This is a genomic window from Flavobacterium sp., from assembly GCF_027482425.1.
Lineage (GTDB): Bacteria > Bacteroidota > Bacteroidia > Flavobacteriales > Flavobacteriaceae > Flavobacterium.
In genome coordinates this window covers 1-115,343 of record NZ_JAIXWA010000041.1, presented here as the reverse complement: position 1 = coordinate 115,343, position 115,343 = coordinate 1, and the positions used below count along the sequence as shown (strand labels likewise).

Genomic DNA, 115,343 nt, shown 5'->3' with positions numbered 1-115,343 from the left:
TTGCCATGGCCCAAAAAACCGACCCGTTACTGACGGAAATCCGTGACGAATGGGGCATGCATTATTTAGGCGATTTTGGGTTGGACGGTGCCTTAGCCAAAACCCGTTTGAAATCGTATAAAGGCAAAGCCAACGATTATGCTGTAATTTCAAAATCAATCACTGAACTCCTCCAGCAATCGCCTGTACCTCCCTTTATCGGAAGCAACAGCTGGGTAATCGGTGCCGAAAAAACCAAGAACAACAAGGTTATTTTTGCCAATGACCCCCACATCATGTTCTCCCAACCAGGCACTTGGTACGAAGCCCATATTTCCTGTCCAGGATACGAAATGTATGGCTACTATTTGGCCGGAACCCCTTTTCCGTTACTCGGTCATAACCGCGATTATGCGTATGGATTGACCATGTTTGAAAATGATGATTTGGACTTTTTCCAAGAGGAAAATCATCCGCAAAATGCCAATCAATACAAAACCGCAACGGGCTATGCCAATTATTCGGTGCGCACCAAAACCATCAAAGTAAAAGACACTGCCGATGTTGCATTAACCATCAAATCTACCTCCCATGGACCCGTGATGAATGGATTGTTGAAAGGATTGAATGCCAAAAATCCAGTGACCATGTCGTGGATTTATACCCAACACGCCAATCGTATTTTGGAAGCGGTCTATGGGTTGAGTCATGCCAAAAATTTGGATGATTTTTATCAAAAGGTAGGTCTCGTCCACGCCCCCGGTTTGAATGTCATGTATGGCGATGCCAAAAACAATATTGCTTGGATTACGTCGGGGAAATTGTATCGCATGCCCGAAGGGGTAAATCCCAACTTTATTTTGGATGGAACGAATGGTAAAGACGACCAACGGACCTTTTTGCCTTTTGAAGAAAATCCCTTTGCCATCAATCCCGATTGGCATTATCTGTATTCGGCTAATAACCAACCCGAACCCATCAACGGTTATTTGTATCCCGGGTATTATTTGCCCCAAGATCGTGCGAAACGCATTCAGTCGTTACTTGAAACCAAAAGCAATTGGCAACGCGCCGATGTGGAACGCATGATTAACGACCATACGTCGGTAATTTATCCCGATTTGGTAAAAAATTGGATGCAAAGTATTCCTAAAGTCGGATTAACGCCCACTGAAAAAAGTGCGCTGGAAATCCTCCAACTCTGGGAAGGAACCCATGCCGTGTATGATATCGCACCTACGATTTACAACAAATGGCTGTATTGTTATCTAAAAAATACGTTTCAAGACGAATTGGGGGAAGAACGATTTTCGTTGTTTTTAGGGACCCACATGTTAAAACAAATGATCGCGGGGCAAAGTGTCAATCCCAATTCACCATGGTGGGATAATGTGAACACTCAAGGCAGTAAAGAAACCCGTGATCAAATAATGAACCGTTCGTTTCATGAAGCAATTAAAGCGCTTGAAAATCAATTAGGCTCTGACTACACCCATTGGCGTTGGGGTAAAGTACATACACTAGAGCTCCAGCATCCTTTGGGTAAAGTAGCGGCTTTACGTCCCCTTTTTAATGTAGGAACCTTTGAGGTCCCCGGTGGGAATGAAGTCATCAATAATTTATTGTTTTATTTGACCGAAGACGGGAAGTACAACGTAGGCGGCGGACCCTCAACCCGTCGAATTATCGATTTCTCGGATGTGGAAAATAGTGTGAGTATATTACCCACGGGACAATCAGGGGTGCGCTCGAGTCCGCATTACAATGACCAAGCCGAACTTTTTGTCAAAGGCCATTTCCGAAAAATGAAGTTAAACCGTAAAGAAATTGAAGAAACGTCAACGTTATTGGTATTAAAACCCAAAGCCCACTAATTCAACATTTATAATTTGTAATTTCTAATATCAAAATAGGTCTGGGTTTTCGATAATTTCGGAAGCCCTTTTTTTCATCGCATACAATGCTTCGGGTTGGATTTTCCCCAGCAAATTCAGCATCATGGCCATGCGTTGGTTCTTGGCAAAATAGGCTTTTTTATCATCCAAAAAATTCCAATACAAACTGTTGAACGGACACGATTGGTCGCCCGTACGGGATTTAACATCGTAATGACAACCCGTGCAATAATTGCTCATTTTTTGAATATAACTCCCCGAAGAAACATAGGGTTTGGTGGCCAAAATTCCGCCATCGGCATACTGACTCATGCCGCGCGTATTGGGAAGTTCAACCCATTCAATCGCATCCATATAGACACCCAAATACCACGCATCGACCGCATCGGGATGCCGTTGAGTAAGTAAGGAAAAATTACCAATGACCATCAACCGCTGAATGTGATGCGCATAGGCGTTTTGCAAACTCAACCCCAACGCCTGTTGCATGCAATTCATTTTGGTTTTTCCAGTCCAATACATTTCAGGCAACGGATAAGTATTATCCAAGGCATTGCGTTGCGCGTAATCGGGCATGTGGTGCCAATAGATTCCACGAACATATTCACGCCAGCCCAATATTTGCCGAACAAATCCTTCTACTTGGGACAAAGTAATGGTCTCTTGATTTGCATAATAATGCCGCACCACACAATCAACCACTTCCTTCGGACTTACCATTTTTGTATTCATCACAAACGATAAGCGCGAATGGAAAAGAAACGCCTGTTCGGTATGCATCGCATCTTCGTAATCGCCAAAATGCGGCAGCAAGTGTTCACAGAAATAGTTCAGTTGCATTAAAGCTTCTTTTCGATTGATCGGCCAAGCAAAGCACTTGGGTTCAATGTCACCAAATGTTTGCACTTCGGCTTGCTCAAGTTCGTTGAGAAGTGCTGTGACATCTTTCGGGAAAACCGCCATAGGAGGCACAGGCACTTGATTTTTGAATTTCAAACGGTTGTCGTGATCAAAGTTCCATTGGTTGCCCAAGGGGTCGTTCCCCACCATTAACACCTGATGTTTCTTCCGCATCATACGGTAGAAATTCTCCATCAAGAATTGCTTTTTACCGGTAAAAAACTGTCCCAATTCCTCACGAGTCGTGTAAAAATGTTCGGTGTCAACTACTTGATGTGTTATGGATAAGCTTTTACAAAAGGTTCGCAATTGCACATCCAAACGGTATTCATCGGGGAGTTGGTATTCAAAATTTTGGATGGCGTAAGTGGCGATACAATGTTGGAGAATCTCAGGCAGACTTTTTGTAGCGAGTAAATCTGTAATCCGGATGTAATGCACCTGATGTCCTTGGTTTTGGAGTTCTTGAGCAAAATCTCGCATCGCTAAAAAGAATCCCGTTACCTTTTGTATATGATGCTTCACATAATCGGTTTCTTGACGCATTTCGGCCATCATATACAAAATAGTGTCGTCCTTTGAATCAAACCACGAATGCTGACGATTCAATTGGTCACCCAAAATCAAGCGTAAGGTTACGTATTCCATAAATTTTGGTATTCGTTTTTCGAGTCATACATTTCCGCTTGTCGGCGAATATTAAACTTCCGGTCGCGGGGGTCGTTGCCTACGCCCGAATTATACAACCAATTCCCATAATTGGAATGTACATCGTAGTCAATCAATAGCGATTCAAACCAAGCCGCACCCGCACGCCAATCCTGTTCCCATTCTTTGGCCCAAAAACTCGCCACATTTTGACGCCCGCGATTGCTCATGAATCCGGTGGCCGCCAATTCTTTCATATTGGCATTCACAAAAGGCTCGGGGGTTTTACCTTGCGTCCACTTTTCAAACTTTCGGGCATTAAGTTCCCACTCGTATTTTTGTTTGACAATACCGTTCAATTGAAAGATTTTATTGCCATGTTTTTGGGAAATATACCGAAAATAATCACGCCAAATCAATTCAAAAATCAACCAATAGGTATCTTCATTTTTGCAAACTTCCGCCTCATATTGTTGTACTTCCCAGTAGATTTTTCGGGGCGATATGCAGCCGTGGGCAAGCCAAGGAGAGAACTTCGAACTGTAATCGGGGCCAAGTAATCCGTTGCGGGTTTGTTTGTATTGGGATAAATTTTCGGTAGTAAAAAAGTAATCTTCCAAGCGCGCCAACGCCTTGTTTTCTCCTCCTTTAAACGGGAATGCCGTGCGCTTATCAGGCGATTGTGGTGTAATTCCACACGAGACTAAAGTGGGAATTTCAGGCGTTTCTTCATAATTCGATTTCGGCATCGCTTTGGGTTCGACCAACGCCCGTATTTTTGAAAGCTTTTCACATTTCTTACGAAACTCGGTGAAGATTTCGGGAACTTCTTTTGCCGAGGTATACGGAATGTCTTCGGGATGAAACAAAAAGCCGTCTTGAAGTTCGTGGAATGCAATCCCGGGCAATTGAACTTTGAGTGCCTCAGTCACTTTTCGTTCCTCCGAGGTCCATTCATGCGTAGTGAAAAGGCTTGTAATGCCTTGGGTTTTCGCCAACTCAGGAATCACCATTTCGGGTTCGCCATAAATCACCCAAAGCGGAATGTTCAAGGCTTCCAAATTGCGTTTTAATTCATGAACACTATCCCATAAAAATTGAGCGCGATGCGCACCCGTTTTAGGGAATCCATAGGTTGTCATGGCAAAATGCCGAGGGTCAAAACAATATACGCCGATCACTTTTTCGGCGTGTTTTGTGGCTTTCCACAACGCATATTGATCTTCGGTACGAAGGTCATTTCGAAACCAAACGAGATGTTTCATAGGGTGTTTTTATTTTTTCGGCAACGGTCACTGCAAAATTTAACGGACTCCCAATTCTTTTCCCATTTTTTGCGCCAAGAAAAGGGGAGTCCGCAAACCAAACATATTTTTTGGGGTAAAAAGGTTTTTTTATGAGGCATGGGGGCGAAGCGATTTTAACGGGGTTTTCGGACGGGCATAATCAAATCGGTCTTGTAGGCTAGGACGGGCATAGCCATCCAAACCATTAATTGCCACGACATCTCCGCGGTCCAATTGCAACCAGCCGTCGGGCGTGACTAAATTGTCCTCAACATAAATGGCTTCAATCGCCGCAATGACATGTATAGTGTTGTTTTCATGGATCGGATATTCATTCAAATAGCGGCAAAGTAATTGCACAGGCGACCCCGTCACAAAAGGTACTGCAATGCCCTCGCGGTACGTTGGCGTCAATCCCGTCATGTCAAACTCCGAAACCCCATGATCATAGGCCGCCGAGGTTTGGTGCGCCGCTTCCATTTGCTCCACCGTAATATGATTTACCGTAAAGAACCCGGTTCCTTTGATATTTTGATAGGTATGACGTGGCACCGAAGTGGGACGTACGATAAATCCCAACATTGCGGGGTCACTACCCAAATGTGTAATGCTCGAAAATACTGCTACATTCTCATGCCCCTCTGGCGAAAGGGTGCCGATCAAGTTAGCCGACTTGTAGCCGGTGCAACTGTTGACAAGGTTTAAACGTTCTACTTTTGATAAGGCGGCAAGGTTCGAAGAGGTAAAGACTTTCATTGCTTTTTTCTTCAAAGATAAATTTGTTTAATGAAATATTAAAAAGTTTAAACAAATTTTAAGTTTTGCTGTAATTTTGCACTTCTGTTACGGTAACGTTCGGATATTATTAAGTATTTTTGTCTAACATTTTTACCAATACCATGCAAACGCCACAACGAATTGCCGTGGTGGGTTCCGGATTAGTCGGGACACTCCTGGCGATTTATCTCAAAAAGCAAGGCCATATTGTACACGTTTACGACCGTAGTGCCGACATTCGTACGGTTGAATTCTCAGGACGCTCCATCAACCTGGTGATGTCCGATCGCGGTTGGAAGACGTTGGCAGATATTGGATTGGACGATGCGATTCGCAGTATTGGAATTCCCGTTGACAAACGCGCCATTCACTTGAAAGACGGACAGTTAAACTACCAATACTACGGCAAAGAAGGCGAAGCCATTTTCTCGTTATCCCGTGGCGTTCTCAACCGAAAAATGATTGATTTGGCCGAAGAAGCAGGTGTAGAATTCTTCTTTGAACACCGTATTTGGGATGTGACCCTGGCCGAGGCAACCTTGCACATGGGACCCACCGAAAAAGGCGCTTGGACCGATTTAAAATACGATAAAGTTTTCGGTGCCGATGGGGCTTTTTCGCGTATTCGCCACCGCATGCAACGCCAAAGTATGTTTGATTACTCCCAAGAGTTCATGAAAATTGGCTACAAAGAACTCCATATTCCCGCCAATCCCGACGGGACGCACAAAATTGACAAAAATTCCTTACACATTTGGCCCCGCGGTCATTTCATGCTCATGGCATTGGCCAACCTCGATGGAAGTTTCACCTGTACACTCTTCATGCCGTTTGAAGGCGAAAACTCGTTCGAACAGTTGAAAGACGAAACGTCTCTGGTGAATTTCTTTGCCGAATATTTCCCCGATACCGCCGCCGTCATTCCCGATTTGGTGAGTGATTTCTATAAAAACCCTACGAGTTATTTGGCCATTATGAAGTGTTATCCGTGGACCTTCGAAGATAAAGTGGCCCTTATTGGCGACTCAGCCCACGCCATTGTTCCTTTTTACGGCCACGGCATGAACGCCGGTTTCGAAGACATTACGCTCCTCAACCAAATGATCGAGCACTACGGCGACGATTGGAATGCGATTTTTAGAGCCTACGAAAAATCCCGAAAACCCAATGCCGATGCGATCGCCGAACTCTCCCGTAGAAACTTTGAGGAAATGAGCGCCAAAACCGCCGATGCCCAGTTTTTATTGCAGAAAAAAATCGAAAAATGGTTCGCCGACAAACATCCCGATTTGTGGATGCCCCTTTACAGTCGTGTGACCTTTAGCTTGCAACCCTATGCCGAAGCCTTGGCTATTGGCGACTACCAAAATGCCATCATGGAGCAAGTCATGCAAATGCCCGATATCGCACAAAAATGGAATAGCCCCGAAGTGGAAACCAAAATTATTTCCTTATTGCAAAACGGTTAATGTTTATAGGGCGCGTCCCCGAATCCCATTTTGCTTTCTCATTAAAATCCCAGTCGGGGTCGGGTCGTTCACTGCAATCTTGGCTCCGTGCCTCCGCCAAGGATTTCCGTTGCCACCCCTCGCGCAAAACACGCCCGTTACTCCTCCCGATGAACTTTGGAAAAATCAAAAGCCGGGCGACATACCGAAATATATTCGCAGGGTTCGTCAAACGGATTGGAGTATTGAACCCGCGTGTTTTCGGCTATGCGAAGGGATTGACCCGCTTCTAAAACAATCGTTTCACCTTCAATAATGAATTGCTTTTTCCCTGAAATAATATAAGTGTATTCCTCAAATTCAGGCGTTTGAAAAGGTTCACTCCAATGCGGCGGCGCAATCATATGGGCAATTGAAATCGCTTCGTTTTGCGTCGCCACACGGCCGTGATGTTCTTCGATTAACTTACCATCAGTCGTGGGAACCACAAAAGGCGCCGTTTGAATGTGATATTTTTTCATGATTTGATAACTTTTTGTGTACGACTTCCTTCCGATGTTTCAACGGAAAGCCAATACAGGCCCGGGACCAAAGATGAAAAATCCACCGAAGTTACATTTCCGTTCAATGTTTGCACCAATCGTCCCGACGCGTCGTATATCTTCACGTGCTCAATCAATGCATTACTTTGAAGGGTTAAGGTGGTAGTGACGGGATTCGGACTCACATTCACCCCATTTTGCGAAGGATTCGGGGGCGAAATATGCAATACCGCAGTATTAATCACTTGTTGCAAGACAGAAGTGATGCCGCAATGTGTTACTGTTAACGTAACCGTGTACATTCCATTTTGGGCATAGGTGTGCGTGGGTTGCGCCGTAGTTGCTGTCGTGCCATCCCCAAAATCCCAGAGGTAACTCGTTGCGCCCATCGATTGATTGAAAAATTGAACACTCGTTCCCGTTGGATTCGTGTAGGTAAAAGCAGCCACCGGGTCATAAGTCCCAATAAACCAAGTGGGAAACTGATTGTAAACAACCGTTTTTACCGCCTGTTTAATGAGTTGCGCATCGGTTGCCGAAAGGGTCGATTCAAAACTGATTAGCGTTGGGTCCTTTCGAAAAAGGGTGGTATAAAAAGTACACGCCGCAGCATACGACCCTAACAATGAGGGATGACTCCCATCAGCACTATACAAGTTGAGGTTCGGATGATTCGTGCGAAGGTAACGCCACACCGCTCCCACAGGCGATACGATAGCCGCTTCATTTGTTGCCATAGTCATATAACGCTCCCGCAACAAGTCGTCCATGCCGGTATACGTGCACACGGGTGGGTGGGCCGCACAGTTTTGACTGTCACCATTTTGCCGGCCCCAGGTCATATAAAATACGGTTTCCGCACACGGATTTTGGGTGGTAATCAAGGTGTTTAAATCTTCTGCATACGGGAACACCAGCGCATTGACTTGGTTGATGGGAAAGGAGGGAAGCTGACTCTGTTCTTGCAACACTACAAAATCCCAAGTACCTTGTGCAATTTTAGCCAGCGAAGTAGTATTGACCGCATGATCCGATAAACGAAAGCCGCCAGGGGTGTGGCTCTCATGGATCAAAACATCATTGGTCGATTGGGCTGCACTTGCAATCAATCCAGGTAAATTGTTGGTGTTGGTATAACTATTCCCTAAAAACAATACGCGTTTTGTAAGGGGCTGTCCCCAAAGCGGTGGCAGTAAGCAACCCCATAGTAGCAGTACATAAAACGAAATCGAGCCGAAGTTGAATGGTTTTTTCATGCCTTTTTCGAATTATAAATGAAATAAACGGTTACATTCAAAAAGAGAAATCCGTTTTGTATCGTTTTTAAAAAAGCTGATTTTGAAGGCATAGTGCAAATAATTTAATGTTAGGCGAAGATACCCTTTTTTTTATGCATGAAAAGAAGCAAATTGATGAATTTTTCGCATTAATTCCAACCTAAATTCCATTTTCTCCCTCTTTTAAATACTAAACGGTCGTAATTCATCGTTTTTACAATGTTAAGCGAATGTTATGAATAAAAAAATTAAAGTAATTATTGTCAAATCCTTAGCAAAACCCTCTAATTATTCAAGTTTATAGGGTTCTTTGTTTAGTTTTAATAGAATGTTATAAAAGCCGAAAAAAGTTTTTTTTTTTGAAGTAAAAAATTAAATTTGCTCCAATTCAAGTTTATTTACAACTAATAGCTTATAAATTATTAAAAACTAAAAATTTTTAAAAAAATGGCAAACGCAAAAAACGCTAATGGGTCAAATGGAGGTAACTATTTCTCCGCAATTGTAATTGTATTATGTATTTTCGTGGGATGGCTTGTATGGCAGTTCATCATGGGTGCGGGATCTAACTTCGAAGGGGGAACCAATGAAGGGCATCCACTACCCGGTAACTACTTAGCCATGGTTTACAAAGGGGGACCTATCGTACCCGTATTGATGGGATTGTTGTTGATGGTGATTGTATTCTCTTTTGAGCGTTACTTCGTGATCACAAAAGCAGCTGGAAAAGGAAACTTAGACGCGTATTTGCGTTTGGTTCAATCGAGCATTGCTCAAGGAAATATTGATGATGCTATCGCGGCTTGTGACAAACAGCAAGGGTCTGTAGCAAATGCAATTCGTGCAGCTTTGGTGAAATACCAAGATGTGAAAAAAGAAGGATTCTCTAGCGAAGAAGCAGCTGAGATGATCCACAAAGAAATCGAAGAAGCTACGTCTTTGGAGATGCCAATGTTAGAGAAAAACATGACCATCTTATCTACTCTAGTATCGTTAGGAACTTTAGCTGGTCTTTTAGGAACAGTAACAGGGATGATCAAAGCGTTCGCGGCATTAGCAACAGCAGGTACGCCTGACCAAGCGATGTTGGCAAACGGTATTTCTGAAGCATTGATCAACACGGCTACCGGGATTTCTACTTCGGCACTTTCCATTGTAACATACAACTTATTTACATCAAAAATCGATACCTTAACGTATTCTATCGATGAGGCAGGTACCGCTATTGTAAACCAGTACCGTAAAATGAAAGGAAGCTTGAAATAATTTAGGGTAACCTATAATAAAGTAAAAGAGTATATTATGGCAAAAGTAAAAATGTCCAAAAAAGCAGCGTCGATTGATATGACGGCGATGTGTGACGTGGCGTTTCTTTTGCTTACATTCTTTATCCTTACGGCTACCGCTAAAAACCCGGAACCGCTTCAGGTAGAAACACCCAATTCAACGGTACAATCCAAGTTGCCAGAAGAAAACTTAGCCATCATTACCATTGGTGGAAAAGACAAAGTGTTCTACGGAATCAAAGGGAAAGAAGTTCGCAAAAAAACCCTCGAGTTAATGGGCGCTAAATATGGTATTCAATTTACAGAAAACGAAATCCAAGAATTCAGCTTGATTGATGAATTTGGCGTTCCGATCGAAGGATTGAAACAATTGATCGCTATGAAAGGATCAGATCGTAATAAGCAAGGGGTACAACCCGGTATTCCTCACGATACGATCAAGAACAATGAGAACAATCAGTTGAGAGACTGGATTTATACGTCACGCCAAGCAAATATCGATGTGCAAAGAGAGCAGTTGAATTTTGCAATTAAAGGCGATGCAGAAGAGCAATATCCGCGCATCAAACAAGTGATGGACGAGCTTCAGAAACAATCGGTAAACAGTTTCAATCTGGTTACGGGTCTTCGAGGTAAAAATTATTAATCCCAATACATAAGAAATGGCTGAATTAAATACCAACGACGGTGGCGGCAAAAAAGGGAGTGGTAAGGTACGCAGTAAAAAACAAAACTCCAAAGTAGACTTAACAGCTATGGTGGACTTGGCGTTCCTTTTGATCACCTTCTTTATGTTGACGACCACCTTGTCAAAACCACAGGCGATGGATTTGGGATTGCCCGATAAAGAAGAGGACAAAACCAAAGAGAAAGATATTAAAGTAGATCAACGCCGTACCATGACCATTATTTTGGGTGATGACAATAAAATTGAATGGTTTCACGGGTTGTTGGAAGCTCCTGAAGCGGGAGGAAAACCCACCCAAACTACCCACGGTCGCGAAGGAATCCGTAAGGAAATCTTAAAGCGCGTTGAGTCAGTGCCACAGGTTACAGGGAACAAAGACAAAGGGTTAATTGTGATTATCAAACCTACCAAAGAGTCTACCTACCGTAATTTGGTTGATATCTTGGATGAAATGGCGATTTGCTCAGTTCCCACTTATGCGATCGTAAACGATTTTTCTCCAGAAGAAAAAGCGTTGGCTGATAAATTGAATAAAAAATAACCACTCTTGTAGTACAAAAGTATAACGTATGAAACTTGACTTATTAAAAAGACAATGGTTGGATATCGTTTTCGAAGGACGTAACAAGAGTTATGGTGCTTACGATTTACGTATTAAAGACGGAAATACCAACTTACGGGCTTTTTTCATCGGAGCTGTGATTTTCTCGATTGCTGTAGCGACACCTAAAATTGCTGAATTTATTAGTGCAGCAACCGAAGACGATTCGGCTACCATCGATACCAAAATTAAAACGGTGAAAATGCCCCCTAAAGAGGAAAAACCGAAGGAAGAATTACCCCCACCGCCACCACCACCTCCGAAAGTGGATCAGGTGAAGTTTGTGAAGCCGGTAGTTGCCAAAACGGAAGAAATAACCGAAGAGCCTCCAAAGATTGAAGAAATCAAGGATAAAAATTTAGGGAAAGAGGATATCAAAGGAGATCCAAACGCAATTCCTACAGTTGAAGACCCTGGTAACGGGCCCGTTAGTCAGGTAGTTGAAGAAGATAACAACATCTACAACTCGGCAGGGATTGAAGTAAAACCCGAATTTCCAGGAGGTATTGCGAAGTTCTACAACTTCATCAAAAACAATTACCAAGCGCCCGATGAACCCGGCTTAAAAGGACAAGTGTTTGTCTCTTTTGTTGTGGAGAAAGACGGGTCATTAACCGACATCAAAGTATTACGCGATATCGGTTATGGAACAGGGAAAGAAGCCGAGCGTGTGCTGCGTAAGAGTCCAAAATGGACCCCTGCGGAACAAAACGGAAAACGCGTTCGTTGTTCGTACCAAATTCCTATTAAAATCGAAACCCCAGAGGAATAAGCATGCTTACGAAATGGGTAATGCAATACAAGAAGAAATCGCTTAAAGAGCGATTTCTTCTATTTATGGGAATCTTGTTTTTTTTTTTTTTTTTAACATTAGGGTTAATGATCATTTTTTGGAAAAAGATTCCCTTAAACATGGACGACAACTACCGCTTAATGTTTGGAGGACTACTTATCGTGTATGCCTTCTTTCGTTTTTTGCGCTTTTTTAATTCGTCCGAACCGACTGAGGAGTCATGAAAAGAATTTATGCAATCCTAACATATGTGATGTTGGTGTTTTTCGGAACGCTGGGATTCTTCATTTCTTGTAAGCCCAACACCTCCGAAAACCAAAAAGACTCTATACTTCGCGGAAAAGCAACGATTTGGGTTGACGAGTCCTTGTTGCCTATCGTTGAAGACCAACAGTTGGTGTTTCAAACGACGTATGAGGCTTCAATAACCCTTGAGCCTTCTTCCGAAGTTTCTGTGATTAAGAAGTTATCGGAAGCCAAATCAGGCATAGCCATTCTCTCCCGAAAACTAAATACCAACGAAACCCAATTTCTCAAAGCGCAACGCATTGTCCCGAGAACCACTCCGTTTGCGCTCGATGGTGTTGCCTTAATTGGAGCCGCCAATACGCAAGATACGATAGTGAATTTAGAAACTCTTATTGGATTTTTACAAGGCAAGAACAAAGCGCTGAAAGGCCTCGTTTTTGACAACCCCAATTCGGGAACGGTTCGCTATATGATGGAAAAAGCCGGAATTACACAATTGCCTTCGGAAGGCGTATATTCGCAAAAAAATACCCAAGCGGTGATTCAATACGTAGCCGAACATGAGGGTATGATTGGATTAGTGGGAAGTAATTGGCTTTTTGAACCCAATGCTACCTTAAAACCTTGGGTTGAAAAAGTAAAAATACTAGGAGTGCAACAAGCTAACGGGAAAATTGCGTATCCCACCCAAGAAGCCTTGGGGACTAACGCTTATCCTTTGGCACGTGTTTTGTACATCATCAACTGTCAAGGGTATGAAGGACTCGGTATCGGATTTGCCTCTTTCATTGCCGGCGACAAAGGGCAACGCATCGTATTAAAATCAGGCATTGCCCCCATACGGGAACCCGGTCGTAAGATTGTAACCCGAAAACAAATTGAAAAAACAAAAATTTAAATACAAAGAACAATGAGCACGATTAAATTTTTCAGCGTAGCCTTTCTCGCTGCCACTGCCGCCACACAAGCGCAGGACTTAGATCAGGCCAAGAAAGCCATTGATGCTGAACAATATGATAAGGCAAAATCGATTTTAAAGTCCATCATAAAAACCAAACCTGCCGATGGTAAGGCTGCTTTCCTATTGGGGAACGTTTACCTCAAGCAAAGTGTGGAAGACTCGGCCAAAATTACTTTTGATAAAGGATTAACCGCAGCTGAAGGAGGTAAATTCAACAACATCGGATTAGGGCAGTTAGACCTTGAAGCCGGAAATGCGGCGGCAGCCAAATCCAAATTTGACTTGGCGACTCAAGGAATGCGTAAAAAAGAAGTAGAAGAATACGTTTACATTGCGCAAGCGTATATGAATACCGACAAGCCTGACTATCAAGCTGCACTTGCGGTTTTGGAAAAAGCTAAATTAGCCAATCCCAACGATCCCAATGTGAAATTGGTAATGGGCGATGCGTATTATGGGTTAAAAAATCAAAACGATGCTTATTCGGCGTATCGCGATGCTTACAACACAGATAAAAATTTGATTCGTGCCAAAATGCAGTTGGGTGTCCTTTTAAAAGGAGCCAAGGCCTACGTCGAAGCGGTTAAAGCTTACGACGAAGTGGTGAGTATCGATTCTAACTATGGTCCCGTGTACCGTGAGTTGGCAGAAACCTATTATTTATGGGCGAACAACAAACCGGGTACCTACAAGGAAAACATTGCCAAAGCGTTAACCAACTACGAAAAATACATGAGTCTTACCGACTACTCTTTGTCTTCTCGTATGCGTCATGCTGACTTTTTGATCTTGGCTAAAGAGTACAAAGAATTGGAAAAAGAAGCCTTGGAAATGAAGAAAATGGATAAAGTAAATCCGCGTATTCTTCGATACCTTGGATATGCTGCCTACGAAAACGGCAACACCGATGAAGCGATCAACGCCTTGACGGAGTTCTTAGGCAAAGCCAATAAAATTATCGGTGGGGATTACTATTTCTTGGGCTTGGCGCAAGTGAAAAAGTCAATTGGAGCCGATGGTAAAACTATAGACGCAACGTTATTAGCACAAGGGGTTGCAAATCTGAAGAAAGCGGTAGAAATGGACATGAACGTGGCCAATGGCTTGAACGAAATCGGAAAAGCGTACTTTGGACAAAAGTTGTACGGAGTGGCTGCTGGTGTTTTTGAAGCGGCTATTTTGAACACTACTTCCAAAAATTTCTTTGAAGACAACATCTATTATGGATTGTGTGTACACACCGTAAATCGCGGGAAAGATGCCAAAACCATTGACGTAGCCGCCTTGACCAATGCCGATAAAGCAATGGACAATGTGATTGCCGCCAAACCCGAATATCCAGAAGCGTATTTGTACAAAGCACGAATCAACAGTGTAATGGCCAAAGATGATGTTATGACAGAGGCGTACCAAAAGTATTTGGATGCCTTAACCGCCAAAGGTCCCGAGGAAATCACAAAAAATAAAGCCAAGGTGACCGAAGCCTACAACAACATGGCTTCCTTCTACGCCAACAGCGACAAAGCAAAAGCCAAAGAGTTGCTAAACAAAACCTTAGCCTTGGATCCTACCAATGCGTATGCCACGGAATCGCTTAAAGTATTGAAATAATTTCTCTAAATGATAGAAAACCCGGATCACCTCCGGGTTTTTTTATGATGTTAAAATGAGGGATTACTATAGTCTATTCACAATAAAATAGGATATTCGCGTTCTAGTATTTTACACCAGCTTTATGCCTAAAAATTGGTTTGTCCTGTTCTTTATTTTTTGTTTTGTTACCGCAACAGCCCAAAAAACCATTCACCTCAAAGGAACTATTGTCGACCAAGACTCACGTATTCCCATCGAATCGGCGACCGTTTATTTGACCAACCCCAAAGATTCTACCGTAATTGAATACACCATCAGTCAAAAAAATGGAACCTTTGATTTTGCCCTAAAAAAAAGCAATACCCCCGTTATTTTGAAAATTTCCTTTGTAGCCTATCAAGACTATAAAGTGACCTTAAAAAATTTGACCACCACGCAAGATTTGGGGATTATCGGACTCCAACCCGCGGCTCAAACCCTCGATGAAGTGGTGATTAAAAATGAAACACCGCCCATTCGGATCAAAAAAGATACGCTTGAGTTTAACGCCGCGTCTTTCAAAGTGCGGCCCGATGCTAATGTGGAAGCCTTGCTCAAGCAACTGCCTGGTGTTGAAATCGATGCCGAAGGAAAAATTACCGTCAACGGGAAAGAAGTCAATCAAATCCTCGTTAACGGGAAACCCTTTTTTGACCGGGATGGAAAAATTGCTTTGCAAAACTTACCCTCCTCAATGATTAACAAAGTGCAAGTTACCGACACCAAAACCAAACAAGAGGAAAAAACAGGAGCCGTTGCGGCCTCCAACAACGCCAGTATAAACCTCACTATCGACGAAAAGAAAAACAAAGGCTGGTTCGGAAAAGTCATGGCCGGAGCGGGTTCGAGCAACCGCTACGAAAGCAGTGGACTTATCAATTATTTCAACAACAACCGTAAAGTAAGCGTTTTGGCTTCGTCCAACAACATCAATGCGACCGGTTTTTCTATGGACGAGATTTTTGATAATATGGGCGGCGGCCGCAATTCCAATATTTGGGTCGGTGACAACGGTTCGTTTTTTGTCAACCGCCGTCGTTTTGGAGGCAATACGGGCATCACGCAATCCCATTTGGCGGGCGTTAACTATGCCGACGAATGGCGTAAGGACAGTCCCCTTGCCTTGAGTTACTTTTTTAGTGAAGCCAATACCCGCAACAACAGCCGCACGCGACAAATCAACTTTTTGCCTTCGGGGAATTACGAAACCGCCTCGGAAGCATCCTATAAAAATGCAGCCACCGCGCACAATGTCTCAGGCGATATCGAGTGGGCCATCGATTCGACTTTTACAGTGGTCATGGAACCCAAATGGAGCCGTTCCTTGGGTCAGAGTACCAACGTTTCTCGGCAAGAGTCGCGGGATGCTTCGGCGCAATTGCTCAACGAGAGTAATTCATCCTCTATTTCCGAAAATACGGCGACCTCGTTTGAAAATACCACCACATTTACCAAGTCATTTCGTCGGAAAGGACGCAATGTAGCCCTCGTTTTTTACCAAGATCATCAACAAGATGATGCCCAAAATCTTGTGGACTCGCAAACCCTTTTTTACCAAAATAGCCAACCCGACGATATACGAAACCAGCGCAATACGAGTTACAATCGGGTGAATCAGTTTTCGTACGACTTGAAGTTTTACGAACCCGTAAAGGACTCGCTGCGGTGGGTGAACAATGTCTATCATGAGTTTACCAATGAAAAAAACGGCCGCGACTCCCAAGAGTTTGATCCAATAACCAATGATTTTACGCAAGCCAATCCCTTACTCACCAATGCCATGCGCACCAAGCAACAAGTATTTCGACCCACCACGGGTTTGGTTTTGGAAAAATCGGTGTGGAACGCGTCTTTCAATGTAGGTCCGCAATGGAGTACGATGGATGCGGCTATGGATTATTTAGGCGTTACGACTCCCACCAACCGTACGTTTTTTGTGCCCTTTGTAGAAGCGACCTTGAATTTGCGTCTGTCTAAATCGCGAAATATTTGGGGAACGTATTCGTATGACAACGAACTTCCGCGGGGGAGTCAGGTGTTGCCCGTAGAGGATTTGGCCAACCCGTTGAATACCACGATTGGAAACCCGAATTTGGACGCTTCCCTACGCCATTATATTTACGTATCGTTTCGGGATTTTGATTATGCCTCGCGTTCGAGCTACGGATTTTATGCGGGTGGTAATGTTTACGACACCCAGATTGTTTCGGCGACTACGTTTGATGCAAGCCGTAAGCGGACCACGACCTATACTAATGTCTCGGGCACATACAACAGTTGGACGGGAGTGTATTGGAACAAAACCTATAAAAAAGAGGCCCACAAATTTCGCTACGAATTGCGTTGGGCGATGAATTTCGGACTCAGCAAAGGGATTACCGACGGCAACGCTTTTGAAGCCCGTACGGTGACCTTGAACCCACGGGTGAATTTTACTTACGAATACGGTGAAAAACTAATCCTCAATCCCTCGTATCAATTTACCCGAAACATTACGGAGTACACCAATTATGTGGTCAATGCGGCCACCAATTATTTGCACCGCGTGAACCTGCAAACGACCCTATTTTGGCCTACCAACTGGGTCTTTGGTAACGATTTTGGGTATACGTACAACTCCAATATCGCCGACGGTTTTCGCAAGGATTTTTATTTGTGGAATACGAGTTTGGCCTACAGTTTTTACCAAAAGCGTTTTACCGCCAAAGTGAAGGTATATGACCTCTTGAACCAAAACCAAAACGCCACCCGTACGATTACAGCCACAGCGATTCGCGATGAAGAAAATGTGGTATTGCGCCGTTACGTGATGTTTTCGCTCACCTACAAGTTGGACCAATTGGGCAAGGAAAAAAAGCAAGGCCGCCGTCAATATTGGTAGAAATTGAGTCTAATTATTCCACTATTCTTTACGTTATGCACACGACCACACAGTTTGATATACGATTCCTCCTTAGCCTAGGTCTGGGGGTGTTGTTGTTGCTCGCGGTGTTGGCGCGGGTGATGACCCAACATGTATTGTATGCCTACCATCGTTACTTAAGTACTCCCTTCATGATGTATGGCCTTACGGCGGTACTTTGGGCGTCAGCTGTAGGAGCGGAGTTTTGGGAAACGGCTCCTTTGATACGTGTCTTGTGAAGTACAACCCTCCTTGTCACTCCACAGGTAACTAAACTGTGGTTTAAATAATCACCTTAAATGTCATTTTTATTTTTGGTAGAACCAAAGTAAAATTGTAGCATTTTCCCTGAGAGAAATCCTCAGTACTACATATTTATTTCCGTTCTTCAACGTGAAGCATCAATCGAAGCCCACTCCTCTAGTGCCTAGAATTTACAACATACAAAAGGAGCTAGTATTCATTAGAAGCTACCTCATTCAATCACTCCGATTTGATCTAGAAAATTGTCAATTCAATGTTCAAAATTATCAAGACATGCAACTGCTGAAATCAATCACTTTAGAGGGAGCTTCAGCAAAATTTCAAAAAAAAGAAGCCGGATTGATTTACCAGCATAGTTTTTTGTAGTGGGGTAGTAACTGTAACCTCACAAATCTCAATACACCCAATCACATTTTACTTAGAATATTATAAACCTTTAAAAAGATTAAAAATTTTATTGTAATATCAATTCAATAGTATTGCTTTTTCGAACAGCTACATTAGGCTTTATCGATTGACTTTTTACTTTCCCTAATAAATTTCCTTTAAGCTTTACCTTTAGACCTTTATTTTCTAATAATGCAATAGCATCCATACCTGGCATCCCTTTTAGGTTAGGAATCAATTGGTTGTTAAGAGTCAAATTTTTCGAATAGCTTGAATAATTTTGTTCTTGTTTTTTAATTTTTTTATTCAATTCTTCAACATTATCACTAATTGGTAAATCTGTAATAATTTTTTGAGCTATTCTTTTAAACACTGGACCAGCAACATCTGCCCCATAATAATTATTGTTTTTGGTACTTGGTTTATGTATAACAACAATACATGAAAACTTTGGTTTATCTACAGGAAAGAAGCCTACAAATGAGGATATATAATGCTTATTCACTCCATTATTAATTCCATAATTACCTTGAGCGGTTCCGGTTTTACCTGCCATTGAAAAATTTTTAGAGTAAATACTTTTTGCAGTTCCCTTCTTAACCACATTTTCCAATAGGGCTTTTAATTTCTTGACAGTTCCTTCAAAACATATTTTGGGATTGATAATCTCTTTTTCAAATTTTTTGATGGTTTTATTTTTATCTCTTATTTCAGATACAAATTGTGGTTTTATCATTTCCCCATTATTGGCAATAGCATTATAAAGAGTCAAGGTTTGCATAGGAGTTACTTCTACACCATAACCAAACGCTATCCATGGTAATGATATTCCATTCCACTTTGGGGTATTGGGTTGAGGAACAAAGGGTATTCCTTCTCCTTTTATACACAATCCTAATGGTTTATTAAGCCCCATATTATTAATACGGTCAACAAATTGTTTTGGGTTGTTCTTATAGTTTTCATAAACAGCTTTAACCAATACTGTATTTGAGGATATTTCAAAACCTTTGGCTAATGAAATTCTTTGTGGTCCATCTCTGTGTGAATCTACAACATCTTTTCCAAAAAAAGTTATCAAGCCTCCATTACGATCATATACTTTACTAGTATCAACTTTCTTGTCTTCCAATAAGGCAATCATATCAACAAGTTTAAAGGTTGAACCAGGCTCCCCTTTTTCCCTTACAGCGTAATTAAGTTGTTCATAATATTTTGAATCAGTTCCTTTACCCAAATTTGCAATAGCCTTCACAAAACCTGTCTTCGTTTCCATAACAACTACACAACCATGTTCAGCATCAAATTTTTTTAAAGCATCCAACAAGGCATGATGTGCAATATCTTGAATATAAACATCAATAGTTGAAATAACATCATAGCCATCTATCGGTTCAACTTCATTCTCATCTCTGATAGGCTTATACTCTCCATGAGCAATTTTTTGTTTCAATATTTTACCATCTTTACCATTGAGATATTGGTCATAAGATCCTTCAATACCAAAAGTTATTGAATTACCTTTATTGTCAATACTTGTGTACCCTACAGTTCGTCTCGCAATAGCACCTAGCGGATAAGCTCGAATAGTATGTAAATCTGCAATTAATCCACTTTTGTAGCTACCTAAGTTGAACAATGGCAGTTTTTTTACTAATACATAATTGGAATAATTTACTTTATTCTGAATAACAACATACCTCCTTTTCGATTGCTTTGCTTTAGTAAGTATTGAATAATAATATGACTGTGGTTTTCCAAATAATTTTGATAACGAGTGAGATAACGAATCCACTTTACCATTAAAATTTTTATCACTGGGTATTGTTGCATTGAATGCTATTGTATATTCTGGAATAGATATTGCCAGCAAACTCCCGTCTGAAGAATAGATACTACCTTTGTTGGCAGGAACAATAAAAGTCTTAATAGTATTTCGCTCGGCCAATTTTCTATAATATGCTCCGTATTTCCATTGTATAGAAGTGAGTTTACATACTATAGCTATAGCAAATAATAAAATAAGTAAGAACACCAAATAAATACGGTAGTTTATACTATTATTTTCTCTAACCATATTTTATTATTTTTTATTAAACAAATCACCTAAAAAAATTAACACTAAAGCAATAACAAAAAGGACAACAACGTAGAGTATACTATTCACGATAATCATTAAAATAAATTTTAAAATGGAAAGTAATATGGGAAGTAAAATAATCACTAATATTATTATAATAATTGCAGGTACTATATTTTTCATATATGAGTTGTTAAAATGGAAGATTTAAACCATCAATAATAATTTTATCTTTTTTTAGTATAGTATCATTTTCGTTAACAAAGTCGTAACATTCATAAATATCAGAAACCTTACTCTCTTTTGTTTGGATAATTAAATCCATGTAATGATACGTTTGATTACCTACAAAAGAAAACCCTCTACAATTCAAATTGCTACAAGCAACTGAATTACATTTCCCTTCAAAAACATTTAAGTAGGTATTTCCATTTCCTTGAAATTCATCAAAAACATAAGAAAGCTTTTTTAAAAACGTTACCTTATCATAATCTTGATAGGTAAAATGATCTTCTAAAATCAATTTTAGCATACCATTATCTAAATGCTGCATGAAGTACAATACAGCATCTAGCTGTGTGTTCAATGAAATTTCTGCATTATCATTTAATTTTATTCTTCCTCCATCTTCCCGGACAAGGATTACATCGCCAAGTTCAGCAAGTTGCTTTAATAGTTGTTTTTGCTCTTTATTCATGTTTACTTTTTGCGTACTATTCTGTTAGAATAAATTATTAGTAATTGACATTTTTAAATTATTTTACAAATGATGTTGTAAACCTTAGATGGTTTTTATTTAACTATAACAGCTTCAATTTTCTGTGCTACAAGAGGCTCTCCTTCTTCACAATCACAACATATGTTTCCTCCTGCATACGATTTTAATTTGCCATTTCTAATTTCTATTGCTCGATAGGCTGTAGTTAATTTGGAATCTTTATTGTATGTAAAATGCGTAAGTAACCCTATAAAAGTATAATTCTTCAAGTCTGGAATTGGATATTCATATACACAATCATCTGCATCAACTGGAAATTTTCTTTGTGTTTTTCTAATCATAGTTTTCCAAACATCTTCCTTTAATACCAAAATTTTATCTTTGGTTGTATTTGTATAAACGCCTTCTTCATTTGTTGGAGTAAACGATTCTTCTTCAATACTCAAGGCACTTGTAATTTTCGCAAGTATTGAGTCTTGAATTACTTCACCATTTGCAATTGTTTCACCTTCAGGATTTTTGATGTTCTTTTTAACAACTCCTGATTTCGTATCATTTACTATTACATAATAAGTTATGAGACCAATTGCGGCAACTCCACACAATCCAATGATTAGCTTTTTTAATTTATCCATATTAAACATATTATTTTTTAATGGTTTTGATGAATCAATCCCTCAAAAGACTATTCTTTACCGTTGTCAAGAACATAATACGGTCTTTATTAAATGTCATAGCATTCTTAGTTCTGCTTAATGAAACAGACATATTGTCTATATTAGCTCCATACACACCATTGCGATAAGCCAACGGAAAAGGAATGGTTGCTTGTACTAAATCTAAGGTGGACTGAGGTACGCCTTCATCTCCATTTTCAGGAATTAGATTGTAAATAGTGGTTACAATTATACCGTTTTTAATACCTACTATAATTTCACCAATTCTTCTATTAAAAAAGAATTTATCTGTAATTGCAACAATGTATTTATAGGTGTGAACACCAGTTGTAGAGGATATACCAAGTAGTTTAAACTGGGTGGCTTTTGGTGTTAATCGATCTCCCAAATAAAATTTTTGCGAGAAAGAATGAACAGAAACTAACAAGAATAACGTGAGTATAATAGTTCTAATTTTCATTGCTATTCGATTTATTTTTGTTTTCACTTCTAATCAATAATATTCCAGGCAAAAATGTAAATAATCCAACTCCTATAATTGCTCCTATTGCTTCATAAAAATTAGGCATTCCAAAAGTTGATAGGTATCGAAAGAATGTTATGATACCAAAAATGATTAATCCAATTCCAAATAATGTTTTCATGTGTTTTATTTTTTTATGTTAGAAAATAGTTTTGTAGAAAGACTTTTGCTTGCTACTATTGGTTTATATCCAAAAAAGAAAAAGGTAACCCTACTGTTATTATTTATTTTTCAAATTCAAGATTTTGAAGGTGTCCAACATAATGGCAAAGGCTGGAGTCGTTTCATCTAGATAAGTTTCAATGGAACAAGCATCAATGGTCAAAACTCTATTCCCATAACTATAGGCAAATTGCTTGTGATACAATTGCAACCCATGATCAAATGGTGTGAGCATGTGCAAATAATAGAATTCTTTTAAGTCGATAATAAAGGTGCCTCTTTTTACAATTTGAGCTGACCCATATACGGCATTAAATTGCTCTTCAAGTTCTTGGGTTGATAGGGGAGCCATTTGTTGTTTAATAGTTAACTTAGTTGACGTGGGAAACGTTTTTATCGAAACAATAAATGAATTCCCTTTGCCATTCACAATTTTAGCATCCACATCCGGATTGTATATTTTATCTTTTACATACCAGCCATCCGGAATGATAAAAGAATAGTTGTATTTTGAACTGGTAAATTTTGTTTGACTGAAAATGGTTGTTGGAAGAAAAACCATGAAAAGTAATAGTTTATGATACATGACTTTATTGATTTGAAGAGTAATAATTATAAAATTCCAGTTATATAGTTGTAAAGGATTTTTCTATAACATAATTTCTCATTTGCATTAAAGCAGGAAGAAATGCAGCATATTCAAATAAATCAAAGCTAGTTTCAGGATTTGGTTCCAAAGGTTGTTCATAGAACAGAGTGTAAATTTTCAAAAGCATATAGCCATCTTCCTCTTCATCAAAAAATCTAATAATCTCTAATAAATACGTTTCAAATCTTGAGTTTACAAAATCTGCAAGTTCATAATCTGTCATAGGTATATTGTATACTCTAGCTTGCTTAAATAGATTTCTAAAAAAATCTTCTTGCATGTTCTCATATTTTTCTGGATAATTAGATTGATACTCTTGCAACGCAATCAACGAATTGAATAATAACACTTCAAATTTTCCAAAGTTGGTTAAATCTTTATAAGCTCTTTTAATTTCTACAATGGCACCAAAGGCAACCATAAATAATTTTTCTCCATCTGATTTTTGCTGTAATGTTTGTCCTATTGAATCATTAGAGTTATAATGTCTTTTTAATACCGCAAACTGAGCTATTTTGGCGGCATCTTCTCTTGATACAGCACATTTTGAATTTCTAAGAATAACATCAGTTAATTCATTGCCATTGGTGAAATTTGAAGTAAAGTAAGATGTTACCGCATAACAATAGGCATATTCTGTTGCCTCTTTAGAGTATTTAAAATTTAATAATTGGCGCACTTCTTGAACCTCTTGCTCTTGTTGTTGTCTTCCTCCAGGAAATATTTGTTTTCGCAACTGATTAATTTGTTCTTGTTGCTTTCTTTGTTCTGGTGATTTAAATAAGTCGAATAATCCCATGATAATTGTTTTTTAAGTTTGTTGAATCTATTAAATCGAAGAAGTTTATTTCCTTCTACAACTGTTTATAATTAAAAACTAAAAAGGTAACCCTAGTAAATAAAAAAAATCCCAAATCTTTAATTTATCAAAGAATTGGGATATCATTTTAAACCAAAAAGATAGTAATGCTATATTATGTCAAAAAAATTCCGTAACGTCAATATTTCTATTGTTAATCAATAATTTGTCATATACATTTGTTACTTATTAACCTTAAATTTTTTTATTATGGAAACTATTAAAGAAGTTACGAAAGTAAAATATACTGGGAAAACCAATGATTACACTTACACTAAAGATATTTCTGAAAATTCTACTGGAATAGTGAAAAAAGTGATTGAAGTCGATGGAATTACTTCTTGTGAAGTTGAATTTGAAAATGGAATTACGACTTCAATTAATTCAAATGATTTAGAAAAATGATATGAAGAGCATAAAAATCAAAATCAAATGTTAACCTTAAAGGAATTAATGGATTGGGGTATAGATTTAAAATCCGTATTATTCGACATAAATCTTACCACAAACAACTTGTACATACTAAAACATAAAAATTCAATTAGTTTTAAAACTCAACATTCTGAAGTCTATTTAAATTTATGGTATCAACAATATTTTATATGTATAATCCAACTTGCAAAGTTATTTTCTGATAGTGGTCAACAAAAAAGGAGTATTTCAAAACTTTGCAAAAAAATCACAATGGAAGATTTTGACGATGAATTAAATCAAATACTATTATTGAATAAAACTAAATTGAATGATGTTTTGAAAAGCAAAGAAGATTTGATGTCGGTTGTAGCTGAAATAACTTTAGAAATGGAAAATAAATCAGTCATTATTGAAAAAATAAAATCTTTACGAGATAAAGTTTTTGCACATACAGACCCTAATATTCCAGAAGATGATATTAGTGTTGAAGATTTAATTTGTTTAAAAGACTTTGCTAATAAAATTTACAACGATATTTTTGGGAAAATTTTCGACGAAAATTACCATTTTCAATTAACTCAGAAGTATGATTTCAGAAGTATAATAGAAGCATTTATGAAAATAGAATAATTCTTTATGTTTATCTGGTGTAACCTACTCCAACAACACAAACCCTGCCCAGTAATAAGGAGAATATTTTGCTTTCATCTGAGATTGAGCTGACCGAAATGCTTCATGAATCGTTTTACCAGCAAAGCACTCACTATAAAAAATATCAAAAAGTTCTGCTGTTTGCGTATCAGGTACTTTCCATAAACTCATAATGATGTTTTTAACCCCTGCCATTTTAAAAGCACGTTGCAAACCAAAAACTCCTTCACTGCCTTTAACATCTCCTAATCCTGTTTCGCAAGCACTTAACACTACCAACTGACAAGCGCTTAAATCTAGATTTGAAATTTCGTTAGCAGTTAGTATGCCATCTTCTATTGTATTGTTTGGATTTGATTTTCCCCAATAATTTTTAGCCCCTGCCAACAATAAACCGGAACGCATCATTGGATCTTCCAAAGCCTTTAAAATCTTTGACTTACCGCCTGAACTTACAATATCTTTTGAAATTTCTTGAACTGGGTCGGGAAAGAAAAAACCATGAGTCGCAAGGTGTAATACAAAAGGAGTAGTTTTTCCATCTAATGCTTTAATACTTTCTTCTGTTGCTTCACTTTCTTTATATATTTTAGAATTAAAACCACTCTTATTTGCATTTGAGTTAATTCCATCAACTTCTTTTAATGTTCCTGGCAAAGCTTCAATACCGCTTCTTTTTGCAGTATTAATAAAATTTTCATTGGATGATATGGTGTTCTCATTAACAACCATACTAATATTTCCTTTACTTTCAGTGTAATCAATTCCTCCGAAGAGTAGTAACTCAATTTTGCTTTTCTTTTCCAAAGAAGCAACTTTATAATCAATTAATTCCGCGGGAGAATTTAAAATATGAAGTTTATACTTTTCTCCAAAATTTTGTGTTGAATTAATTGGTAAAGCTGCAAAATTGATTTGATGTCCTAATCCTGAAAGTGACAAATAAATATTATTAACACCAATCAATTCTATTTCTAAAGGCTTTAAAAATAAATCGCTAATTAATTTATTTGAATATTGACTGTCAATTTTGTTCGACTTTATTGTTTCATCTTTGCTTGATATTAATAATTCAAGTTGATTTTCTTCAAAAAGAGAAATAATTTTAGGATATTTTGAATGACTTTTAACAAGAAAAACAGAATATTTCATTTTGTTTTCCGCAGACAAATATTGAAAAATATTGATTGAAATATCGTTTTCATTTAATTTAGATTTAATATCCTCCCAAGAAATTGAAATTATCTTTTTAAAGTCTGAAAAACTAACAGATTCTTTAATTAACTCTTTCTCAATTAGGTCTGTTTCAATTATAAGACTTTCAAAATTTTTAGGCCTGTTAACTAAAGACAATTCTTTATTTTTATTAATTTCAACTTTGTTGTTTAAATACTTATCATATTTAGTCTTGATTGATTCATTACTATTTTTTTTGATTGAATTCTTAATTAATTCTTTATTTCTAATTGAAATATTTTTAATTAATATCTCATTATTATATGCGTTTATATTTATTTTAGGATATAAATCTGGAAAATTACTAATGAAAGATAATGGAGATGAAAAAATCTGCATTTCATTTTTTAGGAAAATGTCATTATAATTAATTAACTCATTTTCAGAAGAACTGTATAAATCATTAATAATTTTATCGCGATTTGAAATCAAATATCTTTCATAAAAATTTGCAGCTTTACTATTTATATTTGATCTTCTATATAAATTCGCTAGAATAGATAAATTGGCTACATATAAACGATGCTTTTCTCCATATATTTTTTTATAAATTTCTAATGACCTTAAAAATAATTCTTCCGCTTGGCTAAATTTATCTTGACTAAGGTATAAAGATCCAAAAATTAAAGATGAAAATGCATATTCACTAGTATCTTCACCATATATTTCTTTTTTATATTCTAGTAATTTTGAAAATATGTTTTGTGCTTCAGTGAAGTTTTTTCCCTTTACATAAAAATTTGCTAAGTCATTCAACGATGCAATATAATCCGGATGTTTATTTCCAAGTGTTTCCTTAATAATTTCACTAGCTTCTTTATATAGTCTTTCAGCTTTTGAATAATAATCAATATCCGCATAAAAATTAGCTAAATCATTTAAAGCGTCAGCATATTTAGGGTTTTTTTCTCCAAATATTTCTTTAGTTAATGATAACGACTTTAAATATATCATTTCTGATTTTTCATTTTTCCCCTGAAAATTATATAATTGTGCCAACGAAGTTAAGGTTGAAATATAAAAATCATTTCTTTCCCCTGATATTTCTTTTCTAATAGCTAATGCTTCTATGAGCAATGGTTCTGCTAAATAATATTTATATTGAGCTTTATATAATCCAGCTAAATCCATTAACAATAATGCATATTCAAGATTATTTTCTCCATCAATTTCTTTAACAATAGCTTTAGTTTTAAAATAAAATTCTTCTGATTTAGTGAATCGACCTTGCTCACCATATAAACTAGCTATATTTTTTAAAGTAAGAACATAATAATGATTCTTTTCACCGAAAATTTCCTTAACAACATCTAAAGCCTGAAAATAAAATGTTTCTGACTTTTCTAATTCTCCTTTATCAGAGTATATATCTGCTAAGCCATTTAATGATGTGATAAATTCTTTATCCTTTATCAATAATCCTTTTTTTACTATTTCAATATTTTTTATATATAGATTTTCAGCTTTTAAATACTCCCTATTTGATTTGTAAGTATAAGCTAGTACATTTTGAAACTCTAAATAATTTTGACCATTTATTCCATACAAACTTTCTTGTAATTTTATAGCAAATTCAAGATTTATTATTGCGTTTTTATAATCTGATTTTGACAAATAAAGTACGCCAATGTATGATTTAATATAAATTTTATCATCATTATTCAATGAGTTTTCACCAATTTCATAACCTTTCAATAAAAAAGGCAATGCATTTTCATAATCCTTATTTGAAAATAGTTTTAAGCCGTATTCAACTAATGAAAAATAGTCATTTTTTCCAAATTCTATTGCTTTATCATATTTTTTTAAATCAAAATAAATTGCTGTAGAGTCAACACTATTTTGAGCATTCAAAAAGTGTGATAAAAAAACACAAATTAGAGTAATTAAATTTATATTAATTTTCTTATTCATTAAAAATCCTTTTTTTCAGAAAATCATTATACTTTTTTTTATTTACTTCATCTTTTTTCTCGTTATATGATAAAGCTAGCTCTAGATATATTTCTTGCAAAATATCATCATTTTTTTTATTCAATTTGTTTTGAATTTCAATAGCTTTTTCGCCATATTTAATAAGTTCATCGTTTTTATTTTGTTTATAATAAAAAATTTGTTTCCTGTAATAATCAAATAATAAATAATTAATCTGAAAATACAAGTCTGGATTATTTATGTTTTTGTTCTCATAATTACTATTAAAATCTAATAATACATTTTCATAACCTTTTGAATCTTCTTTCCATCTAAATGCATAGGCATAATTAAAGTCAAAATTCAAATATGCAGTTTCTTTATTCAATTCTATATATTCAATAGCATATTGTTCAGCTTTCTTAAAATTAAAATTTTCTCGGTAATCAATTACTGATAAACAATAAACAGAATTTGAGAAATAAATATTATTTTTTAATTTAAATTGTTTATTTATCAAATAGCATTTTTCATAGTTTAGATATGCATTTGAATAATCTTTACTTACATTATATCCATCTGCAAGAAAATAATGAACTTTAGATAATTTTAAATAATTTTTTTTCGGAGATTTATCCCAAATAGAAATAGATTCTTCAAATGGTTGAGAAGTAAATTGTCCTATTTTATATTTTATAAATCCCTTTAAATATAAATAATGCGCAAATATTGTATCTTTATTACATCCATTTTTTTCTATGTCCTTATCTGCTAATTCAATAAATGTATTGGCTTTTTCCAAGTCTTTTTTGTCATGTTTTACAGAAGTAATTTTTGAAATTGAATCTGAATACTGTTTCCATTCTTGAGAATAAACAAAACAGGGAAGACAAACAATAAAAAATAATAATTTAAACTTTTTCATACTTATAATTTTAGTTCATTCCAAATAGCAAGAGCTTTATTTTCTTGTTTATCATGAAAATAGGCAATCGCTAATATTCGTTTCGCTTCAATACTATTTTGTTGCTCTTTCGTTAAATCAAAAATTGTCCCAATAGATTTTGGATAATTACCCAATAAATCTAAAACACAAGCCAAATTAATATATCCTTTTGTAAAATTTGGGTCCAAACGAATTGCTTCTTGAAAATCATTTTGTGCATCTTTCAATAGTTGTTCAATTACTTCACTATTATCATCCAAAGACCTTGTTATTTCTTTATTCAATCGGCTTTTATTTTCAATTTCTATAGGATACAAAAACCTTTCGGGGCTTGCTTTTTCAATTGTATTTGGTTCTTGTAAATCAAGTGCTTTTCGGGTTTTAGCAACACCTAAATTATTATAGTTCTCTCGTGAAGGGAAATCGTTATTGACAGTATTAAAAGCCTCTATAGCTTTATCATAATTTTTCTCCTGAATATATTTTAATCCAAGTGTAAAGGTTTCATATAACCTTTTGGCTTTTAATAAAGCATTTTTAGCAATTTCTTTTCTTTGCACTTTTGTTGGGTAACCATCGGCATCTTTTAATAGATATTGGGTATAAATGGTATCTAACAATTTGGGTTGTACTTCAAATGGCTCATAACCGGCAATAGCAGCATAAAACAAGCCTTTATCATCGGCTTGGGTTTCATATATAATTTTCTGGTTCTTATCAATCAACTTAACTTTTTTAGAAAACACTTCATTTTTATTGCGAATAGCAAAAGCAAAATCTGTACAAAAACTATGTTCATTATAATAGTGTGCCAATTCATGACCAATGACTACGGACAATGCATTTAAACTGTCTTTTCCAAAACTTCTACAAATAGTAAATAAATAAGCATCAATAGTTACAATCGGTTTCTTGTCAAATTTGTAAAAAGCTGGTCTGTCTTGTTTCTGTTTCGTTACCACAAGTTCTGGTGCCGTTTTAGAGCTTCCATAGGCTAAAACGATTTGGTTGAAAACCTTTCTAATTTGTGGTTCTTCTTTATTTTGTCCAAACATAAAAAAGGACATCACACTGAAAAACAGGGTAAGTCCTTTTTTTAAAAATGTTTTAGTCTTAATTTCCATAATCAAAAATAATTTTATCCAATTCACTTACTAATTCTGTATTGCTTTCTTTTTTATAAAGTTGAGGTTGCTCGGCAACAGTCAACTTAAAGTAATCAGCATCTCTTTTCAGATAATAAGTAGCTTCATAAAGTACAATAGAATTTTCTTTAGCATTGTTCGAAACATACATTACCAATGCTTTACCATCAAAAACATAGTGATTCTCTCTTTCCTTTAATATCGATAATTTATTTTGAAGTGCTTTAATTTTAGATTCAATTTCTTTTACAACAGGACCATAACCAACTTTATTTTCAGTCAATTCTTTTTCAAGAAATTGACGATATTTATCAATGGCAATTACAATAGATTGCATTCTAGCTCTTTGATTATTTTCTATAATCTTAATTTTCTTCTCTTTTGAAGCAAATCCTAAACCACTTTCAATAACAGGTGTGTTTTTTGAAACAGTTGAAATCGCTGCTAATGAATCTGTTGGGATTTCAGCAGTAATTGTACCTTTTAATGTAGTGTCTTTTTTAACCGGAGCAGTTACCACATTAGGATCACCTGGTTGAACTAAATTGGTGTCAGTATTAAACTTAAAATACATAATTCCAGCTGTCAAAACAATACATGCAGCTGCTGCATATTTTATCCAAGATAAAGAGATAACTTTAGTCTCTTTTTTAGCAGAAACAGAATAAACAGGAGATTCTTCCGAGGTAACTAATTCCTTATCCCAAGCATTCATTTTTTCTTTGAGAGTTTCACGTTCTTTTTTGGTAATAGCTAAGGCAATGGCATCATCAGAAATTTCAAAGCTTAGTTTATCAAAAGCATTAGGAAGGTCCGTTTTAATGCGTTTGCGCTCTATTTTCTTAATGGCATTTTGTAAATCAGTAAAGAAGTGTACTTCTTTTTCAAAAGTGCTGTTTTTGGAGTTAATCAAATAATCAATGGTTTCAGAAGTAATTCCTAAAACATGGTTTTCAGCCAACTCTTTTATAAAAGAAATGTAAACAGTATCTAATTTAGAAATGATTTTCTCGGCATCTTTCAATCCCAAACTATAAATAGCAGCATATACTGGTTTAGCATCCTTTTCAAAATCAAGTAAGGCATGAGTAAAGGTTTCCCAAAAAGCTATATTTGTTTGGTTGATATCAAAACTGGCATCTTTCTCCAATTTTGGCAACAACAAACTTTGTACTATGTCGATAGCTAATTTCATTTTTATTGGTTCAATTCGTTATAAGCAATTTTTTCCAATCGCTTTTGGCATTTTGCCTTTTGATTTTTAGTAGTATCTGAATTGTTATAACCAAATTCAGTAGTCAATTCATTCATTGATTTTTTGTGATACCAAAACAAAGTGAGTAATTCATAACAATGTCCTCCAGCGTCTTTCATTTTCACTAAAGCAGTTTCTATTGCCAAAAATTGCGTTTCGTTGGAATGATCTACAGCATCCAAACTATCCGTTATAGAAGAATGATAACTATTAGGGTTTTCATCATCGTCATCATCGGAATTGTCTTGATAATCAGTGGTCAATTTACTTTTTTTAATAGTATTCAATAATTGGAAACGGCAAACAGAATTCAAATACGTTTGAAAAGGTACCGTAAGAACAAAATCACCTTTTACTATTTTTTCATAAAGTATGATATTGGCGTCTTGAAAAACATCTTCCAGTTCATAATCACTAATTTTTCCATTAGTCATTTTCCTCATAAACCCCAAACAATTTGCTTTACATCGTTTATAAACGATACCCAAATAATCGGAATTCTCTTTTATTTTACCTAATAACTCTTGGTCATTAAGTTCTGAAAAACTTACTTTTTGAACCATTGCATCCTTTAATTACAAAGGCACAATTTAATATTTTTTGCGATAAAAATAAGGCTAAAACAAAATCAATCTCCCTAAAAAAAGGAGATTGATTTAATATGAATTCCATTATCTACTTATATAAGTTTTATTTCCATTGCTATTAATGTAATAAGTGCCTCCACGAGGTCCTGTGTAAATAGGAGTAGTATAACTTGGTGTAGAATAATGAGTAGGAGTACTGTAAGATGAATTGGTTGTAGCTGGTACATAAGTGTCTGCTGGCTTTGTTCCATAAGTACCAGTATATGGGTTTAAATTTCCCACAGTACTGTAATTGTCATTACGGGTGTAATTAGGAGTGGTTCTGTAATACCCTTGCACATAAGTTCCATTACTGCGAGTATAACCCGAAACATAAGTGGATGTTTGAGCAAAAGAAGTAGCAGTTGCAAACAAAAACGCGATAAAGAAGAATGCTTTTTTCATAATAATAAATTTTAAATTGTTAATGATTAAATTGTTTTTACACTTGTTAATAGTGACATAGAAAAAAGGTAACCCTTATTTTTTATTTTTTTTTTTTAACCAGCCCATTACTAGGTCAGCCAAAGAAACAAATGGATGAATTTAATATTTTCAGTAAACTTGATCATATTAGATCTCCTGCTGCGCATTCTATCATTAAATACAACAATAAATGAAAAAATACTTAGGTAAATAGCTAAACAAGTTTACCATCATAAAGTTGGGAATTATTGCGAGCTGGAGTAGGTATCGTTCTTACGATTGTAAAGATAGATTGGTGTGGTATTTAGGGCTGAAAAAATTTGTTCAAACAATTTATAGTTTTAGATGTGTATCTAATTTATGCCACCTCATAATCTCAGTATTATGAATTTGCGCCTTGTGGGAGTTTTTTTTAATTTTTATCTATACCAGAACAAAAAGAAGTAACAGTACAGCTAATCAAGTTCCTTAATAAGTATACCAAACTAACAGACTGGAAGAAATAGCAACCAATTTCTTCAAACCTTGCTGCCCAATCGCTCTCAACTTCTTCACCCCACACCAAAATCTTCCTACCCGTGTACCGTTTCTTTGTTGCCGTATTTGGTGATGATCGAGGCTTCAAAGGCAATCCATTCTTTCCAGCGTTTGTCTACATCGATGGATTCGCTGTATTGACGGGCAAATTTCAAAAAGGTCGTGTAATGTCCCGCTTCGCTAATCATCAGTTCGCGGTAAAATTGCGCCAACTCAGGGTCGCTTATGTTGGTCGATAACACTTTAAAACGCTCACAACTTCGTGCTTCAATCATGGCGGCAAAAAGCAAACGCTCAATCAAGGCATCGTTGCGGCTGCCATCTTTTTTCATAAATTTTACCAATTCACCCACATAGTCGTCTTTGCGCTCGCGGCCTAATACCAATCCCCGTTTTTTAATCACTTCATGGACCTGTTCAAAATGCTCCAATTCCTCGCGGGCAATGCGCAACATTTCGGTCACCAGTTCCACTTTGTCGGAGTTATTAACGATAATATAAATCGCATTGGAAGCGGCTTTTTGCTCGCACCAGGCGTGGTCGGTTAAAATTTCCTCGATGTTTGCTTCCACAATATTCACCCAGCGTGGGTCGGTGGCCAATTGTAATCCCAACATAACGATTGCGTTTTGATGCCACAAAATTAAATGTTTTCTTTGTAGGAATGGAAACTCCACGGTTACTTTTTATCGGTCTCGTGTGGCCCGAACCGCATTCGTCGGCAGCCGGCACCCGTTCGTTGCAACTCCTTGCCCTTTTTGCAGCCAAAGGGTACGCCATCACCGTGGCCTCAGCAGCGCACAACCGCGATTTCTCCATCGATTGGGCGGCTTATCCCTACACCTTTCATCCCATAGCTGTCAACGATGCGGCCTTCTACGATTGGGTGCAGACCTTGCAACCCGATGTGGTGCTATTTGACCGTTTTGTGACCGAAGAACAGTTCGGCTGGCGCGTGCGCGAACAGTGTCCCCAAGCCTTTACACTACTCGACAGTCAAGACCTCCATTTCTTACGTGCGGCGCGACAACAGGCGGTCAAAAAGCAGGTGCCGCTCTCGCGTGCTTTACTGCTTTCCGATACCGCCAAACGTGAACTGGCTGCCTTTTACCGCTGTGATTGGGTGCTGGTCATTTCGGCTTTTGAGTACCAATGGTTGCAAACCGAATGGCAATTCCCAGCGGCCCAATTGGTGTATTTGCCCTTGTTTGGTGAAAAAAGAACTTCGGTGCCCGATTTTGCCTCGCGTACCGATTTTGTGTTTATCGGCAATTTTATGCACGACCCCAATACCGATGCGGTACAGCAGTTAAAAGACGTGATTTGGCCAAAAATTAGACGTCAACTGCCCCAGGCACAACTCCATATTTACGGTGCTTATCCTCCCGAACGCATCCAACAAATGCACCAACCCAAGCAGGGATTTCATTGCCTCGGGCGTGCTCCCGAAGCTTTAGCGGTCATTGCAAATGCCAAGGTCATGTTGGCCCCCTTGCGGTTTGGTGCGGGCATCAAGGGCAAATTGCTCGAGGCGATGCAAATGGGTACGCCCTCCGTTACCACGCCCATTGGCGCCGAAGGAATGCACGATAACGGTTTATGGAATGGGGTCATCACCGAGGATTGGGATGTTTTTGCTGAAGCCGCAGTGACCCTATACACCCAACCCACGACTTGGGCTACGGCACAACAAAATGGATATGCGTTATTGCAACAGCAGTTTTCGGCGGCACCCCATACGGCAACTTTTTGGTCGCGGTGGGAATCGGTAATAACCCGGTTGGACGTCCATCGCGAGGCCAATGTGGTGGGGCAATTGCTCAACCACCATACGTTGCAAAGCACCCGTTACCTCTCGAAATGGATTAGTGAAAAGAATAAGACCTAAAAAAAGCGCCCGAAAGCGCTTTTGTTTATTCTGTTAATTTGAAGTTGTAAGTGATTTTCCCCACTTGCCGTTCAGCACCGTCGGGACTGGCCGACCATTTGGTTTGCATGGCCGCAATCTTGGCTTGACTAGCAAGACATGAAGCAGAATTGGTGGTGCCGCGCGCGCCCGGTTTGGCATCGATGACGTTTCCGTTTTTATCCACGGTAATTTGTACCACGACAGTGCCTTGTTCGTTACAGGTATAGGCCGGTTGGGGTTTGTTGAGCGCTTTGCGGCCTGCGAGTTCGTAGCCGGGACCGTTACCGCGTCCGTTGCCACTCCCATTACCACCGCCACTGCCACTTCCTGAGCCGGGACCTGTTCCCGTTCCATTACCAGGGCCATTTCCGCCTCCTGTGCCGCCTCCACTTCCGCCACTACCGTAGTAGCCGTTGGAACCGAGACTGCCGTTGGTTTTTCCTTTATTACCTCCTGCGGCATCGTCACCATTGCCGCCACGATTCCCTCCTTTTAGGATATTGGCTAAAGCATCATCGACTTTACGAACGGGTTGTTTTACCTCCTTGGGTTGGGTTGTTTTTACAGGAAGATTGGTGGGCGTCACCGGTTTTTTGGTGGGTTCATTTTTAGGAACCACTACCTCGTCGGGAGCCGCATCCCTATCGTCGGTGAGCAAACTTTCTTCAGGCGTGGGTGTTGCCGTTGCTTTTTGGTTAGTAACATTAAGGTCGTCGTTGCGGTAATCTGCACCCGAACCAAAATCACTATCGCCAAAATTCACGGTGACCCCGCCACCGCCGCCACCGCCTGCAATTAAAGCCGCCATTTCTTTATCGGAAGGAGGCCAAAAGCGAATGAAAAACAAAACCAAAATCAGCACGGCATAGAGTGCTGTCGCCAAAACTAACGAAAGGCGTTTGTCTTGGGTAGTCGTTTCTCCGAGCGGTTTAAGACGGTCTTGTGAGCGGTCAAAAGAGACATCTTGCGATGATTGTTCTTGGAAATCCATACGCGGTTTTTAATTTTAACGCTGAAAAGTACAAAAAATTATGATTGATTCGGTAGAGCTTCGTTGGGAGGAAGCGTTTTCTGCAACCAGAGGTAGCCCAAAAGACCCGATACAGTCGAGGCAATTACAATGATAAACTTGCTATTGTTGATAACGGTCGTATCGTCAAATGCCAATAGGGTGATAAAGATGGACATGGTAAATCCGATGCCTCCTAACATCCCGAGTCCCAAGAGCCGCTGCCAGGTAAATCCTTCGGGAAGTTGCGTGAGTTTGAAACGAACGGTGAGCCAACTAAAAGCAAAAATACCCAACGGTTTCCCCACGATTAAGCCCACTAGAATTCCAATGCTGTAGGGGTGATGTAAGGTATCGATGAGATTGCCTTCGATCACAACAGCGGTATTGCATAAGGCAAAAATAGGAATGATCACAAAGGCTACGGGATGGTGTAACCACTGTTGGAGTTGGTACGAAATGGTGCGCGGACTCCCATTTTCAAACGGAATGGCAAAGGCCAAGAGCACGCCTGTAATCGTGGCATGCACGCCTGAATGCAACATGAAATACCACATGATTACCCCGCCAATAAGATATAACAACAGGTTGTTGACCTTTAGTCGGTTGAGGATAAGCAGCACGCCAAACACCCCCAGGGAAATGCCGAGATTCACCAAATCTAAACTATCAGTATAAAAAATGGCAATCATCAAAATTGCGCCCAAGTCATCGATGACAGCCAAGGCGGTCAAAAAAACCTTCAAGGCCACGGGAACCCGTTTGCCCAACAATGACAAGATGCCAATAGCAAAAGCAATATCGGTTGCCATGGGAATGCCATAGCCTTTGTGGGTAGGAGTGTCGTGGTTAAAGACAACAAAAAGCAATGCTGGAACGAGCATGCCTCCCAAGGCACCCGCTAAGGGCAGTGCAGCATCTTTGATTTTGGAGAGTTCCCCGATGTAAACTTCCCGTTCGAGTTCGAGTCCGATTAACAGAAAGAAGATAGCCATCAAACCGTCGTTGATCCAATATTCAACGGGTTTTCCTCCCATGGGGGTATGCCACCAATGCAAATACGACTCCGACCCTTGGGAATTGGCCAAGAATAAGGAGAGCATCGTGCAAAATACAAGGACTAATCCGCCTGCTTTTTCACTTTCAAAAAAGGAAGTAAATAAACGGGTTACTTTCATTACACCAATTGTTGTAATGCAATTTCAAAAGCAGTAGCACTAATGTTTTGTTTGTCGGCTTTCCGGTCGTGTATGCGTTCGATGGCCTTTTTGATGGTTTCGGAGGTGTCGTAGAAAATGGCTTCGTCGGTCATTTGCACTTTTTTCTCCATAAAATAGGCAAACACGCGTGCCATTCCACAGTTGGAGATAAAGTCAGGAATCAAGCTCACTTTTTGATCGGTATGTTCCATAATGGGGCCGAAGAAGATTTCTTTATCCGCAAAAGGGACATTGGCTCCACAAGTGATGACTTCTAATCCGTTTCCAATCATGGCATCTACTTGGTCTTGAGTTACCAAACGCGAGGCGGCACAGGGGGCAAATATGTGTGCTCCCATGGCCCAAATTTTAGTATTAATTTCGGCAAAAGGAATCATGTTTTCGGCCACTAACGTATTGCCGTCTTTGTTGAGGAATAACCGTTTGATTTCATCATAGCTAAATCCGTTTTCATTCAAAACACCTCCATTTCGGTCAATGATTCCAATGACGCGAACGCCCATCTCAGCAAGGTAAAACGCGGCGGCCGAACCCACATTACCAAATCCTTGCACGATGGCTTTTTTGCCATGAAAATCCCCACCATACGTATTGTAATAATGGCGAACGGCTTCGGCGACTCCGTATCCCGTAATCATGTCGGCTACGGTATATTTGCGCAATACATCGGGAGAAAATTTGGGGTTTTCAATCACCTTGATCACACCTTGACGCAATTGCCCAATACGGTTGATTTTGTCGGCATCGGTGGGTTTAAAATGGCCGTTGAACACACCCTCTTGCGGATGCCACACACCACATTCCTCGGTCATGGGAATCACTTCATGGATTTCATCGACGTTGAGGTCGCCTCCCGTGCCGTAATAACTTTTCAATAAAGGCGATACCGCTTTATACCATCGTTTCAATACGTCTTTTTTACGGGGATCGTTGGGGTCAAAGTTGATTCCTGATTTAGCGCCTCCAATAGCAGGGCCAGAAACGGTAAACTTCACTTCCATGGTTTTCGCCAATGAAAGTACCTCATTCATATCGAGTCCTTTGCGCATCCGTGTCCCACCGCCGGCCGCTCCTCCACGCAGGGAGTTGATTACGGTCCATCCTTCGGCATCGGTTTCGCTATCTTTCCAATTGAAGATGATTTCAGGTTGTTTATTTTCAAATTTTTTAAGTAAATCTTTCATCGTAGTTTGTTTGTGCGGCAAAAGTACGCATTCCTTTATAATTCATCCTTTCCAAGGGTACACTTTTCCGCTGCAATGGTCATCGTGGGCACCAGTAACGCTTGAAAGCACGTTGATTTCCTCTCGTAATCGCAGTACGCCCAATAGACCAAAAATCAATGCTTCTTTAAATTCAAGTGTGGTATTGTCGGGAACGATGAGCGTCATTTCGGGGAGGTAGGCTTGCATTCGCTGTAGCAAAAAATGATTGTAAGCTCCTCCGCCAGTGATCAGTAAACGTCCTTGGGCCAGGGGTAACGCACGGGCGATTTGTTGGGCAATGTGTTCCACAAAAGTGCGTAAGGCGTCTTCTGGCGCGGGGTTGAAACGTTGCATTAATGGTAAGACTTTTTCACGAACAAATTCAACTCCCAATGATTTAGGAAAGGGTTGTGTATAATACTCCAAGCCATTTAAAGCATCCAACAATTCAGGTGATAGCGTTCCTCCTGCGGCGCGTTCTCCTCCGGCATCATAGGCCATTCCAAGTTGAACCGCATAGTGATTGAGAACGGTATTGACGGGCGAAATGTCGAAGGCAATGCGGTGTTGTTGGTGTTCAAAAGACACGTTGGAGAACCCCCCGAGATTGAGGCAATAGGTGTATGCTGAAAATAGCATTCGATCGCCGATGGGAACCAAAGGAGCGCCTTGTCCACCGCGTTCCACATCTTGCACGCGAAAGTCGCACACCACGGTTTGTTGGCAATAGGAGGCAATTTCAGGAAGGTTGCCGATTTGTAAAGTATATCCGTTTTGAGGTTGGTGGAGAATCGTATGGCCATGAGAACACACGGCATCGAGCGCTTGGAGGCGATGGGTTCTGATAAATGCCGCTATCACTCCGCCGAGATAGGCTGTGTAGTCCTGATTAAGTTGTTGAAGTTCCAGTGGAGAGTAGTGAAGCGCAACCTGCAAACGATGCAGCCAAGTGTCGGGATAGGGCAGGGTCTCGGAAACCCCGAAAGTATAGGTCCAACGCCTGTTTTCGAGCGTAAAAAAAACTTCAGCCAAGTCAATGCCATCGAGGGATGTGCCCGACATGACACCGAGGATATGGTAGGTGTGTTTAGACATTTTTTAAAATTACGAAATCGTTTGAAGTTTCGCGTTTTATATTATACATTTGGAAACCAAAATTAAAATTTACGATTAACAAATACGAATTTATATGGATTTTAATCTTACCGAAGAGCATTTAATGATTCAGCAGGCGGCGCGTGATTTTGCTCAAAACGAATTATTGCCCGGCGTGATTGAACGCGACGAACACTCCAAGTTCCCTACCGAGCAGGTCAAAATGATGGCCGATTTGGGTTTTATGGGCATGATGGTCGACCCGAAATACGGCGGCGCAGGATTGGATAGTGTATCGTATGTATTGGCGATGACGGAGATTGCCAAAGTTGATGCTTCAGCGGCAGTAATCATGTCGGTGAACAATTCTTTGGTATGTGCGGGAATGGAGAAATACTGTAGCGAAGAACAAAAAATGAAATATTTGGTGCCTTTAGCCAAAGGTGAAAAGATCGGTGCTTTTTGTTTGTCAGAGCCTGAGGCAGGTTCGGATGCTACTTCGCAAAAAACGACAGCCAAAGACATGGGGGATTATTATTTGTTGAATGGAACCAAAAACTGGATTACCAATGGTTCAACCGCTTCTACCTATTTAGTGATGGCGCAAACCGACCCTGAAAAAGGACACAAAGGAATCAATGCCTTCATCGTAGAAAAAGGATGGGAAGGTTTTGAAATTGGACTCAAAGAAAAAAAGATGGGTATTCGCGGTTCGGACACGCACTCTTTGATGTTTACGGATGTTAAAGTGCCAAAAGAAAACCGCATTGGTGAAGATGGTTTTGGGTTTTCTTTTGCCATGAATGTTTTAAATGGAGGCCGTATTGGTATTGCTTCGCAAGCCTTGGGTATTGCATATGGTGCTTATGAATTGGCGTTGAAATATGCCCAAGAGCGTAAGGCTTTCGGGAAAGAGATTTTTAAACACCAAGCAATTGCTTTCAAATTGGCCGATATGTATGTGAAAACGACGGCGGCAAAATTGTTGGTGATGAAAGCAGCGGTGGAGAAAGATGAAGGAAAAGACATTGCGCACAGTGGTGCTATGGCCAAATTATATGCTTCTGAAGTCGCGTTGGAAGTTGCCAATGAGGCGGTGCAAATTCACGGAGGTAATGGATATGTGGCTGAGTATCATGTAGAGCGTATGATGCGTGATGCGAAGATTACACAGATTTACGAAGGAACTTCCGAGATCCAACGTATTGTAATTTCCCGCGGATTGATTTCTTAAATTATATAGGAATAATAATGAGACCTCCCTTAGGGGAGGTTTTTTTGTGGGGTGAAATCCCTAACTTTGCTTCAATGGCCATGAGCTGCGGATGCGAAAAAAAAGAGTTACCAACTAGACATAAAGCCTATGAATATTATCATTACTGGAACTTCCCGAGGAATCGGTTTGTCCTTAGCGCTTCAATGTGCTCAAGCGGGGCATCATGTATTGGCGTTATCGCGAAAAATTCCTCAGGAGTTAATGGAGCACCCCAATATTACTTGCTTTTCACTTGATTTAACGGTGGAAGACGATTTGCAACAGGTGCGGGATTTTCTCACCCACAGTTGGAAGCAGGTGGATCGCATTATCCACAATGCGGGGAGTTTGGTCAACAAGCCTTTTGAACAATTGCGTATGGAAGATTTTGAGCAGGTTTACAAAGTGAATGTCTTCGGCGTAGCGATGCTCACCCAAGTGTGTTTGCCCTTCATGCCGGCGGGTAGTCATGTGGTCAGTGTGAGTTCGATGGGCGGTGTACAAGGCAGTATGAAATTCCCTGGATTAGCCGCTTACAGTTCGAGCAAAGGCGCGGTCATTACCTTATCGGAATTACTTGCTGAGGAGTACAAAGAACGCGGTATTGCATTTAATGTCTTGGCCTTAGGCGCGGTTCAAACCGAAATGTTGGAAGAAGCATTCCCGGGGTACCAAGCGCCTGTGTCTGCCGCCGAAATGGCCGATTATATCTATAATTTCACCTTAAATGGGAATACTTTTCACAATGGAAAAATTATTCAGGTTTCGTCTTCAACCCCTTAATTTATAATTTAACATTTATAATTTAACATATTCCTTTGGAAGTCCTCGCCAAATACCTCCCCGAGCATGCCGTAATGCCTTGTTTTGAGTTGATCAAAACCCATAGTGTGCATTTAAAAATTGTCCATGAGCGGCAAACGCGGCATGGTGATTATCGGAAAGCGGTCAATGGGAAGCACGAGATTACGGTGAATGCCAATTTGAATAAGTACCGTTTTTTGATCACCTTAGTTCACGAGATTGCGCATTTGGTAGCTTTTGAGCACTACGGGAGGCAAATTAAGCCGCATGGGGTTGAATGGAAAATGACGTTCCAACGGCTGATGGTGCCGTTTATTCGCCCCGAGATTTTTCCGCATTCGGTGTTGCCCTTGGTGGCCCAACATTTTCGTAATCCCACAGCCTCCAGTGATACCGATGCGCGTTTGGCTTATGCGTTAAAACAGTTTGACGAGCGTAAGTCGGATGTATATTTTATCCATGAAGTACCCAATGGCGCTTATTTTCGACTAAAAAACGGTCGGATTTTTCAAAAACAGGGTCTGCGGGTGAAGCGCTACATTGGTTTGGAGGTAGCTACAGGAAAATTGTTTTTGTTTAATGCCAATGCTGAGGTTGAACTCGTTCCTGTTCGCGAGTCATAGCGATTTTAAATATTTGTTACGATTATTTTCCCCACAAGAATCAGTATATTTGCCCCAGGTAAAGGGTAAAGCTAAATATTGTTAACGGCATGAATTCTAATTATTACGCGATTATAATGGCTGGCGGAGTTGGTTCTCGTTTTTGGCCGGTGAGTACCGCTGATTTTCCGAAACAATTTCACGATATGTTGGGTTCGGGGGAAACCTTGATACAAAAAACATTCAGTCGCTTGTCGAAGAGCATTCCTCTACAGAACATATTGATTTTAACTAATGCGCGTTACAATGCGCTTGTTTTGGAACAATTGCCCCAAGTAGCGCCCGAACAAATTGTGTTAGAGCCAGCGATGCGTAATACGGCACCATGTATTTTATATGCTTCGTTAAAAATCAAGAAACAAAATCCAGATGCGGTGGTCGTGGTAGCGCCTAGCGATCATTGGATAGAAGATGAACAAGCGTTTACACAAAACTTACAGCAGTGTTTTGATTATTGTGAAAATGAAAATGCACTAATGACCTTGGGAATTCAACCCACATTCCCCAATACGGGTTTTGGGTATATCGAATACAATCAAATGGAGACTGCCCCAGTGAAGCAGGTGGTTCAATTTCGCGAAAAACCCGATTATGAAACAGCCAAACACTTTTTGGAGCAAGGAAATTTCTTGTGGAACGGAGGGATTTTCATTTGGAATGTACAAGCGATAACTGAAGCTTTTCATCATTTTCAACCGGCGATGTATACGTTGTTTTCAGCGGGAATGGAAGCGTACAATACCCCAAGTGAATCCGATTTTATTGCGGAACATTATGTACATGCAGAAAACATTTCCATAGATTATGCCGTTTTGGAACATGCCCGAAATGTCTTTGTATTGCCCGCTACTTTTGATTGGAATGATTTAGGAACCTGGGGTTCACTTCATGAAAAATTGGACAAAGATGCTCAAGACAATGCGGTAGTAAATGCTACCGTAATTTTGGAGAATGCCTCCAACAATATTATTCGCTCCGAAGGAAAAAAGCTTATTGTGATTGATGGATTGGATGATTTTATCATTGTAGACCATCAAGATGTTTTGTTGATTTATCCTAAAGGGAAGGAACAAGAGATCAAGCGGATTACTGCCAAGGCAAACGAAATGTAGTTTTTCTTGAAATTTACTTTATGATGAGGGGAGTAATGAAGGAGTAATTCATTATCTTTATAAGTAAATTCTTATCAATTATTTTATGTCGTGTTAAAAAAAGCTACCTATGCGATCCCCAAACTATTTACATATAAGCCTTTTCTTTTTATTGCTTGCTTCAAGCATGTCTTTTGCGCAGTTGACAGATTTTTCACTATTAGTTAACATTCAGAATGAAACGTGTACTGGGAATGGTACCTTACAATTTGAATTGGCCAATACGACGCCCAATGCAACCGTAACTTTTTCAGTATATGCCTTGCCCAATACTACTCAGCCTGTAGTTACTACGACACAACTCTCCGTCACGGGACTTACGGCCGGAACCTATCAAGTAGTGGCTTTGCAAACCTTGGGGAATGCCAGTAACAGTCAGCAAACCACGGTCACACTTATCGACGAACGCACCATTTTGTCGTATCAAATTTCTGGACAACAAGTGAACTGTTTCAATGCCGATGTGACAATAGATGTTACGGTCGGGCAACCCGTTTCGTATGAGATTATTTCAGGTCCGGTGACCTATCCTCCGCAGTCTTCCAATCAGTTTTTTAATTTGCCGCCGGGAACCTATTTGTTTCGGGTGAATGATAATTGTAATGATGCTATCGTGCAATCGTATACGGTTTTTTATGAGAATCCCCCCAATGTAGCGGTAGGGAGTTTGGTGCTGGATTGTGTATTAAGTTCCTGCACTACGGGGGCTGCAACGCTCTCCCTTTTTAGCGATGATACCACCCTCTCATTACGCTATCCTTTGACGTTGGAATTTACCGCTCAGGCATCCAATCAAGGTTCGATATTCTGGACACAAACCGTACCTTCAGGGGATCCATTTTTTGTTGCTGTTCCAGTACAAATGCCCTTGTTCAATACAAACAATAGTACCTATTCGGTAGTAATCACCGATGCCTGTGGCAATATACGTTCGTTTGGCCCTATCAATTATATTTCACAACCTACGGTTTCTGTGTCCAGTTTTAAGGATAATTGTTTCCGCGTGTTACAGGTTAATCCCTGTTTATTTCTTCCACCGTATACCTTAAATTTTACACAAGCTCCCCCAGGATTTAATCCGGCTCAATTGAGTTCCATGTACCCTGGGCCCTATAACGATACAACGGTTTCATTTGCCGCTACACCCACGACTCCTATTCCAAATGGCAACTATACTGTTGTATTAACGGACAGCTGTAACCGAACGTTAACGTATACTTTTATGGTGAGCGACCCTCCTATGAATTATAATTTAGAGTATCAGCCTTCGTTGTGTTCTTGGGTGTTGACCATGCCTATTAGTGGTGATCCGGTAGTGTCGGTTATCTTTACAGAGGCTCCCCCTGAATATGCACAGCAGCTTCCTTTGGATGCCTCAGGCGTCATTGTCGGTGGAGTTTTTGAGGATGTATTGCCTGCTGGGGAATATGAAATTACGGTGGTCGATAGTTGTGGCATAACGTCTCAAATTACAGTAACGGTGAGTGCACCTCCAGTGGAAGTTCAATTAGTTCCCGTAAATCCCAACGGTTGCGAGGGTAATTTGGGTTCAATAGGAATCAGTATTCGTTTTTCTCAGTTTCAATCCATAATTATGACAAGTGCACCGGCTAACTTCCCAGGGGCATTACCTTATGATTGCACTAGTTTTATAGTGGCTAATGGCGTGTATGCTTCAGTTCCAAATTTACCAGTTGGAACTTACACTTTCACCATTACTGATGTGTGTGGTCGAATTTATGTGCGAACTACTTCGATTGTCCCCGTTTTAAATAGCTTGCCTTTGATAAAACAAGAATTAACGGGTTGTGGTTTCGGGATGGGTTCCATTTCGTTACGCTCTTTAAATGGCGATTTGGTGACGGCTCAAATAATCTCAGCTCCCTTAAGTTTTCCTCATGCTTTACCGTTTAATGTAACTGCCCAAATTGCCAATGGCCGTCTATATTTAAATGGTTTGCCTGCGGGAACGTATACGATTGTTACTGTAGATGTATGCGGTATTCAACTTACTGAAGAATATAATGTAGTAGGGTATCAGATTGTACAACGTGATATTTCATTTATACCCCGTTGCGGATCTTTTGATGTACGCTTGTTTTTTACCGATAATAATTTATCCAATCACGTCTTTTATTTGCAAAAATGGAATCCAACATTGAATCAATGGACCCATCCCGGGACGGGGGTTCCTCAAGTAAATGGTGCTATTCCTAATCCGTTGAATGGAATTCCATTATATCAGGGGATGAATTACAATTTTGGTTTCACAGGGCAATTTCGTGTCGTTCAGGTGTTTTATTATTTTAACAATGGAGGCTCCAATTTGATTACCTGTGAAACAACTTTGGAGGAAGCCACTTTTTTAGGCGATTTAAGAATTATCAATGCTTACAACGTTCCTTGTGCCGATACGCCGCGTGTGGTCATTGTTGCGCAAGGAGCTGCCCCCCTTTATTATTCGATTACGTCTTTAAACGGACAGCCGTTTACTTTAGTCAATGGGACGTCCAATATTTTTACAGGGTTACAGCCCGGGGTATATAACTTTAGAGTACAAGACGAATGCGGGAATATTGTGAATCGATTGGTCAATTTAGGGTCGTTAAATCCGCCAGCCATTACCGCCAATAATCTGTGCGAAGGGCAATTTGGGCAACTAGCGGTCGATGATAATACACTTTTTACATACCAATGGTGGAATGCCAATAATCCGAATCAAATTTTAAGCACCAGTGCGGTACTTCAGTTTAATCCCTTTTTTAATGCGTTACATGCGGGAACATATTTTGTGCGAATCACCTATGCTTTTGCGGGAACAGGGTGTCCCGATCAAGTGTTGCAATATGTAATTCCGCCTACTACACTCCCTTTTGCAGGAGATGATGGCGTAGTTACATTGTGTTCGCCCACAGTAACACTAGATTTATTTGCCGTGTTGTCAGGAAGTTATCAGCCGTTTGGGATTTGGACCGATGTTACAGGTAGTGGTGGACTCAATGGATCGGTTTGGTCCACACAAGGCTTGCCTTTTGGCTCGTATACTTTTGAATACCGGGTAGACGGATTGTGTAATACGTTTGATACGGCAACGGTGGTTGTACAATTCTTCGAACCCCTACCAGAGTTCAATATTACGGCCGACCTCGCCTTGTGTGCAGGAAGTCAGTTGGAACTCTCAGCACCCACTATTCCTGGGGCTTCTTACCTTTGGGTTGGCCCCAACGGATTTACATCCACAAGCGCTTCTCCGCCCCCTTTTACTGCAACTCTCGAAGCTGCAGGAACTTACGAATTGACGGTACAACGCAATACTTGTGTTGCAACAGCCTCGACAACCGTTGCGGTTACGCCTTTGCCTGAATTTACGATAGTGTCTACTTGTGTGAATGGGGCGGTACACCTGGAAGTCCTTCCGCAAACACCATCCAATTTGGATAACGCTTCTTTAGCTTGGGCAGGGCCTGGCGGATTTCAAGCGACTACGGCAACGGTTGACTTAACAGGACAAGCTGCGGGAACGTATACGGCAGTGGTGACGTTAAATGGCATTTGTACCACTTCCGTTTCCCTTGAAATACTTAATACGTTTTGTGCATTTCCCAATGTGCTTACGCCCAACGATGATGGAAATAACGACAGTTTTAATCTAACAGGATGGGATGTCGATCGTTTTGAGGTGTATAACCGTTGGGGACGACGCGTGTATGCAGAGCGGAATTACACCAACAGTTGGCGTGGGCAAAATGAAAGCGGTGGACTCCTTCCGGATGGGGTGTATTTCTATTTGGTGTTTTTACGTAATGGGAATGAAAAACAAGGTTGGGTATGGCTTACCTCGGGTCGTTAACTGTCGTCGCGGTTTTGTGCTTTACGAATTTTTTTAAACAAATTGGAAGAGTAGACAAAATCGGTTACCGCCTCGTTGTCGGTTTTAAATATCTCATTTTTAGAGCCTTCCCAAGCTAAAATCCCTTCTTTAAGGAAGACAATTTTTTCTCCAATTTCCATTACCGAATTCATGTCGTGGGTATTCACAACTGTGGTGATATTGTATTCGACCGTAATTTCAAGAATCAAATTGTCAATTACAATAGAGGTCTTCGGATCAAGTCCCGAATTGGGTTCGTCACAAAACAAATACCGTGGATTATTCACAATAGCACGAGCGATTGCTACTCGCTTTTGCATTCCCCCTGATAACTCCGAAGGTTTTTTATGATGAGCGTTGACTAAATTCACCCGGTCGATTACAAAATCAACCCGTTCTTTAATTTCAGCAGGCGTTTTATTGGTAAACATTTTCAGCGGAAAAGCCACATTTTCTTCAACGGTCATGCTGTCAAATAACGCGCTCCCTTGAAAAACCATCCCAATTTCGGTTCGTAGCGCCCGACGTTCATCGGCATCCATGTGGGAAAGAATCCGTCCATCAAAAGAAATAGTACCCTGATCGGGTTGATGAATGCCCAATAAGGACTTCAATAACACCGTTTTGCCCGAGCCACTTTGCCCAATAATCAAATTCGTTTTACCCGTTTCAAATGTCGTGGTAATCCCTTTTAACACTTTGGCATTCCCAAACGATTTCTCGATGTCTTTAACTTCAATCATGCCAAAAGTAATTGGGTTAGGATATAGTTGGTCAAAATTATAACGACGGAGGTCCACACAAAGGAAACCGTACTTGCTTTTCCTACTTCAAGGGCGCCTCCTTTCATGTAATATCCATGAAATGAAGGAATGGTGGCCAATAATAAGGCAAACACAAAGGTTTTGATAAAGGCATAGGTAATGTGAAACGGAATAAACTCGGTTTGTATCCCTTGAATAAATTGTGCGCTACTCGTAAATCCACCGTAAACACCACCCATCCAGCCGCCTAAAACCCCTAAAAACATTGCGATTCCGATGACAAAAGGGTAGAGTAGTAGTGCCACAATTTTTGGGAAAACCAAATAGTTGAGCGAATTAACACCCATTACTTCTAACGCATCAATCTGTTCGGTAACCCGCATAGTACCGATGCTCGAGGTGATGAATGAGCCCATTTTACCGGCCATAATGATGGAAATAAAAGTAGGTGCAAATTCGAGAATCACCGATTGACGCGTTGCAAATCCAATGAGAAATTTTGGAATCAACGGATTGGTTAAGTTCAACGCCGTTTGTATGGAAACAACACCGCCCACAAAAAAGGAAATAAAACAAACAATACCCAACGAATCGATAATCAAATCATCAATTTCTTTAAACAGCAAACCGCGCATCACCGACCATTTGGTGGGCTTTGAAAATACTTCCTTGATCATCAAGAAATATTGTCCAATTTGTGTGAGATAGCGGAGCATCCGTTTGGGTTTTGATTGGCACAAAAGTACGTTTATTTTTTGAAAGACCAAGATACAGCGGGTGCTGGATTTTGGTATCCTTGGTAGAAAAATAGGCCAAAAGAGACAACCATTTTGTCGCTATGCTATCGATTTGAATACAACATTAAATACAAAGCAACTATGATTTTTCAACGCCAAAAGCCTTGCAGTTTTGACCGCATTTTTTGCCAACGGTACTCTCGAATAAAGCGTGCTTGTTCGGGAGAAACTAACAACGGCTTTTGCGCTTTTTGGGCTTTCCAATAGCCCCGTAGATAATCCCAAAACAGGAAAGGTTTTTGTTTGCGTTGGGCGAGTTTTAAAGCTGCAATGGCGGTAATCCAAAATCCATAACCTAAGGTGTAAAAGGCTTCCCCTTGTTTGAAGCGTGCAACTTGGTTGTAGCTAGCTCCGGTAGGTTTTAAATGTTTAACGTGTAAACGTTTGTCGGTGACGATTTTCCAACCGTGAAAGTGACACAACAATTCGTCAACAGTATCCCAGCCCATTTGTGGACGTAACCCCCCTATCGCTTCAAACGCTTCTTTGCGGTAGGCTTTCAGGGCACCACGGATGTGGTCTTTATCGGTTAAGTTTTCGAGAACCCATGTCCCCTTTTTTTCGATATAACAAAATCCGCCCACCATTCCCACACTGGAATCGGCTTCAAAATGAGCATTCAGTGTGGCGATGTAATCGGGAGGAAAAATTAAATCAGCATCAAATTTAGCGATCACATCATACGGAAGGCTCAGTGCTTTTTCACCCACCTGAAACGCTTGAATAACCTTGCTGCCGGGAAGGTGAATGGCCTCTGAAGATTTATGGACCAATTGAATTTGAGGATAACGGACAGCAAACGATTCAACTATAGCGGCAGTGGTGTCAGTGGAGCCGTCATTGACCACGATAATTTGCTCGGGCATTTGCGTTTGAGCGACCAAAGAAGTCAACGTTTGTTCGATAAACGCTTCTTCATTGTAGGTGGGAATAATGATTGCGAATCGCAACATAACTAGAGATTAAGACGTTTTTCGTTCGGCGTAAACCAAATAATACCGTGGCGTAAACCAACGGAAGAACGGACGAATACCAATTTTTTTTACGGGATGGGTAAATTTTACGCGATCGACAATGGTGAATCCTGCTTTTTCCAGCAACCAGTCCAATTGCCAATCTTCAAATTCATGGTAATGCCGGTCCCAAGCGTCGGTTTTGCTTCGGTAGGCGGACGAAAACCATAGTCGCAGCGGAATTGAAATGAGAACTTTATCGGCATTCACCTGTTGTAGCACCGTAAAGGGATTGAGTAAATGTTCAAAGATTTCAAATGCAGTAAACACTGAGTAATTGACTTGTTGCAAGGCCGTTTGATCCAAATCGATATCTTCCCCTGATGTATTTAGAACCGTATAGCCATTGTCCTCCATGATTTTGGAAAATGGATTCGGGACGCCTAAATCAAAAACGGTTTCCGTAATAGCAATGTGTTTTTTTAAAAATTCCAACGTAATCCGGAATCGTTTGGAGGGATAGGTTTTCTCGTACATACCAAAAGGCTTCACGCATTAGGACGAAGCGGGACAAAATTATAAATAAATTTCTTAGGAATCGCTTTTGCAAATTCACAGTAAAACTTCCCATTTACGAATTCAAAACAAGTGATTCGTGAAATTATAGAAGTCGCATTTACAATAATTACTATTTGTGTTGGACCTAAGTCAGATGACTACCAGAAGTGTTGGGTTACAATTGATAAATAATCGCATTGATGTTCATCCCTGCACCTACAGACGCAAAAATCACCACATCGCCAGGATGTAATTCCTGATTTTCAATCTGTCCTTTAATCAATAAATCATAGAGTGTAGGAACGGTAGCCACACTACTATTACCCAATTTATGAATGCTCATCGGCATGACACCTTCAGGGGGTGATTGTTGGTAAAGTTTAAAAAACCGATGTATAATCGCTTCATCCATTTTTTCATTGGCTTGATGAATCAATATCTTTTTTACTTTACTGATATCTAAGCCACTTTTTTCCAAACAAGCGGCCATTGCTTTGGGAACATTGCTTAGGGCAAATTCATAAATCTTACGACCATACATTTTAATATAACGCACATCGGGGTCGTGGTTTTTGTTGAACGAATTGCCGAAATACAAATAATATGCTTCGTCATGCGCAAACGTAGCGGTTTCATACGCTAGGATTCCCCCAGGCGCCTGGGTTTCTTCAATAATAGTAGCCCCCGCACCATCGGAATAAATCATCGAATCCCGATCGTGGATATCGACTACACGGGATAAGGTTTCCGCTCCAATCACTAAACATTTTTTAGCCATACCCGCTCGGATAAACGCATAGGCTTGAATGACTCCTTCTATCCAACCGGGGCAACCAAAGAGAATATCATAGGCCACACATTTCGGATTTTTGATTTTTAAATCATATTTCACTCGCGTCGCCAAACTAGGAAGAATATCAGATTGAATGGCGCCTTTTTTGACGTTGCCAAAATTGTGTGCAAAGATGATGTAATCCAGCGTTTCAGGATCGATACCTACATCGGCTATGGCACGTTGTGCAGCTACAGTAGCAATATCGGATGTCAATAAATCATCAGAAACATAGCGTCGTTCTTTAATTCCCGTTATTTCCAAAAATTTCTCAGCAACGACCTCATTGGAGTAAGGAAAAGGTGTTCCGTCTTCGTTGAGAAATTGGTGGCGGGCGAAGTCCAAGTTGGTTACCACTTCTGTGGGTATGTAACTCCCCGATCCAGTGATTTTTATCGACATTTTCTTTTTTTTAGCACTCGAAAATACGAAATGAATCGGAGTTCTAACTAAAGATGTTATCCTTTCTTTATAAAATTATTAAATTAAAAATTTTTATACCCCCTATTAACATTTTACCTAAAACCAAGCGATTAAATCTGTTTGAGTTGCATTATTTTTGTCAAAAATTGAAAAAATGGAAAGAACTTTACGCTTATTTTTTGTCCTCTTCATGGGAATCGTAAGCGGTTGGTCACAAAACGATGAATGTGCCAACGCGATTGAACTTACGCCTGCCAATACCTGTAATGCCGTTTCGGGTTCGTTTAACGGTGCCACGCGCACCACACCCCAACCCACCTGTGCCTTGACTGCTTCGCAAGATGTATGGTACCGCTTTACCGCAACGCAAGCTACCATGAGTATTACGGTGGTTCCTGCTGGGGGACTCAATGTCGCTTTTGAAGTTTTGGAAAGCAGTTGCACGGGAACTTCTGTAGTGTGTATTGGACAGTTTGGGGGCGGTTCAACTGAATCTTATTTTGGAAATATATTCACCCCAGGCACTACCTATTTCATACGCGTGATGAATGCAAGTAGTGGAACATCCACCGCTGGATTTACTGTTTGTGTGCAACAGTTTGCTCCCCCCGCCAACGACGAATGTATCAATGCGGTAACGTTAACGCCAACTTTAACCTGTAATGCCATTTCGGGAACGTTTAGCGGTTCGAGTCGCACGACAACGGCGCCAACTTGTGCCAATACCGCCTCTCAAGATGTATGGTACCGCTTTGTGGCAACCGACCCGACGATGAGTGTTACGGTAGTGCCCAACGGTAATGTCAACGTCGCTTTCGATGTTTTGGATGGGAGTTGCACAGGAACCTCAGTGGCTTGTATCAGTCAGTTAGGAGTAGGTTCGACTGAATTTTATTTCAATAACAATTTTGTTGTGGGGAATACCTATTTTGTGCGCGTGTTGAATGCGAGCTCAGGTTTGGCCACGAACTCGTTTACCATTTGTGTTCAAAATTATCCCACACCCGCCAACGACGAATGTATCAATGCGGTAACGTTAACGCCAACTTTAACCTGTAATGCCATTTCGGGAACGTTCAGCGGTTCGAGTCGCACAACAGCGGCACCAACCTGTGCCTCAGCGTCTATTCAAGATGTGTGGTACAGCTTTACAGCAACCGACAGCAGCAACCGCATTACTGTGGTGCCGCTAAATAATCTGAATGTAGCGTTTGAAGTGTATTCAGGCAGTTGTTCAGGTAGCGTATTTTCCTGTATCGGTCAATTCGGTGCAGGCTCGACAGAAACGTTGTTGGCGAGTAATTTTGTAGTCGGTACGACGTATTACATTCGGGTGTTGCATTCGAGTGCCTCTTTGGTCACGGGCGGTTTTACCATCTGTGTGCAAAACATTCCCACACAACCCAACGATTTGTGTGCCAATGCGATTACTTTGACGCCGTCTCCAACCTGTAACGCCACTTCAGGGGCATTCAACGGGGCAACCATTTCTACTGCGGCTCCAGCCTGTGCCAACACCGCTTCGCAGGATGTGTGGTACCAATTTACGGCCACCGATCCAACCATGAGTGTATCGGTAGGACCCAATAGTAGTTTAAATGTAGGATTCGAAATTTTCGCAGGGTCGTGCACAGGGACATCCATCGCCTGTGTGAGTCAAACGAGTACTGGGGTTTCAGAGTTTTTTGTGAATTCCAATTTTGTAGTAGGGACCACCTATTTTGTACGGGTATTCAATGTTAGTGCGGCCCTATCTACACTTAATTTTGTCATCTGTGTTCAAAATTATCCGCAACCTGCCAACGATGCCTGTGCGAACGCCCAAGTATTGACCCCTGCAAACCTTTGCAATCCAACAACGGGAACGATGAGTGGTGCCTTGTTTAGCGGACCTGCTGCAGCGTGTGTTCCCACGAGTCCGCATGATGTGTGGTACCAATTTACGGCTACCGATCCAACGATGGGCATTACAGTAACGCCTTTAAACAATTTGAATGTCGCTTTTGAAGTCTACAGCGGAAGTTGTACGGGAACGCTTTTGGGGTGTTTTAACAACGGCGGCTCCGGAGCAACCGAAGATTTTTTAAACAGTACGTTTGAGGTGGGCAGCGAGTATTACGTACGGGTGCTTTCGGCTACGGCGCAAATCAATACCGCTGGATTTACCATTTGTATTCAAAATTATCCAACGCCAGCAAATAATACCTGTGCCAATGCTTTGGTGTTAACTCCCGCCGAAACCTGTGTAGCTACCTCCGCTACTTTTGCAGGCAGTACCTTAAACGGAGGAGTGTCAACTTGTGCCCCCAATGCAGGGCAAGACTTGTGGTTCCAGTTTACCGCAACGGCGCCTACAATGAGTGTGTCGGTCGGACCCAGTACGAACTTGAATGTGGCGTTTGAAATCTACTCCAATTCGTGTACAGGCACATTAGTAGCGTGTCAAAATCAAACGGGATCGAGTGTTTCCGAGTTTTATGTCGATACCAATTTTGTCGTCGGAACCACCTACTACGTCCGCGTACTGAACACTACAGCGACCTTGTCTACCTTGGGCTTTGTCATTTGTGTTCAAAATTACCCGCAACCTGCCAACGATGCCTGTGCCAATGCTCAAGTGCTTACTTCAAGTACGAGCTGCGCATTAACCACGGGAACGTTTAACGGGGCTACAGCTACTGGCGCTATACCGAGTTGTGTAACGGCTTCTATACAAGATGTATGGTATCAATTTACCGCTACTCATGCAACCACCAGTATTACGGTAAACCCGGGTAATAACTTTAATGTCGTCCTGGAAGTTTTTGATGGAAGTTGTACGGGAACGGCCATCGCGTGTATCAATACTGTTGGGAATGGCGCTTCTGAAGTGTATTTGAACAACAATTTTGTGCCGGGTAACGTATACTTTGTTCGGGTGGCGTCGGCAACCAACGGGGTAATCACCAGTACATTTACCATTTGTGTACAAGGTTTCCCACAACCCTCCAACGATGCGTGTGCCAATGCAACGCCAATCACGCCTTCTAATGCCTGTAACGGTCCCGTGGTATCCTTAGCGGGAGCGACGATTGAAGCCCCAGCGCCTACTTGTGCGGCTACCGCTTCTCAAGATGTGTGGTATTCGTTTGTGGCCCCCTTATCGTCCATGACGGTTCAAATCTCGGGAGGTACAGGCGTCAATCACGGCTTTCAAGTATATGAAACCTCATGTTCGGGTAGCGTGATTAATTGCATGAGTCAAGCGGGAACCAGTGCTACCGAAATTGTGAATTTGAATAATTTGACGGTGGGAGCTACCTATTTGATTCGGGTGTTTAATGTAAATGCAGCACTGACCACGGCGGCTAACTTTGTCGTTTGTGTCTATAATAATGCTTTGACTGTTGGTGAAATAGCCCTTGCTGATTTGCGTTTGTTCCCCAATCCAGTGCAAACGGAGTTGACCTGGACAGCGCCTGTCGATTTTAGTGCGTATACAATTGTCAATGCATTAGGGCAAACGGTACGACAAGGTACGTTAACAGGGGCTGCGTTGGATGTGGCCGACTTACCCCAAGGAACCTATTGGATTCGGTTAAGTAATACTACGCAATCGGTGGTGCGTCCTTTTGTGAAAAAGTAAACCGTAACGGTTCGACATAAAAAAAGAGGGTAGTGAAAGCTATCCTCTTTTTTGTTTGATTTTGATTTGCATGATCGTCGATAAATTGTGGGCCATGTTTTTCATGCGCTCACAATTAAACCCTTCAAATTTTTCATTAATAGCGGCTTCAAAATGTTCCAGCCAAATATCAAAATGCTCCTTGGTTAAGGCCGAAAGGGTGTCGACCTCCATGTGGATTTGGGTGAGATTATTGACGTAACCCCCCGTGCCAAGCAAAGCCTGCGACCAGAAGCGTACCAGGATTTGTAAATGTTCTTCCAGTTTTTCATGTACGGGAATCACATCGGTGAAAATGTAACTGATTCGCGCGTCGGCAAATAATTTTTTATAAAATGCAGCAACGATAACATAAATATCGTCTTGGGTTTGTAAGTCGGTCACGAAAATTTATTTATAGCTACAAATATAGTGAACCCGCTCCTTATGGAGTTCCTCCTTTTTTTCGAAACCAAAAGGCGAGTTGAACCAAGGCGATCAGCGCGGGAACTTCAACCAAAGGTCCGATGACACCCGCAAAAGCTTCCCCGCTGTGTAACCCAAATACACCGATGGCCACAGCAATGGCCAACTCAAAATTGTTGCCTGTTGCCGTAAAAGCTACCGCGGTTGATTGGGCATAGTTGGCACCAAAGTAACGGCCCAAGATAAAACTAAGCACAAACATCATCGCGAAATAGAGTACCAAAGGAATGGCAATTCGCACCACATCCCATGGGATTTCAAGAATAAGTTGCCCTTTTAAACTAAACATCAATACAATCGTAGCCAACAACGCCACCAAGGTAAAAGGGGATATAAACGGAACAAATCGTTCTTGGAACCACGTTTCTCCTTTGAGATGGATTAGAAGGTAGCGGGAGGTTATGCCTAACAGAAAAGGAATTCCCAAATAAATACCGACACTTTCGGCGATGACACCCATTGATAAATCGACTTCAATTCCCGGTAATCCAAAATAAGGAGGTAAAACGCCCAAAAATAGATATGCATAAACGCTGTAAAAAAGTACCTGAAAGATACTGTTTAAGGCAATGAGACCGGCGCCGTACTCGCGGTCACCCTCGGCCAAATCATTCCAAACCACCACCATAGCAATACATCGGGCCAAGCCGATTAAAATTAATCCATTGCGGTATTCGGGATAATCGGGCAATAACAACAAGGCTAACGCAAACATTAGGATAGGTCCCACGATCCAATTCAGAAATAAGGAAGCCGTAAGTACTTTGGTGTTTTTAAAAACGGGTTTCATTTTACTGTAATTCACTTTGGCAAGGGGCGGATACATCATAAGAATCAAGCCGATAGCCAACGGAATATTGGTTGTGCCATGGGATAGGTTTTGAATATCCTCACTCACCGAGGGGAAAAAATGACCCAAACCTACTCCTAGCGCCATAGCTAAAAAGATCCAAAGGGTGAGGTAACGGTCTAAAAAGGACAGCCGTTTTCGGTTAACTACTGGAGAACAATCTTGGGCACTCATAAGATTTGTGTTTGAATTTGAATCATCACATACATCATTTCTGTCGCAATTTGTCGGCACCGCTCGGCATATACGGCTGCTTGTTCAGGCGTTCCGTCGGCGATTTTTGGATCGCTATAGCGCAGTGGAAAACGGGCCTTCGCGCCAAGAACTATAGGGCAGCCTTCATCGGCACTTGAACAGGTCATTAACGCGATAAAGTCCGATTGGGGGTTGAACGGGTGTTCGTAGATTTTTGAAAATCCAAGGATAGGCGGGGTGTTTGGCCCCGTACGAAGGGCGTAAATCGGATTCTCACCTGTGGCTAAGGTTTGATACTGTATCCCTGCGGCATGAAGCGTTTCGAGAATCGCGGGGTAAAGGGCTGTTGCCTCCGTGCCGCCCGAATAAGCAGTGAGCGGAATGCCACAATAATCGGCAGCGGCTTGTGCCCACACTTGCGTGAGGTGACTGCGTCGCGAATTGTGGGTACAAATGCAATTCAATACAAGCGATCGCTCCGCTGCCAATGCCTCGCGCCCAAAAGCGATTACGGGTTCAAGTAACGACAACCGTTCAGGGGTAATATTCTCAAAATTACTTGCCTCGAGATAGTGGCGGAGTGCAGGAAAAAGTTCGTTTTTCATACGTCAGAAAATTAACAACAACCGCCCCCAGGGGTACAGGTCGCTGTGGTAGTTGTATTTTTTTGAGGCATTTGCGCCTCTGGAATGCCGCAATGATCTTTGGCTAAACAATCGGTGAATTTGGGTTCGAAGCGAAAAACACCCTTTTCGAAAGACAAACCATACCGACAGATGGTGGTGTCTTGGTATTCAACTTCAATCTCCAAATCGTCCTCTTGATACAAGGGTTCGGCCATTTTTAAAATGTGGATCAACTTTTCTGGCGTTAAACGATGTTCGGTATCGTTGGCGACCCAAACTTGTAATGTGAGGTTTTTAGTAGTTCGAAAAGTCCCTCCACAATCGATAAAACGCTTGGTAGTATGTCCGGCCTCCGTAATGTGGAAATGTGCGGGAACCTTTTGTCCGTTGGGCAATTGGAATTGAATTTCGGAGCGTCCTTCCAAATGACTCATGAAGGTAGAGAGTTTCATTGTTTATGATTTTTGGGTTAACAACATTGATTTTTGTCTTGAAGACGGGCTGCAAATTGATTGAAGTACGATTGCAGTTGCGCGATTCCTTTTTCATCAATACAATAGCAAATGGCGGTTCCTTCAATAGTTCCTTTGATTAACCCTGCATTTTTTAGTTCTTTCAGGTGTTGTGAAATGGTAGGTTGTGCCAGCGGTAACGCGTTGACAATATCCCCACAAATGCATGAATTGACTTCACATAAATACTCCATGATGGCTATACGAGCCGGATGTGCTAAGGCTTTTAGTTGTACTGCTATTGTATTTTGTGCTGCTGTAAAATGCTCTGTTTTGGTTACACCCATTTTTGTATTTAATTATATTGCAATATTACGATAAATAAAGCCGCAACCCATATTTTTTATTCTTTTTTTAAAAAATGAAAAAAAGGAACCCCGTTCCAAAGAACGTTTGGCTCCGAAATTACGGCTTCAATCCTGCAATGCGTGACGCGGCAGTGTGGGTTTTACACCCCGAGGAAAGCACTTCAACGGGTTTATTTTTTGGGGTGAAGTTGTATCTTTACGGGATGAACATTCTTTACAATCAAAGCCATCTGCAGCGCAACTTATTTCTCGGAGTCGGGTATGTAGCGCTTGGGACGTATACTTTTTTTTCAGACGGCAGTCCCTTTCTAGCGGGTTTGTCGGGTATAGGGGTGCTGTATATTGCACAGTATTTTTATATTAAAAATAGGGTGTGGCTAGAACTTCACCCGGACACCATTACGTACAACGGATTTTTCAAAAACAAAATCATCCCCCACGAGGACATCCAATCGCTGACCTACTTTGCCGGCGATTATACCATCAAAGCAAAACACACGACTGTGGTGATTGATAAGAATAGAATCGATAATACGGCCCAGCAGGAAATAAAAACCTATTTTGATGCCTTGCAATTACGATTAAAACCATAAAAAAACCGCTCGTTAAAAGCGGTTCTTTGTTCTAAAGTCTAAAGTCTAAAGACTAATCTTACATATACGCTTCAATCGGCGCACACGAACACACCAAATTACGGTCGCCGTAGGCGTCGTCTACACGGCGCACGCTAGGCCAGAATTTGTTGTCGTGCAAATACTCCAAGGGGAATGCCGCTGCTTCACGCGAATAGGGGAAGTTCCAATCGTTGGCGGTCAACATGGCCAAGGTATGCGGCGCATTTTTCAAGACGTTGTTGGGTTCGTCAGAACTTGCCGCTTCAATTTCTTGGCGAATGGCAATCATGGCATCACAAAAACGATCTAATTCGGCCAAATCTTCCGATTCGGTAGGTTCTACCATTAAGGTACCCGCTACCGGGAAGGAAACCGTGGGTGCGTGGAACCCATAATCCATCAAGCGTTTGGCAATATCGGTGACTTCAATGCCTTTTTGTTTGAACTCACGACAATCCAAAATCATCTCGTGGGCTGCCCGTCCACATTCACCCGAATACAACACAGGGTAGTGGCTTTCCAAACGGGCCTTCATATAGTTGGCATTCAAAATCGCAAATTTTGTGGCATCGGTCAGTCCTTCCGAGCCCATCATCATGATGTAGCCGTAGGAAATCAAACACACCAAAGCCGATCCAAAAGGTGCTGCCGAAATCGCCGTAATGGCCTGCGCTCCGCCTGTTGGAATAATCGGGTTGGTCGGTAAAAAGGGAACTAATTTTTCATTCACACAGATCGGTCCAACTCCAGGCCCCCCACCACCGTGCGGAATCGAGAAGGTTTTGTGTAAGTTTAAGTGGCACACATCGGCTCCAATGGTCGCTGGATTGGTCAGTCCCACTTGGGCATTCACGTTGGCGCCATCCATATAGACCAAACCGCCATTTTCGTGAATCAGGTTGGTGATTTCGATAATCGAACTCTCAAAAACGCCATGGGTAGAAGGATAGGTTACCATCAAGGCGGCCAAACGATCTTTGTGTTCGATAGCGCGAGCACGTAAATCTTCCACGTCGATATTTCCTTCTGGTGTCGTTTTGGTTACGATAATTTCCATACCCGCCATCGCTGCCGAAGCCGGATTGGTTCCGTGGGCAGACGAGGGAATCAAACAAACGGTGCGGTGGTTATCGCCACGCGAAAGGTGGTAGGCGCGAATAGCCATTAAGCCTGCATATTCCCCTTGCGCTCCCGAGTTGGGTTGTAACGTGGTGCCTGCAAAACCGGTCACGACATTCAATTGATGCTCCAGTTTTTTCAACATGATTTGGTAGCCCTCCGCTTGGTCGAGGGGGGCAAAAGGGTGAATGCTGTTCCATTGCGCTTGCGATAACGGAAGCATTTCAGCTGCCGCATTCAGTTTCATGGTGCATGAACCCAAGGAAATCATCGAGTGGTTTAAGGATAAATCTTTGCGTTCTAATTTTTTGATGTAGCGCATCAACTGACTTTCCGAATGGTAGCTGTTGAACACCTCGTGCTGTAAAAACGCGGATTGGCGTTCGAATGTCGATGGAATTTGCGTTTGCGTGCTGAGTTCGCTAATCGTTACGGGCGATTTTCCGAGGGCTGTAGCAAATACGTTGACGATTTGGTTCAAATGCGCTACCGAGGTCGTTTCGTTTAACGCAATCGAAATGGTTTCCCCGTCGATGTAATAGAAATTGATTTCGTGTTGCTCGGCAACGGGGCGCACTTTAGCCGCGTCGGCTTTTACTACAATCGTATCAAAATACGCCGTGTTGGTTTGATACACGCCGAGTTGATTTAACGCATCGGTCAACGTTACGGCTGAGGCATGTACTTTATTGGCGATATATTGCAATCCTTTCGGGCCGTGAAATACTGCATACATTCCTGCCATAACCGCCAACAATACTTGCGCGGTACAAATGTTGGACGTTGCTTTTTCACGTTTAATATGTTGCTCACGGGTTTGCAACGCCATACGCAGTGCTCGGTTGCCATTGGTGTCGATGGTGACTCCAATGATACGGCCGGGCATCGAGCGTTTGTATTCTTCTTTGGTGGCAAAAAAACCAGCATGGGGTCCGCCATAGCCCATAGGAATACCGAAACGTTGGGTAGTTCCCACCACCACATCAGCGCCCCATTCTCCGGGAGGTGTAAGTACGGCCAACGATAAAATATCGGCTGCTACGGCAACTTTAACGTCCAACGCTTTGGCTTGCGCCATAAACGCCTTGTAGTCGTTGATTTGACCGTATTTTCCTGGGTATTGTAAAATAGCGCCAAAGTACTCCGCAGTAAGCGTTACGGTTTCGTGATTTCCTACCACCAATTCAATGCCAATAGGGGTTGAACGGGTTTGTAAAACCGATAGGGTTTGGGGAAGGATGTCTTCGGAGACAAAGAATTTATGCGCATTATTTTTCTTCTGATCGCGGGTACGCACATCAAACAAGAGCGCCATGGCTTCGGCAGCGGCTGTTCCTTCGTCAAGCAATGAGGCATTGGCGATTTCCATTCCCGAAAGTTCGATTACCATGGTTTGGAAATTCAAAATAGCCTCCAAACGCCCCTGTGCAATCTCTGCTTGGTAGGGGGTGTAGGCGGTATACCATCCGGGGTTTTCAAAGATATTGCGTTGAATTACCGCAGGAATGACCGTGGGGTGGTATCCCAATCCGATATACGATTGAAACACCTTATTTTTTTTACCTAAGGCTGTAATATGGTTCAAATACTCATGTTCGGAAAGCGCGGGTTCCAACGCTAAGGGTTGCTTCAATCGAATCTCATCGGGTAACGTCTCGTAAATCAATTGGTCCATATCGGCTACCCCGATGGTTTGGTACATGTGTTGTAAGTCGGATTCACGCGGCCCAATGTGACGTGATGCAAATAAATCTGTTCTCATTAAAGTTGGGTAAATTAGTCTGTTTTGTTGTGTTGTCTTGATTTTTTTTAACCTAAAAAAATCGCTAACAAAAGTACTTATTAAACTTGTATTTTGGTCACGCACAGTTGCTAATATTTTTAGAATTTTTCAACCAAAAGTGTGGTTATTAACAAGATGCTTTACTTTTGAAATATGGTTCTAAAAAATACGATGATAGCCTTATACCTGAATGCCTCATTGCATGTTTCGCTTGCCGTGGGCTGTTTAACCTTAATTACCTTTATGCAACAAGGTCTAATCTTAATCCATGATTATATTGGACTTATGGCCTTGGGAACCCTTGTGGTATATAATGGATTGAAGTATGGGAAAATATGGGGATATCAAATTCCAATTTCTTACCAACATCAGTTTATTTTAGGAATAACACTCTTGGCAAGTTTCTTTTTTCTCATGATTTTTTTAGAGATGCCCTTTGCGATTCAAAAAAAATTAGTGGTAGGTTTTTGTTTTGTATTTCTTTACCCATGGGTTCGAAAGCTTGGGTGGCTTAAACTATTTTGGGTTAGCGCAACTATTACGTATTTTACATGTATGGTTCCTTTGCTTTTTTATAAACAGTCTATGAATGTATTCGTTTTGGAGGGCATTTCTCGTTTTGTAATATTAAGCGCTTTACTGTTGCCGTTTGAGATTTACGACAGTACCCGCGATCCTACGGCATTAAAAACCCTACCGCAACGGTTTGGGATTCTTTGGGCCAAGCGGTTTGGGTATGTTTTGGTGCTTGTATTTGTGGGTCTAGTTTTATGGAGTCATGGCATGCCACAAAAGGGGGCTGCGTTGGGTATCGCGCTGCTTACTTTGGGGGCCATTTACAAAACCCAACCCCACCAATCGAAAACGTTTACTGCCTTTTGGGTAGAAGCGCTCCCGATGGTGTGGGCGGGATTGGTGTATGGGATTGGCGGGTGACAATGCTTGTTGTCGATGGGGTATAGTAAGCAAAAAGAGCCGCTTTCACGACTCTTAATTCATAATTCATAACTCATAACTCATAACTACAACAGCCCTGCGCGCTTCAACAACGCTTCGGGTTTGGGCTCTTGTCCTCGGAATTTTTTATACAATTCCATGGGCAATTCCGTGCCGCCTTGGGAGAGTACCGTTTCTTTGAATCGCGTTCCCACTTCCTTGTTGAAAATTCCTTTTTCTTGGAAATACGCAAAGGCGTCGGCATCCAACACTTCAGCCCATTTGTAACTGTAATAGCCCGACGAATACCCGCCTTGGAAAATATGGGAAAACGCTGGACTCATACAATTATCCAATACATCGGGATATAGAGCCGTCTCGCGCATAGCGGCAACTTCAAAGGCTTTTACATCATCAATAACGGGAATTTGGGCATGATACGCCATGTCCAATAATCCAAAACTCAGTTGGCGCACCGTTGCCATGCCTTCCATAAAACTCGCACTTTCTTTGATTTTGTCGACATAGGCCTGCGGAATCACTTCGCCCGTTTCATAATGATGGGCAAACAACGCCAACGCCTCGGGTTCGTAACACCAATTCTCCATTACCTGACTCGGTAATTCTACAAAGTCCCAATAGACCGAGGTTCCCGATAGACTCGGGTAGGTGGTGTTTGCCAACATTCCGTGGAGCGCATGTCCGAATTCATGAAATAATGTGGTTACTTCATTGAAGGTTAACAATGAAGGTTTTGAAGGCGTAGGAGGTGTGAAATTACACACAATCGACACATGGGGTCGGTCGTTGACTCCGTTTTGAATGTATTGTGATTTGAATGAGGTCATCCAAGCGCCCGGGCGTTTTCCGGGTCGTGGAAAGAAATCGGCATAAAATAACGCTAGAAATTCGTTGGCTTCCCCGCGCACTTCATAGGTTTGTACATCAGGATGGTATTTGTCAATCGTATCGATTTCGTGAAAAGTAAGTCCAAACAACTTCTCAGCCACCGTAAAAGCGCCTTGCAAGACCTTTTCCAATGGGAAATAAGGCTTCAAAAGTTCGTCATCCAAATCAAACAATTCTTGTTTCAATTTTTCCGAATAATACGCGCCATCCCATTTTTCCAAATGATCCAAACCGTTTCTTTCTTTGGCGAAAGCCGATAATTGCGCAAATTCACGTTGGGCCGCGGGTTTGGCTTTGGCTAACAAATCATTTAAAAAGGTTTTTATCGTTTCTGGGTTTTGCGCCATGCGTTCCTCCAATACAAAATGGGCATGGGAGGCATACCCTAACAATTGGGCGCGTTCATGACGAAGGGTGACAATTCTTTTAAGGATTTCGGTATTGTTGCAACTATTGTCTTGAAACGATTTTTTTCCAAAGGCAATCGCGACTTCTTTGCGTAATTCGCGGTTGTCGGCATAGGTAATCAACGGCATGTAACTCGGGAAGTCTAAGGTAAATACCCAGCCTTCTAAACCTTTCGATTGGGCTAATGCTGCAGCAGCTTCTATGGCCCCTTCGGGTAAACCAGCCAGGTCTTCAGCCTTGGTGATGTGTTTGAAATAGCTATTCGTTTCGGCCAACACATTTTCGCCAAAGGTTAATTTTAATTTCGCTAATTCGGTGTCAATCGCACGCAAGCGGTTTTTTTGGTCTTCGGCTAATAGAGCTCCGTTTCGACTGAATCCTTTGTATTTTTTTTCCAATAACATGGATTGTTCCGGCGAAAGCGATAAAGAATCACGTTGGTCGTAGATCGCTTTCACCCGTTGGAATAAGGTTTCGTTTAAAGCGATGTCATTGCCAAAAGCCGTCAATTTAGGCGATACTTCTTGGGCAATTTGCTGCAGGGTGTCGTTGGTTTCGGCTGCATTCAAATTAAAGAAAATCGACGACAATCGATCCAAAGCTTGTCCCGAAAATTCCAAGGCTTCCAGCGTATTTTCAAACGTAGGCGCTTCGGGATTATTGATAATGGCATCCACTTCAGCGCGGGCTTGAGCAATGGTTTGGTCAAAGGCAGGAATATAGTCTTCTAATTGAATCTGACTAAAAGGCGCTGCTGTATAAGGGGTGTTGAATTTTTCAGTAAACATTGTTATTTGTTCTAAAAGATAATGCGTCCGCACTTGATTCCGTAACGGAGTACTGTTGTTATGCTATTGTTTAAGTGTAAAAAAAATAACTCAGCAGCTCAGCAGCTCAGCGTCTCAGCAGCTCAGTGGCTCAACGTTTCAGCCGCTTTCAAAACCACGTCTTTCAATTCGTTTTTGTAAGCCACAATTTTTTGAAGGATTTCTGGATTTTGACTGCCTAAGATTTGTGCGGCAAGAATACCCGCATTTTTTGCACCGTTTAAGGCAACGGTTGCTACAGGAACGCCACCGGGCATTTGTAAAATAGAAAGCACCGAGTCCCAACCGTCTATCGAGTTGCTGGATTTGACAGGTACGCCAATCACGGGCAGCGGACTCATAGCCGCGACCATCCCGGGTAAATGGGCAGCTCCGCCTGCACCCGCAATGATGACATTGATGCCGCGTAGGTGGGCGTTCGAACTAAAATCGACCAATTTTTCGGGCGTGCGATGCGCCGATACAATGTCTACTTCAGTCGAAATTCCGAAGGATTTTAAAATATCAATGGCTTCTTGCATAACGGGCAAGTCGCTTTTACTTCCCATGACGATGGCTACTTTCATGTTATGATAAATTGTAAATTTTATTTTTTGAAGGATAGGGTACGAAGGTACAATTTATTAGCAATTGATAAAAGTCTGGAATCTTTAATCCTGAAACATTTTATGCAACAACTTCTTAATTTCCTTCAAACCGTTGCCACCCATGAGTTCGTTGATGAACAGCACTTTGCCATTTGGGTCAATTAAAATATTGGTGGGGTAAAAGTTGATGTGAAATTGGTCAATCGTTTTGCGGTCGTTGGGAATAATGGTGAGGTTTAAATCCGTTCGTTTTAAAAATTCAGTTATCAATTTCTTTTCATTGTAGGTTACAGCAAAGAAAACAACATTTTGATCGTTGTACTTTTCTTTTAGTTTGTTCAAATCGGGCATTTCTTCAATACAGGGTTTGCATTGGGTGAACCAAAAATTGAGGAAAATCGCTTTCCCTTTTAAATCTTCCAACGTGTACGTTTTCCCATCCATATCAGTTAAGGACAATTCGGTAAGGGTCGACCCAATCAGTTTTCGGCGGTTTTTTTCAAAGTCTTTTTGCTGTTGCCGAAATTGGTCGTTGCGTAATTTGACCTCTTCTTTCGAAAGGTATTTCAAGACCAAGGACGCCTTGTTTTGTAGCGTATCTGCATAAAATAGGGTCGTGAAGGGTTGGTCATAAATGGTTTTGTTCAGCGAATCCAATTTTTTCAACGGCAATTCTTTGCCATCGGGTAAAAAGAGTTGCGTTTTGGGACGTTTTTTTTGTACAAATTCAAAGTACGTAGTTCGATCCAACGCAATTTGTCCCTCAGGAATGAACGATTTTTCTTGAGCATATATAATTCCAAATGCCAGAAAAGTGAATAGGTAAATAATTTTCTTCATGGTTGTAGAAACGAAAAAGAAGTGGATTTGTTGCCCTGTTTCTTGCATAAAGCCCCACTGCCCAATGATCACTGTCCCGACCCTTCGGGACTGAATACTATTTACTGAATACTGATCACCCGAATGCTGTTTTTCACTTCTTCCGCAATACGTCGGGCGGCTGCCATATCTGCATTCACAATCGTCACATGGCCCATTTTTCGGAACGGACGGGTTTCGCGTTTGCCATAAATATGCGGTGTTACGCCATCAATTGCCATGATCTTTTCGATATTTTCATACACTACAGGTCCTGAATGTCCTTCAGCACCGACTAAATTGACCATGATGCCGGCGACTTTACTATCGGTATTGCCCAAAGGTAAATTCAAAATCGCACGCAAATGGTTTTCAAATTGCGACGTATAACTCGCTTCAATGCTGTAATGTCCCGAGTTGTGCGGGCGAGGGGCGACTTCGTTGACCAAGATATGGTCGTCCTGGGTTTGAAACATTTCCACCGCCAATAAGCCTACATGTTGAAACGCTTCCGAAACTTTTAGGGCGACTTCTTGCGCTTTTTGTGCGATGTCAGCATCAATTCGCGCGGGACAAATCACATATTCCACTTGATTGGCTTCCGGATGAAATTCCATTTCCACCACAGGATAGGTGCGAATTTCTCCCGACACCGAACGGGCCACAATAACTGCCAATTCATTTTTAAAATCGACCATAGCTTCGGCCACACATTCTACATCGGGAAGTCCCCGCAGGTCAAAAGCAGAGCGACAAACCTTTACCCCATTACCATCATAGCCTCCAGTAGCGGCTTTCCAAACAAACGGAAAGTCAAGGGTGTCGTTGGCCAGTGCTTGACGTAAAGCGTCTAGTCCCACAAAGCGGTGATAGGCCGAAGAAGGGATGTTGTGTTGCACATAAAAATCTTTTTGTTTTCCTTTATTTTGAATTAAACGTAGGGTTTTCGGGGAAGGAAAAACGGGCAGTCCTTCCCGCTCCAGTTGTTCAAGCGCTTCCAGATTGACGTTTTCAATTTCAATCGTCAACACATTGACCATTTTGCCAAATTTGTAAACCGTATCGTATTCCAATAAACTCCCTTGATAAAAAGCATGGCAGCCAAAACGCGAAGGGGCTTCCGCACTGGGGTCTAAAACTAGGGTTTGGATGTCAAATTTCCGTGTATCGGAAAGGAGCATTTTGCCCAATTGACCGCCGCCTAAAATGCCCAATCGGAAATCAGAAGAGAAGTAATTCATGAGGTGGTGTTGTTTGTGCAAATATAGTATATCTGAAGTTTACAAAGACCGTCAAAAAAAGGCAACTTCGCTATTTGTTTGCCAAACGTTGTAGTGTTTCCTTCAGTACAAACCGCATCCCGGGTGAGGGATTGTTCCATTCGCGCGACAACAACAGCTGGAGTTCATCATGCACCCAAGGATGTTTTTTTCCTAAGCGAAATAATGTCCGAAGTGCATAGGCTATGGTAGCCACTTTTGCCTCCCTTAGGATAAAATCGAGACATCCTTCTATGATTTTTTCCTCGTGAAAAGGTTCCAATACGATCCCTTTTTTGGTGACCAAAAACAAACAAATTTTCGAAGCCGGTCGCACGGCGGGATCCAACGTGAATTGCGACAATCTATTGCAAAATTCATCCAAATAGGGAGACAGTAGTGCCATACGTTCTTCGGCGACCAACTCCAAAATCCACAAGGCTTTGTAATGGTTTTTGTCCTTCGGGTTGCAACCCACTGCCACAAGAAGTGCCAAAAATTCGGGCGATTCAAAAGCGCGCATTTTATAAAAATCACGGGTCGCGCGATACGCTTTGATGTTGGCGATTTGAGCGTAGTCATCAGAATTCATGACGTAAATATATCAAATTTGCAAATTTTACGAAGGAGTTGATTTTTAATAGGTTTTAGTTGTTAAATTTGCAGCTTATTCCCAAGCCCAACACCCTATGATTCATTTACACGATAAAACGTTTGAACCCTTCATTGCCTCGGAGGAAATTGACTTTGCCATTCAAAATATGGCTAAGCAAATGGCAGATGATTTTTTTGATGAGGTTCCTGTTTTTATCGGGGTGCTTAACGGCTCTTTTATGGTAATGGGTGATTTAATGAAGGCCTACCGTGGCATGTGCGAAGTGAGTTTTATCAAAGTAGCTTCTTATGAAGGCACCGAAAGTACTCATGAAGTAAAACATTTGATAGGGTTGAATGAAAATCTTGAAGGAAGAACCGTGGTGATTGTAGAGGATATTATCGATACAGGAACCACTATAGTGGCTTTGAAACAACTGTTGAAACAACAAAAGGTCAAGCATTTGAAAATTGCTACCTTATTTTTCAAACCCGAAGCGTATCAGCACGAGGTCAAAATCGATTACATCGGTATCCGTATTCCCAATAAATTTATTGTGGGCTATGGTTTGGATTACGATGGTCTCGGACGTAATTTGCCCGATGTGTACCAATTGGCGGAGTAGTAAAAAGTTTAAAGTCTAAAGTCCAACGTCAAAAGTCTAATGTCTAAAGTCTAAAGTCCAAAGTCTAACGTCTAAAATCTAAAATCTAAAATCATAATGATTAATATCGTTCTTTTTGGGAAGCCTGGAGCAGGAAAAGGAACCCAAGCCGAATTTTTGAAGGAAAAATACAACTTAACGCACCTATCCACAGGGGACATTTTTCGATACAATATTAAAAATGAAACCGAGTTGGGTCAATTGGCCAAAACCTATATGGATAAAGGCGATTTGGTACCCGACGCTGTGACGATACAAATGTTGCAAAGCGAAGTCGAAAAAAATCCCGATTCCGCTGGGTTCTTGTTTGATGGTTTTCCACGCACCCTTGCGCAAGCCCAAGCCTTAGATGCTTTTCTAGCGTCGAAAGGCGAGTCTATTCGCGCCACCGTGGCCCTGGAAGCCGACGATGAAATTCTCGTGGCTCGTTTGCTGGAACGCGGTAAAACCTCAGGTCGTCCCGACGATCAAGACGAAGAAAAAATTCGCAACCGTTACCAAGAATACAACGAAAAAACTGCCCCTCTCATGGCGTATTACCAAGCCCAAGGAAAGTTTTATGCGGTCGATGGCATTGGAAATATCGCCGAAGTTACCGCGCGTTTGAGTGCTGTATTGGATACATTTTAAATAGGAATCGGTTGAATGTTAGCCGTAATTCAATAATTTTTAAGATATTTGTACACCAGAAAAGAGCATTTTCGGACTTCGGGACGAAGGCTCTTTTTTTGTGACAGCCTATGGAAATACTGATTATTCTCTTTTTAATCCTTCTCAACGGGGTCTTTTCAATGTCGGAAATCGCCTTAATTTCGGCGCGTAAAAACCGACTGGAAACGGCGGCCAAAAAAGGCAATTCAAACGCCAAGGCCGCGCTTGATTTGGCCAATTCTCCCAATAAATTTTTGTCCACCGTACAAATAGGGATTACCTTAATCGGGATTCTTACTGGGATTTACTCCGGGGAGAAAGTTACCCAAGATGTGCAAGATGCTATTGCCGGATTACCCGCGCTAGCCCCCTACGCCGATTCGTTGGCCACCATCGTTGTGGTGGTAGTACTTACCTTTTTCTCCCTAGTTTTAGGCGAATTACTACCCAAACGCATTGGCCTAAATTTTCCCGAAGGAATCGCCAAAGCCGTGGCTGTACCCATGAAACTCGTGTCCAAAATCACTATGCCCTTCGTCTGGTTGTTGACCACTTCCACAGAGGCACTTTTGAAACTGTTTCAAATCAAACCCACCGCCGACGGTAAAGTCACCGAAGAAGAAATCAAAGCCATCATCAAAGAAGGAACCGAAGTAGGTGAGGTGCAAGAAATTGAGCAAGATATCGTGGAACGCGTTTTTCACATCGGCGATCGTAAAGTCAATTCCCTCATGACGCACCGCAACGATGTGGTATACCTCACGATGGAAGATACTTTTGACGAAATCAAAGATAAAATTCTCAACGAAATGCATTCCGTATACCCTGTTTGCGAAGACAATCTCGATGAGGTGAAAGGGATTGTTTTGCTCAAGGATTTGTTTGTGGGATTGGAGCAAAAAGACTTTAAAGTCAATGAGATTACAAGGGAAGCCACCTATTTGATCGAACATACATCGGCTTACAAAGCGCTTGAAAATTTTAAAACCACCAAAAATCACCAAGCCTTGATTGTCGATGAACACGGGATTTTCCAAGGAATTATTACGCTCAACGATATTTTGGAGGCCTTGGTAGGGGATGCATCCGATTTTGATGAAGATGAATACCAGTTAGTGGCTGAACCTGATGGTACTTGGACCGTAGACGGACAATATTCGTTGCATGATTTTCTCACCTATTTTGATATGGACGAGCTGATAGGCGATTACGAAGTGACCACCGTTAGCGGCCTAATCACCACCGAAATGGGGTATATTCCCAAGCAAGGGGAACTCCTGATTTGGAATAAAATGCAGTTCACCATTTTGGAAACTGCAGGCGCCAAGGTCGAGAAGATACGCGTTGCCCCTTATGTGGCCGATCAGTAGGAGCAAGCACCCCACAACCCGATTAAACCCCTTCCCGTGATTGCCTATATCCGCGAAAACCGCGGGATGCCGGCGTTCCCGGGGCTAGAATACACGAATCGTTTTCAACAGGAACCCCTAACCGTGTTCCTTATTCAGCCTGAGTGCTTCACTACAGGCTGACCCAATACCAAACCCATGACAGAAGGAAATTTTGTAGACTATGTAAAGATTTATGTGAGCTCCGGTAAAGGAGGCAAAGGGTCTACGCATTTACATCGTGAAAAATTTATCGAAAAAGGCGGTCCCGACGGCGGTGACGGTGGTCGAGGCGGCCACGTGATCTTGCGCGGCAACAAAAACCTGTGGACGCTTTTTCATTTGAAATTTACCAAACACGTCAAAGCGGGCCACGGCGGCGATGGCGGAAGCAGTCGAAGCACCGGACACGACGGCGAAGATAAAATCATTGAAGTCCCCCTCGGAACGGTCGTCAAAGACCAAGAAACCGAAGAAGTCTTGTTTGAAATCACCGAACATGGCGAAGAAAAAATCGTAGCCCGCGGCGGTAAAGGGGGGTTAGGGAACTGGCACTTTCGCAGCGCCACCAACCAAACCCCACGCTATGCTCAACCCGGGATGCCCCCCGAAGAACACGATGTGATTCTCGAGTTAAAGGTCTTAGCCGATGTAGGATTGGTCGGTTTTCCCAATGCTGGAAAATCAACATTATTATCGGTGCTCACCTCGGCCAAACCCAAAATAGCCGATTACCCATTTACGACCTTAAAGCCTAACCTTGGTATCGTGGCCTATCGCGATTTTCAATCGTTTGTCATGGCCGATATTCCTGGGATTATTGAGGGAGCTGCCGAAGGGAAAGGACTCGGGCATTACTTTTTACGCCACATTGAACGCAATTCGACACTCTTGTTTTTAGTCCCCGCCGATGCCGATGATATCAAAAAAGAATACGACATTTTGTTGGATGAATTACGCCGCTATAATCCCGAGCTTCTCGACAAAGAACGCTTGTTGGTGATTTCCAAAAGCGATATGCTCGATGCTGAACTTCAAGCAGAGATGAGGCTACTATTGGATCGTGACTTTCAACAGATTCCATACCTGTTTATCTCCTCGGTGGCACAGCAAGGCTTACAAGAGTTAAAGGATATGTTGTGGAAAATGTTAAATTCCTAATAATAACAAGCAAGAATTACGTTTACTGCTTTGATTTCAAGAAAAATAGGCTACATTTGCTAAATTTTATAAATCAATAAGGCTATACCACTAAAAATTTAAATTACATTTTATGAAATTACGATTACTTTTCGCTTTGTGTATCGCACAGTTAGGATTTGCGCAACAACGTACCTGCGGTGTCGATGCCTACATGGAAAAATTGATGGCCAATCCGGTGATGAAACAGCAACACCAAGCGTTGCAAGACCGTTTTGAAACCGAGTTGCGACGATTAGTTACAGAGCAATTGGAAGCACGTTCTGGTCAAGTAACTCAAGCAGCTCCCAACGTAACCATCCGTATTCCAGTGGCCGTGCATTATCCAGCGGTTGCGAATAATTCTTCAGAATCATTGAAATCATGTTTGCGCGCATTGGCTCAGACACAGGTAAATATTTTAAATGCTGACTACAATGCGACGAATTCCGATATTTCGTTGTGGAGTAGTGCTAGTTCATTCTATCCCAATACCAATGTTGGAAGTATGGATGTGCAATTTATTCTTGCTACCCAAAACCACCCTGCTGGAACGGGTCTAAGTAATGGGACTTTAGCGGTAACTTTTGGTACCGATTTCTTGGCTTCAGGGAATATTGGTTGTACCGATGGGTGTAATCAAGATTCAACTTGGTCCGGTTATATGAACTTAGTAGTACGAAATTTAACTGGAGGTATCTTAGGATTTTCTCCCCTAGGAGGGTCGCCCTCACAAGGAATGACGGTGGTTATTGACAACAATGCATTTGGAGCAAACATGACAACAACTCCAGCAACTTGTTCTGGGTATGCACCTCAAGCACCATACAATAGAGGTAGAACATTAACTCACGAATTAGGTCACTTCTTTAATTTAGCGCATACTTTTCAAGCTTGTGACGGTTCCAATTGTGCTACATCTGGTGACCGTGTATGTGATACAGAATCTACAAATACCCCAGAATATGATTGCTTACCCGCAGGAGATGTAGCAAGTTCTTGTACGGGTAATCCACAATTGACGATGAACTATATGGATTATGTACAAGATGTTTGTATGTACATGTTCACCGCGGGTCAGGCTACCCGAATGACCGCTTGGTACAATGCTATTTCTTCTCAATTCAATATGAATACTCTAGGAAATGAAGAAATTTTGAAAAATCAATTTACGTTGGCACCCAACCCAAACAACGGAACTTTCGCCGTTCAGTTTGCCAATCCTATTGCTAATTATACCTTACAAGTCTATGATGCCATGGGTCGTGTAATTGTCGATGAAGAGCAAGTAAACAATAGCGAATTGGTTCGCACTATTACCTTACCTTCTGCTCAAAAAGGAGTGTATTTTGTAATGTTACGCACACAAGAAGGAATTGCAACCAAGAAAATTGTTGTAGAATAAAAATTTTCATAAAACCATTGAAGAATTGTAAGTAAATCCGTTTATTTACAATTCTTTTTTTATAGCATAATTACAAACAAACTACCATGAAAAAATTAGTACTTACACTGCTCTCTGCAGTGCTTTTAACTCCTTTCTCGCTTAAAGCCGATGAGGGAATGTGGTTCTTGATGTTTATCGAACGGTTGAATCACCGCGATATGCAAAAAATGGGACTACAACTTACCGCTGAAGAGATTTACAGCATTAATAACCACAGTTTAAAAGATGCCATCGTGCAATTTAACGGAGGTTGTACGGCTGAGGTGATCTCCAAAGACGGTTTGGTTTTAACCAACCACCACTGTGGCTATGATGCTATTGCAGAATTGTCTTCGGCAGAAAAAAATTATTTGAAAGACGGCTACTGGGCTGCCAATAAAAAAGGAGAATTAAAACCGTCTAGTTTATTTGTGCGCTTTTTTGTTCGTATGGACGATTGTACCAAACGAATTTTAGGGGTAGTTAATGATAAAATGACCGAAGCAGAGCGCGAAAAAGCCATCAACGCCGAAATCGCCAAGATTGAAAAAGAAAATAACGAAGGCGGGAAATATGTCGTTTCTGTTCGTTCGTTCTTCCAAGGGAATGAGTTTTACTATTTTGTGTACCAAGATTATAAAGACGTCCGTTTGGTAGGAACGCCTCCAGAAAGCTTAGGAAAATTTGGGGGTGACACCGACAACTGGGAATGGCCTCGTCATACCGCTGACTTCTCTATGTTCCGTATTTATGGTGATGCCAATGGAAAACCAGCGGAATATTCTGAAAATAATGTGCCTTTAAAACCCAAACATTATTTACCTGTAAATTTAGGAGGGGTGAAAGAAAATGATTTTGCCATGATTTTGGGTTATCCCGGTCGTACCAACCGTTGGATGCCCGCCGGAGGAATTGAGCAAAATGTGAAGTTTGCCTATCCAGCTTGGGTAGAAGGTGCCAAAACAGGGATGGACAATATGAAAAAATACATGGATCAAAGCGCTGCTTTAAATTTGATCTATGCGTCCAAATATGCTTCTACTGCCAACTATTGGAAAAACCGTCAAGGAATGATTGATGCGTTGACCAAGTTTGAAACCGCCAAAGCCAAAGCGGCTCAAGAAGCCAAATTCAACAAATGGGCCAACAAAGCCGAAAATAAAGCAAAATACGGCACCGTAGTTGAAACTATCAACAAGTATTATGCGTTGACCAATGAAAAGTCGCGTCACGATAATTATTTACAACAATTGTTGCGCACTTCCGGAATGGGTACCATTTCACGTAGTCTGGGACGTCAATTGGAAACCTATGCCAAAGCCGATGCAGCCAAGCGCAGTCAAATGTTGCCTATGCTAACCGAAATGGCGGAAGAAATGTATAAAGAAATGCATATTCCTGCCGAGCGTGATATTTTAGCGGCTCAATTAGCGTTGTATGCTACCAAAGCGGTAGGCTATCCTATGGCGCCAATGGTGAAAAAAATTGGAGAAGCCAATCAAAATAATTTTACGAGCTATGTCAATGCCGCTTTTGACCTATCAATTTTCGGTTCTTTAGACCGCGTAAAAGCGTTTTTACAGTTTCCTTCTGAAGGACAATTGACCAACGATCCCTTGTATGTGTTGTCTGCCGATTTAATCACGCACTTCAATTCCAAATCGGATGAAATTGCCAAAGCACAAAACGACTTTGGAGCGGCTTTCCGTTTGTTGGTAGAAGGATTGCGCGAATCCAAAATTGCTACTATAAAATATCCTGACGCGAACTCAACCTTGCGTTTGACCTATGGAAAAGTTCGTTCGTTACCCGCCGACAAACGCAATGATGCTACCATTAACAACTACACTACTTTGGCGGGTCAGGTGAAAAAATACAAAAAAGGCGATGCCGAATTTGATTTACCAACGCGTATTCTTGAAATGAATGCTAATAAGGAGTTTGGACGTTATGCCGATAAAGATGGTTCATTACACGTGAATTTCTTGACAGATAATGACATCACTGGAGGTAACTCGGGTTCACCAGTATTGAATGGTAAAGGGGAATTAATTGGATTGGCTTTCGACGGTAACATTGAAGCGATGGCAGGGGATGTTATTTTTGATAAAAAATTACAACGCACCATCAACGTGGACATTCGTTACGTGTTATGGGTCATCGAAAATTTTGCTGGAGCGAAACATATCGTGGATGAAATGACTTTAGTCAAATAATTTCCTATAAAATCATATGAAAACTCCGGTCAATCGCCGGAGTTTTTTTATTTTTGAGAACGAAGAAGGAGCTTATGAAACGTTGCATGCAAATCGTATTTTTATTGTTTTCAATAGGAACAATGGCGCAATCGGATTTTGAAAAAGGCGAGCAATGGTTTAAAGCCCAAAAGTGGGAACAAGCCAAAGTTTGTTTTGAGAAAAGTTTGCGCGAGTTACCCAATGCGCCAAAAACCATAGAGTATCTTGGTGATATTGCCGGAAAGCAAGAAGATTGGGATGCTGCCATTGATCGGTATGGAAGTTTGAAGAAACGTTTTCCCAACAATGCCAATTATTGGTATAAATATGGGGGTGCTATGGGGATGAAAGCCAAATCGGTAAGTAAATTTAAAGCCCTAGGCTTGATTGATGACGTAGAAGACGCCTTTCTGAAAGCCGCTCAATTAGATGCCAAACATGTCGATACCCGTTGGGCTTTGGTCATGTTGTACTTGGAATTACCCGGTATTCTTGGGGGAAGCGAAAATAAAGCCATTAAATATGCCAACGAATTGATGGGCATTTCCAAAGTAGACGGCTTTATGGCCAAAGGATACATCGATGAGTATTTTAAACGGTACACCAAAGCCGAAGCGCATTATTTGAAAGCACACGAGATTGGGCATTCCAAAACAACGTATCAAAAACTCTATCATTTATACCAACAAAAATTAAAAAACACCGAAAAAGCCCGAAAATTAAAAGAAGAATTCGAGGGTTAATTGTCCAAAACATATGCGAACACATTTTATAGCGATAGGCGGGGCTGCCATGCACAATTTAGCTTTAGCCCTTCATCAAAAAGGGGCTCAGGTCACAGGAAGCGATGATGCCATTTTTGAACCCTCTTTATCACGTTTACAAAAAAAAGGCTTACTGCCCGAAGCGATGGGGTGGTTTCCCGAGAGAATAACGTCCGATATTGATGCTGTGATTTTAGGAATGCACGCCAAAGCCGATAATCCCGAATTATTACGGGCCCAAGCGTTGGGGTTAAAAATCTATTCCTATCCCGAATTTCTGTACGAACAATCCAAACATAAAACCCGTGTGGTCATTGGAGGATCGCATGGTAAAACAACCATCACGTCCATGATTTTACATGTGATGCATTTCCATAATATTCCAGTAGATTACATGGTAGGGGCGCAGTTGGAAGGTTTTGACACCATGGTTCATCTTACCGAAACCAATGATTTTATCGTCTTGGAAGGCGATGAATATTTGTCTTCTCCCATCGATCGACGTCCAAAATTTCATTTGTACCAACCCAATATTGCCCTACTTTCAGGTATCGCTTGGGATCATATCAACGTTTTTCCCACATTTGAAAATTACGTTCATCAATTTGAGATTTTTGTAGATCAAATCACGCAAGGCGGCATTTTGATTTATAATGAAGAAGATGTCCACGTGAAGCAAGTGGCCGAAGGGACCCAAAACACTATTCGTAAAATTCCGTATCAAACGGCAAGTTATGAAGTGAAAAATGGAAAAACCTTGCTAGATACCCCCGAAGGCCCTATGCCTATCGAAGTCTTTGGGGCACATAATCTCAATAATCTCGCTGGAGCCAAATGGGTTTGCCAATGTATGGGTGTGGATGAGGCCGATTTTTATGAAGCCATAGCCACTTTCAAGGGCGCTTCCAAACGATTGGAAAAAATTGCCGAAAGTGCTACTAAAGTCGCTTATAAAGATTTTGCGCATTCCCCAAGTAAAGTCGCCGCTACGACCAAAGCGGTTAAAAACCAGTATCCCGACCGCCAATTGGTAGCCTGTCTTGAATTGCATACCTACAGTAGCTTAAACGCTGCTTTTTTAAAAGAATATGAAGGGGCTCTAGATGCGGCCGATGTGGCTGTAGTGTTCTATTCCCCTGATGCGGTAAAAATTAAACAACTGGAAGAAGTTACCTACGAGCAAATTGCACAATCGTTCAAGCGAAATGATTTGATTATTTACACGAATCCCGATGAATTTAAATCGTTTTTGTTTGCCTACGATTTAGATCACACGGCCTTGTTGCTCATGAGTTCAGGTAATTATGGTGGACTCCATTTTGATGAGGTTAAAGGATTAATTGAATAATGAAAAGCTCCGATGATATGTCGGAGTTTTTTATTTGCCATCATATCGAAAATGGCCTACCATAGGGTATTTAAATAAGCAAGCTTCGATGATTTGTCCACTGCCAATGTTATGCACTATCATAGGAATACCCTCATTTTTGATGTGGGTGACAATGCCGATATGGGGAAGTTTTCCATTTACCAACCACGTTACGATATCCCCTGGTAAATAATCGGAAGGATTGTTACTAAGCGCTAATTTTTTGCCTTTGCGACTGAAAAACACTTCCAAGTTGGGAACACGTCGGTGGTCAATGTTTTTATCCGTAGTTTTCAATCCCCATTTTTTTATCGTAGGATATCGCTCAAAATGGGCCTTCATGTCCTCGTGTACTTCCTTTTGCAAATCTATGGTGCATTTTCGAAAGGCGCGAATCACCACATCGGTACAAACCCCAGTTTTTGGGGGAACATCGCCTCCTGGGTAACGAAGCGACACATAATCGGGGGTATAGACTACCGAGGAGTCAATAACTTGCAACGCGGCATTGGATAGCTTTTCACCAAAATTTTTAGGTGAAGCTATCGGTTTTATGTCCATAAAGGGGTTGGAGGAAGTACCTTGCAAAACCTTGGCATTTTGAGGCGACTTTTGGCAAGAAAAAAATAAAAGGACGAAAAGAAATAGTTGATTCATAAGGTACTTTCGGTAAAAACGAATTGAATCACTTATTTATTTTGTCTTTTCAAAAAAAATACCCGAAATTCGTTACTGATTTTAAAGCCAATAGTTTATGTATACTCCAATTACCCAATGGGCTGAAGATGATCGGCCGCGAGAAAAATTTTTACTCAAAGGCAAAATTGCCCTTTCCGATGCCGAATTACTAGCCATTTTACTTGGGTCAGGTTCCCGAAACGAAAGTGCCGTTCAATTGGCACAACGTATTTTAGCCCAATCCCAAAACAATTTGAATACGCTTGGCAAACAAACGATAGCACAACTTATGGCCTTTCGCGGTATCGGTGAAGCCAAAGCAATAACGATAGCTGCAGCGCTCGAACTCGGAAGGCGTCGTCGGATGGAGGAAGTTCAAGATAAAGTCAAAATTACGTCGAGCAAGACGGTATTCGATATTATGCAACCCCTCATTGGTGAGTTACCCCACGAAGAGTTTTGGGTGTTGTATTTAAACAATTCCAATAGAATTATTCACAAAGCGGTATTGTCCAAAGGAGGCATCACTGGAACTATTGTTGATATTCGTTTAATTTTTAAATCGGCATTGGAAAACCAAGCAACTTCGCTAATTTTGAGCCACAATCATCCGTCGGGAAAATTGCAAGCCAGCGAAGCCGATCGGGCCATCACCCAACGTTTAAAAATAGCTGGCCAACATTTGGATATTTTGGTTTTGGATCATGTAATCATTACAGAAACAGGATATTTAAGCTTTGCCGATGAAGGAATTTTATGAAGGTGAAAGGAATTACTGATATTTTTTTTGATTTAGATCATACGTTGTGGGATTTTGAACGGAATTCCGCATTGGCTTTTGAGTCTGTTTTACATCAGTTTGAAGTTGATGTTCCGCTCTCTGATTTCTTGACGCATTATGTGCCTTTAAATCGGTGGTACTGGGAACAATATCGTAAAGATTTGGTGTCCCAAGCGGAATTACGGTACGGACGTTTGAAAGCAACCTTTGACCGTTTGGATTACGCTATTTCCGATTCGTTAATTCATGAACTATCGGAGGCGTACATCCAAAACTTGCCTTTGAATAATCATTTGTATGACGGTGCTTTGGATCTTTTGGAGTTTTTGAAACCGCATTATAAACTTCATATCATTACTAACGGATTTCAAACGGTACAGGATAAAAAAATAAAAAATTCGGGGATTGAAAAGTTTTTTCAAACCATTACCAATTCCGAAACGGCAGGGGTCAAAAAGCCCCATCCAAAGATTTTTCAAGTGGCCTTGTCGGCTGCGCAATGTGCTCCTCAACAAGCCGTGATGATAGGGGATTGTTTAGAGGCCGATGTGCAAGGGGCGCTCGATGTGGGCATGCAGGCTATTTTTTTTAATGAATTCAAAATAGTGATTCCTGAGACTATACTTCAAGTAACCGATTTACACGAATTAAAACCAATTTTTTCTTATGCATAAATCCGTATTCTTCCTTTTTTTTATTGGACTTTTATCGATAGCTCCCCTGCAGAGTCAGGTGATTCGAATCCCTGAAAAGTTTGATTTCATGAGTTCCCCTGATCAATACGGGATTAGTACGCTGTTGCGCTTGTATTTTGAAAAATATCAATATCAAGCGGTTATCATGACCGATGTGACCGAAAAAACACTCTCCAAAAGAATAGCACCCAACGAATATGGGGTGATTATCAAAAAAAAGAGTAATTTTTTTATTACACGAATCCAAGTCTTCATTTTGGATTACGAAGGCAACGAAATAGCGATTTCCCCTGAAGGTACGAGTCGCGAAAAAGAGTTCCGCTATGCCTACATTGAGGCTACACGGGCTGCCATGGATCAATTTACAACTTTAAAAAATCGTACTCTTTTTACTACAAGTACAACGGAAAGTGAACCCACTACCACCACACCAGAACCCCAATTGATTCTAGAAGGAAAGGCGCCGCTTCCCGAGCGAAAAGTTACCTTGGAACAATATTTAGATGCGCGAACACTTTCCGAGCATACGATTGGGTTGTATGAACAGAAGGGTTTAGCTCCAATATTAGTGCTTTACAAAACTAGCTCTAGGGATTGTTTTTTGGTCACCCAAAACAATGCGCCTAAAGGGGTTTTCCTGTACCGCAATCAACAATGGTTTTGGGAATATTATGAAGAAAATCAACTTCGCATTGTCCCACAGTATATTTCGGGATTGTAATTAATACCCGTATTTGTCGTTCCATCGGTTTTGTAAAAATTTACGCAGTTCGTTTTCCCGAGCGTTATTCCCAGGTTCGTAAAACTTTGTTTCTTGAATGGCATCGGGCAGGTATTCTTGTTCGATAAAATTATTGGCATAGTTGTGCGCATAGGCATACTCTTCGCCATAGCCCAACTCTTTCATCAACTTGGTAGGAGCATTTCGTAAATGCAACGGAATGGGTAAGTCGCCTGTTTGTTTCACCAAAGCTTGGGCTTCCCCAATGGCCATATAGCTTGCATTACTTTTGGCAGAAGTAGCCAAATAAATCGCACATTGGCTTAGGATAATTCTACTTTCAGGATAGCCGATTGCTGTCACCGCTTGAAAGGTATTGTTGGCCATGATTAAAGCCGTGGGATTGGCATTACCAATATCTTCACTCGCCAAAATGAGCATTCGGCGGGCAATAAATTTTACATCTTCACCACCTTCCAACATGCGGGCCAACCAATACACCGCACCGTTGGGGTCACTCCCACGAATCGATTTGATAAAGGCCGAAATAATATCGTAATGTTGTTCGCCAGTTTTATCATAAAGCACCGTGTTTTGTTGCACCAATTCCAATACTTTAGCATTGGTAATTACTACGTCATCGCCTGGAGTGGCATTCACGACGAGCTCAAAAATATTGAGAAGTTTTCGTCCATCACCGCCCGATAAGCGTAACAGGGCCTCATATTCTTGAATCACGATGTTTCTCTGTGCCAAATGCGCGTCAATCTTCATGGCACGCTCCAGTAACGCCAATAAGTCCTCTTTGGTAAAAGGATTCAGTACATACACCTGACAGCGGGAAAGTAAAGCGGGAATAACTTCAAAACTTGGATTTTCGGTGGTAGCCCCAATAAGCGTAACCCATCCTTTTTCGACAGCACCCAACAACGAATCTTGCTGTGACTTGCTAAAACGGTGAATCTCATCGATGAAAAGAATCGGATTTTTTGTGGTAAAAATACCGCCGCTTTGTTTGGCTTTGTCAATAACATCACGAACGTCTTTCACTCCCGAATTAATGGCACTCAATTCATAGAACGGGCGGTCACTTTGTCGGGCGATAATTTGCGCTAACGTTGTTTTTCCTGTTCCAGGCGACCCCCAAAAAATCATGGAAGGAATCACGCCACGAGCAATTTGTTGGGTTAGGGAACCTTGTGGACCTACCAAGTGCAATTGACTGATATAGTCTTCAAGTTTGTGCGGGCGAACGCGTTCGGCTAAGGGTGCTTCCATACGGATCAATTTGAGTGCTAAAGGTAAAAAAAAGGAGTTAAGAAGAAAACCTTTCCCCAAACTCCGTATCCTGCCATTTTAGCAGAAATCCAACTTTGGTCATATATTTGTAAGGAGTAAATTATGAGAGACGCCCATATTTTTAAATATACCCCTGTCGTTTGGCTGTTGCCCACCCTTTTTTTGGTGACCCTTTGGGCTGTGTTTTTGGGGTTGGATTGGGCCAATATGAGTCCAAGATTTTTGGGTATTCTTCCCCGAACGACGGAAGGATTAGTGGGTATTATTTGCAGTCCATTTCTTCATGCCGACTGGCAGCATTTAACCAACAACAGTTTGCCCTTGTTTGTATTGACGATGGCGTTGATTTATTTTTACCGTGATCTATCCTTGAAAGTATTGGTCTTCGGAATTCTATTTTCAGGTTTATTTACTTGGGCCATTGGACGGCCGAATGTGCATTTGGGGGCTAGCGGACTCATTTATGTACTGGTTTCTTTTATTTTTTTTAAAGGATTGCGCACCGGTTACTACCGATTGATGGCCTTGTCTTTTGCGGTCGTTGTGGTTTATGGCGGGATGGTGTGGTATGTGTTTCCCGAAGTTGATCCACGGATTTCATGGGAAGGTCATTTGGGTGGATTTGTAACCGGGATGATCATGGCTTTTGTGTTTAAAACACCCGACTATATTTCAGAATACCGTTACGACTGGGAACATCCTGATTTTAATCCAGAAAACGATCCGTTTATGCGGCGTTTTGATGAAAATGGTCAGTTTGTAAATCCCCCAAAACTAGAAGAGATCCTTGTGGAGTATGAAGAAGAGATGGGAACAAAAGGCACTCCTATTCAAATCAATTATATTTACAAAAATGCCGAAGAATAAGTCCTTCGGCGTTTTGTTTAGATCGATAGCCGTCCTTGTATAGCCCCGATTGAAGCGGCATCCCCGTAACGCAGTGGAGGGATACAGCGTAAAGCGGGAGAGGGCTTCAAAAGAAATTGGAACGTGTTGCTCCCAATCCTTAAAAGCGTTGACGTACGGCTTCGTATAAAAAGGCGCCACAAGCCACAGATACATTTAAGGAACCAATCGTTCCGTAAAGGGGAAGTTTGGCTTTTTCATCGACAATTTTCAATACCGATGGGTTAATGCCCCGGTCTTCGCTTCCCATGATGATGGCTACGGGTTCGGTAAAGTCAACTGCATAAAGCGTATCCTCGGTTTTTTCGGTGGCCGCAACGGTTTTAATACCGCTGCCTTGCAGGTAAAATACGGCATCTTTGATATGGTCTACTTTACAAATCGGTACATTAAAAACGGCACCGGCAGAGGTTTTCACCGTATCGCCATTGACGGGAGCCGCCCCCGTTTTGGAAATGATAATGCCGTCTACACCGGTACATTCTGCGGTGCGAATGATGGCACCAAAGTTTCGGGCATCGCTGAGTTGATCAAGAATCAGAAACAACGGTTTTTTACCTGTTTCCAATACGTTTTCGACCATGGATTCTAGCGATTGGAATTGGATTGGCGCAATGGTAGCCACAACGCCTTGGTGGTTGAGATGTGTAAGGCGGTTGAGTTTTTCGACAGGTACATACGTAAACGGGAGGTTGTTGGCTTTGAGCGTTTTCATCAATTCCCGCATTAAATCGCCTTGGGCTTCTTTGTGCACAAAAATTTTATCAATTTCTTTTCCAGCATGAATGGCCTCAATGACGGCACGTATGCCAAAAATTTGGTTTTCTTTTTCCATGCGGCAAAGATAGGAATTCTGCCGTTGGTTTTGGGAATGCTTTTGGAAACGGTTTATTGCTGTTAGAAAATTGTTTTCAAACTGATTTGTACAATCGAGTTATTCAATTTGATGGCTTGGTCGTTGGTGGTGCCGTTGGCGTAGACAAAGTTGAGTAATCCATTTTTATTCAAGAGTCCAAATCCAAACCCGATACCCAACAAATTTCCATTGATATTGGTGGTTTGGTCTTGAAAATAGCCGTAATCGAGTACGCTGTGGAGGTACAAAGTATTGCTCAAGGTGTAGCGGTATTCGCTAAGAAGAGCTGAAACAAAGTTGGCTTGTAGTGTGTTTTCATTAAAACCGCGTACCGAATTAATCCCGCCAAAGCGAAAGAGTTCGTTGGTCAGGTACGATGTACTTTGCAATACAAACGTTTGGTTCCGCAGGGCAATACTGTTGCGTTTGTTCAAATAGATTTGATGGTGGAGGTTTAATTGTCCTTGAAACTGACTGTTTTTTTGTTCCAAAGCCGTTCGGGATCCCCAACCCAGTTTTAGCGAAAGTTGGGTTTTGTCGGGAAACAAGAGCGCGTCTTCTTCCGTATTCCGAACAGTCCAGAGCCATTGCGCGGTGAGAAATCGATTTTTAAAATCACGGAGTAAAGCGGTATTGGCATTATTGATATCGCTCGATTCCATGGCTTGATAGCCGAGGTACACCCGAGAAGCATAATTGAGGCAGTAGCCTATATCGATATTGGTTTGTGTATTTTGAAACGTACTGTCTTGCCTAAAAATATTGAGTTGTGCTTTCAGCGCTAGGGGTGTTTTGAAAATGTAAGGCTGATCAAAGAGTACATTAAACGTACGTTGCTCCTCACCATTGCTTTTCCAATATAGATTCATCCGTTCGCCGTTGTTTAAGACATTGGTCAAACTCACATCGAGGTATCCATTAAAAACCAATTGCTGACCGTCGGAATTAGCAAATCCAAGATAACCATCGAAGGTGTTGGCGCGCACTTTTTCCAAATAAACAAATACTTTGGTGGAATCGGTGGTGAATAAGATTTCGGGGTATTTCGTGACGCGTGCAAAACGAAACTGTCCTATGGTTTTGTGGAGTTTTTCTAAGTTTTCTTGGTTGAATGTTTGGTTGCGAAATAAGCGCTCGAGTTCTTTTTTATAGCTGGCAGGAAATTTGTCATAGCCGTTAACCACAATAGCATTTACCTTTCGCGGTTTGCCCGGTTGCACCCTTAGGGTTGCTTTTAAGGTGTCTTGTACCACGCGGATATCGGTGAGTTGGGCGCTAGCCAAGGGATAGCCGTTGCGTTCCCATTTTTTTACCCACCCATTCACCCACGGGTCCCATTCTGAAAAGGGTAGCGTTACAGGTGTTTTGGGGCGAAGGGATTCGGGCAATGAGGCCATTCCGGAGCTTGCTTGCAGTTGCATCCATGAGATTAAACGACCTGCTTTCAAAGGAGCTTTGACTAAGGTGTCATTGACGGCGGTAGGCGATTCGTAATGCGCTTCGATGTATCCCGTTTTTTGCAATTGGAGCAGCACGCGTGCCAGTTCGTCTTGAAGTTTTTGCGGCGAATCGTGTTGCTTTTGGTAATTGAATTGTTCGAGAAGGGTTTGGACTTTTTTTTCGGCTGTGGTAATCTCTAAATACTGTTTTTGTCCCTGGCAAAGGAAAAAGCTACAACCCAAACAAAATAACATCAGTATTCGCATCACGAGGATTTGTGGTAAAAATAACGTAAAAAACGATGTCTCGGTATGTTTATTGCAAATTAACGAAGATAAAAAAGGCTTGAATTTGTGAAAAACACAAGGCTTTACAATACAAATGGTTAGCGTGAAAAAAATAAATAAACATGATTTTTTTTATTAAATATAATTTATACATTTGCAACCCCGTAAAATGCGGGTAAAGTAAACATAAGTAAATTTATTATTTAAATTATGCCAACAATTCAACAATTAGTAAGAACTGGAAGAGCCAAAATCGCTAAGAAGAGTAAATCGGCTGCTTTGGATTCTTGTCCTCAACGAAGAGGGGTTTGTACGCGTGTTTACACCACTACGCCAAAAAAACCAAACTCAGCCATGCGTAAAGTTGCGCGTGTACGTTTGACCAATGGTAATGAGGTGAATGCTTACATCCCAGGAGAAGGACACAATCTACAAGAGCACTCGATAGTATTAGTGAGAGGTGGAAGGGTGAAAGATTTGCCAGGGGTACGATACCACATCGTACGTGGTGCTTTGGATACGGCCGGAGTTAACGGACGTCTTCAAAGAAGATCAAAGTACGGAGCAAAACGCCCAAAAGACAAAAAGTAATTAAAAACTTTTAATCAGAAGAAATGAGAAAAAGACAGGCCAAAAAGAGACCGCTTTTACCGGATCCAAAATTTAACGATCAATTGGTCACCCGTTTTGTGAACAACTTAATGTGGGATGGTAAAAAATCAATTGCTTTTAATGTGTTTTATTCTGCGTTGGAAATCGTAGAAACTAAAAAGCAAGATGCAGAAAAATCTGCTTTAGAAATTTGGAAGGATGCATTAACAAACGTGATGCCTCACGTAGAAGTTCGTTCACGTCGTGTGGGTGGAGCTACGTTCCAAATCCCGATGCAAATTCGTCCCGATCGTAAGATCTCTATGGCGATGAAATGGTTAATCCTTTATGCACGCAAAAGAAACGAGAAATCCATGGCGGGTAAACTAGCCTCTGAAATTTTAGCTGCAGCAAAAGAAGAAGGTGCGGCTGTGAAAAAGAGAATGGATACACACAAAATGGCAGAAGCTAACAAAGCATTCTCTCACTTTAGATTTTAATTTTTAAGCGATGGCAAGAGATTTAAAATATACCCGAAATATCGGAATTGCAGCGCACATTGACGCTGGAAAAACGACAACGACTGAGCGTATTTTGTTCTACACTGGGAAGTCTCACAAGATTGGTGAGGTTCACGATGGAGCGGCTACCATGGACTGGATGGCACAAGAGCAAGAGCGTGGTATTACCATTACTTCGGCGGCAACCACTTGTACGTGGAATTTCCCAACCGAACAAGGTAAAAATTTACCTGAAACAAAAGGATATCACTTTAACATTATCGATACTCCCGGTCACGTTGACTTTACGGTAGAAGTAAACCGTTCGTTACGTGTATTGGATGGATTGGTTTTCTTGTTCTCTGCGGTGGATGGGGTAGAGCCTCAATCCGAAACCAACTGGAGATTAGCCGACCAATACCGTGTTCCTCGTATGGGATTCGTAAACAAAATGGACCGTCAAGGGTCTAACTTCTTGGCCGTTTGTCAGCAAGTACGTGACATGTTAAAATCCAATGCAGTAGCCATCACATTGCCAATTGGGGATGAAATGGACTTCAAAGGGGTAGTGGATTTGGTAAAAAACCAAGCTATTATCTGGCATGAGGAAACACAAGGCGCTACTTTTGACATCGTTGATATTCCAGCGGAAATGGTAGATGAAGTAAGACAATACCGCTCTACCTTGATTGAAGCTGTAGCGGAATACGATGAGAACCTTTTGGATAAGTATATGGAGGATGAAAACTCTATTACCGAAGACGAAATCAACAATGCCCTACGTGCGGCTACTATTGACATGGCCATCATTCCTATGATGTGTGGTTCGTCATTTAAAAACAAAGGAGTTCAATTTATGTTGGATGCCGTTTGTAAATATTTGCCTTCACCTGTAGATAAAGAGGGTATCCAAGGAATTCACCCTGATGATGCTGATCTTCCCGAAGAAGAGCAAACTAAAATTACACGTCGTCCTGATGTAACAGAACCTTTTGCGGCTTTGGCGTTCAAAATTGCAACCGATCCTTATGTAGGTCGCTTGGCATTCTTTAGAGCGTATTCAGGTCGTTTGGATGCGGGCTCTTACATTTTGAACACACGTTCAGGGAATAAAGAACGTATTTCTCGTATCTACCAAATGCACGCTAACAAGCAAAACCCAATCGAATTTATCGAAGCGGGTGATATTGGAGCTGCTGTAGGTTTTAAAGATATCAAAACGGGGGATACCATGTGTGATGAGAAACACCCGATCATCCTTGAATCGATGAAGTTTCCTGATCCTGTAATTGGTATCGCGATTGAGCCTAAAACGAAGGCTGACGTTGATAAAATGGGTATGGCTTTGGCTAAATTGGCTGAAGAAGATCCAACATTTACCGTGCGTACTGATGAAGCTTCAGGACAAACAATCATCTCAGGGATGGGAGAGTTGCACTTAGACATCTTGGTTGACCGTATGAAACGTGAGTTCAAGGTAGAAGTAAACCAAGGTGAACCACAAGTAGAGTACAAAGAAGCATACACAAAAACAGCGCAACACCGCGAAGTCTACAAAAAGCAATCGGGTGGACGTGGAAAATTCGGGGACATCGTTTTCCGTTTGGAGCCTGCCGAAGAAGGATTTGTGGGTCTTCAGTTTGTGAATGAAGTAAAAGGAGGTAACGTACCAAAAGAATACATTCCTGCTGTAGAGAAAGGGTTTAAAGAAGCGATGAAACAAGGGCCTTTAGCGGGGTATACAGTGGATAGCTTGAAAGTAACCTTGTTGGATGGTTCGTACCACCCTGTTGACTCGGATGCACTATCTTTTGAAATGGCGGCTAAATTAGGATACAAAGAAGTTGCAAAAGCAGCGGGTGCTGTAATTCTTGAGCCTATCATGAAAATCGAAGTGATTACACCAGAAGAAAACATGGGGGATATCGTAGGTGACCTTAACCGCAGACGAGGACAAGTGAACGACATGGGTGATCGTGCCGGTTCAAAAGTAATCAAAGCGCATGTGCCACTTTCTGAAATGTTTGGTTACGTGACTACGTTGCGTACATTGTCATCGGGTAGAGCAACGTCCACTATGGAGTTCTCACACTACGAACAAACGCCTTCTAACATCTCTGATGAGGTAATCAAAAAAGCAAAAGGTAACGCTTAATTCTTGAAAAGATGAGTCAAAAAATTAGAATAAAATTGAAATCTTACGATCATATGTTGGTGGATAAATCCGCTGAAAAAATCGTAAAAACAGTGAAAAGCACAGGTGCTGTAGTAACGGGTCCAATTCCACTTCCTACACACAAGAAAATCTTCACCGTATTACGTTCTCCTCACGTAAACAAAAAAGCACGTGAGCAGTTCGAAGTAAGCTCATACAAACGTTTGTTAGACATTTATAGTTCTTCTTCTAAGACTATTGATGCATTAATGAAGTTAGAGCTTCCTAGTGGTGTTGAAGTAGAGATCAAAGTGTGATAAGTCACTTTTTATACCTATAAAATGACCGGTTATGACCGGTCATTTTTTTTATGTTTTGGGTCGTAAAAAAATGTATGTGAAGGCTCTTTTTTTGAGGGTATAATTTCCGAATGAAATTTTGTTGATAACTATTTTTAGAAGTTTTTTCTCTTTTTTAGCAAATTAAAACACAGGGAAGTTTCGTTTATTACTATTGTTTTCGGGGGCTCGCATCATATTTTCACCAATTTTTATTTTGTATAATTTATCGTTTAAAGTCGGTTAATTACTTCCTGAAAAATAATTACTTAGATTATTTTGATTGATGGATTCTAATCTATATATTTGCACGCTCAAAAAAATGGCTACTTGCCATTGCTAAACAATGTTTAATTAATTAATAATTTTTATGTCTGGGTTAATTGGAAGAAAAATCGGCATGACCAGCATCTTTGACGAGAACGGGAAAAACATCCCATGTACCGTAATTGAAGCAGGTCCATGTGTCGTTACCCAAGTCAGAACCAAAGAGGTTGACGGGTATGAAGCGTTGCAACTTGGTTTCGATGACAAAACAGAAAAACACGCCACCAAAGCGGCCGTAGGTCACTTTAAAAAAGCGGGGACATCTGCCAAGAAAAAAGTCGTTGAATTCCAAGGTTTTGAAACGGAGTATAAATTAGGTGATAACATCACTGTTGACGTTTTCAGCGAAGGCGAATTTGTCGATGTACAAGGCGTGTCGAAAGGAAAAGGTTTCCAAGGGGTTGTGAAACGCCACGGATTTGGTGGGGTTGGACAATCTACACACGGTCAGCACAACCGTTTGCGTGCACCGGGATCTGTGGGTGCTTCATCGTATCCTTCTCGTGTATTCAAAGGAATGCGTATGGCCGGAAGAATGGGAGGTCAAAATGTTAAAGTACAAAATCTTAGAGTTTTAAAAGTCGTAGCTGACAAAAACCTATTGGTGGTTAAAGGTGCGGTTCCTGGACATAAAAACTCGTATGTAATCATTCAGAAGTAATGGAAGTAAAAGTTTTAGATAGTAACGGAAAAGATACAGGCAGAAAAGTAGAACTTTCTGATGCTGTATTTGGCATCGAGCCAAACAACCATGCGGTATATCTTGATGTTAAGCAATACCTTGCTAACCAAAGACAAGGAACACACAAAGCGAAAGAGCGCAATGAAGTGGCTGGTAGTACACGCAAGATAAAAAAACAAAAAGGAACAGGTACAGCGCGTGCAGGTAGTGTTAAGTCTCCTGTATTCGTTGGTGGAGGTACAATTTTCGGTCCTCGTCCACGTAGCTATTCTTTCAAATTGAACAAAGGCTTGAAGCGTTTAGCACGTAAATCAGCTTTGTCCATGAAAGCGAAAGAGTCTAATTTGATTGTTGTGGAAGATTTCACTTTTGAAACACCAAGCACCAAAAAATTCCTTAGTGTATTGAATGCTTTAGGGTTAGAGAACAAAAAATCATTGTTCGTGTTGGGTGATACAAATAATAATGTATATTTGTCGTCACGCAATTTACAAGCCTCTAAGGTTGTAACTTCTTCAGAATTAAGTACTTACGGCATATTACATGCAAATAATTTAGTGCTAACTGAGAGTTCTGTAGCGGGAATTGTAGAAAATTTAAGTAAATAACAGAGCCATGAGTATCATCATTAAACCTATCATTACCGAAAAAGTGACCAAAGACGGGGAGCTTTTTAATCGTTTTGGTTTCGTTGTAGATAAAAAAGCCAACAAAGTACAGATCAAGAAAGCTGTAGAGGCTGCTTATGGCGTTACCGTTGTTGAAGTTAATACGATGAATGTTCGTCCTGATCGTACTACTAAATACACCAAAAGTGGTTTGATTCAAGGAAAAACAAATTCGTACAAAAAAGCCATCGTACAAGTACAGGAAGGTGAAACAATTGATTTTTATTCTAATAACTAAGTAAACAATGTCAGTTAGAAAATTAAAACCTATTACCCCTGGCCAGCGTTTTAGAGTTGTCAATGGTTTTGACGCCATTACAACTGATAAGCCGGAGCGTTCATTGATCGCACCGAAAAAAAGCTCAGGAGGTAGAAATAGTCAAGGAAAAATGACCATGCGTTACACAGGCGGTGGTCACAAGCAACGTTATCGTATTATCGATTTCAAAAGAACTAAGTTTGGTATCCCTGCAACCGTTAAGTCGATTGAGTATGATCCAAACCGAACTGCCTTTATCGCATTATTAGCGTATGCGGATGGAGAAAAAACCTATATCATTGCTCAAAATGGTTTACAGGTAGGTCAGACAGTGGTATCAGGTGAAAATGCTGCGCCTGAAATCGGAAACACTTTGCCCTTAAGTAAGATTCCTCTTGGTACCGTAATTTCATGTATTGAATTGCGTCCAGGTCAAGGAGCTATTATTGCGCGTTCAGCGGGTACTTTTGCCCAATTAATGGCGCGTGATGGTAAATATGCAACCATAAAAATGCCTTCAGGTGAAACTCGTTTAATCTTGTTGACGTGTATGGCTACCATTGGGGCAGTTTCTAACTCTGACCACCAATTGATTGTATCTGGTAAAGCAGGTAGAAGCAGATGGTTAGGTAGAAGACCAAGAACAAGACCAGTAGCGATGAACCCAGTTGATCACCCCATGGGAGGTGGTGAAGGACGTTCTTCAGGAGGTCACCCACGTTCTAGAAAAGGTCTACCGGCTAAAGGATATAGAACACGTTCTTTAGTTAATCCAAGTAACAAGTATATTGTTGAACGCAGAAAGAAATAATTAGATAGACATGGCACGTTCATTAAAGAAAGGACCTTACGTTCACTATAAATTAGAAAAGAAAGTTTTAGAAAACGCTGAAAATGGCAATAAAAATGTGGTTAAGACTTGGTCAAGAGCCTCAATGATTACGCCTGACTTCGTTGGACAAACTATCGCAGTTCACAATGGTCGCCAATTCGTTCCCGTATATGTTACCGAGAACATGGTAGGTCATAAATTAGGAGAATTTTCACCAACAAGATCCTTTAGAGGTCATGCTGGAGCTAAAAATAAAGGTAAAAAATAAGAAGAAATGGGAGTTCGTAAAAGAAATACAGCAGACGCAAGAAAAGAGGCGAATAAGTCTTTGGCTTTTGCTAAGTTAAATAACTGCCCTACTTCACCTAGAAAAATGCGCTTAGTAGCAGACTTGGTAAGAGGTCAGAAAGTGGAAAGAGCACTTAGTATTCTAAGATTCAGCTCAAAAGAAGCTTCACGCAAGTTGGAAAAACTATTGTTATCTGCAATCAATAACTGGGAGCAGAAAAATAGTGAAGGCAATGTGGCAGAAGCAGGCTTATTTGTAAAAGAGATCAAAGTTGATGGAGGTGTAATGTTAAAACGATTACGTCCTGCTCCACAAGGTCGCGCACACAGAATCAGAAAACGTTCCAACCACGTAACCATCGTGTTAGGACAAGTAGATAACACACAAAGTAATTAATAAACAGTATGGGACAAAAGACAAATCCAATTGGAAATCGCCTTGGTATCATCAGAGGATGGGATTCAAACTGGTATGGTGGAAATGATTACGGCGACAAAATTGCTGAAGATTATAAAATCAGAAAGTATATCCATGCGCGTTTATCAAAAGCTAGTGTATCTAAAGTAATTATCGAGCGCACTTTGAAACTTGTAACCGTTACTATCACTACGGCTCGTCCTGGTATCATCATTGGTAAAGGCGGTCAAGAGGTAGACAAGTTGAAAGAAGAACTTAAGAAAATTACTGACAAAGAGGTTCAAATCAACATCTTTGAAATTAAAAGACCCGAGTTGGATGCATTTCTAGTAGCTTCTAGTATCGCACGTCAAATCGAAAGTCGTATTTCATACCGAAGAGCTATTAAAATGGCTATCGCGGCTGCTATGCGTATGAATGCGGAAGGAATTAAAGTAATGATTTCTGGTCGTTTGAATGGAGCTGAAATGGCACGTTCTGAAAATTTCAAAGAAGGTCGTATTCCTCTATCCACTTTCAGAGCCGATATTGATTATGCTTTGGCTGAAGCACATACTACTTACGGTAGAATGGGTATCAAAGTATGGATCATGAAAGGTGAAGTTTACGGAAAACGCGATTTATCGCCATTAGTAGGCATGGATAAAAAACAAGCTGCTGGTGGTAAAGGGGATGCACCCCGTAATGGGAAATCCGGTAAATCGGGAGGGGCCCGTAAAAGAAAGTAATTTTTTAAATTAAAGAAAAATGTTACAGCCTAAAAGAACAAAATACCGCAAGGTACAGAAAGGTAAAATGAAAGGCGTGTCACAACGTGGACATGTACTTTCCAACGGAATGTTTGGAATTAAATCGTTGGATTCAGCGTTTTTAACATCCCGTCAAATCGAGGCTGCTCGTATCGCTGCTACCCGTTACATGAAGCGTGAAGGACAGTTATGGATTAAGATCTTCCCGGATAAACCAATTACAAAGAAACCCTTAGAAGTACGTATGGGTAAAGGTAAAGGTGCCGTTGAATATTGGGCTGCCGTTGTTAAACCAGGCAGAATCATGTTTGAAGTAGGAGGGGTACCTCTGTCAGTAGCAAAAGAAGCATTACGTTTAGCTGCCCAGAAGCTTCCTGTGAAAACTAAGTTTGTTGTTGCAAGAGATTTCGAAGCATAATCAAGTAATTATTATGAAACAATCAGAAATTATCAATCTGTCTACAGCTGAGTTGCAAGCAAAGCTTAGTGAAATGAAAAAGTCTTACGCTGATTTACAAATGGCTCACGCCGTTTCTCCAATCCAAAATCCGCTTCAAATTCGCAGTATGCGTAGAACGGTAGCTCGATTGGCGACTGAATTAAGCAAAAGAGAGTTACAATAATTGTAATATCCGCTGAATGATGGAAAAAAGAAATTTAAGAAAAGAAAGAATTGGTGTGGTTACTAGCAACAAAATGGCAAAATCTATTGTTGTTGCTGAAACTAAAAAAGTAAAGCACCCATTATATGGTAAGTTCGTGTTAAAAACTAAGAAATATGTTGCACACGACGAAAAAAATGACTGTAACATTGGCGATACCGTACGTATCATGGAAACACGTCCGTTGAGTAAAACCAAATGTTGGAGATTAGTTGAAATCATTGAAAGAGCGAAGTAATCATGGTACAACAGGAAAGTAGATTAAAAGTTGCGGATAACACAGGTGCTAAAGAAGTACTAACTATCCGCGTATTAGGAGGAACGAAACGTCGTTATGCCTCTGTTGGAGATAAAATTGTAGTTTCTATCAAAGATGCCACACCTAACGGAAACGTTAAAAAAGGTGCGGTTTCTACTGCAGTTGTTGTACGTACCAAAAAAGAAGTACGTCGTGCTGATGGTTCTTACATCCGTTTTGATGATAACGCTTGTGTATTGTTGAATGCGGCAGGTGAGATGCGTGGTACGCGTGTTTTTGGTCCGGTTGCTCGAGAGCTTCGTGAGAAGCAATTCATGAAAATTGTATCATTGGCACCTGAAGTGCTTTAATTCGATCAAGAGATGACAAAGATTAAAATTAAATCAGGCGACGTTGTTAAAGTCATTGCTGGTGACCACAAAGGGGCAGAAGGCAAGGTAGTTCGTGTAATCCGTGAGGATAACAAAGCGATCGTGGAAGGAGTCAATATGGTTTCTAAACACACCAAGCCAAGCGCTCAAAATCCTCAAGGGGGTATTGTAAAGAAAGAAGCTCCTATTCATATTTCTAACTTAGCTTTAGTAGATCCTAAATCCAAAGAAGCTACCAAAGTTGGATTCAAGTCTGAAGGAGATAAGAAAGTAAGATTTTCAAAAAAATCTAATCAAGTATTGTAGTTATGGCATATATTCCAAGACTAAAACAAGAATATAAGAGTCGTGTTATCACCGCTCTTAAAGATGAATTCGGTTACAAAAATGTAATGCAAGTGCCTAAACTTGAGAAAATTGTAATTAGCCGAGGTGTAGGTGCTGCGGTATCTGATAAAAAATTAGTAGATTACGCGGTTGATGAGTTGACTAAAATCACCGGTCAAAAAGCGTTAGCGACCATTTCTAAAAAAGACGTGGCTTCTTTTAAATTGCGTAAGGGAATGCCTATTGGTGCTAAAGTGACTTTACGTGGTGAGCGTATGTATGAATTCTTGGATCGTTTGATTACTTCAGCGTTACCTCGTGTACGTGATTTCAGCGGAATCAAAGCCAATGGTTTTGATGGACGTGGAAATTACAACTTAGGGGTTACAGAGCAAATCATTTTCCCTGAAATCGACATCGATAAAGTGAACAAAATTGCCGGTATGGACATTACTTTTGTAACGACTGCCAAAACCGACAAAGAAGCAAAATCATTACTAGCTGAATTAGGTTTACCTTTTAAAAAGAATTAAGTTATGGCTAAAGAATCAATGAAAGCCCGTGAGGTGAAACGCCAAAAAACGGTAGCGAAATATGCTGAAAAGCGCAAAGCGTTATTAGAAGCAGGAGATTACGAAGGGTTACAAAAGTTACCTAAAAATGCTTCTCCTGTTCGTTTACACAACCGTTGTAAATTAACGGGTCGTCCACGCGGATATATGCGTCAATTCGGTATTTCACGTGTTACTTTCCGTGAAATGGCCAACCAAGGCTTGATTCCAGGGGTGAAAAAAGCCAGCTGGTAAGCAACTAAAAGTTTAATTGGTTAAAGGTTCGCTGAGCATAGTGTTCAGCGAAAACCATAACCGCAAATTCATACATATGTATACAGATCCAATTGCCGATTTTCTTACGAGAATTAGAAATGCAGCAAAAGCCAATCACAAAGTGGTTGAAATTCCTGCTTCTAATATGAAGAAAGAAATCACCAAAATTTTATTTGATCAAGGGTATATCTTAAGCTATAAGTTTGAAGATAATACCGTTCAGGGTACCATCAAAATCGCTCTTAAGTACGATAAGGATACTAAAGAGTCAGTGATTAGAGATATCCAAAGAATTAGTAAACCAGGTTTACGTAAATATGCAGGTGCTACAAAATTACCCCGAATCTTGAACGGTTTGGGTATTGCTATTGTGTCAACTTCCAAAGGATTGATGACCGGTAAGCAAGCGCGCCAGTTGAATGTGGGTGGTGAAGTTATTTGTTACGTATACTAATAAAAAGGGAAACGATGTCAAGAATAGGTAAAAGCCCAATTACGATCCCAGCGGGAGTAGAGGTAACTCTAGGCGAAGGTGTGATTACAGTAAAAGGAAAATTAGGTCAACTTACACAGGAGTTCTCAGACGTAACTGTAAAAGTTGAAGGTGATCAAATCACAGTTGAACGATCATCTGATTATAAAGATCAACGCGCAAAACACGGTTTATACCGCTCTTTAATCAACAACATGATTACTGGGGTTTCAACAGGTTTTACGAATGAATTAGAACTAGTAGGGGTAGGATATCGTGCTTCTAATGCAGGTCAAAAATTGGATCTTGCTTTAGGATATTCGCACAATATCGTTTTAGAAATTGCACCAGAAGTTACGGTGGAAACTATTTCTGAAAAAGGAAAAAACCCTATTGTAAAACTTACCTCTTACGACAAACAGCTTTTAGGTCAAGTGACTGCGAAAATTCGCGGTTTCCGTAAGCCTGAGCCATACAAAGGAAAAGGTATCAAGTTTGTAGGTGAAGTATTAAGAAGAAAAGCAGGTAAATCAGCTTAAAAATAAAGGTTATGTCATTATCAAAATCGGAAAGAAGACAAAGAATTCAGTTCAGAATCCGTAAGATTGTTAAGGGTACTGCTACCCAACCCAGACTTTCGGTATTCAGAAGTAATAAAGAAATCTATGCCCAGCTCATAGACGATGTGAATGGTGTTACTTTATTAGCTGCTTCATCGCGCGAAAAAGGAGTAGATTTCAAAGGTACAAACGTGGAAATTGCCGAGCAAGTTGGAAAACTTTTGGGTGAAAAAGCGTTAAAAGCAGGTGTTGAAACTATCGCATTCGATCGTGGTGGTTATTTATACCATGGACGTGTTAAATCATTAGCAGATGGCGCTAGAGCCGCTGGACTTAAATTCTAATCGTTATGTACAAGTACAAAAATATCGAACTAGTAAAACCCAGCGGACTTGAGTTGAAAGACCGTTTGGTGAGTGTAAATCGTGTTACTAAAGTAACCAAAGGAGGTAGAGCATTTGGTTTCTCTGCTATCGTCGTTGTCGGAGATGAGCATGGTGTAGTAGGTCACGGTCTTGGAAAATCCAAAGACGTTTCTGAAGCAATTGCTAAAGCGGTAGAAGATGCAAAGAAAAATCTAGTGCGCATTCCTCTTAGTGGTCACTCTGTACCTCACGAACAAAAAGGAAAATACGGAGGAGCTCGCGTTTATTTAATGCCTGCTTCACACGGTACCGGAGTTATTGCTGGTGGTGCTGTTCGTGCCGTTTTGGAATCGGTAGGTGTTCACGATGTATTGTCAAAATCGCAAGGATCCTCAAACCCTCACAATGTGGTAAAAGCTACTTTTGATGCATTGCTTCAAATGCGAAGTGCAGCTACTGTTGCCAAACAAAGAGGAGTGTCTTTGGATAAAGTTTTTAAAGGATAATTCGCTTAAAGTATGGCAAAGTTAGTAGTAAAACAAGTAAGAAGTCAAATCAACTGTCCTCAATCTCAAAAAAGAGGTTTGGTTGCTTTAGGTCTTCGTAGAATAGGACAAGTTGTGGAACATGAATCAAACCCAGCTATCCTTGGAATGATAAATAAAGTTAAACACTTAGTTTCCGTTGAGGAAGTTAAATAACAAGATACGTTATGAATTTAAGTAACTTACAACCAGCAGCGGGTTCTACGCACAACCAAAACAAAAGAGTAGGTCGTGGAGAAGGTTCCGGAAAAGGAGGTACTTCAACGCGTGGTCACAAAGGAGCTAAGTCTCGTTCTGGTTACTCCAAAAAGATTGGTTTTGAAGGAGGTCAGATGCCACTTCAACGTCGTGTTCCAAAGTTTGGTTTTAAAAATATCAACCGAGTAGAGTATCAAGGTGTAAACTTAGACACGCTTCAGGCTTTAGTAGACAATGGTTTGGTTACAGATACTGTAGATTTTACAGTATTGGTAGATAATCGTTTGGCTACTAAAAATGAATTAGTAAAAATTCTAGGTCGCGGCGAGTTAAAGGCAAAATTAAAAGTAACTGCTCACAAATTTACAGCTACGGCTAAAGCAGCAATCGAAGCTGCCGGTGGTGAGGCTGTAACTTTATAATCTGTTAACTTTATGAAGAAGTTTATTGAATCCATTAAGAGCGTTTGGAAAATTGAAGAGTTGAAAAACCGTATCGTTTTCACCTTAGGCTTGCTTTTGGTATACCGATTCGGGGCTCACGTCACACTTCCAGGTATTGATGCCAATCAGTTAGCCAACTTGGCGGGTCAAACCGATCAAGGTTTGGGTTCTATTTTGGACATGTTTACCGGAGGTGCCTTCTCTAAAGCATCGGTTTTTGCTTTAGGTATTATGCCATACATCTCTGCATCAATTGTTGTTCAATTAATGGGGATTGCAATTCCGTATCTTCAAAAGCTACAGAAGGATGGTGAAAGCGGTCGTAAAAAGTTAAATCAAATTACCCGTTGGTTAACGATAGGGATTACCTTGTTGCAAGGGCCAGGGTATATTTACAACCTATACCAAACCATTCCTTCAAGTGCCTTTTTATTAGGATTTGATTCATTTGCATTCTTATTCTCATCGGTGTTGATCTTAACTACAGGGACAATTTTTGCCATGTGGTTGGGTGAAAAAATTACCGATAAAGGAATAGGAAACGGAATCTCATTGTTAATCATGGTCGGAATTTTAGCGCGCTTACCACAAGCACTAATTCAAGAATTTTCATCTCGTGTAACAAATAATAACGGGGGACCCATGTTGTTGGTTTTTGAGATTATTATTTGGTTATTGGTGATTATCGCTTGTGTATTGTTGGTTATGGCGGTTCGAAAAATTCCGGTGCAATATGCACGCCGAACAACTACAGGTGATTTTGAACAAGATGCCAACGGAGGTAATCGTCAATGGATTCCATTGAAGTTGAATGCTTCTGGGGTAATGCCAATCATTTTTGCACAAGCCATTATGTTTATTCCTGGTGTTGTGGCTGGTTTGTCGAAATCCGATGTTTCCCAATCCATTGCGGGTACTTTCAGTAATATCTTTGGATTATGGTATAATGTTGTTTTTGCTTTGCTAATCATCATTTTCACCTATTTCTACACCGCAATTACAGTCCCAACCAATAAAATGGCTGACGATTTGAAACGTAGTGGTGGTTTTATTCCTGGGGTTAAACCGGGTGTTGAAACTTCCGATTACTTAGACCGTATTATGTCTTTGATTACGTTCCCTGGGTCGTTATTCCTAGCGTTGATTGCCGTATTCCCTGCGATTGTAGTGAGTATGGATGTGCAACAATCTTGGGCCATGTTTTACGGTGGAACTTCGTTGATCATTATGGTAGGTGTAGCCATCGATACAATTCAACAGATCAATACGTATCTTTTGAATCAACACTATGACAGTTTGATGAAAAGTGGTAAAAATAGAAAAGCAGTAGCTTAATTTTTATGGCAAAACAATCAGCAATAGAACAAGACGGATCCATCATTGAAGCATTATCCAATGCGATGTTCCGAGTAGAGTTAGAAAACGGGCATGTTGTAATTGCTCATATTTCCGGAAAAATGCGTATGCATTACATCAAATTGTTGCCTGGCGACAAAGTGAAATTGGAAATGAGTCCTTACGATTTATCCAAAGCAAGAATCACTTACAGATACTAAAGTTATTAAAAAATGAAAGTAAGAGCATCAGTTAAAAAAAGAAGCGCAGAATGTATCATTGTGCGTCGTAAAGGAAGATTGTACGTTATTAATAAAAAGAATCCTAGATTTAAACAAAGACAAGGATAATTATGGCAAGAATAGCAGGGGTAGATATACCTAAAAATAAAAGAGGGGTAATTGCTTTAACCTATATCTTCGGAATTGGTAAAAGTAGAGCTAGCGAAATTTTAGCAAAAGCTAATGTTAGCGAAGACAAGAAAGTTCAAGATTGGAATGATACCGAAATCGGAGCAATCCGTGATGCGGTTTCCTACTTCAAAATTGAAGGAGAATTACGTTCAGAAACTTCCTTAAACATCAAGCGTTTAATGGATATTGGATGTTACCGTGGAATCCGTCACAGATCAGGACTTCCATTACGCGGTCAACGTACTAAAAACAATTCTCGAACTAGAAAAGGTAAGCGCAAAACTGTTGCTAACAAGAAGAAAGCAACTAAATAATAAGTAGTATGGCTAAAGCAAATACAAAAAAACGCAAAGTAATTGTTGAATCATCTGGTGAAGCTCATATTAACGCTACTTTCAACAATATCATCATTTCGTTAACCAACAAAAAAGGAGAGGTAATCTCTTGGTCTTCTGCCGGTAAAATGGGATTCCGCGGTTCTAAAAAGAACACGCCTTATGCGGCACAAATGGCTGCAGAAGATTGCTCAAAAGTAGCCTTGGAAGCGGGTTTAAAGAAAGTGAAGGTATATGTGAAAGGGCCAGGTAACGGTAGAGAATCTGCTATCCGTTCTATCCACAATGGAGGAATAGAAGTTACCGAGATCATTGATGTTACACCAATGCCTCACAACGGTTGTCGTCCACCGAAAAGACGTCGCGTATAATTTTAAAGTATAACTCGGATAGAATACAGATTATCGGAGGATTTGACCTGAATTCATAATCTCTATCCCAAATAAAAAGTAAAATGGCAAGATATACTGGTCCAAAAACTAAAATCGCTCGTAAATTTGGTGAAGCGATCTTCGGAGACGATAAAGCCTTCGAAAAAAGAAATTACCCTCCAGGACAACATGGTTTGGCTAAAAAGAGAGGTAAAAAATCAGAATATGCAGTACAGTTGATGGAAAAGCAAAAAGCGAAGTATACGTACGGTATTTTGGAAAAACAATTCCGTAATCTTTACGAAAAAGCTTCTGCGGCTTCTGGGGTAACGGGTGAAATCCTTTTACAATTGTGCGAAGCTCGTTTAGATAATGTTGTATACCGTATGGGTATCGCTTCTTCGCGTCGTGCTGCACGTCAAATCGTTTCTCACCGACACATTACTGTCAATGGTGAAGTGGTAAACATCCCTTCGTACCACTTAAAACCAGGCGATAAAATCGCGGTTCGTGAGAAATCAAAATCATTAGAATCAATCGATCGTTCATTAGCTAACTCCTCAGCTGTTTACGAGTGGATTACTTGGAACAACGATACTAAAGAAGGAACTTTTGTTTCTGTTCCTGCCAGAATTCAAATTCCTGAGAATATCAAAGAACAATTGATCGTAGAGTTGTACAACAAATAATAACTGACACCTGTCGAAATTATGGCATTATTTAATTTTCAAAAACCAGACAAAGTAATCATGATCGATTCTACCGATTTTGAAGGTAAGTTTGAATTCAGACCTTTAGAACCGGGATATGGATTGACTGTGGGTAACGCACTGCGTCGCGTGTTGCTATCCGCTTTAGAAGGTTACGCAATTACTTCTGTAAGAATCGAGGGTGTTGAGCATGAGTTTTCAACAATCTCTGGTGTTGTGGAAGATGTAACCGAAATCGTTTTGAATTTGAAGCAAGTACGTTTCAAACGTCAAATCGAAGATATCGATAATGAGTCGGTAACTGTTTCCTTGACTGGAAAAGACCAAATTACTGCGGGTGATTTTCAAAAATTCATCTCCGGTTTCCAGGTTTTAAATCCAGAATTGGTTATCTGCAACCTTGATTCTAAAGTTAATTTCAATATTGAATTAACCATCGAAAAAGGTCGTGGATACGTTCCCGCCGAAGAAAATAAAAAACAAAATGCTCCATTCGGCACGATCTACATTGACTCCATCTTTACACCAGTAGTCAATGTGAAATATGCCATCGAAAACTTCCGTGTGGAACAAAAAACCGACTATGAGAAGTTAGTTTTCGAAATCAAAACCGACGGCTCCATCAATCCGAAAGATGCTTTGACAGAAGCAGCTAAAGTTTTAATCCATCATTTTATGCTTTTCTCTGATGAGCGTATCACGTTGGAAGCTGATGAAATTGCACAAACTGATACGTATGATGAAGAATCACTTCACATGCGTCAGTTGTTAAAGACAAAATTGGTTGATATGGACTTGTCTGTTCGTGCCCTAAACTGTTTGAAAGCAGCTGAAGTGGAAACCCTTGGCGATTTGGTTTCGTTTAACAAACATGATTTGATGAAATTCCGCAACTTCGGTAAAAAATCGTTGACCGAATTGGATGAGTTGGTAGCCAACAAAAACCTAACGTTCGGAATGGATTTATCAAAATATAAATTGGATAAAGACTAGTCTTTATTGCGTAAAAAGATTTTAAAATGAGACACGGAAAAAAAGTAAATCACTTAAGTAGACAAAGCGGACACAGAAAGTCTATGTTGGCGAATATGGCTTGTTCTTTAATTGAGCACAAACGTATCAACACGACCGTTGCGAAAGCGAAAGCACTAAAAGTATTTGTTGAACCTTTGATCACTAAATCAAAAGAAGATTCTACCCATAATCGTCGTATCGTTTTCTCCTATTTGAGAAATAAATATGCCGTTACAGAATTATTCCGCGATGTAGCTGCAAAAGTAGGTGATCGTCCAGGAGGATATACTCGTATTATCAAATTGGGTAACCGTTTGGGAGATAACGCTGATATGGCGATGATCGAATTGGTAGACTTCAATGAATTGTACAATGGAGGTAAAAAAGAGGAGAAAAAAGTAAAAAGCCGTCGTGGTGGTAAAGCTAAAAAAGCCGAAACGGCTGCTCCTGCTGTTGAAACTGCTCCTGAAGCACCTCAATCAAGTACTGAAGAAACCACTGAAAATGCAGAATAATTCAATTTTTGAATTAACTATAATAAAGGATGAGCCTTCGGGTTTATCCTTTTTTTTTTTTTTTTTAGTTTGATAAAAGAATTTTTTCATCCCAAAGTGAAATCCTAATTTTGCCCACAACAACACAACACTATGAAATATACTACACGTCCTCAAGCTCTTTTGTTACTCGCAGACGGAACAATTTTTTATGGAAAATCCATCGGAATTTCGGGAACTACTTTTGGTGAAGTTTGTTTTAATACCGGAATGACGGGATATCAAGAAGTTTTCACCGATCCTTCTTATTTCGGTCAAATTATGGTAACCACCAATGCGCATATAGGAAATTATGGGGTAAATGCTACAGAAGTCGAATCCGATCAAATTATGATTTCGGGCTTGGTGTGTAAAAATTTTAGTTTTACCCATTCGCGCCCCGATTCAGAAAGTGATTTATTCACCTATTTCGAAAAACAAAACGTGGTCGCTATTTCCGATGTTGATACCCGTGCTTTGGTGAGTTATATTCGTGATCATGGCGCCCAAAATGCTGTAATTTGTACCGATGGAACTCCCATCGAAGAACTCAAACGCCAATTGGCTTTAGTCCCCGATATGAAAGGATTAGAGTTGGCCTCAAAAGTTTCAGCAACACAAGCGTATACTTTTGGCAATGCAGATGCAACCTATCACATAGCCGCTTTAGATTTGGGAATTAAACGCAATATCCTTCGAAATTTAGCGCAAAGAGATTGCTGTATTCATGTGTTTCCCTACGACACTTCTTTTGAAACTTTAGTAGCCATTCAGCCCGACGGTTACTTTTTATCTAACGGTCCTGGTGATCCTGATCCGTTAGTGCAAGTACAAGAAACCGCTCGACAAATGATTGCTTCGGATAAACCCGTGTTTGGGATATGCTTAGGCCATCAAATTCTAGCTTTGGCCAATGGGGTACCCACCTATAAAATGTTTAATGGACATCGAGGAATTAATCATCCCGTGATGAATATAGTAACAGGGAAAGGGGAGATTACTTCACAAAATCATGGTTTTGCAGTGGATCGGGAAGCCTTAGAAAACCATCCTGATTTGGAAATAACCCACTACCATCTTAACGACCAAACCGTTGCAGGGATGCGAATGAAGTCAAAATCGTGTTTTTCAGTACAATACCATCCCGAAGCGAGTCCAGGCCCACACGATGCCTCGTATTTGTTTGATCAATTTATAGAAGCCATTCACCAAGCAAAATCGGTTACAGCTTAATCATTGTTGGTGAATTTTTCATAAAGATCTTCAAATTCAATATTGTTTCTCAAGAACTGACTGTTCGTAACATACCAGCGGTTAACCATCTCACTTTTTTTGACTTGTATCGAGTAGAGCGTGTCAAAAAAAGTGTTTTTTATTTCATTAAATCGGCGTACTTCAGCATTGTAATCCTCGACTTTAATGGGAGAGTTGTTTTCAAGAAAATTCTTTTTAATTTTTTGAAAATCTTCATAAACCGTCACATATTGCTGAAACAAGGGAAGTAATGTTTCGTTTTGAATTTTAATAAAGTGGATAAACTCTACATTCGCTTCAATTAAGCTTTGATCTTCATAATCGTTTTTGAATAAGTCCGTTTTTAACAACGACTCCTGCAATACGCCACTCATAAAAGTCATGCATTCTTGTACTTGATTGGGGGAACGGTATTTTAATAGTGCCATTAATTTGTCATCTAAGACGTTGATTTTGTAAAAGATAAGATTTAGATACGCATTATACTCAAAAACATTCCTTTTGTTGAAACTACGGATATGAATACGATGCTTTAATCCAAAAGCTTTTTTGGCCGTTTCATAGGCTAAAATATCTTTGTAATAAATCGCAATTTGATGCTCTTTGTATGCAAAATTGTTGAAAATAGCGGCATAATCTAAACCACTTTGTTGCGCATAATCATTTAATTTAAGGGACTTGTTTTTGAGTAATTCAATGGTTTTAGTATTCATTTGAATGAATGCATCCCGTAAAGCCACATCGCCATCGATACCAATGTCATTTCGCAAAAGATTCTCATTGATGTCTTCCAATTTATTGTAAATCCGCTCCATCGTAGCACTAATCCTTGAGTCTGGCGTAAAATCAATAATGGATTTTGAATATTCCATCAAAGATTCCTTGACAAACAATTCATTTTTTCCAAAATCATTAATGTAGGCTTTGGCATTGCGGTAATGTTGTCCCAACAGTAGCGAGGAACAAAAACAAAGAAGGAACATCAATTGGAGACGTAGGGTTTTCATGTTTTCACTTGTTTTAGTTACAATACGGTATAAAAATACAAACTGATAATTAGCTGTGCAATTTTATATTCGATAAAAATACAAAAAAATACGATAAAGTATTATGAAGTAAATAAAATGTAAGAAAATACATTAAAAAATGTATTTTGCATTCTGCCGTGCTTTCCTTGCTATTTTTTTTCGATTCGCAATCGATTGAGTTTATAAGTTTTTGAGTAATTCAAACTTTGGTTCCCCTTGATTCTTTAATTTTGTAAAAAGAACATTGCATAACTATTTAATTCCTATTAGCATGAGTATTATCATTAAAGTACATGCGCGTCAAATTTTAGACTCTCGTGGAAATCCTACAATTGAAGTGGATGTCGTAACCGAAAATGGTGTTTTAGGCCGCGCTGCCGTTCCTAGTGGCGCTTCAACTGGCGAACATGAAGCGGTTGAGTTACGTGACGGCGGTAAAAATTACCTTGGAAAAGGCGTTTTGAAAGCAGTTGAAAATGTCAATACCAAAATTGCCCCCGAACTCGTAGGGACTTCTGTTTTTGAGCAAAATAGTATCGATAAAACCATGATTGCCTTGGATGGAACGGCCAACAAATCCAATTTAGGAGCCAATGCTATTTTAGGGGTGTCACTTGCAGTGGCCAAAGCGGCTGCTAATGAACTGGGCTTGCCTTTGTACCGTTATGTAGGAGGTGTTTCTGCACACACTTTACCTGTTCCTATGATGAATATCATCAACGGTGGGTCGCATTCCGATGCTCCAATTGCTTTCCAAGAGTTTATGATTATGCCAGTAAAAGCAAAGTCATTTACACATGCGATGCAAATGGGTACTGAGATTTTTCATCATTTGAAAAAAGTGTTACACGACCGCCATCTTTCTACTGCAGTGGGTGATGAAGGGGGATTTGCACCAAACTTGGCTGGAGGAACTGAAGATGCTCTCGACTCGATTAAAGTAGCCGTTGAAAAGGCAGGGTACACGTTTGGTGAAGACATCAAAATCGCTTTAGATTGTGCCGCGTCTGAGTTTTATGTAAACGGGAAATATGATTATACCAAGTTTGAAGGTGCACAAGGAAAAGTGCGTACTTCAGAAGAACAAGCCGATTATTTAGCTTCCTTGGCTTCCAAATATCCCATCGTGTCTATTGAAGACGGGATGTATGAAGACGATTGGGACGGTTGGAAAATGTTGACCGATAAAATTGGCGACAAAGTTCAATTGGTAGGCGATGATTTATTTGTAACCAATGTGGAGCGTTTAGCTACAGGTATCGAAAAAGGGATTGCCAACTCAATTTTGGTGAAGGTAAACCAAATTGGAACATTATCCGAAACCATTGCAGCAGTAACCATGGCGCATAATGCAGGTTATACGTCTGTAATGTCGCATCGTTCGGGAGAAACCGAAGATACTACGATTGCCGATTTAGCCGTAGCACTCAATTGCGGGCAAATCAAAACGGGTTCAGCTTCCCGCTCCGATCGTATGGCCAAATACAATCAATTGTTACGGATCGAGGAGGAATTGGCAGAAACGGCTTATTTCCCAGGTGAAAAAGCCTTTAGACAACGATAAGTTAGTTTTGATTTCATAAACAAGCCCTATCACAAGTGTTGATGGGGCTTTTTTTATGCAAATTCTCGTCTTGTCCCCGCAATTGCTCATTGATGTGAAGTGCATGTGAAGATTTGATTATCTTTGATTTCTTACTTAAAAATGCATGCGTAACGGATTTATTGTCGGTTTTTTATTTCTTTTTTTCTGGGCTGGTGCACAACCCCAGATGGCCGATAGTTTGCAACAAGTATTGCGCAAAGAAAGCAATCCTATCGAGCGGTTACGTCTTTTAAACGCCTTATCCGATGCTTACAAACCCGCAGCTCCAGAGTCCATGCGAACCTATGCGTTGCAGGCTCAAAAACTAGCGGTACAATTGTCCGATCATGTGCAAGAAGGCTATGCCTTAATTAGTTTGGGGAATGCCGATGTGTTGCAGTCCAACTACAAAAGGGCACTGCAGTATTTTCAACAGGCGAAATCTATTTTTGAAACAGAAAATCAAACGTTACCCTCCGTAAAAATAGGGATGGCCAAAGCGCTCGGGAGTCTGGGAATTATTTTCTCAGAGCAAAGTAATTACACCAAAGCGCTTGAGTTTTATTTAAAAGCGGTAACAATTTATGAGCAGTTAAACGAACCCGAACGATGCGCACGTTTGTACAATAATATCGGTGTGCTTTATCAGTCGCAACAAGCTTATGGCAAAGCACTGACCTATTTTACAAAAACCGAAAAGTTGCTGAAAGATCCCAATGATCCTGTTTTAGGGGTGACGTATACCAATATTGGCAATGCCTTGGTAGGTCAGAAACAGTATACTAGTGCCACTGCGTATTACCAAAAAGCTCAAATTATTCTAGAGAAAAATCAAGACGCCCGCGGTTTGGGGGAGTTGTTCAATAATCTAGGATTGTTATACCAAAAGAAAGCTCAAAAAGCAGCTGCTATTCAAGCATGGCAATCGGCGGAGCAAACGTTTACTGCTTTTGGAGAATCCTTTGGGTTGGGCGATACCTACTTTTATTTAGCTCAGTTTTGGCAAAAGGAAAATCAAACCGATAAAGCCCGTTTTTATGCGCAAAAAACCTTAGCATTGGCGCGGCAAAATGAAGTGTTGGAGCAACAAATGCTGGTCGAGAAATTGCTTAGTGAACTGGCCGAAAAAGAGGGTGATCTTACGGGTGCTTTTCGTCATTATAAATTGTATACTTCACTCAAAGATAGTATTCAAAATGTTGCTTCAATTCGGAAAGGCGTCGAGGCAGAGCTTAATTTTGAATTTGATAAACGCAATTTGTTGCAAAAAGAGGCTTTGTTAAAAAAGGACTTGCTTTTACAAGAAACTGCAAAGCGAAATCGCCTGCAATTGGTGTATTCCGTATTGATCGCTGTGTTGTTGTTTGGATTAGGGTTTTTGTGGTACAATCGATTGCAAATTAAGAAAACACTGACACTACAAAAAGAACTAGCGGAATTCGAACAGAAAGCATTGCATTTACAAATGAATCCCCATTTTGTCTTCAACTGTTTGGGGTCGATTTCTAGTTTTATCGTCAATAACGGAAAAGAATCAGCGGTAAAATATTTGGCCAAATTTTCAAAATTAATGCGTTTGACGCTCGAGTTTTCAAAAGAATCCTTAATTTCGGTAGATAAAGAAATTGATGCGCTTCAAAATTATTTGGAATTGGAGCAATTGCGATTCAATTCGATCTTTGAGTTTACCATTGAAAAGTCGGCTGACATTGAAGATAATATGGGAATACCCCCGTTACTCATTCAGCCTTTTGTAGAAAATGCCTTGATTCACGGGATTGTGCCGAAGAAAAATGTAGGGTTGATTTCCATTCGATTTGATTTGAAAGCCGAGCAATTGCGATGTACTATTAGCGATAACGGTATTGGTATTACGGCATCACAAAAAATAAAAGCGCAATCGGTTTCAGTTCATAAATCAATGGCTATCGAAATCATTCGAATGCGGTTGGAAAAAATTGCCTCCACGACAGGGAAAGCTGCAGGAGTTGAAATAAAAGAATTGTCCTCACAAGGGACGATAACGGGTACAGAAGTAATCTTGAGTATCCCCATTCAATTTATAGCACAATAGTATGAAAATAACCGCCCTTTTAATCGACGACGATCCAAACCTTCGCAGTGGAATGCGTGGTTTGTTGTCTATGGTCGCTCCTGAGGTAGTGATTGTGGCCGAAGCCGAAGATGTTGCTTCAGGAGTAGCAGCGATTGAAAAGTGGCAACCCCAAGTGTTGTTTTTAGATATCCAGCTCAACGACGGAACCGGATTTGATGTGCTTGAACATTTTACGAAAAACAATACGGTATTGCGAAGTCAAGTGGTATTTATCACCGCCCATGAGCAATATGCTGTAAAAGCTTTTCGGTTAAGTGCGCTAGATTATCTGCTCAAACCGGTCGATCCGGATGAGTTGAAATCGGTGGTCGAAAAATTAAAGAAATCCCAAAACGAGTCCACGGGAATTTCGCATGTCGAACTTTTGTTGGAAAATATCAAACGGCAAACGAATAATTTTAAGCGTATCGCCCTCACGAATTCCGATGGCATCCATTTGTTTGAAATCGCCGATATTATTCGCTGCGAAAGTGAAGATAACTACACCACTTTTTACATCCGAAACAACAAGCCGGTTTTGGTTTCACGCACCTTAAAAGAGTTTGAAGAATTATTGCGGGACCACGGTTTTGTTCGAATACATCAGTCCCATTTGATTAATTTGACTTTCTTGAAGAGTTATGTCAAGAAAAATGGAGGGTATGTTGTCATGGCCGATCAAACCCATTTGCCCATTTCTCAACGTAACAAAGAGCGCTTGCAAGAATTGATAACCAAAACATTATAACTGCGCATGATATGAAAAGATTTTTATTCTTCTGGTTAAGCATGGGTACTGTTACCCTCGGAGCACAAACGGTTGTGATTCCCGATGCTGTATTGAAGAATAAATTGGTAAATACTTCTTGTGCTGATTTTAATGATGATGGAATTTATGATGGCGACGTTGATACCAACAATGATGGTGAAATTCAACTAAGTGAAGCCCAGGTTGTATTGCGTTTAAAACTGAACAATACAAGTTTACCCAACCCCAATGCATTTACGAATGCTACTGGATTGAATGCCTTTACGGCTTGTCGCGAATTAAATGTAGCCTTCAATCAACTCATGCAGTTTAATATTGCGATGCCTTCGCTTGAAATTTTAAAAGTAAATAACAATGCGCTGAATTCCCTTACGCTCAATGGGCTAGGCTTTTTAAATGATTTAGATTGTTCGCAAAACAATTTGAATACTTTAGATTTACAACCGGTCGCGCTGCTTGAATCCCTCCGAGCCGACTTTAATCCGCTAGGGACTGTCAATTTGGAGTTTACGCCCGAACTTGCCTTTTTATCGTTGCAAAGTTGTAGTCTTTCGGCACTTAATTTGTCCTCGACGCCAGCCTTATTGTTTTTAAAATTATCTGATAATTCATTTACGCCAAATCTTAATGCTTTGGTCAATTTGAAAACCCTAATTGTTCGAAACATGGGGTTGCAAAATTTAGATCTATCTTCAAATACCAACTTGTTGAGTGTGGATCTCAGTCAAAATAGCTTTTCGTTCTTTGTGTTTCCATTAGCGCCGAGTTTAAATTCGGTAACTATTTCTAGTTGTCCTAATTTATCTTCGATCAACCTTAATTCTTTAAAAGGGCTTACCTTTTTAGAATGTAATAACAATCCCTCTTTACAGTTTATTTTTGCCAAAAATGGGCAAGCTACCTATCAACAGCTTTCTTTAAATGGTTTGTCGGAGTTGCAATATATATGTTCAGATTCTGGAGCTTTTGATGATTTTGAAATAGCACTTGGGACGTCAACAGTACCTGTAAATGATTATTGCACTATTCCGCCGGGAGGAAATTACAATACGATACGCGGAACGGCTCGATGGGATGCTGGGCAAAATGGATGTGATTTAAATGATTTCCCTATTCGACATTTAAAACTCAAAATGGAAGGGGGAGCCAATTACGCGACGTTTACTACTAACGATGGTTCGTATGCGTTATTCCCTAATACAGGAGTAAATTACACACTTTCTCCTTGGGTTGAAAATACAGCCAACACTACGGTTACACCATCACAACAAACGATAGCTTTTTCTCAAGTCAATGGTCAAGAGCAAGTTGTTGATGTGTGTTTGTCACCCAATGGAATCTATCACGATGTAGAAGTAGCGGTGGCTCCGTTGTATTTATTTCAGCCTGGGACTTCCAATACGTTGGTTATTGTCCTTCGTAATAAAGGTAATCAAGTATCCAATGGAACTTTTTCGTTGAATTATGATGCTTCACGCTGTACTTATCTCAATGCAACAGCTGCTCCCAGTCAAAGTGGGGGAGGACTTGTAACGTGGAATTACACGGGGTTGCAGCCTTGGGCTACTCAAGCGGTTTATGTACAATTGGCCGTAAATGCAGAAACCGATACGATTCCTGTATTGGTAGGTGATACCTTACCTTTTCAAACGACCGTCAGTCCCAGCGATATTGATCAACAACCTGTAGATGATACATTTGTCATTGAACAGCCTGTAATAGACTCTTTTGAACCCAACTCTTTATTGTGCCTACAAGGTCCTCAGTTACCCACAGCAGCTATTGGATCGTATTTACATTACATGATTAACTTTGAGAATACAGGAGCTTCTCAAGCAGCTCAAGTTGTAGTTCGTTTAGAGATAAATGGAGCCGAATTTGATGTAGATTCTTGGCAAATTCTCGATACCTCTGCACCTTCAGTGATTCGTCAAAAAGATGCGTTAATTGATATCTTTTTCCCTAATTTGCAAATTGATACAGGAGGTCATGGCAATGTGTTGATGAGGATTCGATCTAAAAATTCTTTAGGGAATGGGGATACTGTAAATAACCGTGCAGATATTTTCTTTGACTACAATCTTCCTTTAAATACAGGCATTACCCAAACGGTCTATCAAGATTTAAATCTGCCTGAAACTCCTGATTATATGGGGATAACCATAACTCCCAATCCCGTTGTTGATTTGTTGAGCATTAATGCATCGGCTACGATACTAAAAATTGAAGTGTACGACAGCCAAGGACGTTTATTGCAAATTCGATACGCACAAGGACTACAAGAAAAGCTTGATTTTCAACAAAAAGCTTCAGGTGTGTATTGGATAAAAGTAGATACAGAAAACGGAAGTGCTGTAAAAAAACTGATTAAAAACTAATTGATATAGTGCTTTTTTTCCTCTCTTTCAATAGGTAAAATCGCTAATTTGTAGGCTATAATTCAGCTACACTAATCTTGTAAAATTTATTATTTATTTAACGAAAACGTTGGGTATTTTCCTTTTAAGTTCGTAGTTAATTCCCTAATTTTGTTAAATTATTATTTATCAGATTTAATTTCCTATTTATATTATGTCAAAAACAGCGATATTAGAGATTGATGGCAAAAAGTATGAGTTTCCCATGATCGTCGGAAGCGAAAATGAAGCCGCTATTGATATTGAAAAGTTACGTGCTTTAACGGGGGCAATTACGTTGGATCCCGGGTACAAAAATTCAGGTTCATGTGAAAGCAAAATCACTTTTCTTGATGGGGAAGAAGGGATTCTTCGTTACCGAGGTTATGCTATTGAAGAGTTGGCTGAAAAGGCAAGCTTTTTGGAGGTGTCTTATTTGTTGATTTTCGGTGAACTTCCTACCCGTGCTCAACTCAATCAATTTGAAGACGACATTCGTAAATACACCTTGGTGAATGAGGAAATGAAAAACATCATCGATGGGTTTCCAAAAACCGCGCACCCTATGGGCGTTTTAGCATCCTTAACCAGTGCATTAACAGCTTTCAATCCCAAGTCGGTTGATCCCCATGATGATAAAGAAATGTACATCGCAGTATGTAAAACCATGGCGAAGTTCATCGTGATTGCTACATGGACCTATCGTAAATCTATGGGGTTCCCGTTGAATTATTACGACAATACGAAAGGCTATGTAGAAAATTTCATGCGATTAATGTTTGAATTGCCTACAGGTCCCTATGAATCGGATAAGGTAATTGTGGAAGCTTTGGATAAGTTATTTATTTTGCATGCTGATCACGAACAAAACTGTTCGACCTCAACGGTACGTATTGTTGGTTCTTCACATGCCGGATTGTTTGCTTCGATTTCTGCAGGAGTTTCTGCTCTATGGGGTCCTCTACACGGAGGAGCCAACCAAGCTGTTTTGGAAATGTTGGAACAAATCAACAAAGATGGTGGTGATGTGGCCAAATATGTCCTTAAAGCAAAGGATAAAGATGATCCATTCCGATTAATGGGCTTTGGACACCGCGTTTACAAAAATTTTGATCCTCGTGCAAAGATTATCAAAAAAGCGGCAGATGAAGTGTTGTCTAAGTTAGGAGTTGATGACCCGCTATTGGATATCGCTAAACAATTAGAACAAGTAGCTTTGGAGGATGATTATTTCAAATCACGTAATTTATATCCAAATGTGGATTTCTATTCTGGTATTATTTACCGCGCTTTAGGGATACCTACTGAAATGTTTACGGTAATGTTCGCCATAGGACGTTTACCAGGATGGATAGCCCAATGGAAAGAAATGCGTATCAATAAAGAACCTATAGGAAGACCACGTCAAGTGTACACAGGGTATGCTTTACGTCCCTTTGTTCCAGTAGATCAACGATAATAAAATTGAAAGACTCTCCTTGTGGGGAGTTTTTTTGTGCCCTGAATTTATTTGTAAGAAAAATATTATATATAATATAAATAAATGTCTTTAAACGAGTTAATTAGTTTTTTGTCGTTATTTTTAAAAATATTCAATAATTTAGTATAAGAAAACACACAGAAACATAGGTCAAACTTAATTTAAATTATCATGTAAAAAAAGAACCTCAAACATTAACCTACCCCACTTCAAACTAATGCCTATGGAAACGAAAAGAATTACCTCATGGTGGGCGTGCCTTGCCCTCGGCACCCCTTTTATGTTCTTCGCACAAACACCTCCTTTGAATAATACGTTTCAAGGACAACAAACGGGAACCAACAATGTTGGAAGCTACAATGCCGGTTTTGGATTTTTTACACTAACCAATAATGTTGGAAATAGTAACGCCGGATTTGGGAACAACGTTTTAACACTTTCTAAAGGGAGTTTTAATTGTGCTTTTGGAAACGGCGCATTAGCGAATAATGATTCTGGTGAACTAAACGTGGCTATTGGTACACGTGCACTTGAAAACAATTTCTCAGGCAATCGAAATGTGGCCATAGGTCATCGTAGTATGGGAAATGTAGTCAATCCTGGTTCAAATAATACAGCAGTTGGCTTTGGTAGTTTGTTTAGTGCCTATGGAAGTGGAAATGTAGCATTGGGTAGTATGACACCACGGCACATGACCTCTGGCAATGGAAACATATTTATAGGTAACGAAACCGCCGTGAATTTACTTACTGGGGATAACAATGTTTTTTTAGGAAGAGTTACGGTTTCTACCGATCCTACCACACCAATTATTGCAGGAAATAATTTGGATCGAACGATAATCTTTGCCGATGGTTCAGGGAGCCAACGTATCTTTGTTTCTGCGACAGGAAATGTGGGTTTGGGTTTAGGAAATAATGTAATTCCCAACAACCGTTTGGATGTGAATGGCGGAGTAGTCATCGGTCGTAATTACACTTCACGCAGTTGGCCTACACCTACTGCTGGATTTACAGCACCATCCAACGGACTTTTAGTAGAAGGTCGTGTGGGGTTAGGAACCGCTACTCCGGGCAATCGTTTGGAAATTGCACAAGGGACTCCCGGTGCTTCAGGATTACGTTTTACTAATCTAACTAGCGCTTTTGTTCCTACAAATACTACATTTAGTGATAAGTTTTTAACGGTAAATGCAACAGGCGATGTGGTTTTGGAACGCATTCCTTCATTTGCTATTTCCAATCAATTGCAATCCAATCAAAATACGTTACAGAGTAATGTCAATGGGGTAACTACTTCGACGCCTATTATTAATTCGGTTTCTACCGTTATCAATGAAGGCAATCAATTGGTCACTATTATCAACGGTGTTCCTAGTGCACCAGTGACTTTACCCATTCCATCTTATATTGACACCGATGCCCAAACCTTGGCATTAAACGGACAAGTACTTTCGATTTCCAATGGGAACTCGGTTACTTTGCCTGTCGAT

At 40.6% G+C, this 115,343-nt stretch carries 116 protein-coding genes and 1 pseudogene (1 of these 117 running past the window's edge); 72 read left to right on the top strand and 45 right to left on the bottom strand.

All coding sequences use genetic code 11. The annotated features are described in order from the left end of the window. Positions 1-1,853, top strand: the 3' portion of a protein-coding gene (locus Q0037_RS05595) for a penicillin acylase family protein (RefSeq protein ID WP_297516496.1). It extends 538 nt beyond the left edge of the window; only the last 1,853 of its 2,391 coding nucleotides appear in the window; the start codon falls outside the window, past its left edge; it ends in the stop codon at positions 1,851-1,853. 30 nt (positions 1,854-1,883) lie between these two features. Here Q0037_RS05595 and Q0037_RS05590 read toward each other — a convergent pair whose 3' ends face one another. The 4 genes from Q0037_RS05590 to Q0037_RS05575 are packed head-to-tail and all read right to left on the bottom strand — an operon-like array spanning position 1,884 to position 5,479. Beyond that, entirely contained in the window at positions 1,884-3,422 is a 1,539-nt protein-coding gene (locus tag Q0037_RS05590; RefSeq protein ID WP_297516495.1) for a cryptochrome/photolyase family protein, read from the bottom strand. Further along, positions 3,410-4,687, bottom strand: coding sequence for a DASH family cryptochrome (locus Q0037_RS05585; protein WP_297516494.1), 1,278 nt, complete (start codon positions 4,685-4,687; stop codon positions 3,410-3,412). The genes Q0037_RS05590 and Q0037_RS05585 overlap by 13 nt, the downstream gene beginning before the upstream one ends. Next, complete coding sequence (locus Q0037_RS05580; protein ID WP_297516492.1) at positions 4,684-4,827, bottom strand: DUF2256 domain-containing protein; 144 nt, start codon at positions 4,825-4,827, stop codon at positions 4,684-4,686. Before Q0037_RS05580 ends, Q0037_RS05585 begins: the two co-directional genes overlap by 4 nt. After that, complete coding sequence (locus tag Q0037_RS05575) at positions 4,817-5,479, bottom strand: flavin reductase family protein (protein ID WP_367274080.1); 663 nt, start codon at positions 5,477-5,479, stop codon at positions 4,817-4,819. The genes Q0037_RS05580 and Q0037_RS05575 overlap by 11 nt, the downstream gene beginning before the upstream one ends. Before the next feature lie 128 nt (positions 5,480-5,607). Here Q0037_RS05575 and Q0037_RS05570 point away from each other — a divergent pair, with 128 nt between their 5' ends. Next, entirely contained in the window at positions 5,608-6,954 is a 1,347-nt protein-coding gene (locus Q0037_RS05570) for an NAD(P)/FAD-dependent oxidoreductase (protein ID WP_297516559.1), read from the top strand. 137 nt (positions 6,955-7,091) lie between these two features. On the opposite strand, the gene Q0037_RS05565 is transcribed toward Q0037_RS05570, so the two are convergent. Together Q0037_RS05565 and Q0037_RS05560 are read right to left on the bottom strand one after the other, a co-directional pair. After that, the gene (locus tag Q0037_RS05565) at positions 7,092-7,454 is read right to left on the bottom strand and encodes a cupin domain-containing protein (RefSeq protein ID WP_297516491.1); all 363 of its coding nucleotides are present in this window, start codon (positions 7,452-7,454) and stop codon (positions 7,092-7,094) included. Next, positions 7,451-8,731 carry a PKD domain-containing protein gene (locus tag Q0037_RS05560; protein ID WP_297516489.1) on the bottom strand — a complete coding sequence of 427 codons (1,281 nt, stop codon included), beginning with the start codon at positions 8,729-8,731 and terminating at the stop codon, positions 7,451-7,453. Before Q0037_RS05560 ends, Q0037_RS05565 begins: the two co-directional genes overlap by 4 nt. A 468-nt stretch (positions 8,732-9,199) precedes the next feature. Here Q0037_RS05560 and Q0037_RS05555 point away from each other — a divergent pair, with 468 nt between their 5' ends. The 8 genes from Q0037_RS05555 (at position 9,200) to Q0037_RS05515 (ending at position 18,103) form a co-directional block, all read left to right on the top strand. After that, positions 9,200-10,018: a MotA/TolQ/ExbB proton channel family protein gene (locus Q0037_RS05555; protein WP_297516487.1), complete on the top strand. Its 819-nt coding sequence runs from the start codon at positions 9,200-9,202 to the stop codon at positions 10,016-10,018. Between the two features lie 36 nt (positions 10,019-10,054). Beyond that, the gene (locus Q0037_RS05550; RefSeq protein ID WP_297516485.1) at positions 10,055-10,684 is read left to right on the top strand and encodes a biopolymer transporter ExbD; all 630 of its coding nucleotides are present in this window, start codon (positions 10,055-10,057) and stop codon (positions 10,682-10,684) included. 16 nt (positions 10,685-10,700) lie between these two features. After that, positions 10,701-11,267 carry a biopolymer transporter ExbD gene (locus Q0037_RS05545; protein WP_297516483.1) on the top strand — a complete coding sequence of 189 codons (567 nt, stop codon included), beginning with the start codon at positions 10,701-10,703 and terminating at the stop codon, positions 11,265-11,267. 28 nt (positions 11,268-11,295) lie between these two features. Next, positions 11,296-12,099, top strand: coding sequence for an energy transducer TonB (locus Q0037_RS05540; RefSeq protein WP_297516481.1), 804 nt, complete (start codon positions 11,296-11,298; stop codon positions 12,097-12,099). Positions 12,100-12,340: 241 nt separating this feature from the next. Beyond that, entirely contained in the window at positions 12,341-13,267 is a 927-nt protein-coding gene (locus tag Q0037_RS05530) for a PstS family phosphate ABC transporter substrate-binding protein (protein ID WP_297516477.1), read from the top strand. Between the two features lie 12 nt (positions 13,268-13,279). After that, on the top strand, positions 13,280-14,941 hold the full coding sequence (locus tag Q0037_RS05525) for a hypothetical protein (RefSeq protein ID WP_297516475.1): 1,662 nt from the start codon (positions 13,280-13,282) through the stop codon (positions 14,939-14,941). Positions 14,942-15,065: 124 nt separating this feature from the next. Next, the gene (locus Q0037_RS05520; protein WP_297516473.1) at positions 15,066-17,843 is read left to right on the top strand and encodes an outer membrane beta-barrel protein; all 2,778 of its coding nucleotides are present in this window, start codon (positions 15,066-15,068) and stop codon (positions 17,841-17,843) included. A gap of 35 nt (positions 17,844-17,878) precedes the next feature. Further along, positions 17,879-18,103 (top strand): hypothetical protein, encoded by a 225-nt coding sequence (locus Q0037_RS05515; RefSeq protein WP_297516472.1) that lies wholly within the window; start codon positions 17,879-17,881, stop codon positions 18,101-18,103. A gap of 479 nt (positions 18,104-18,582) precedes the next feature. Here the strand turns inward: Q0037_RS05515 and Q0037_RS05510 are convergent, their stop codons facing one another. The 7 genes from Q0037_RS05510 to Q0037_RS05480 form a co-directional block, all read right to left on the bottom strand. Next, positions 18,583-20,592, bottom strand: coding sequence for a penicillin-binding protein (locus tag Q0037_RS05510; RefSeq protein ID WP_297516470.1), 2,010 nt, complete (start codon positions 20,590-20,592; stop codon positions 18,583-18,585). A 196-nt stretch (positions 20,593-20,788) separates the two neighbouring features. Next, entirely contained in the window at positions 20,789-21,292 is a 504-nt protein-coding gene (locus tag Q0037_RS05505; RefSeq protein ID WP_297516469.1) for a hypothetical protein, read from the bottom strand. A 95-nt stretch (positions 21,293-21,387) separates the two neighbouring features. Beyond that, a complete protein-coding gene (locus Q0037_RS05500; protein ID WP_297516468.1) occupies positions 21,388-21,948 on the bottom strand; it encodes a hypothetical protein in 561 nt (186 codons plus the stop codon). A gap of 34 nt (positions 21,949-21,982) precedes the next feature. Beyond that, positions 21,983-22,450 carry a hypothetical protein gene (locus Q0037_RS05495; protein WP_297516466.1) on the bottom strand — a complete coding sequence of 156 codons (468 nt, stop codon included), beginning with the start codon at positions 22,448-22,450 and terminating at the stop codon, positions 21,983-21,985. Next, a complete protein-coding gene (locus tag Q0037_RS05490; RefSeq protein WP_297516464.1) occupies positions 22,440-22,634 on the bottom strand; it encodes a hypothetical protein in 195 nt (64 codons plus the stop codon). Before Q0037_RS05490 ends, Q0037_RS05495 begins: the two co-directional genes overlap by 11 nt. A 99-nt stretch (positions 22,635-22,733) precedes the next feature. Continuing rightward, the gene (locus Q0037_RS05485; protein WP_297516463.1) at positions 22,734-23,261 is read right to left on the bottom strand and encodes a hypothetical protein; all 528 of its coding nucleotides are present in this window, start codon (positions 23,259-23,261) and stop codon (positions 22,734-22,736) included. Between the two features lie 40 nt (positions 23,262-23,301). Beyond that, complete coding sequence (locus Q0037_RS05480) at positions 23,302-24,123, bottom strand: hypothetical protein (protein WP_297516461.1); 822 nt, start codon at positions 24,121-24,123, stop codon at positions 23,302-23,304. A gap of 270 nt (positions 24,124-24,393) precedes the next feature. Here Q0037_RS05480 and Q0037_RS05475 point away from each other — a divergent pair, with 270 nt between their 5' ends. Next, positions 24,394-24,588: a hypothetical protein gene (locus Q0037_RS05475; protein ID WP_297516460.1), complete on the top strand. Its 195-nt coding sequence runs from the start codon at positions 24,394-24,396 to the stop codon at positions 24,586-24,588. A gap of 27 nt (positions 24,589-24,615) precedes the next feature. Continuing rightward, a complete protein-coding gene (locus tag Q0037_RS05470; protein WP_297516458.1) occupies positions 24,616-25,227 on the top strand; it encodes a hypothetical protein in 612 nt (203 codons plus the stop codon). Between the two features lie 24 nt (positions 25,228-25,251). Here the strand turns inward: Q0037_RS05470 and Q0037_RS05465 are convergent, their stop codons facing one another. The 7 genes from Q0037_RS05465 to Q0037_RS05435 all read right to left on the bottom strand — a co-directional run bounded on the left by Q0037_RS05465 (position 25,252) and on the right by Q0037_RS05435 (position 33,950). Beyond that, complete coding sequence (locus tag Q0037_RS05465; protein WP_297516457.1) at positions 25,252-28,398, bottom strand: CHAT domain-containing protein; 3,147 nt, start codon at positions 28,396-28,398, stop codon at positions 25,252-25,254. Beyond that, entirely contained in the window at positions 28,391-29,323 is a 933-nt protein-coding gene (locus Q0037_RS05460; RefSeq protein WP_297516455.1) for a hypothetical protein, read from the bottom strand. The genes Q0037_RS05465 and Q0037_RS05460 overlap by 8 nt, the downstream gene beginning before the upstream one ends. 2 nt (positions 29,324-29,325) lie before the next feature. Beyond that, positions 29,326-30,468 (bottom strand): M48 family metalloprotease, encoded by a 1,143-nt coding sequence (locus Q0037_RS05455; protein ID WP_297516453.1) that lies wholly within the window; start codon positions 30,466-30,468, stop codon positions 29,326-29,328. Further along, positions 30,458-31,684 carry a hypothetical protein gene (locus Q0037_RS05450; RefSeq protein ID WP_297516451.1) on the bottom strand — a complete coding sequence of 409 codons (1,227 nt, stop codon included), beginning with the start codon at positions 31,682-31,684 and terminating at the stop codon, positions 30,458-30,460. Before Q0037_RS05450 ends, Q0037_RS05455 begins: the two co-directional genes overlap by 11 nt. Positions 31,685-31,686: 2 nt before the next feature. Next, positions 31,687-32,307, bottom strand: a complete 621-nt coding sequence (locus Q0037_RS05445) for a sigma-70 family RNA polymerase sigma factor (RefSeq protein WP_297516449.1) — start codon at positions 32,305-32,307, stop codon at positions 31,687-31,689. Positions 32,308-32,415: 108 nt separating this feature from the next. Continuing rightward, entirely contained in the window at positions 32,416-32,775 is a 360-nt protein-coding gene (locus Q0037_RS05440; protein ID WP_297516447.1) for a hypothetical protein, read from the bottom strand. Positions 32,776-33,368: 593 nt separating this feature from the next. Continuing rightward, the gene (locus Q0037_RS05435) at positions 33,369-33,950 is read right to left on the bottom strand and encodes a tRNA-(ms[2]io[6]A)-hydroxylase (protein WP_073361423.1); all 582 of its coding nucleotides are present in this window, start codon (positions 33,948-33,950) and stop codon (positions 33,369-33,371) included. Between the two features lie 47 nt (positions 33,951-33,997). Here Q0037_RS05435 and Q0037_RS05430 point away from each other — a divergent pair, with 47 nt between their 5' ends. Beyond that, entirely contained in the window at positions 33,998-35,221 is a 1,224-nt protein-coding gene (locus tag Q0037_RS05430; protein WP_297516443.1) for a glycosyltransferase family 4 protein, read from the top strand. 25 nt (positions 35,222-35,246) lie between these two features. Here the strand turns inward: Q0037_RS05430 and Q0037_RS05425 are convergent, their stop codons facing one another. From Q0037_RS05425 to Q0037_RS05410, 4 genes are read right to left on the bottom strand one after another with little or no spacing between them, the layout of a single operon-like run. Then, on the bottom strand, positions 35,247-36,233 hold the full coding sequence (locus tag Q0037_RS05425; RefSeq protein WP_297516442.1) for an energy transducer TonB: 987 nt from the start codon (positions 36,231-36,233) through the stop codon (positions 35,247-35,249). Positions 36,234-36,271: 38 nt separating this feature from the next. Then, positions 36,272-37,429 (bottom strand): Na+/H+ antiporter NhaA, encoded by a 1,158-nt coding sequence (gene nhaA / locus Q0037_RS05420; RefSeq protein ID WP_297516440.1) that lies wholly within the window; start codon positions 37,427-37,429, stop codon positions 36,272-36,274. Next, positions 37,429-38,655, bottom strand: a complete 1,227-nt coding sequence (locus tag Q0037_RS05415) for a Glu/Leu/Phe/Val dehydrogenase dimerization domain-containing protein (RefSeq protein ID WP_297516438.1) — start codon at positions 38,653-38,655, stop codon at positions 37,429-37,431. Before Q0037_RS05415 ends, nhaA begins: the two co-directional genes overlap by 1 nt. Positions 38,656-38,697: 42 nt before the next feature. After that, complete coding sequence (locus Q0037_RS05410) at positions 38,698-39,771, bottom strand: anhydro-N-acetylmuramic acid kinase (RefSeq protein WP_297516436.1); 1,074 nt, start codon at positions 39,769-39,771, stop codon at positions 38,698-38,700. A 94-nt stretch (positions 39,772-39,865) separates the two neighbouring features. On the opposite strand from Q0037_RS05410, the gene Q0037_RS05405 reads away from it, so the two are divergent. From Q0037_RS05405 to Q0037_RS05385, 5 genes are all read left to right on the top strand, one after another. Then, positions 39,866-41,005: an acyl-CoA dehydrogenase gene (locus Q0037_RS05405; RefSeq protein WP_297516435.1), complete on the top strand. Its 1,140-nt coding sequence runs from the start codon at positions 39,866-39,868 to the stop codon at positions 41,003-41,005. 129 nt (positions 41,006-41,134) lie between these two features. After that, entirely contained in the window at positions 41,135-41,809 is a 675-nt protein-coding gene (locus tag Q0037_RS05400; protein ID WP_297516434.1) for an SDR family oxidoreductase, read from the top strand. A 74-nt stretch (positions 41,810-41,883) separates the two neighbouring features. Continuing rightward, positions 41,884-42,453, top strand: a complete 570-nt coding sequence (locus Q0037_RS05395; RefSeq protein ID WP_297516557.1) for a SprT-like domain-containing protein — start codon at positions 41,884-41,886, stop codon at positions 42,451-42,453. A gap of 89 nt (positions 42,454-42,542) precedes the next feature. Continuing rightward, complete coding sequence (locus Q0037_RS05390) at positions 42,543-43,604, top strand: mannose-1-phosphate guanylyltransferase (protein ID WP_297516433.1); 1,062 nt, start codon at positions 42,543-42,545, stop codon at positions 43,602-43,604. A 109-nt stretch (positions 43,605-43,713) separates the two neighbouring features. Continuing rightward, positions 43,714-47,493, top strand: coding sequence for a gliding motility-associated C-terminal domain-containing protein (locus Q0037_RS05385; RefSeq protein ID WP_297516432.1), 3,780 nt, complete (start codon positions 43,714-43,716; stop codon positions 47,491-47,493). On the opposite strand, the gene Q0037_RS05380 is transcribed toward Q0037_RS05385, so the two are convergent. The 5 genes from Q0037_RS05380 to Q0037_RS05360 form a co-directional block, all read right to left on the bottom strand. Then, the gene (locus Q0037_RS05380; protein ID WP_297516431.1) at positions 47,490-48,257 is read right to left on the bottom strand and encodes an ABC transporter ATP-binding protein; all 768 of its coding nucleotides are present in this window, start codon (positions 48,255-48,257) and stop codon (positions 47,490-47,492) included. The genes Q0037_RS05385 and Q0037_RS05380 overlap by 4 nt on opposite strands. Beyond that, the gene (locus tag Q0037_RS05375) at positions 48,254-48,994 is read right to left on the bottom strand and encodes an ABC transporter permease (protein WP_297516430.1); all 741 of its coding nucleotides are present in this window, start codon (positions 48,992-48,994) and stop codon (positions 48,254-48,256) included. Before Q0037_RS05375 ends, Q0037_RS05380 begins: the two co-directional genes overlap by 4 nt. Before the next feature lie 170 nt (positions 48,995-49,164). Then, positions 49,165-50,025, bottom strand: a complete 861-nt coding sequence (locus Q0037_RS05370; protein WP_297516556.1) for a glycosyltransferase family 2 protein — start codon at positions 50,023-50,025, stop codon at positions 49,165-49,167. Between the two features lie 12 nt (positions 50,026-50,037). Next, positions 50,038-50,565, bottom strand: a complete 528-nt coding sequence (locus tag Q0037_RS05365; RefSeq protein WP_297516428.1) for a methyltransferase — start codon at positions 50,563-50,565, stop codon at positions 50,038-50,040. Between the two features lie 196 nt (positions 50,566-50,761). Continuing rightward, entirely contained in the window at positions 50,762-51,820 is a 1,059-nt protein-coding gene (locus tag Q0037_RS05360) for a 3-oxoacyl-ACP synthase III family protein (protein ID WP_297516426.1), read from the bottom strand. Positions 51,821-51,995: 175 nt separating this feature from the next. Here Q0037_RS05360 and Q0037_RS05355 point away from each other — a divergent pair, with 175 nt between their 5' ends. Beyond that, positions 51,996-55,466 carry a T9SS type A sorting domain-containing protein gene (locus tag Q0037_RS05355; protein WP_297516424.1) on the top strand — a complete coding sequence of 1,157 codons (3,471 nt, stop codon included), beginning with the start codon at positions 51,996-51,998 and terminating at the stop codon, positions 55,464-55,466. Positions 55,467-55,505: 39 nt separating this feature from the next. Here Q0037_RS05355 and Q0037_RS05350 read toward each other — a convergent pair whose 3' ends face one another. The 5 genes from Q0037_RS05350 to Q0037_RS05330 are packed head-to-tail and all read right to left on the bottom strand — an operon-like array spanning position 55,506 to position 58,440. Further along, a complete protein-coding gene (locus Q0037_RS05350; RefSeq protein WP_297516422.1) occupies positions 55,506-55,889 on the bottom strand; it encodes a group III truncated hemoglobin in 384 nt (127 codons plus the stop codon). Positions 55,890-55,929: 40 nt separating this feature from the next. Further along, on the bottom strand, positions 55,930-56,994 hold the full coding sequence (gene arsB, locus Q0037_RS05345) for an ACR3 family arsenite efflux transporter (protein WP_297516420.1): 1,065 nt from the start codon (positions 56,992-56,994) through the stop codon (positions 55,930-55,932). Then, on the bottom strand, positions 56,991-57,620 hold the full coding sequence (locus Q0037_RS05340) for a protein-tyrosine-phosphatase (protein WP_297516418.1): 630 nt from the start codon (positions 57,618-57,620) through the stop codon (positions 56,991-56,993). The genes arsB and Q0037_RS05340 overlap by 4 nt, the downstream gene beginning before the upstream one ends. Positions 57,621-57,631: 11 nt before the next feature. Then, on the bottom strand, positions 57,632-58,093 hold the full coding sequence (locus Q0037_RS05335) for a DUF6428 family protein (protein WP_297516417.1): 462 nt from the start codon (positions 58,091-58,093) through the stop codon (positions 57,632-57,634). Between the two features lie 17 nt (positions 58,094-58,110). After that, positions 58,111-58,440, bottom strand: coding sequence for a helix-turn-helix transcriptional regulator (locus Q0037_RS05330; RefSeq protein WP_297516415.1), 330 nt, complete (start codon positions 58,438-58,440; stop codon positions 58,111-58,113). Positions 58,441-58,514: 74 nt separating this feature from the next. Between Q0037_RS05330 and Q0037_RS05325 the strand changes: the two genes are divergently transcribed. Then, positions 58,515-59,054: a hypothetical protein gene (locus Q0037_RS05325; protein WP_297516414.1), complete on the top strand. Its 540-nt coding sequence runs from the start codon at positions 58,515-58,517 to the stop codon at positions 59,052-59,054. A 58-nt stretch (positions 59,055-59,112) separates the two neighbouring features. Here the strand turns inward: Q0037_RS05325 and gcvP are convergent, their stop codons facing one another. Beyond that, positions 59,113-61,956, bottom strand: a complete 2,844-nt coding sequence (gene gcvP, locus Q0037_RS05320) for an aminomethyl-transferring glycine dehydrogenase (protein WP_297516412.1) — start codon at positions 61,954-61,956, stop codon at positions 59,113-59,115. A 192-nt stretch (positions 61,957-62,148) separates the two neighbouring features. On the opposite strand from gcvP, the gene Q0037_RS05315 reads away from it, so the two are divergent. Continuing rightward, entirely contained in the window at positions 62,149-62,913 is a 765-nt protein-coding gene (locus Q0037_RS05315; protein WP_297516411.1) for a hypothetical protein, read from the top strand. 86 nt (positions 62,914-62,999) lie between these two features. Here the strand turns inward: Q0037_RS05315 and Q0037_RS05310 are convergent, their stop codons facing one another. From Q0037_RS05310 to Q0037_RS05290, 5 genes are all read right to left on the bottom strand, one after another. Continuing rightward, positions 63,000-65,024, bottom strand: coding sequence for a M3 family metallopeptidase (locus tag Q0037_RS05310; RefSeq protein WP_297516554.1), 2,025 nt, complete (start codon positions 65,022-65,024; stop codon positions 63,000-63,002). 116 nt (positions 65,025-65,140) lie between these two features. Next, the gene (gene purE / locus Q0037_RS05305) at positions 65,141-65,623 is read right to left on the bottom strand and encodes a 5-(carboxyamino)imidazole ribonucleotide mutase (RefSeq protein WP_297516409.1); all 483 of its coding nucleotides are present in this window, start codon (positions 65,621-65,623) and stop codon (positions 65,141-65,143) included. Positions 65,624-65,707: 84 nt separating this feature from the next. Then, a complete protein-coding gene (locus Q0037_RS05300) occupies positions 65,708-66,484 on the bottom strand; it encodes a TlpA disulfide reductase family protein (RefSeq protein WP_297516407.1) in 777 nt (258 codons plus the stop codon). A gap of 101 nt (positions 66,485-66,585) precedes the next feature. Continuing rightward, positions 66,586-67,743, bottom strand: a complete 1,158-nt coding sequence (locus tag Q0037_RS05295; protein ID WP_297516405.1) for a 5-(carboxyamino)imidazole ribonucleotide synthase — start codon at positions 67,741-67,743, stop codon at positions 66,586-66,588. Between the two features lie 70 nt (positions 67,744-67,813). Continuing rightward, positions 67,814-68,353: a hypothetical protein gene (locus Q0037_RS05290; RefSeq protein ID WP_297516404.1), complete on the bottom strand. Its 540-nt coding sequence runs from the start codon at positions 68,351-68,353 to the stop codon at positions 67,814-67,816. A 97-nt stretch (positions 68,354-68,450) separates the two neighbouring features. Here Q0037_RS05290 and hpt point away from each other — a divergent pair, with 97 nt between their 5' ends. The 8 genes from hpt to murC all read left to right on the top strand — a co-directional run bounded on the left by hpt (position 68,451) and on the right by murC (position 78,013). Continuing rightward, positions 68,451-68,981 carry a hypoxanthine phosphoribosyltransferase gene (gene hpt, locus Q0037_RS05285; protein ID WP_297516402.1) on the top strand — a complete coding sequence of 177 codons (531 nt, stop codon included), beginning with the start codon at positions 68,451-68,453 and terminating at the stop codon, positions 68,979-68,981. Between the two features lie 96 nt (positions 68,982-69,077). Then, on the top strand, positions 69,078-69,650 hold the full coding sequence (locus Q0037_RS05280; RefSeq protein ID WP_297516400.1) for an adenylate kinase: 573 nt from the start codon (positions 69,078-69,080) through the stop codon (positions 69,648-69,650). 110 nt (positions 69,651-69,760) lie between these two features. Then, positions 69,761-71,041 (top strand): hemolysin family protein, encoded by a 1,281-nt coding sequence (locus Q0037_RS05275; RefSeq protein WP_297516398.1) that lies wholly within the window; start codon positions 69,761-69,763, stop codon positions 71,039-71,041. A gap of 177 nt (positions 71,042-71,218) precedes the next feature. Further along, positions 71,219-72,220 (top strand): GTPase ObgE, encoded by a 1,002-nt coding sequence (gene obgE / locus Q0037_RS05270; protein ID WP_297516396.1) that lies wholly within the window; start codon positions 71,219-71,221, stop codon positions 72,218-72,220. 112 nt (positions 72,221-72,332) lie between these two features. After that, on the top strand, positions 72,333-73,643 hold the full coding sequence (locus tag Q0037_RS05265; protein ID WP_297516394.1) for a zinc-dependent metalloprotease: 1,311 nt from the start codon (positions 72,333-72,335) through the stop codon (positions 73,641-73,643). Between the two features lie 86 nt (positions 73,644-73,729). Continuing rightward, positions 73,730-75,880: a S46 family peptidase gene (locus tag Q0037_RS05260; protein WP_297516392.1), complete on the top strand. Its 2,151-nt coding sequence runs from the start codon at positions 73,730-73,732 to the stop codon at positions 75,878-75,880. Positions 75,881-75,954: 74 nt separating this feature from the next. Then, entirely contained in the window at positions 75,955-76,644 is a 690-nt protein-coding gene (locus Q0037_RS05255) for a hypothetical protein (RefSeq protein ID WP_297516390.1), read from the top strand. Positions 76,645-76,657: 13 nt separating this feature from the next. Next, positions 76,658-78,013: a Mur ligase family protein gene (murC, locus tag Q0037_RS05250; RefSeq protein ID WP_297516388.1), complete on the top strand. Its 1,356-nt coding sequence runs from the start codon at positions 76,658-76,660 to the stop codon at positions 78,011-78,013. A gap of 30 nt (positions 78,014-78,043) precedes the next feature. On the opposite strand, the gene Q0037_RS05245 is transcribed toward murC, so the two are convergent. After that, entirely contained in the window at positions 78,044-78,691 is a 648-nt protein-coding gene (locus tag Q0037_RS05245) for a DUF1287 domain-containing protein (RefSeq protein WP_297516386.1), read from the bottom strand. 97 nt (positions 78,692-78,788) lie between these two features. Here Q0037_RS05245 and radC point away from each other — a divergent pair, with 97 nt between their 5' ends. From radC to Q0037_RS05230, 3 genes are read left to right on the top strand one after another with little or no spacing between them, the layout of a single operon-like run. Further along, positions 78,789-79,472 carry a DNA repair protein RadC gene (radC, locus tag Q0037_RS05240; protein WP_297516384.1) on the top strand — a complete coding sequence of 228 codons (684 nt, stop codon included), beginning with the start codon at positions 78,789-78,791 and terminating at the stop codon, positions 79,470-79,472. Then, a complete protein-coding gene (locus Q0037_RS05235) occupies positions 79,469-80,167 on the top strand; it encodes a YjjG family noncanonical pyrimidine nucleotidase (RefSeq protein WP_297516382.1) in 699 nt (232 codons plus the stop codon). The genes radC and Q0037_RS05235 overlap by 4 nt, the downstream gene beginning before the upstream one ends. Then, on the top strand, positions 80,160-80,909 hold the full coding sequence (locus tag Q0037_RS05230; RefSeq protein ID WP_297516380.1) for a hypothetical protein: 750 nt from the start codon (positions 80,160-80,162) through the stop codon (positions 80,907-80,909). The genes Q0037_RS05235 and Q0037_RS05230 overlap by 8 nt, the downstream gene beginning before the upstream one ends. Here the strand turns inward: Q0037_RS05230 and Q0037_RS05225 are convergent, their stop codons facing one another. Then, the gene (locus Q0037_RS05225) at positions 80,910-82,187 is read right to left on the bottom strand and encodes a replication-associated recombination protein A (RefSeq protein WP_297516379.1); all 1,278 of its coding nucleotides are present in this window, start codon (positions 82,185-82,187) and stop codon (positions 80,910-80,912) included. A 123-nt stretch (positions 82,188-82,310) separates the two neighbouring features. Here Q0037_RS05225 and Q0037_RS05220 point away from each other — a divergent pair, with 123 nt between their 5' ends. Further along, on the top strand, positions 82,311-83,075 hold the full coding sequence (locus tag Q0037_RS05220) for a rhomboid family intramembrane serine protease (RefSeq protein ID WP_297516378.1): 765 nt from the start codon (positions 82,311-82,313) through the stop codon (positions 83,073-83,075). Between the two features lie 139 nt (positions 83,076-83,214). On the opposite strand, the gene rlmB is transcribed toward Q0037_RS05220, so the two are convergent. After that, complete coding sequence (gene rlmB, locus Q0037_RS05215; protein WP_297516377.1) at positions 83,215-83,949, bottom strand: 23S rRNA (guanosine(2251)-2'-O)-methyltransferase RlmB; 735 nt, start codon at positions 83,947-83,949, stop codon at positions 83,215-83,217. Between the two features lie 62 nt (positions 83,950-84,011). Beyond that, the gene (locus tag Q0037_RS05210) at positions 84,012-85,676 is read right to left on the bottom strand and encodes a BamA/TamA family outer membrane protein (protein WP_297516376.1); all 1,665 of its coding nucleotides are present in this window, start codon (positions 85,674-85,676) and stop codon (positions 84,012-84,014) included. A 231-nt stretch (positions 85,677-85,907) separates the two neighbouring features. On the opposite strand from Q0037_RS05210, the gene rpsL reads away from it, so the two are divergent. The 33 genes from rpsL (at position 85,908) to carA (ending at position 104,477) form a co-directional block, all read left to right on the top strand. Continuing rightward, entirely contained in the window at positions 85,908-86,288 is a 381-nt protein-coding gene (gene rpsL, locus Q0037_RS05205; protein WP_073361330.1) for a 30S ribosomal protein S12, read from the top strand. Positions 86,289-86,311: 23 nt separating this feature from the next. After that, a complete protein-coding gene (gene rpsG / locus Q0037_RS05200; protein ID WP_073361328.1) occupies positions 86,312-86,788 on the top strand; it encodes a 30S ribosomal protein S7 in 477 nt (158 codons plus the stop codon). Positions 86,789-86,798: 10 nt separating this feature from the next. Then, positions 86,799-88,943 (top strand): elongation factor G, encoded by a 2,145-nt coding sequence (fusA, locus tag Q0037_RS05195; RefSeq protein WP_297516370.1) that lies wholly within the window; start codon positions 86,799-86,801, stop codon positions 88,941-88,943. Between the two features lie 11 nt (positions 88,944-88,954). Continuing rightward, positions 88,955-89,260, top strand: a complete 306-nt coding sequence (gene rpsJ, locus Q0037_RS05190) for a 30S ribosomal protein S10 (RefSeq protein WP_026710316.1) — start codon at positions 88,955-88,957, stop codon at positions 89,258-89,260. A gap of 391 nt (positions 89,261-89,651) precedes the next feature. Continuing rightward, on the top strand, positions 89,652-90,269 hold the full coding sequence (gene rplC, locus Q0037_RS05185) for a 50S ribosomal protein L3 (protein ID WP_073361324.1): 618 nt from the start codon (positions 89,652-89,654) through the stop codon (positions 90,267-90,269). Beyond that, positions 90,269-90,898: a 50S ribosomal protein L4 gene (rplD, locus tag Q0037_RS05180; RefSeq protein ID WP_297516367.1), complete on the top strand. Its 630-nt coding sequence runs from the start codon at positions 90,269-90,271 to the stop codon at positions 90,896-90,898. The genes rplC and rplD overlap by 1 nt, the downstream gene beginning before the upstream one ends. A 7-nt stretch (positions 90,899-90,905) precedes the next feature. Further along, positions 90,906-91,196, top strand: a complete 291-nt coding sequence (gene rplW / locus Q0037_RS05175) for a 50S ribosomal protein L23 (RefSeq protein ID WP_073361320.1) — start codon at positions 90,906-90,908, stop codon at positions 91,194-91,196. 7 nt (positions 91,197-91,203) lie between these two features. After that, entirely contained in the window at positions 91,204-92,028 is an 825-nt protein-coding gene (gene rplB / locus Q0037_RS05170) for a 50S ribosomal protein L2 (RefSeq protein ID WP_297516365.1), read from the top strand. Positions 92,029-92,038: 10 nt separating this feature from the next. Beyond that, complete coding sequence (gene rpsS / locus Q0037_RS05165) at positions 92,039-92,317, top strand: 30S ribosomal protein S19 (protein WP_073361315.1); 279 nt, start codon at positions 92,039-92,041, stop codon at positions 92,315-92,317. Between the two features lie 6 nt (positions 92,318-92,323). After that, positions 92,324-92,734: a 50S ribosomal protein L22 gene (rplV, locus tag Q0037_RS05160; RefSeq protein ID WP_073361313.1), complete on the top strand. Its 411-nt coding sequence runs from the start codon at positions 92,324-92,326 to the stop codon at positions 92,732-92,734. 8 nt (positions 92,735-92,742) lie between these two features. Then, a complete protein-coding gene (rpsC, locus tag Q0037_RS05155) occupies positions 92,743-93,483 on the top strand; it encodes a 30S ribosomal protein S3 (protein ID WP_073361311.1) in 741 nt (246 codons plus the stop codon). Between the two features lie 19 nt (positions 93,484-93,502). Beyond that, positions 93,503-93,922, top strand: a complete 420-nt coding sequence (gene rplP, locus Q0037_RS05150) for a 50S ribosomal protein L16 (RefSeq protein ID WP_073361309.1) — start codon at positions 93,503-93,505, stop codon at positions 93,920-93,922. Between the two features lie 13 nt (positions 93,923-93,935). After that, positions 93,936-94,127 carry a 50S ribosomal protein L29 gene (gene rpmC, locus Q0037_RS05145; protein ID WP_073361307.1) on the top strand — a complete coding sequence of 64 codons (192 nt, stop codon included), beginning with the start codon at positions 93,936-93,938 and terminating at the stop codon, positions 94,125-94,127. 19 nt (positions 94,128-94,146) lie between these two features. Then, positions 94,147-94,404, top strand: coding sequence for a 30S ribosomal protein S17 (rpsQ, locus tag Q0037_RS05140; RefSeq protein WP_073361652.1), 258 nt, complete (start codon positions 94,147-94,149; stop codon positions 94,402-94,404). A gap of 2 nt (positions 94,405-94,406) precedes the next feature. After that, positions 94,407-94,775, top strand: a complete 369-nt coding sequence (rplN, locus tag Q0037_RS05135) for a 50S ribosomal protein L14 (protein ID WP_007803649.1) — start codon at positions 94,407-94,409, stop codon at positions 94,773-94,775. Positions 94,776-94,787: 12 nt separating this feature from the next. Beyond that, a complete protein-coding gene (gene rplX, locus Q0037_RS05130; protein ID WP_287781869.1) occupies positions 94,788-95,102 on the top strand; it encodes a 50S ribosomal protein L24 in 315 nt (104 codons plus the stop codon). A gap of 2 nt (positions 95,103-95,104) precedes the next feature. After that, entirely contained in the window at positions 95,105-95,656 is a 552-nt protein-coding gene (gene rplE / locus Q0037_RS05125; RefSeq protein ID WP_297516361.1) for a 50S ribosomal protein L5, read from the top strand. 3 nt (positions 95,657-95,659) lie between these two features. Next, complete coding sequence (gene rpsN / locus Q0037_RS05120; protein ID WP_073361301.1) at positions 95,660-95,929, top strand: 30S ribosomal protein S14; 270 nt, start codon at positions 95,660-95,662, stop codon at positions 95,927-95,929. Between the two features lie 76 nt (positions 95,930-96,005). Further along, on the top strand, positions 96,006-96,404 hold the full coding sequence (gene rpsH, locus Q0037_RS05115) for a 30S ribosomal protein S8 (RefSeq protein WP_287781872.1): 399 nt from the start codon (positions 96,006-96,008) through the stop codon (positions 96,402-96,404). 14 nt (positions 96,405-96,418) lie between these two features. After that, positions 96,419-96,961 (top strand): 50S ribosomal protein L6, encoded by a 543-nt coding sequence (gene rplF, locus Q0037_RS05110; RefSeq protein ID WP_073361297.1) that lies wholly within the window; start codon positions 96,419-96,421, stop codon positions 96,959-96,961. Between the two features lie 11 nt (positions 96,962-96,972). Continuing rightward, positions 96,973-97,326 (top strand): 50S ribosomal protein L18, encoded by a 354-nt coding sequence (rplR, locus tag Q0037_RS05105; RefSeq protein ID WP_073361295.1) that lies wholly within the window; start codon positions 96,973-96,975, stop codon positions 97,324-97,326. Between the two features lie 5 nt (positions 97,327-97,331). Beyond that, on the top strand, positions 97,332-97,853 hold the full coding sequence (gene rpsE, locus Q0037_RS05100; RefSeq protein WP_073361293.1) for a 30S ribosomal protein S5: 522 nt from the start codon (positions 97,332-97,334) through the stop codon (positions 97,851-97,853). Between the two features lie 12 nt (positions 97,854-97,865). Beyond that, entirely contained in the window at positions 97,866-98,048 is a 183-nt protein-coding gene (gene rpmD / locus Q0037_RS05095) for a 50S ribosomal protein L30 (protein ID WP_073361291.1), read from the top strand. Between the two features lie 11 nt (positions 98,049-98,059). Continuing rightward, positions 98,060-98,512, top strand: a complete 453-nt coding sequence (gene rplO / locus Q0037_RS05090) for a 50S ribosomal protein L15 (protein ID WP_297516355.1) — start codon at positions 98,060-98,062, stop codon at positions 98,510-98,512. A gap of 12 nt (positions 98,513-98,524) precedes the next feature. Next, the gene (gene secY, locus Q0037_RS05085) at positions 98,525-99,868 is read left to right on the top strand and encodes a preprotein translocase subunit SecY (RefSeq protein ID WP_073361287.1); all 1,344 of its coding nucleotides are present in this window, start codon (positions 98,525-98,527) and stop codon (positions 99,866-99,868) included. Positions 99,869-99,873: 5 nt separating this feature from the next. Continuing rightward, on the top strand, positions 99,874-100,089 hold the full coding sequence (gene infA, locus Q0037_RS05080; protein WP_026714631.1) for a translation initiation factor IF-1: 216 nt from the start codon (positions 99,874-99,876) through the stop codon (positions 100,087-100,089). A gap of 12 nt (positions 100,090-100,101) precedes the next feature. Continuing rightward, positions 100,102-100,218, top strand: a complete 117-nt coding sequence (ykgO, locus tag Q0037_RS05075; RefSeq protein WP_002987490.1) for a type B 50S ribosomal protein L36 — start codon at positions 100,102-100,104, stop codon at positions 100,216-100,218. 2 nt (positions 100,219-100,220) lie between these two features. After that, positions 100,221-100,595: a 30S ribosomal protein S13 gene (rpsM, locus tag Q0037_RS05070; RefSeq protein WP_297516350.1), complete on the top strand. Its 375-nt coding sequence runs from the start codon at positions 100,221-100,223 to the stop codon at positions 100,593-100,595. A gap of 8 nt (positions 100,596-100,603) precedes the next feature. Next, entirely contained in the window at positions 100,604-100,987 is a 384-nt protein-coding gene (rpsK, locus tag Q0037_RS05065; protein ID WP_073361281.1) for a 30S ribosomal protein S11, read from the top strand. A gap of 83 nt (positions 100,988-101,070) precedes the next feature. After that, positions 101,071-101,676, top strand: coding sequence for a 30S ribosomal protein S4 (gene rpsD, locus Q0037_RS05060; RefSeq protein WP_297516346.1), 606 nt, complete (start codon positions 101,071-101,073; stop codon positions 101,674-101,676). A 21-nt stretch (positions 101,677-101,697) separates the two neighbouring features. After that, positions 101,698-102,690, top strand: coding sequence for a DNA-directed RNA polymerase subunit alpha (locus Q0037_RS05055; protein WP_073361277.1), 993 nt, complete (start codon positions 101,698-101,700; stop codon positions 102,688-102,690). 26 nt (positions 102,691-102,716) lie between these two features. Further along, positions 102,717-103,226 carry a 50S ribosomal protein L17 gene (gene rplQ, locus Q0037_RS05050; protein WP_297516343.1) on the top strand — a complete coding sequence of 170 codons (510 nt, stop codon included), beginning with the start codon at positions 102,717-102,719 and terminating at the stop codon, positions 103,224-103,226. 132 nt (positions 103,227-103,358) lie between these two features. Next, positions 103,359-104,477 (top strand): glutamine-hydrolyzing carbamoyl-phosphate synthase small subunit, encoded by a 1,119-nt coding sequence (gene carA / locus Q0037_RS05045; protein ID WP_297516340.1) that lies wholly within the window; start codon positions 103,359-103,361, stop codon positions 104,475-104,477. On the opposite strand, the gene Q0037_RS05040 is transcribed toward carA, so the two are convergent. Next, positions 104,474-105,505 carry a hypothetical protein gene (locus Q0037_RS05040; protein ID WP_297516338.1) on the bottom strand — a complete coding sequence of 344 codons (1,032 nt, stop codon included), beginning with the start codon at positions 105,503-105,505 and terminating at the stop codon, positions 104,474-104,476. The genes carA and Q0037_RS05040 overlap by 4 nt on opposite strands. Before the next feature lie 292 nt (positions 105,506-105,797). Here Q0037_RS05040 and eno point away from each other — a divergent pair, with 292 nt between their 5' ends. The 6 genes and pseudogenes from eno to Q0037_RS05010 form a co-directional block, all read left to right on the top strand. Next, positions 105,798-107,090 carry a phosphopyruvate hydratase gene (gene eno / locus Q0037_RS05035; RefSeq protein ID WP_297516336.1) on the top strand — a complete coding sequence of 431 codons (1,293 nt, stop codon included), beginning with the start codon at positions 105,798-105,800 and terminating at the stop codon, positions 107,088-107,090. 145 nt (positions 107,091-107,235) lie between these two features. After that, positions 107,236-109,185, top strand: coding sequence for a tetratricopeptide repeat protein (locus Q0037_RS05030; RefSeq protein WP_297516334.1), 1,950 nt, complete (start codon positions 107,236-107,238; stop codon positions 109,183-109,185). A gap of 1 nt (position 109,186) precedes the next feature. Continuing rightward, on the top strand, positions 109,187-109,954 hold the full coding sequence (locus Q0037_RS05025; RefSeq protein WP_297516332.1) for a LytTR family DNA-binding domain-containing protein: 768 nt from the start codon (positions 109,187-109,189) through the stop codon (positions 109,952-109,954). A gap of 11 nt (positions 109,955-109,965) precedes the next feature. Beyond that, entirely contained in the window at positions 109,966-112,353 is a 2,388-nt protein-coding gene (locus tag Q0037_RS05020; RefSeq protein ID WP_297516330.1) for a T9SS type A sorting domain-containing protein, read from the top strand. Between the two features lie 193 nt (positions 112,354-112,546). Continuing rightward, positions 112,547-113,830, top strand: a complete 1,284-nt coding sequence (locus Q0037_RS05015) for a citrate synthase (RefSeq protein WP_297516328.1) — start codon at positions 112,547-112,549, stop codon at positions 113,828-113,830. A 244-nt stretch (positions 113,831-114,074) separates the two neighbouring features. Beyond that, positions 114,075-115,343 (top strand): annotated as a pseudogene (locus Q0037_RS05010) (hypothetical protein); the annotation flags it as partial.

Excerpts from the sequence above, each read along its gene's own strand:
- Q0037_RS05590 (WP_297516495.1), bottom strand. The coding sequence starts at position 3,422 with ATGGAATACGTAACCTTACGCTTGATTTTGGGTGACCAATTGAATCGT.
- Q0037_RS05585 (WP_297516494.1), bottom strand. The coding sequence starts at position 4,687 with ATGAAACATCTCGTTTGGTTTCGAAATGACCTTCGTACCGAAGATCAA.
- Q0037_RS05580 (WP_297516492.1), bottom strand. The coding sequence starts at position 4,827 with ATGCCTCATAAAAAAACCTTTTTACCCCAAAAAATATGTTTGGTTTGC.
- Q0037_RS05570 (WP_297516559.1), top strand. The coding sequence starts at position 5,608 with ATGCAAACGCCACAACGAATTGCCGTGGTGGGTTCCGGATTAGTCGGG.
- Q0037_RS05565 (WP_297516491.1), bottom strand. The coding sequence starts at position 7,454 with ATGAAAAAATATCACATTCAAACGGCGCCTTTTGTGGTTCCCACGACT.
- Q0037_RS05560 (WP_297516489.1), bottom strand. The coding sequence starts at position 8,731 with ATGAAAAAACCATTCAACTTCGGCTCGATTTCGTTTTATGTACTGCTA.
- Q0037_RS05555 (WP_297516487.1), top strand. The coding sequence starts at position 9,200 with ATGGCAAACGCAAAAAACGCTAATGGGTCAAATGGAGGTAACTATTTC.
- Q0037_RS05550 (WP_297516485.1), top strand. The coding sequence starts at position 10,055 with ATGGCAAAAGTAAAAATGTCCAAAAAAGCAGCGTCGATTGATATGACG.
- Q0037_RS05545 (WP_297516483.1), top strand. The coding sequence starts at position 10,701 with ATGGCTGAATTAAATACCAACGACGGTGGCGGCAAAAAAGGGAGTGGT.
- Q0037_RS05540 (WP_297516481.1), top strand. The coding sequence starts at position 11,296 with ATGAAACTTGACTTATTAAAAAGACAATGGTTGGATATCGTTTTCGAA.
- Q0037_RS05530 (WP_297516477.1), top strand. The coding sequence starts at position 12,341 with ATGAAAAGAATTTATGCAATCCTAACATATGTGATGTTGGTGTTTTTC.
- Q0037_RS05525 (WP_297516475.1), top strand. The coding sequence starts at position 13,280 with ATGAGCACGATTAAATTTTTCAGCGTAGCCTTTCTCGCTGCCACTGCC.
- Q0037_RS05520 (WP_297516473.1), top strand. The coding sequence starts at position 15,066 with ATGCCTAAAAATTGGTTTGTCCTGTTCTTTATTTTTTGTTTTGTTACC.
- Q0037_RS05515 (WP_297516472.1), top strand. The coding sequence starts at position 17,879 with ATGCACACGACCACACAGTTTGATATACGATTCCTCCTTAGCCTAGGT.
- Q0037_RS05510 (WP_297516470.1), bottom strand. The coding sequence starts at position 20,592 with ATGGTTAGAGAAAATAATAGTATAAACTACCGTATTTATTTGGTGTTC.
- Q0037_RS05505 (WP_297516469.1), bottom strand. The coding sequence starts at position 21,292 with ATGAATAAAGAGCAAAAACAACTATTAAAGCAACTTGCTGAACTTGGC.
- Q0037_RS05500 (WP_297516468.1), bottom strand. The coding sequence starts at position 21,948 with ATGGATAAATTAAAAAAGCTAATCATTGGATTGTGTGGAGTTGCCGCA.
- Q0037_RS05495 (WP_297516466.1), bottom strand. The coding sequence starts at position 22,450 with ATGAAAATTAGAACTATTATACTCACGTTATTCTTGTTAGTTTCTGTT.
- Q0037_RS05490 (WP_297516464.1), bottom strand. The coding sequence starts at position 22,634 with ATGAAAACATTATTTGGAATTGGATTAATCATTTTTGGTATCATAACA.
- Q0037_RS05485 (WP_297516463.1), bottom strand. The coding sequence starts at position 23,261 with ATGTATCATAAACTATTACTTTTCATGGTTTTTCTTCCAACAACCATT.
- Q0037_RS05480 (WP_297516461.1), bottom strand. The coding sequence starts at position 24,123 with ATGGGATTATTCGACTTATTTAAATCACCAGAACAAAGAAAGCAACAA.
- Q0037_RS05475 (WP_297516460.1), top strand. The coding sequence starts at position 24,394 with ATGGAAACTATTAAAGAAGTTACGAAAGTAAAATATACTGGGAAAACC.
- Q0037_RS05470 (WP_297516458.1), top strand. The coding sequence starts at position 24,616 with ATGTTAACCTTAAAGGAATTAATGGATTGGGGTATAGATTTAAAATCC.
- Q0037_RS05465 (WP_297516457.1), bottom strand. The coding sequence starts at position 28,398 with ATGAATAAGAAAATTAATATAAATTTAATTACTCTAATTTGTGTTTTT.
- Q0037_RS05460 (WP_297516455.1), bottom strand. The coding sequence starts at position 29,323 with ATGAAAAAGTTTAAATTATTATTTTTTATTGTTTGTCTTCCCTGTTTT.
- Q0037_RS05455 (WP_297516453.1), bottom strand. The coding sequence starts at position 30,468 with ATGGAAATTAAGACTAAAACATTTTTAAAAAAAGGACTTACCCTGTTT.
- Q0037_RS05450 (WP_297516451.1), bottom strand. The coding sequence starts at position 31,684 with ATGAAATTAGCTATCGACATAGTACAAAGTTTGTTGTTGCCAAAATTG.
- Q0037_RS05445 (WP_297516449.1), bottom strand. The coding sequence starts at position 32,307 with ATGGTTCAAAAAGTAAGTTTTTCAGAACTTAATGACCAAGAGTTATTA.
- Q0037_RS05440 (WP_297516447.1), bottom strand. The coding sequence starts at position 32,775 with ATGAAAAAAGCATTCTTCTTTATCGCGTTTTTGTTTGCAACTGCTACT.
- Q0037_RS05435 (WP_073361423.1), bottom strand. The coding sequence starts at position 33,950 with ATGTTGGGATTACAATTGGCCACCGACCCACGCTGGGTGAATATTGTG.
- Q0037_RS05430 (WP_297516443.1), top strand. The coding sequence starts at position 33,998 with ATGGAAACTCCACGGTTACTTTTTATCGGTCTCGTGTGGCCCGAACCG.
- Q0037_RS05425 (WP_297516442.1), bottom strand. The coding sequence starts at position 36,233 with ATGGATTTCCAAGAACAATCATCGCAAGATGTCTCTTTTGACCGCTCA.
- nhaA (WP_297516440.1), bottom strand. The coding sequence starts at position 37,429 with ATGAAAGTAACCCGTTTATTTACTTCCTTTTTTGAAAGTGAAAAAGCA.
- Q0037_RS05415 (WP_297516438.1), bottom strand. The coding sequence starts at position 38,655 with ATGAAAGATTTACTTAAAAAATTTGAAAATAAACAACCTGAAATCATC.
- Q0037_RS05410 (WP_297516436.1), bottom strand. The coding sequence starts at position 39,771 with ATGTCTAAACACACCTACCATATCCTCGGTGTCATGTCGGGCACATCC.
- Q0037_RS05405 (WP_297516435.1), top strand. The coding sequence starts at position 39,866 with ATGGATTTTAATCTTACCGAAGAGCATTTAATGATTCAGCAGGCGGCG.
- Q0037_RS05400 (WP_297516434.1), top strand. The coding sequence starts at position 41,135 with ATGAATATTATCATTACTGGAACTTCCCGAGGAATCGGTTTGTCCTTA.
- Q0037_RS05395 (WP_297516557.1), top strand. The coding sequence starts at position 41,884 with ATGCCTTGTTTTGAGTTGATCAAAACCCATAGTGTGCATTTAAAAATT.
- Q0037_RS05390 (WP_297516433.1), top strand. The coding sequence starts at position 42,543 with ATGAATTCTAATTATTACGCGATTATAATGGCTGGCGGAGTTGGTTCT.
- Q0037_RS05385 (WP_297516432.1), top strand. The coding sequence starts at position 43,714 with ATGCGATCCCCAAACTATTTACATATAAGCCTTTTCTTTTTATTGCTT.
- Q0037_RS05380 (WP_297516431.1), bottom strand. The coding sequence starts at position 48,257 with ATGATTGAAGTTAAAGACATCGAGAAATCGTTTGGGAATGCCAAAGTG.
- Q0037_RS05375 (WP_297516430.1), bottom strand. The coding sequence starts at position 48,994 with ATGCTCCGCTATCTCACACAAATTGGACAATATTTCTTGATGATCAAG.
- Q0037_RS05365 (WP_297516428.1), bottom strand. The coding sequence starts at position 50,565 with ATGTACGAGAAAACCTATCCCTCCAAACGATTCCGGATTACGTTGGAA.
- Q0037_RS05360 (WP_297516426.1), bottom strand. The coding sequence starts at position 51,820 with ATGTCGATAAAAATCACTGGATCGGGGAGTTACATACCCACAGAAGTG.
- Q0037_RS05355 (WP_297516424.1), top strand. The coding sequence starts at position 51,996 with ATGGAAAGAACTTTACGCTTATTTTTTGTCCTCTTCATGGGAATCGTA.
- arsB (WP_297516420.1), bottom strand. The coding sequence starts at position 56,994 with ATGAGTGCCCAAGATTGTTCTCCAGTAGTTAACCGAAAACGGCTGTCC.
- Q0037_RS05340 (WP_297516418.1), bottom strand. The coding sequence starts at position 57,620 with ATGAAAAACGAACTTTTTCCTGCACTCCGCCACTATCTCGAGGCAAGT.
- Q0037_RS05335 (WP_297516417.1), bottom strand. The coding sequence starts at position 58,093 with ATGAAACTCTCTACCTTCATGAGTCATTTGGAAGGACGCTCCGAAATT.
- Q0037_RS05330 (WP_297516415.1), bottom strand. The coding sequence starts at position 58,440 with ATGGGTGTAACCAAAACAGAGCATTTTACAGCAGCACAAAATACAATA.
- Q0037_RS05325 (WP_297516414.1), top strand. The coding sequence starts at position 58,515 with ATGAAAAAAAGGAACCCCGTTCCAAAGAACGTTTGGCTCCGAAATTAC.
- gcvP (WP_297516412.1), bottom strand. The coding sequence starts at position 61,956 with ATGAGAACAGATTTATTTGCATCACGTCACATTGGGCCGCGTGAATCC.
- Q0037_RS05315 (WP_297516411.1), top strand. The coding sequence starts at position 62,149 with ATGATAGCCTTATACCTGAATGCCTCATTGCATGTTTCGCTTGCCGTG.
- purE (WP_297516409.1), bottom strand. The coding sequence starts at position 65,623 with ATGAAAGTAGCCATCGTCATGGGAAGTAAAAGCGACTTGCCCGTTATG.
- Q0037_RS05300 (WP_297516407.1), bottom strand. The coding sequence starts at position 66,484 with ATGAAGAAAATTATTTACCTATTCACTTTTCTGGCATTTGGAATTATA.
- Q0037_RS05295 (WP_297516405.1), bottom strand. The coding sequence starts at position 67,743 with ATGAATTACTTCTCTTCTGATTTCCGATTGGGCATTTTAGGCGGCGGT.
- Q0037_RS05290 (WP_297516404.1), bottom strand. The coding sequence starts at position 68,353 with ATGAATTCTGATGACTACGCTCAAATCGCCAACATCAAAGCGTATCGC.
- hpt (WP_297516402.1), top strand. The coding sequence starts at position 68,451 with ATGATTCATTTACACGATAAAACGTTTGAACCCTTCATTGCCTCGGAG.
- Q0037_RS05280 (WP_297516400.1), top strand. The coding sequence starts at position 69,078 with ATGATTAATATCGTTCTTTTTGGGAAGCCTGGAGCAGGAAAAGGAACC.
- Q0037_RS05275 (WP_297516398.1), top strand. The coding sequence starts at position 69,761 with ATGGAAATACTGATTATTCTCTTTTTAATCCTTCTCAACGGGGTCTTT.
- obgE (WP_297516396.1), top strand. The coding sequence starts at position 71,219 with ATGACAGAAGGAAATTTTGTAGACTATGTAAAGATTTATGTGAGCTCC.
- Q0037_RS05265 (WP_297516394.1), top strand. The coding sequence starts at position 72,333 with ATGAAATTACGATTACTTTTCGCTTTGTGTATCGCACAGTTAGGATTT.
- Q0037_RS05260 (WP_297516392.1), top strand. The coding sequence starts at position 73,730 with ATGAAAAAATTAGTACTTACACTGCTCTCTGCAGTGCTTTTAACTCCT.
- Q0037_RS05255 (WP_297516390.1), top strand. The coding sequence starts at position 75,955 with ATGAAACGTTGCATGCAAATCGTATTTTTATTGTTTTCAATAGGAACA.
- murC (WP_297516388.1), top strand. The coding sequence starts at position 76,658 with ATGCGAACACATTTTATAGCGATAGGCGGGGCTGCCATGCACAATTTA.
- Q0037_RS05245 (WP_297516386.1), bottom strand. The coding sequence starts at position 78,691 with ATGAATCAACTATTTCTTTTCGTCCTTTTATTTTTTTCTTGCCAAAAG.
- radC (WP_297516384.1), top strand. The coding sequence starts at position 78,789 with ATGTATACTCCAATTACCCAATGGGCTGAAGATGATCGGCCGCGAGAA.
- Q0037_RS05235 (WP_297516382.1), top strand. The coding sequence starts at position 79,469 with ATGAAGGTGAAAGGAATTACTGATATTTTTTTTGATTTAGATCATACG.
- Q0037_RS05230 (WP_297516380.1), top strand. The coding sequence starts at position 80,160 with ATGCATAAATCCGTATTCTTCCTTTTTTTTATTGGACTTTTATCGATA.
- Q0037_RS05225 (WP_297516379.1), bottom strand. The coding sequence starts at position 82,187 with ATGGAAGCACCCTTAGCCGAACGCGTTCGCCCGCACAAACTTGAAGAC.
- Q0037_RS05220 (WP_297516378.1), top strand. The coding sequence starts at position 82,311 with ATGAGAGACGCCCATATTTTTAAATATACCCCTGTCGTTTGGCTGTTG.
- rlmB (WP_297516377.1), bottom strand. The coding sequence starts at position 83,949 with ATGGAAAAAGAAAACCAAATTTTTGGCATACGTGCCGTCATTGAGGCC.
- Q0037_RS05210 (WP_297516376.1), bottom strand. The coding sequence starts at position 85,676 with ATGCGAATACTGATGTTATTTTGTTTGGGTTGTAGCTTTTTCCTTTGC.
- rpsL (WP_073361330.1), top strand. The coding sequence starts at position 85,908 with ATGCCAACAATTCAACAATTAGTAAGAACTGGAAGAGCCAAAATCGCT.
- rpsG (WP_073361328.1), top strand. The coding sequence starts at position 86,312 with ATGAGAAAAAGACAGGCCAAAAAGAGACCGCTTTTACCGGATCCAAAA.
- fusA (WP_297516370.1), top strand. The coding sequence starts at position 86,799 with ATGGCAAGAGATTTAAAATATACCCGAAATATCGGAATTGCAGCGCAC.
- rpsJ (WP_026710316.1), top strand. The coding sequence starts at position 88,955 with ATGAGTCAAAAAATTAGAATAAAATTGAAATCTTACGATCATATGTTG.
- rplC (WP_073361324.1), top strand. The coding sequence starts at position 89,652 with ATGTCTGGGTTAATTGGAAGAAAAATCGGCATGACCAGCATCTTTGAC.
- rplD (WP_297516367.1), top strand. The coding sequence starts at position 90,269 with ATGGAAGTAAAAGTTTTAGATAGTAACGGAAAAGATACAGGCAGAAAA.
- rplW (WP_073361320.1), top strand. The coding sequence starts at position 90,906 with ATGAGTATCATCATTAAACCTATCATTACCGAAAAAGTGACCAAAGAC.
- rplB (WP_297516365.1), top strand. The coding sequence starts at position 91,204 with ATGTCAGTTAGAAAATTAAAACCTATTACCCCTGGCCAGCGTTTTAGA.
- rpsS (WP_073361315.1), top strand. The coding sequence starts at position 92,039 with ATGGCACGTTCATTAAAGAAAGGACCTTACGTTCACTATAAATTAGAA.
- rplV (WP_073361313.1), top strand. The coding sequence starts at position 92,324 with ATGGGAGTTCGTAAAAGAAATACAGCAGACGCAAGAAAAGAGGCGAAT.
- rpsC (WP_073361311.1), top strand. The coding sequence starts at position 92,743 with ATGGGACAAAAGACAAATCCAATTGGAAATCGCCTTGGTATCATCAGA.
- rplP (WP_073361309.1), top strand. The coding sequence starts at position 93,503 with ATGTTACAGCCTAAAAGAACAAAATACCGCAAGGTACAGAAAGGTAAA.
- rpmC (WP_073361307.1), top strand. The coding sequence starts at position 93,936 with ATGAAACAATCAGAAATTATCAATCTGTCTACAGCTGAGTTGCAAGCA.
- rpsQ (WP_073361652.1), top strand. The coding sequence starts at position 94,147 with ATGGAAAAAAGAAATTTAAGAAAAGAAAGAATTGGTGTGGTTACTAGC.
- rplN (WP_007803649.1), top strand. The coding sequence starts at position 94,407 with ATGGTACAACAGGAAAGTAGATTAAAAGTTGCGGATAACACAGGTGCT.
- rplX (WP_287781869.1), top strand. The coding sequence starts at position 94,788 with ATGACAAAGATTAAAATTAAATCAGGCGACGTTGTTAAAGTCATTGCT.
- rplE (WP_297516361.1), top strand. The coding sequence starts at position 95,105 with ATGGCATATATTCCAAGACTAAAACAAGAATATAAGAGTCGTGTTATC.
- rpsN (WP_073361301.1), top strand. The coding sequence starts at position 95,660 with ATGGCTAAAGAATCAATGAAAGCCCGTGAGGTGAAACGCCAAAAAACG.
- rpsH (WP_287781872.1), top strand. The coding sequence starts at position 96,006 with ATGTATACAGATCCAATTGCCGATTTTCTTACGAGAATTAGAAATGCA.
- rplF (WP_073361297.1), top strand. The coding sequence starts at position 96,419 with ATGTCAAGAATAGGTAAAAGCCCAATTACGATCCCAGCGGGAGTAGAG.
- rplR (WP_073361295.1), top strand. The coding sequence starts at position 96,973 with ATGTCATTATCAAAATCGGAAAGAAGACAAAGAATTCAGTTCAGAATC.
- rpsE (WP_073361293.1), top strand. The coding sequence starts at position 97,332 with ATGTACAAGTACAAAAATATCGAACTAGTAAAACCCAGCGGACTTGAG.
- rpmD (WP_073361291.1), top strand. The coding sequence starts at position 97,866 with ATGGCAAAGTTAGTAGTAAAACAAGTAAGAAGTCAAATCAACTGTCCT.
- rplO (WP_297516355.1), top strand. The coding sequence starts at position 98,060 with ATGAATTTAAGTAACTTACAACCAGCAGCGGGTTCTACGCACAACCAA.
- secY (WP_073361287.1), top strand. The coding sequence starts at position 98,525 with ATGAAGAAGTTTATTGAATCCATTAAGAGCGTTTGGAAAATTGAAGAG.
- infA (WP_026714631.1), top strand. The coding sequence starts at position 99,874 with ATGGCAAAACAATCAGCAATAGAACAAGACGGATCCATCATTGAAGCA.
- ykgO (WP_002987490.1), top strand. The coding sequence starts at position 100,102 with ATGAAAGTAAGAGCATCAGTTAAAAAAAGAAGCGCAGAATGTATCATT.
- rpsM (WP_297516350.1), top strand. The coding sequence starts at position 100,221 with ATGGCAAGAATAGCAGGGGTAGATATACCTAAAAATAAAAGAGGGGTA.
- rpsK (WP_073361281.1), top strand. The coding sequence starts at position 100,604 with ATGGCTAAAGCAAATACAAAAAAACGCAAAGTAATTGTTGAATCATCT.
- rpsD (WP_297516346.1), top strand. The coding sequence starts at position 101,071 with ATGGCAAGATATACTGGTCCAAAAACTAAAATCGCTCGTAAATTTGGT.
- Q0037_RS05055 (WP_073361277.1), top strand. The coding sequence starts at position 101,698 with ATGGCATTATTTAATTTTCAAAAACCAGACAAAGTAATCATGATCGAT.
- rplQ (WP_297516343.1), top strand. The coding sequence starts at position 102,717 with ATGAGACACGGAAAAAAAGTAAATCACTTAAGTAGACAAAGCGGACAC.
- carA (WP_297516340.1), top strand. The coding sequence starts at position 103,359 with ATGAAATATACTACACGTCCTCAAGCTCTTTTGTTACTCGCAGACGGA.
- Q0037_RS05040 (WP_297516338.1), bottom strand. The coding sequence starts at position 105,505 with ATGAAAACCCTACGTCTCCAATTGATGTTCCTTCTTTGTTTTTGTTCC.
- eno (WP_297516336.1), top strand. The coding sequence starts at position 105,798 with ATGAGTATTATCATTAAAGTACATGCGCGTCAAATTTTAGACTCTCGT.
- Q0037_RS05030 (WP_297516334.1), top strand. The coding sequence starts at position 107,236 with ATGCGTAACGGATTTATTGTCGGTTTTTTATTTCTTTTTTTCTGGGCT.
- Q0037_RS05025 (WP_297516332.1), top strand. The coding sequence starts at position 109,187 with ATGAAAATAACCGCCCTTTTAATCGACGACGATCCAAACCTTCGCAGT.
- Q0037_RS05020 (WP_297516330.1), top strand. The coding sequence starts at position 109,966 with ATGAAAAGATTTTTATTCTTCTGGTTAAGCATGGGTACTGTTACCCTC.
- Q0037_RS05015 (WP_297516328.1), top strand. The coding sequence starts at position 112,547 with ATGTCAAAAACAGCGATATTAGAGATTGATGGCAAAAAGTATGAGTTT.